Below are 113,533 nucleotides of genomic sequence, written 5' to 3'. Positions count from 1 at the left end.
GCGCGGGCTGGGCGAGCCCCAGCGCCGTCGCCGCTCTGGTCAGGCTGCCCGCGTCAGCGATCGCGCGGAGGATCCTCAGGTGTCTCAACTCCAGCTCCATGAAGGGAGTTTGCACATGACAGAGACAGCGGACACGCAGTTCTTGAAAGTTCAGGTTTTGGGCTCAAGCGCGCCCCCGTCTGGCGGGAACACCCCTTCACCCGGCCACATCCGTGCGTTGTTCAACCGGCAGGAAGTGGGCACCGGCGCCGGGGGCGCCGCCTCCCGCACCCTCGGGCGGGTGGCGAGCGCAGCGACCTCGATGCCCAAGTCCACCACGCCTCCTGAACGAAACCTGACCGTTCGTTTGCCTCGCTTTTGAGTGCCGGCGCTACGTTGCAACGACGGGGCGGATCAGATTCGGGGGGAGCGCGCGGTGGCACTGGAACTACCCGACGCGGTGGTGTCGTTTCTCGACTTCATCGGCGTCCACTGGCCCAACGTCAACGAGGACAAGGTCCGCGAATTCGCCGAACACGTAAGGGAGTTCAGCAACAACCTCCAGCAGAGTCACCAGGACGCCAGCTCGCTGGTCGAGCAGCTCTCCGAGGTCTATCAGGGCCAGTCCTACGAGGCCCTCATGTCCAAGTGGAGCCAGATGTCGTCCGGTCACATGCAAGAGCTGATCACCGCGTGCAACACCGTGGCGACCGCCCTGGACGCCGCGGCCGGCGTCATCGTGGGCATGAAGGTGGCGGCCATCGCCGAACTGGTCGCGCTGGCCATCTCGTTCGTCGCGGACCAGGCCGCCGCGGCCGTCACCTTCGGCATCGCCGAGGCGGCGGAGGCCGGCATCATCGCGGCGGCCCGCAAGGCGACGAGCTATCTGGAACAGCAGTTGGAGCAGTACGTCATCGGCGAGGTGATCGAGGCCGCCATCACTCCGCTCGTCGAGGTGGTCGGGAAGGCGGTGAGCGGGCTCGTCTACGAGGGCACCGCCAAGGCCCTCGGGGTGCCCGCCGGCGGGGGCGGGGCGGGCGGCAGCTTCTCCGTCCACCCCCAGGAGCTGCATGCCCGCTCGGAGACGCTGGCCTCGCACGCCCAGACGGTCGCCTCGCACGCCGAGAACTTCACCAGCAAGGTGAGCGGCGTGAGCTTCGACTGACGCTCCGGACCCTGATCACCGGGGAGCGGCCGGGGCCGCTGCTCGCCCAGCGGTCGAGGGGTCGCCTCGCCCGGAGTGCACCCGTGCGCGCTCGATAGGATCGGGGCGTTGGCACAAGCACTCTCAGGAGGCGTTTTCTCATGGCGAAGGTCACGTTGAAGGGCAACCCGGTTTCGGTCGGCGGCTCCCTTCCCCAGCCGGGCGACACCGCTCCGGCGTTCACGCTGGTCGGCGCGGGCCTGGCGGACCGCTCCCTCAAGGACTTCGCCGGCAAGCGCAAGGTCCTCAGCATCTTCCCCAGCGTCGACACCCCCACGTGCGCGGCCTCCGTGCGCAAGTTCAACTCCGTGGCCAGTGAGCTCGCGGACACGGTGGTGCTGTGCATCTCCGCCGACCTGCCGTTCGCGCAGGCGCGCTTCTGCGGGTCGGAGGATCTGGAGAACGTCCACAACCTGTCCGCCTTCCGCAACCGGGAGTTCCTCACCGAGTACGGCGTCGCGATCGAGGACGGCCCGCTGGCCGGCCTGGCGGCCCGCGCCGTGATCGTGCTGGACGCCGACGACAAGGTCGTGCACGCGCAGCTCGTTTCGGAGATCTCCGAGGAGCCGGAGTACGACGCCGCCCTCGCCGCACTGAAGTAAGCGCGCGCCCGGGCCGAGCCCGGAGCAGGGTTAATGATGCCGGCCCGCCGTCCGTTTCCGCCCGGGGACGGACGGCGGGCCTGCGCATGCCGTCAGTGCGGGCCGACGCATGCCGTCAGTGCACCGGGTCGGCCGCGGCCCCTCGTACCAGCCCTCTGAGCGTGTCCTCCGAGCGGCTCCCTTCCTCCGCGGTGACCAGGACCAGTGACTGGTCAGGCGTGCGGGCGAGCACGAGGATCTGTTGGGTGACCGTGAGCTCGCCCGCCAGCGGATGGCGCAGCCGATACCCGTCCGCTTCGCACGGCCGGATCCGGTGGTCGCTCCAGAGCGCGGCGAACTCGGCGGACTGCATGGACAGTTCGCCGACCAGCGCGGCCAACAGCCCGTCCTCGGGGTGGCGTCCGGCGACCTGCCGCAGATGCCCGACGACCGCCCGTGCCTTGCGTTCCCAGTCCGCGTAGAGGTGTCTGGTGTGCGGGTCGAGGAAGGTCATGCGGGCCAGGTTCGGCCGGTCGGCGGGGCGGTCGGGCGCCGTGGGTTCGAGGTGTCCCGCGAGGAGGGCACGGGCCGGGGCGTTCCAGGCCAACACGTCCGTACGGCGGCCCAGGACCAGCGCCGGGGTGGGCCCGACCGACCGCAACAGGTCGCGGGTCAGGGCGTCGACGCGTTCCCCGGGAGGGCGGCCGAGGGGCCGTGGGCGCCGGACGGCGAGCTCCCGCAGGTGGGTCCGCTCGTGCTCGTCCAGGCGTAGGGCGCCGGCGAGCGCCGCCAGCACGCCGTCGGAGGCGCGGACCGGCTGGTCCTGTTCGAGGCGGGTGTAGTACGAGACGCTGACGCCCGCCAGCTGCGCGACCTCCTCGCGCCGCAGCCCCACCACCCGCCGTACGCCGGGCAGCGCCGGCAGGCCCACGTCGTCGGGCCGCAGCCGCGCCCGTCGGGCCCTTAGGAACGCACCGAGTTGGGGGAAATCCGCCATGCCCCGAGTATGCCCGCCGCCCCGTCCACCAGCCTGCCCCTGCCGTGCATAGGCACAGCCCGGGACTGGTCTCCACCGCGCCCCGGCGCCAGCGTGGGAACAGCCACGGCACCAGGCAACCGCAGCACCCGACAACAAGGGCGCCGGAAACCAGAGGTGCCAGGCACCGGCAACACGGGCAATATCGGCACCAGGACGGGATCTGCCATGCAAGACATCGTGCTCGGGGACGTTTCGCTCACCCGGATCGTCGAGTACTACGGATCGGTCGAGTTGGCCCCGGCAACCTTCTTCCCCGAGGCGCCGGCACGTGCCTGGCACGAGCACCGTGCCTGGCTGGCGCCGGACTTCGTCGACCCCGACGCGAACGTCTGCGTCAGTGCGATCCAGACCTGGCTGCTGCGCAGCGAGGGCCGCACGATCCTGGTCGACACGGGCGTGGGCAACCACAAGGAACGCCCGTACTCGCCGGTCTGGAGCCGCCTCGACACCGACTTCCTCGGCGAACTGGCCCGGGCGGGCGTGCGGCCGGAGGACGTCGACCTCGTCATCAACACCCATCTCCACGTCGACCACGTCGGCTGGAACACCCGGCTCGACGGCCGTGCCTGGGTGCCGACGTTCCCCAACGCCACCTACCTGATGCCACGCCGCGACTTCGACTTCTGGAACCCGGCGAACGGCCACACCGCCAGGCTGGGGCGCGGCAACCAGAACGTCTTCGAGGACAGCGTGGCGCCGGTGCACGAGGCGGGGCAGGCCCTGCTGTGGGACGACGGCCACACCATCGACGCCAACCTACGGCTCGAACTCGCCCCCGGACACACGCCCGGTTCCTCGATGTTGGCGCTGGCCTCGGGCACCGACCGGGCACTGTTCGTCGGTGATCTGCTGCACACCCCGTTGCAGTTCGTGGCACCCGACACCAATAGCTGCTTCTGTGAGGACCCGGCCGCCGCCCGCGCCACCCGCCGCCGACTGCTCGGACGCGCCAGCGACACCAACTCCCTGGTCCTGCCGGCGCACCTGGGCGGACACGGCGGGGCGGAGGTCGTCCGCGACGGCGACACGTTCGCGATCAAGGCATGGGCACCGTTCGCCCGCATCTGACTCCGGTGAATCCACTCGCCCGTCTATTCGCCCCCTGAGAGCAGGAGAGTTCCGTGTCCGATCTGATCGTGGCCACGGCCGACGGGGCCGTCCGCGGCGCCGCCACCAGCGAGGGCGCGGTGCGGCGTTTCCTCGCCGTCCCCTACGCCGCGCCCCCGCGGGGCATCGGCCGTTTCACGCCGCCCCTCCCCCACGCGCCCTGGACGGGCGTGCGCGACGCCGTCGCCCCGGGGCCCACCGCGCCGCAGCCGCGCCGCGACGCCTTCGGCTCCCTCGACATGTCGCCCTACTTCGGCCCCGGTTGGATCCGCGGCGACGCTCACCTCACCGTCAACGTGTGGGCCCCGCGCGACGCCGAGCGGTGCCCGGTGATGGTGTTCGTGCACGGCGGCGGCTTCGTCGCCGGTTCGGGCCGCGCCCCCCTCTACGACGGCGCGGCGTTCGCCCGGGACGGCGTGGTCCTGGTGACCCTCAACTACCGCCTCGGCATCGCGGGCTTCCTCGACCTGCCCGGGGCACCGCCCAACCGCGGCCTGCTCGACGTCATCGCCGCGCTGCGCTGGGTGCGACGCACCATCGCGGTCTTCCGCGGCGATCCGGGCAACGTCACGCTGTTCGGCCAGTCTGCCGGGGCCACGCTCATCGCGGGGCTGCTCGCCGAGCCCTCGGCGGCCGGACTGTTCCGGCGCGCGATCGTGCAGAGCGGCAGCGGCCTGGGGGCGTTCTCCCCCGAACAGGCCGCCCGGGTGACGCACGCCGCCGCGGCAACGCTCGGCATCGCGCCGACGGCCGCCGCCTTCGCCGACGTCCCCGACGACCAACTCATCGCGCTCATAGCCAAGTTGAACGGTCTGGATCTCCGAACACCGGAGCGTGACGACCCCCTCATGGGGCTCAGCCCGTTCAGTCTCGTGCGCGAACGGCAGCCCGCCGAGAGCCCGCTGACCCGCGTCGACCTCCTCGTCGGCACCAACGCCGAGGAGGCCAATCTCTACCTCGCACCGCAGGGGAACCTGACGACCTCGACCGCCGAGGACGTCCGCCGAACCGCGGCCGCCGCACCCGGCGATCCCGACGCGCTCATCGCCGCGATCCGGGCCCGCCGGCCGGGCGCGGGCCACGGCGAGGTACGTTCGGCGCTCCTCGCCGACGCCCTGTTCGGCAACGGCAGCCGCAGACTGTTCGAGGCGCACGGCGACGCCCACGTCTACGAGTTCGCCTGGCGCTCACCGGCCGTCGACGGCCACCTCGGCGCCGCGCACACCGTGGAACTCCCCTTCGTCTTCGACCGCCTCGACCTGGCGGAACTGCGCGGGCCACAAGGGTTGTTGGGCCCGGCCGAGCCGCCCGCGTCGCTCGCCGCGGAGATGCACGCGGCCTGGATCGCCTTCGCCCGCAGCGGCAACCCGGGCTGGCCGCCGTACGGACCGGAACGACGGGTCCGCCGCTTCGGTGCGGACGCTCGAAGCTGACCCCGGCGCGGCATCGCCAGGCATCGTCGTCGTAGGCCGGTGGCGTCGGCTGGGCGCGGTTCACAGGCTCAGGGCGATCGCGGCGCCGACCCCGCCCAGCCCGAGGGCGAAGGCCGCGGCAGCCCAACCTCCATTTCGCCAGGGGAAGAGCCGGTCCACCGCCAGTCGGCCGGGACCGGTGGCGGCGAGGGCCAGGGCGACCAGGGCGATGCAGACGCTGTACTCCACGCCGCCCTCGGTCTCCCACAGGCCGTGGGCCCCGGTGACGCTTGCCATGGCGTTGATCATCACGCCGATGAGGGCCGCGGCTGCCAGCGGCGTGAACAGTCCGAGAGCCAGGCCGAGGCCGCCGAGGAACTCCGAGAGGCCGCCGATCACCGCGAAGAGTTTTCCGGGCTGGTAGCCGAGGGCTTCGAAGCCCTTGGCGGTGGCGGTGAGCCCCTTGCCCCCGAGGATTCCGAACAGTTTCTGGGAACCGTGTCCGGCCATCAACAGCCCGAAGGTCAGCCTGATGAGCAGGAGGCCCGCGTCGGGGGCGAACGAGGCCGTCGTGGTGGAGCGTGACGTCGCCATGGCTGTTGGTGACGAGAGGAGGTGGGTGAGGCGTTTGCTGTTCATGGGGTGCTCCGGTCGTGCATGCCGGACTGGTCCCGATGGTCGTTGCCGGCGGCCGCCTCGACGCTGTGGCGTGGTGCTGGCCTGACTGGCCGCGCTCAGTGCGAGCGCCGGGTGGCGTGGGCGGCACCCTCGGTCGGCAGCTCGACGACGTTGCTGTGGTGCAAGGGGTTGCGCATCACTCCGTGGTGGGGCCCAACTGCACGCAGCAGTCCCCGGGGCGTGGGGCGAGCGTGGCCACTACGCCACTGACCCGCAGGCCCTCCAGGTAGCCGGTGAGGAAGGCGTGGTTCATGCCGCAGACCAGTTCGGGCGCCTTCGCCGCCAGGGGATGGAACGGGCAGTTGCGCAGCCGGAGTCGGGTGGGGTTTTCGCGGACCGGCTCGAAGCCGTGCTGGTCAAGCATCCGCTCGCAGACGCTCAGTCCACGTTCTGCGCCGAGCCGGCCGGGGCGGGTCGTCTCCCGTTCCTGCTCGCCCAGTTCGCGACCGCGCCGGCCGGCTGTCCGGACGGCGGCGTGGGCCGCGGTTTCGCCGTCGCCGTCGGTCAGGACGGCTTCCAGCAGGAGGTCGGCCAGGAGTTCGTGACGGCGGTCGGGGATGCTGACGTGGATGTGACTGTCGGTGGGTTCGTAGACCTTGGGCTGGCGGCCGACCTTGCGGATCCCGCCCGGTGATGCGTAGCGGGCGCGCAGGAGGCCGGCGTCGACCAGCTTGTCGAGGTGGAAGGCGGCGAGCTTGCGCGAGATGCCCACGCTGGCGGCCGCCTCGTCCCGGGTCACGGGGCGGGTTTGCCGTCGGATGAACGCGAACATCCGCCGCCGGGAGTCCTCCCCGAGGACGCTGACGGATGCGATCGCCGCGTCACTCTCGGGAGGCTGCGGCGTTGCATCAGAGGCCACGCCTTCACGGTATCGCGCACCGCGATAGGCGCAACGAACGAACCTACGTACTTCTACGGCCCGGGGAGTGCGCGTCTTGACGCCCCTCTGGCATAAGACCAAGATTTGTTGGCGAAAAGGGAGAGGCGAAGAGGTGATCGGCATGGCCGAGTCGCCGCACGAGTCAAGCCCGGCGGCCGGTCGGCGCCGTACCGGCCGGTCCGTACGCCCACCCCTTCCATCTGACCTTGATTCCTCGCTCTCAGGCATGGCGGGCGTAGGACGCGAGGCGATCGGCGAACGCGCTGACGAGGTCGCGCAGTTCATCGGGGCGCTCGATGGCGAACGGCCGGTCGAGCGCGGCGAGTACCGGCGGCAACCAATCGAGCCGCTCCGCCCGTAGCTCGACGCGCCGCCAGCGCTCGGCGGCCCGGTCCTGGCCTGCCGCGGGCTCGGGCCCGGGCTCGTCCAGGCTCGCGACGCTGGCGGGAAGTTGGGCCCGGATCTGCTCAACTGTCCCGTGGATCCGCAGGGTCACCTCGTGCTGGTACTCGGCCGCGGCGAACCCTGACACCACGCGCTGTGCCGGATCGGGACCCACGGGTGCTTCGAACGAGCCGGGCAGGGTTCTGGCGTCGGCGATGCGGTCGAGCCGGAGGGTTCGGTCCTCGTCGAGCCGGGCGTCCTTGCCGGTGACGTACCACCGGCCGGAGTGGGCGACGATCCCGTAAGCGTGCAGCGTGCGTTCGCTGTGCCGTCCGTCGCGGTCGGTGTAGCGGATGGCGACCGGTCGGTGGTTTCGCACCGCATCGGCGAGGGTGAGCAGGACCCCGGAGTCCGGGGTGTCGAACTCGCCGGGCTGCCCCGTGAAGGCAAGGGCCTCCAGGAGCGCGTCGAGGCGGCGGGCGATGTGCTGGGGCAGCACCCGCCGGATCTTCGCCGATGCCGTCTCGTTGGCCGTGCGTTCCGTCGTCGTCAGCCCTGTTCGGCGGCCGGCGATCAGGCCGAGCAGCACGGCCAGCGCCTCGTCGTCGCCGAGCATGAGCGGAGGCAAGCGGTAGCCGGGCGCGAGCCGGTACCCGCCGTAGCGGCCGCGCACCGACTCCACGGGCACGTCGAGGTCGATCAGTTGGTCCACATACCGCCGCACGGTGCGTCCTTCGACGCCGAGCCGGTCGGCGAGTTCGGCCACGGTCCGGGTGCCGCCGGACTGCAGCAGCTCCAGGAGTGTCAGCACGCGGCCAGTGGGTCGAGGCATGCGCACAACCTAGCGCGAATACAGGACCGATTCTGTCCACTATTTCTCCTAGCCTGCGCAGTGCACGCCTCCAGCACAGTCAGGGAGATCCCATGGACTTCGTCTCGATCCGCATCATCACCAGCGACGTCGCGCGCCTCGTCGAGTTCTACGAGCGAGCAACCGGGGCGCGGGCGACGTGGGCGACCGAAGACTTCGCCGAACTCAAGACCGCGGGCGCAACCCTCGCGATCGCCGGCACCCGCACCGTCCCGCTCTTCGCCCCGGGCTCCGCTCGCCCGGCGGCCAACCACAGCGTGATCACCGAGTTCCTCGTCGACGACGTGGACCGCGTTCACCAGAACCTGACCGGCTTCGTCGCCGACTTCGTCACCGAGCCCACCACGATGCCGTGGGGCAACCGGTCGCTGCTGTTCCGCGACCCCGACGGCAATCTCGTCAACTTCTTCACCCCCGTCACCCCGGCGGCCATCGAGAAGTTCGCGCGTTGACGCCACGCGCGGTCGCTCACGCGGGAGCCCTGGGATTCCAGGGCTCCCGCTGAACGCGGCCGCCGAGCCCAACGGCCCCACCAGCGGGGGACGTTGGAACGCGTCGCTGACTCCGAAGGACGTTCGCGCCAGTGCCTGCGGATCGGTGCCGGACGTCCGCCGTGCACCTGGCTGGAAGCGGCAGTCTCCCGCTACGGCGGACGGCGGGCAAAGGCGACGGGGCGACAGTCGGACGCTGATCGCCGCCTTCCACGAGTCAGCCGCGTGATGAGGACGCCCTCGCGCCGGCTCAGTACTGCTCGGTCTCGGTAAAGCCCGTGTCGTTGCCCGCGTCGAAGGCGTCGGCCGCGGCGCTCGGGTCGAATCCGGGTGGGCTGTCCCTGAACGTGAGGCCCATGGCGGCGAGTTTCGCCTTGACCTCGTCGATCGACTTCGCACCGAAGTTGCGGACGTCGAGCAGGTCCGCCTCGCTACGTGCCACGAGCTCGCCCACGGAGTGGATGCCCTCGCGCTTGAGGCAGTTGTAGGAGCGGACGGTGAGCTCCAACTCCTCGATCGGCACCGCCAGATCGGCCGCCTGCGCGGCGTCCGTCGGGGACGGGCCCATGTCGATGCCCTCGGCGTCGATGTTCAGCTCGCGGGCGAGGCCGAACAGCTCCACCAGCGTCTTACCGGCCGAGGCCATCGCGTCGCGCGGACGCATCGCCTCCTTGGTCTCGACGTCGACCACCAGCTTGTCGAAGTCGGTGCGCTGCTCGACACGGGTCGCCTCGACCTTGTACGTGACCTTGAGCACCGGCGAGTAGATCGAGTCGACCGGGATCCGGCCGATCTCCTGGCCGACCTGCTTGTTCTGAACGGCCGAGACATAGCCGCGACCGCGCTCGACGGTCAGCTCCAACTCCAGCTTGCCCTTGCCGTTCAACGTGGCCAGGACCAGGTCGGGGTTGTGCACCTCGACACCGGCCGGCGGCGCGATGTCCGCGGCGGTGACCAGGCCGGGCCCCTGCTTGCGCAGGTACATCACGACCGGCTCATCCTGTTCGGAGGACACCACCAACTGCTTGATGTTCAGAATCAGGTCGGTGACGTCTTCCTTGACCCCGGGCACGGTGGTGAACTCGTGCAGCACGCCGTCGATGCGGATGGACGTGACCGCCGCACCCGGGATCGAGGAGAGCAGGGTCCGTCGCAGGGAGTTGCCCAGCGTGTAACCGAAGCCGGGCTCCAACGGTTCGATCACGAACCGGGAACGACATTCCTCCACGATCTCCTCGGTCAACGAGGGTCGCTGAGCGATCAGCATGAGGTGTTGCCTCCAGTCTTCGCCACCCACAAATTTGATGCCGTGCCACCGGACGGCAACCCGATGTCGGTAGGACCTAGAGTACGGGCGATGCGGATCACTGGCCGCATGCCTCGCGCAGACTGTGGACGACACTGCGTCGACCGGCAGGTTGGCCTGGTAGCCGTCGTTGGTAAGTACGTCGTCAAGCGCAGCAATGTCCAGCGGACGAATGAGTTCACGCGTGCGGTGTTGACGACGGAGCCCACCCCCTGACGTCGCAGCGGATTGCATCGCCGAGCACCGTGGCGGCCGGTGGCATGGCCGACCCCGGCCCTGTCGACGGCAGTGTGCCACTCGGACCGGCGGAATGCCCGTGGAAAAGCAGCCGCCCGGGCTCGGCGACGCAGGGTCTGCGGCCAACGGAAGGCCAACGGAAGGAGCAGACACCGCTCCACGGACCTTGGAGCGTGCGCATCGCCGGTGCGGCAGTAGGCTGACGCGGTGACTCCCTCACCGGAAGACTCGCCGCCCCGGATAGGCGAAGACGACCGTGATGCGGCCGTGCGGCGTCTGCAACAGGCGTATGCCGAACAGCTCATCTCCCACGAGGAGTTGGACGCACGCCTCCACCAGGTGCTCTCCGCCAAGGAGCACAGCGAGCTCGTGTCGGCTCTCGCTTCGCTCCCGGAGGAGGACCCGGGCACCGCGTCGACGATCGCCGCCATCAGCGGACGGATCCAGCGGCGCGGCGCATGGCGGGTGCCTCGGAACCTCAAGGTCGATTCCGCCTTCGGAAAGGTGCGACTGGATCTGTCCCGGGCGATCATCGAGCATCCGGTCGTCGACATCGAGCTGCAACTCGGCACCGGTGGGGCCAGGATCACGGTGCCCCGCGACGCGGTCGTTGACGTAGAGGGCCTGCACACCACGTGGAAGGACCTGCGCTACAAGCCCCCACGGGATCCGCGCCCCGGCGGGCCGACGATCCGGATCTCCGGGGCCCTGGGGTTCGGACGCTTGGAGATCCGTCACGCCCGGCGTTGAGCGCCCTGCGGAAGCCACCGAGCCGCACTCCTGCGCCCGGGGTCTGTCCAACCCCGATCCGTCGGGCAGGCCCTAAGGTCGACGCATGCACATCGTCTCCCTGCTGCCGGCGGCCACGGACATCGTGGCCGAACTCGGGCTGACTGCCGACCTGGTGGGCCGCACCCACGAATGCGACTGGCCGCCGGAGGCCGTCGCCGGGGTGCCCATCGTCACGGCTGCCGACTTCTCGGCGGACGCGATGACCAGCCGGGAGATCTCCGACGCGGTGGGCGGCGCCTCTCACTCGGGTTCCTCGCTCTACGCCCTCGACGCTCAGGCCCTCGCCGCCCTCGCTCCGGAGGTGGTCCTCACGCAGGACCTCTGCGAGGTGTGCGCGGTGTCGTACGGCAGCGTCTCCCGGGCCGTCCGGATGCTGGAGGCGGACACCAAGGTACTGAGCCTGGAACCACGCACCCTGGGCGATGTGTTGGACTGTCTGGTCACCGTCGGCACGCTGTTGGGTGTTCCCGAGCGCGCCGAGCGACGGCGGGAGGAGCTGCGCGCGCGGCTGGCGAAGGTGCAGCGGCTGACCGCAGATCGGCCGCGGCCGCGCGTGGTGGCCATCGAGTGGCTCGACCCGCTCTGGCCCGCGGGGCACTGGGTACCGGAGCAGATCACCTGCGCGGGCGGCTCACCGATGCTCGCGGCGCCGGACGAGCACACCGAGCCGATGGAGTGGAGTGCGGTACGCGCCGCGCGCCCGGACGTCCTCCTCATCCTGCCCTGCGGCTTCAGTCCCGAACGCACGTTGCGGGAGCGCGGTCTGCTCACCGAACTGCCTGGCTGGGACGAGTTGCCCGCCGTGCGCGAGGATGCGGTCTGGGTGCTCGACGGTCCTGCCTACTTCAACCGGCCGGGCCCCAGAGTGGTGAGAGGTGCGGAGGTCCTGGCACACGTCCTGCACTCCGTTGAGGCGGGTGCCCCCGTGACGGCGGGTGAGGCGGTCCGCCTGTCCGCAGCCGGGACCCCCCGGTCCGGTGCGTGAACCGACCCGACCCGCCCGTACCGTTGCCATCCCGCCCGCAACCCCCAACCCGCACCGGGGAGGACCGATGCCACAGGAACCGATGACTGCGGTCCTTCGCCGCGCCGCCGCCGTGGGACCGTTCTTCGCCGTGCGGACTGACGCCGGCACACCGCGGGACCAGGGCTTCCTCCCCCTGTCGGAGCTCTCTCTCGGGAGCTCCGTACCGACGTTGCGCAACCGCGTGGAGACGGTGGCCGCACGGCTCGGGACGACGGAGCGGCGGGTCGCGGCGTCCCTCGTGTACCAGGGACTCGCCGGGCGCCTGTGGTCGATCGCCCTCGCACCCGCGGTGCTCGCGGGGCGCGTCCCGCATCTCGGCGGCGAGGCCCTGTGGTGGCATCCGGAGCGGAGCACGCCGGACGAACTCTGGCTCCCCTCCCCGTCCGCACTGCCGTCGGCCGCTGCGAAAGTCCCGGAGGAGGACCCGGAGGAGGGCTTGGGCGAGGGACTGGACGAGGGACCGGTGGGCCGGCTGCGGGCGGCCGTGCTGCACGGTCATCTGGTTCCGCTGCAACGCGCCGTCGTCACCGTGTCCCCGCTCTCCTCCCAACTCCTGTGGGGCAACGCGGCGTCGGCGCTGGTCGGTACCCTCCGGGTGTTGGTTGGTTGGTGCCGCCAGGAGGGCCGCGGGGAGGCGGCGGAGCGGGCCGTGGCGCTGGCCGCCTCCCTGCTGAACGATCCGCTGCTGCGCGACACGGGCACGCTGGATCCCGCCGGTCCCGGATTCTCCCGGCGGAGCTGCTGCCTGTACTACCGCGTTCCTGGTGGGGGGTTGTGCGGAGACTGCGTGCTGCGGCGGACCGTTCGGTAGGGCGCGGCACAGCCGGGCCTGGCCCGTTGGCCCGCCGCGCCGGCCCGCCTGCCAGCGGATTGGACCGCCGACGATAATCGACCGATGACCACCATCGAACGCCCCATGCCGCCCCTGAACGTCGATGAGCGCACCACGCTCGAAGGTTGGCTCGACTTCCACCGCACGACGCTCGCCATGAAGTGCGAGGGGCTGGACGATGAGCAGGCCGCGGTCGCGTCCGTGCCACCGTCCGGCTTTACGCTGACGGGCCTCGTCCAGCACCTGGCGGAGGTGGAGCGGAACTGGTTCCGCCGGGTGTTCGCCGGAGAAGAAGCCCCGCCCCTCTACGATCCGCAGGCTGATCCGAATGGTCCCGACGGTGGCTTCGAGTTGGCCGAGAGCGCCACGTTGCGCGACGCTCTCGCCACCTGGCGCGGGGAAATCGCCCGCGCCCGCGCGCTCTGCGCCGGCCGTGCCCTGACGGACACCGGTCGCTTCATGGGGCAGGACGTCAACCTCCGCTGGATCTACGTCCACATGATCGAGGAGTACGCCCGCCACAACGGCCACGCCGACCTGCTCCGGGAACGCATCGACGGCGCCACCGGCGTATAGCACCGCCCAGACAGTGTCCGCCAGGCATGCTGCCCCCGCCCGGCCACGCGAGCTGCTCGGCGGGGCCAGGGTTGCCGGACACGGCACTGCCGTCGACGACGTGAGCGAGACCATCAAGTCCCGTCCTGTGGAGGTCACCGTGCAACTGTCCGACCTGCGGATCTACTTGGCCGTCGCGCGCACCCGCGGCATCACCAGAGCCGCTCAGGAACTGCACACCGTGCAGTCGAACGTCAGCGCCCGGATCCACGCGTTGGAGAAGGAGCTCGGTGCTCCGCTGTTCCGTCGGCATGCCCGGGGCGTGGCGCTGACGAGCGTGGGCGAGCGGCTGCTGCCGTACGCGGAGCGCATCGACAGGCTGGTCGACGAGGCGCGGCACGTCATCGGCGACGAGGCGGATCCGAGTGGACCGTTGCGGATCGGCTCCATGGAGACCACCGCGGGTCTGCGCCTGCCCGGTGCCCTCGCCGCCTTCATCGAGGACTGCCCACGCGTCGACCTGTCACTGGCCACCGGGTCGACCGAGCAGCTCATACGGGACGTGCTGGCATACCGTCTCGACGGCGCGCTGGTCAGCGGGCCGGTGCGGCAGCCCGACCTGGTGGAGACACCGCTGTTCGACGAGCGCCTGGTCCTGCTCACGGCCCATCGGATCACCGACCTGGATGCCGTGCTGACCGATCCCAAGATCCTCGTCTTTCGGACCGGTTGCTCCTATCGACGGCGGTTGGAGAGCGTCCTACGGGCACGGGGCGCGGTTGGCGTTCGCTGTATGGAATTGGGGACGTTGGACGGCATCCTCGGCTGTGTCGGGGCGGGTATGGGAGTCAGTCTGCTGCCCGCTGCCGTCGTCGAGCGGCACGCCGCCCGCGACCAGGTCCGGGTGCACGAGCTGCCGGAGGCGGAGGCGGGCGCGCAGACCGTCTTCGTCCGGCGCGCCGACGCGCCACCCCTGCCCGCGTTGACGCGGTTCCTCACGCATGTGCAGGCGGTGGAGCCGGGGCCACCCGTCCTGCGCATGGTCGGGAGTCCGCAGCGGCGGGTGGTGTGCCGGTCCGATGCCCGTTGACCATCGGAGAGTTCGCTTCCGGCGATGGCTCCCATCACCAGCAATCGTTGGATCTGAAGTCCTGGCGAACCTACTGTCCCTCTTGACGCCGCACCGCCGGACGCACGGCCAACGGGCCGCCGCCTGAACGAAGGGGACTTCGCCTTGCTGACGACGCGCTTCACCCACGCCCTCGGAATCGAGCACCCGGTGGTGCTCGCCCCCATGGACTTCGTCTCCGGGGCCCGCCTCGCCGTGGCGGTGTCCGCCGCAGGCGGGCTCGGCCTCATCGGCGGCGGCTACGGCGACGAGCAGTGGCTGAAGGACCAGTTCGCCGCCGCGGCTGGCACCCGGGTGGGGTGCGGCTTCATCACCTGGAGCCTGGCCCGTCGCCCCGAACTTCTCGACATCGCCCTGGAACACCAACCCGCCGCCGTGATGCTGTCGTTCGGCGACCCGACGCCGTTCGTCGACCGGATCCGCGGCGCCGGCGTGCCACTGATCTGCCAGGTCCACACACTCGAACAGGCCCGGCGGGTCCTCGATGCCGGCGCGGACGTCGTCGTCGCGCAGGGCGGCGAGGCCGGCGGGCACGGCGGGGGCACACGCTCGACGTTCACCCTCGTCCCCGATGTCGCGGACCTGATCGCCGACCGCTCCCCCGACACGCTGCTGTTGGGCGCCGGTGGCGTGGTGGACGGTCGCGGACTCGCCGCCGCGCTCGCCCTCGGCGCGGACGGTGTCCTGGTCGGAACCCGGTTCTGGGCGACGGAGGAGGCGGTGGTCTCCGATCGCGCCCAGGCCCGTGCGTTGGCGGCCGGCGGCGACGACACCGTGCGCACCAGGGTCTACGACATCGTGCGGCAGTACGACTGGCCGGCCGAGTACGACGGGCGGCTGCTGCGCAACCCGTTCATCGACCGGTGGCACGGTCATGAGTCCGCGCTCGACGCTCATCTTGCCGAGGCCGCCGCGGAGTTCAGGGCCGGCGTCTCGGCGGAGGACTACGACGTCGCGGGGGTGATCGTCGGCGAGGGGGTGGGCCGGGTCGGGGAAATCCTGCCCGCGGGAGAGGTGGTGCGCCGGATGACGCGGGACGCCGCCGCCCGGTTGGGTCGGTAGGCCCCGCGGGCTGCGCAGTCACTGCGTCCGCTACCCCCGTGCCCCGGACCGGATGCCCACTGACACGAACACAGCTCTCGGGGTGCCTGGCGCACTCGCCGCAACGTGCGCCCCGGGGCCGCGCTACTGTGCCGGGGTGAGTCTCTACGTCGTCATAGGATTCGGGCCCGCGGGGGCGGCCACGGCGCGGCTGTTGGTCGAACGGGGCCACTCGGTACGGGTCGTCACCGCGTCGGGCCGGGCCGCCGAACCAGGCATCGAACACCTCGCGTTGGACGCGTCGGACGCCGCGCGTCTGACCGAGGCCGTGCGGGGCGCCACGGCGATCTTCAGTTGTGCCGCGCCTGTCCTGCCGCGTTGGGCGACTGACTGGCCGCCGCTGGCCTCGGCGTTGTGCGCGGCGGCCGAGGCGGCCGGGGCCGCCTTGGTCATGTTGGGCAATCTCTACGGCTACGGCCCGGTGGACCGGCCCCTGACGGAGGAGTTGCCGCTGGCGGCGACCGGCCCCAAGGGGCGGGCGCGCGCGGCCGTTTGGGAGCAGGCGCAGGCGCTGCACGAGCAGGGTCGGATCAAGGCGGTCGAGGTGCGGGCCTCGGACTTCTTCGGGCCCGGGGTGACCGACGGCGGGCACCTGGCCGCGCGGGTCATGCCACGGCTGCTGCGCGGCAAGCCGGTCTCCACGTTGGGAGACCCGAACGCCCCGCACGGCTGGACCTATCTCCCCGACGTGGCCCGGGCGTTGGTCGAGATCGCGGGCGAGGAGCGGGCGTGGGGACGTGCCTGGCACGTCCCCACGGCGCCCGCGCTGTCCGTCCGGGAGATGGTCGACCGCCTCGCGGCGCGCGCGGAGACGGGCCCGGTCGCGGTGCGCCCGCTGTCCCCGGCCGTGTTGGGCCTGGCGGGCCTGTTCTCCCCGCTGATCCGCGAACTCAGGGAAACCCGCTACCAGTTCGACCGCCCGTTCGTGGTGGACGCCAGCGCCTACGAGGCGGAGTTCACGGTCCGCGCCACCCCCATCGACGAGCAGATCAGCGCAACGGTGGACTGGTGGCGCGCACGCCTGGCTGCCGCAGCCAACTGACGCCCCCCGCACGCGCCCAGGCGGCGAGCACCGCCTGGGCCTGTTCGGCGCCCCCGCCCGACCGGCACTCCCCGCTCAGGCCTGCCCGGTCTCGAAGCGGGAGATCTTGTCGCCGGAGACCGTGAAGCGCCATGCGGTGCGCATGGCTCCCCAGCGGTCGTTGGTGTAGTTGGCCACCAAGGCGGTCCCGCCGTCCGCCACGGATTCGACGTCCATCCGGCCGTTGCTGCCAAGGGCCTCACTCTGGAGCCAGTCGCGGAGGTCGCGGTCGGTGCCGTCGTCGCTCATGGTCGCGTCCGGTGTGAGCAGGCCGAAGAGGTCGTTGCTGTCACCGGTGTTGAGCGCATCGACGAACTTCGCGACGACCGGGTCCAAGTCGTTGAGGGGCATGCTGCCTTGCCTCCAAGGGTGCGGAAAATGGCCCCCTCCTCAACGAACGCCTGACCGCGAGGTCACCCGACGTCGCCCCATTCGGTGGCGTCACCGAAAGTGGATTCCTTCGTCCGAAAAGTGATAAGCCGCCGCCCCCCGCCCCCTCGGCCGACTACCGTACGGATACGCCCTGCTGCCCAGTGCAGTCATCCGAGGAGGAATCCGTGTCTTCGCTCTACGACCCCCAACACGCTCCCGTCGGCGATGTGGGCGCGGCGCTCATGATGATCGACTCTCGGCTGAAGAGCATCCACGACGGCAAGACCGGTACCGACCCCGAGCAACAGGAGTTGATCGACCAGTTCACCGCGTCGCTGGGCCCCAAGGGGGCCAATGACGTACTGGATGGCGCGTGCACGCTCATCTATGTGTTCATGACGTGGCTGCGGAAGGCGCATCAGGAGCACGACAAGGACGTCATCGAGTACGTGGTGCCCAGCCTCGTGGCCACGATGCGCATGATGCCCAAGAGCGTCCGCCCGGAGGCCATCCCCACCATGGCGGGCCTGGTCATCGCGGCGGGCACCGGTCTGAGCCCCAACCTGTGGCGCAGTCAGTACGGTTACTGGACCGAGGCGGAGATGACTCCCCTGGAAGTCACCGCCTTCCTGCTCGCGGAGCACATCAACCGCATCACCGACGACCCCGACTTCGCCACCCGCATGGTCACCGAGGCGCTGTCCAGTGCGGACGAGGACGAGGACTGACGCGGGGATCAGGACGAAAGCCGGCGCGCGGTTCAGGTGGTCAGCTCCGTCTGGACCGGGGTCGTCGCCTCCGTGGGGACGGGGGTGTGACGGATGTACCACTCGGTGGCCAACAGTTCTTCCCGGTCGGACGGGGACAGGGCGGCGAGCCGGCCCGGCAGGGCACCGCGCGCCACTTCGGAGCGGTGGGCCAGGACGGCACCGATCTTCTGTGCCCTCCATGGTCGGACGTCGACGGTCGCGGTGATCCACTCGTCCGGGACGCTGAGCATCGGCCGGCCCTCCCGGACCAGGCGGGGGCCCAACGCCCGTGCGGCGGAGTGCGGATGGGTGGCCAGGTAGAGGGCGCTCGGTCGCCAGGGGGCGCCGGCCTCCGGGTAGCGCCGGTCCAACCCGGCGGCGTGCACGGCCAGTACGGTCACCCGATGGGTGTGGACGTGGTCCGGGTGGCCGGTCATTCCCCCGTAGGCGTCGTGGGTGACGACGATTTCCGGGCGGAACTCCCGGATGTGCCCGACCAGTCGGCACACCGCCTCGTCGAGCGGGGCGTCACAGAACCGGGGACTGTTCGGGGCGGATTCGGGCACCTTCGCGTCGGCGTAGCCGAGCAGGCGGGGTGCGCCGGCGCCCAGGATGCGCAGCGCATCGGCCAGTTCCGCGGCGCGCCGGCTGCCTGCCGTCCAGGTCGCGGTGACGACCGCGGTGCGGGCGCCGCCGGCCGCGTGGCGGGCCAGCACGCCACCCGCCGACAGGGACTCGTCGTCCGGGTGCGCGAAGACGGCCAGGAGACTGGGAGGACGCATGGCCGGATCAGCTCCCTCTCTCTGCTGCTTGACCCGCACATCAGGTTGTCCTGCGGATTAGGCCGGGCTGCGGGCCTGTTCAGGCTACTTCCCCTCTCCGTGGGCGACCGTTGTTAACGCTGTCCATGCCCGATGCGGATGGTGATTCCCGGGTGGGAGACCCACAATTGGGGAGGACGGGATCGATGGCGATGGACGGATCGGGGACGGTACCGGCGGGGTGTGCGGATGGCGCGGACGGCCGTTGCGGTGGCGGTGCGTGGGGCGGCGCGTTCCCGAACCCGCTCCCGTCTCCCCGGGGGAGGGACAACCACATGACCGCCGAAGCAGCGGCCCAGCGCATTCTGGCGCAGGTGCAACGGGTCGAGAGCGACGCCGAAGCCCTGCACTGGTTCCTCGGTCCGGAGGCGGCCTCGGCCGCCGAAGCCGTGCGGGCCGATGTGGTGTTGCCCGACGGCTCGGTCCGAGGGTTGGCGGTCTTCGCGCTGGCCTACGCCGACTGGTGTCGCTTTCTCGCGAGTGGCGGGCAGGATCGGGCGGCGCTCGGCTCGGCCGTGCTGTCCTTCGCGGGGCTGGGCGATCCCGAGCACGCGCCCCCGGTGCTGCATCCGCTCCTGGACACGCTCGCCGGCCGGTCCGCCGGCGCCGATGCCGATCCGCTGCTGGCGTACGAGGCCGGCGTCGGGGCCTTGATGGTTCATGAACGGGGCCGGCACCCCAGGGCGTTGCAGGTGGCCGAGACCCTGTTGCGGCAGGCCGTCGCCGGTTTTCCGGCCGGGAGCGCCGAGCAGGGCACCTGTCTGTCGGACCTCGGGCTGGCGCTCGTGCACGCCTTCCGGGAGGGGGCCGGGCGGGAGGTGCTGGCCGAGGGCATCGAGCGGAGTCGCGCGGCGGTGGCGGCCGCTCCCCTCGAAGGGGCCGAACAGGCCCGTAGGCACGGGAACTTGGGGTTCGGGCTCCGGTTCCTGGCCACTGCCGCCCATGACCGGGACGCGGCGCGGGAGAGTGTGACGGAGTTGCGGACGGCCGTGCGGCTGAGCACTCCGCAGGACCCGCACGGCCTGTTGCACCGCGCCGCGCTGGGTTCGACGCTGTCCACCACCGCGCCGATCCTGGACGATCCGTCCGTGCTGCCGGAGGCGGTCGCGCTGCTGCGCGAGGCGGTGGCCACTGCGGAGCCGAACCCTTCCGCCGCCGTGCTGACCGATCTCGGCATGGCGTTAATCATGCGCGCCATGGAGGGCGGCGACGACGCGGCCCTGTACGACGAGGGCATCACCGCCTGCCGCCGGGCCGCGGACGCGGCGCCGAACCCGGTCGAGCGCGCCGCGTACCTCACCAACCTCGGCCTGGCCCTCAAGGGGCGGGCCGTCCGCACCGACGGCACCGATGTCCTGGCCGACGCGTACGCGGCCGCCCGCGATGCCGTCGAGGCCGCGCCGCCGGGCCATCCGGTGTACGCCCAGGCGTGTTTCGTGCTCTCCGGTGTGCTGCGTTCCCGCAATGTGACCAGCGGTCGGCTCGCCGAGCTGGACGAGGCGGTGGAGCTGGCCCGGCGGGCGTTCGAGGCCACGGCGGAGCAGGACCTGCGCCAACGCATGCTGCGCGGCGCGGAGTTGGCGGACCTGATGCGGTTGCGGGCGCTCGCGGGTGGCGCATCCGGCGGGGTCGCCGACCTCGCCGGGCCGATCGCGCTGTTGCGCGGCCTCGCCGGGGAGGTCCCTGAGCATTCGCAGGAGCGGGCCGAGGTCCTGCTCCAACTCGGCCGGTGCCTGAAGACCACCGGCCGCAACGGCGGTGCGGTGACGGACGGTTGGAGCACGGCCGGCTTGGGCTCCGGCACTGGCTCCGACCCGGGCGAGGCGATCGACTGCTTCCGCGCCTGTCTGACCCTGCCGTCGCCGAACAGCGGCTTCGAGGCCACGGTGCGCTTCGACCTGGGGGCGGCCCTCGCCGGCCGCGCCGCTCTTGACGACGCGGCCGGCTGGCAGGAGGGCGCCGACGAGATGCACCGGGGCATCGCCCTGCTCCCGGAGGGCGATCTGCGCCGCTCGGAGTTCCTCTCCGACCTCGGCGGCATCCACCTCGGGCGAGCCGTCGCCACCGGCACCCCGCAGCTCTACGAGGAGGGGGCGCGCCTGCTGCGCGAGGCGCTGGCCTGCGCGCCCCGCACCAGCCCGTCCGAACGGGCCGTGCGGCACTCGAACCTCGGCGCCGCCCTGGCCACGCTCGGCCGGCGCGACGGGGACGTGGAGCTGCTGGCCGAGGCGGTGCGGGCGCATCGCGCGGCCGTCGAACTCACGCCGCCGGACGACCACTTCCGGGTGCACCGGATGGGCAACCTCGGCGATGCGCTGCACCACGTGGCGGAGGTCCGCTCGGACCGGTCCCTGCTGGCGGAGGCCGTCGCCGTGCTGCGCGATGCGGTGGCGGCGGCCGGCCCGGGCACGCCCAGTGGGGCCGACACCCTCACCCGTCTCGGGCACGCCCTGCGTTCACTGGCCCGCTTCACCGGCGAGGCCGGTCCGTTGCGGGAGGCCGTCGAGCGGCATCGGGAGGCGTGCGCGGCGCCGCCCGGGCCGCCGGCACCCAGGGCGTTGACGGGCCTGGCCAACGGGCTGATGGAGCTGTACCAGCACACCCACGACGAGCGGGACCGCGAGGAGGCGTTGGAGCACTATGCCACCGCCCTCGCCGCCACTCCCAAGACGTCCGACGAGCGCTGTCTCGTCCTCACCAGTTTCGGGCACGCCGTGTGGGGCCGGGCGGCCGCCACCGGCGACGAGGCGCTGATGGACACGGCCGTCGACCGGCTCCGTGAGGCGGCCGCCACGGTGCCCGCGGGCCATGCCTCGCACGGCAATGTGCTGACCAATCTGGGCGCCGTTCTGGCCCAGCGCGCTCAGCTCACCGGTGACCGCGCCTGGCAGGCGGAGGCCGTGACGGTGCTGCGGCGGGCCGTGGACGAGGGCCCGCCGGACGCCTTCGACCGGGCGGGGCTGCTGAACAACCTCGCCGAGGCGCTGCGCGGTTGGTACGAGATCACCGGCGACCCGGCCGCCGCCGACGAGGCGGCCGCGCTGTTGCGCCGGGCGCGGGCGCGGGAGCACGGCGAGCGGTCCGGCCCGCAGTTTGCCGCGCTCAACCTGGGCCTGCTGCTGCAGAGTCGGGCCCTCGCCGGGGAAGGCCCCGGCGGCCCGACGATCACCGAGGCCCAACGCGCCCTCGATGAGGCGGTGTCCGGGTTCGGTGCGGACCACCCCTGGCGCGCGTTCGCCCTGGTCAATCTGGCCGCGACCCATCTGCTCGGCGCCCAGGTCGCCGAGGACGGTGCCGATCCCGCGGTGGTGCGCATGCTCCACCGGGCGGTCACCGCGGCCCGGGAGGCCCTCGCCCGGCTCTCCGAGGGCCATCCCGATCAGGCCCGCGCCCAGTGGATCCTGGCGGCCGCGCAGGAGCGGCTGGCCTTCGTCGGCGCGGACGTCGATCTGGCGGAGGCGGTCCGCCTCGCGCGGGAGTCCGCGCGGAATCCGGCCTCCCCGCTGACCGTCCGGCTGTTGGCGGCCCGTACTTGGGGCCAGGCCGCCGCGCACGCGGGCGCGGACGCCGAGGCGCTCGACGGCCATGCGTACGCCGTGGAGTTGCTGCCGCGCCTGGCGCCGCGCAGCCTCGCCCGCGCCGATCAGGAGGAGCGGTTGCGCGCCAGTGCGGGCCTGGCCGGCGATGCCGCGGCGCTCGCCCTGCGCGCCGGCGACCCCGGCCGGGCCTTGACGCTGCTGGAGCAGGGCCGGGGCGTGCTGCTCGCCCAGGGAGTGGAGGACCGCGCGGACGCCTCGCGGTTGCGGGCCGTCGCGCCCGCGCTCGCGGCCGAGTTCGAGGAGCTCCGCGAGCGGCTGAGCGCGCCCGCCGCGCGCCCGCCGGCGCTGCTCGGCCCCTCCGGGCCGCCCACCGTCCCGCCGGCCGCGCCGCCGGTCGGGGGCGCGACCGAGAACCGGCATGCCCTGGCCCGCCGCTGGGACGAACTCCTCGCGGAGATCCGGACGTTGCCCGACTTCGCGGACTTCCTCCGCCCGCCCGCGCTGCCGGAACTGCTCACCGCGGCCGCCGACGGCCCGGTCGTGATCCTCAACGTCAGCGCCTACCGCTCCGACGCCCTCCTCCTGACCCCCGACGCCGGCATCGAGGTACTGCCCCTGCCCGGCCTCACACCGGACGCCGTACTGACCCGGGCCACGGACTTCATCCAGGGCATCGACGAGGCGTACGGGGAGCAGGGGGTGTCCCGGGCGGTGGCCGCGATGCGCAGCCTCACCGAGGTCCTGGCATGGCTGTGGGACACCGTCGCGGCCCCCGTGCTCGACCGGCTCGGCCTGCGGGCCGTACCGGGCGACGGCGAGCCGTGGCCCCGGGTGTGGTGGTGCCCCACGGGCTGGTTGTCCTTCCTGCCGCTGCACGCCGCCGGGCGCGGCGCGCCGGACTCCGGCACCTGGGTCGTGGACCGCGCCGTCTCCTCGTACACGCCCACGGTGCGCGCCCTCCTCAGGGCGCGCGGCCGTCTGGACCGCGGCGCCCGACAGCGCCCGGCCCCGCTGGTCGTCGCCCTCGCCGAGACGCCCGATGCCCCGCCGTTGCCCGGCGCCTCGGACGAGGCCGCCCTGCTGGCCGAACTGTTCCCCGACGGCCGGCTGTTGGCCGGCGACGCCGCCACCGTCTCGGCCGTTGCCGAGGCACTGCCCGCGCACCCCTGGGTGCACTTCAGCTGCCACGGTGTCAGCGACCTGCTCAGCCCCTCGGTGAGCGGACTGGTCCTGTACGACGGCAGGTTGACCGCGCAGCAGGCCGCCGCCCAGCGTCCGGTCAGTCCGGAGCTGGCCGTGCTGTCCGCCTGCTCCACCTCCCAGGGCGGCATCACGCTGCCCGACGAGGCGGTGCAGTTGGCTTCGTCCTTCCAACTGGCCGGCTACCCGCATGTGATCGGCACCCTGTGGACCGTCTCCGACACCCTGGCGACCGGCCTCACCGGGGAGTTCTACGGGGCGCTGGCCGAGGACGTGGCCCGACGGCGCCCGTTGGACCCGGCCCTGGCCCTGCACCACCCGGTGCGGTCGCTGCGCAACCGCTTCGCGCAGGCGCCGCACCTCTGGGCCGCGCACATCCACACCGGAGCCTGACGCGTCACGCACCCCACTCAGGGGGCGTCCGCTTCCCCGCCTCCCGATCCGGTCGCCGAGGTGTCCCCCATGGCCGTCCCCGAGGACCCCTGCGGCGGCTCCTCGGGCTCGCTCACGCCGTCCGTGGGCCGATAGGTCCGGCGGGCCGAAAACTGTCTGACCAGCTCCTCCAGCGCCGCATCATCGCTCCCGTTGCTCTCCTTACTCTCCTTGCCCCCCTTGCCGCCGTTGCTCCCGCTGCTCCCGATCTCCTGATGCTCCGTCATCGCCAGCTCCCTCCCTCTCCCCCGCCGCCGGCGGCAGCAGGACTTCCAGCACTTCGACATCGGCGGCCCGTACGTAGACCCCGCCCGTGGCGGGTATCCGCCCGAGGAACCTCCCGTCGGCCCCCATCCGGTACTGCGCCTGCAAGTAAAGGTCGCCCGGCTGGGGATAGGCCGACACCGCTGACCGCGAACCCAGCCAACCGCCCACCCACAAGCCACTCTTGAGCCGCACCCGCACGAAGCAGGACCCACGGTCGTGGAACAGCGCGTCCCAGGCCGTCGGTGTGGGGTCGTACGTGGCGACCGCGCGCCGACTCCGCCAGGCACTCTCCGCCCAGGCCGCGGCGGACGGCACGGCGACGATCAACAACAGCGCGGCTATCCCCGCCCGCCGAGGGTGCGCCAACACCCCGGCAAGCGGCCCGTGCCCGCCCCCGGCCAGCAAGTCGACCAGCCACGGCCCGAGCGTCAGGGCATACAGGGCATCGAGCAGCGCGCCCACGGCGACCGCGCGCACCAATCGATTCTGCGGCTCCTGCTCGGCGGCCACACTGCCCAGCAGCCGTTCCCGCACGGCCTGGTAGAAGACCCCCGGCAACACCAGTACCAACAGGGTCGTCAACTGTGCCGCCGTCCCCGGAACCATCGAACCCCCGTCCTGGCGTCATCCGCCCCACTGCACCCGCCTATTGCTCCCAGCATGACGCACACCACTGACACCCGTCATGGCGGACGGGTGAACTGCCCTGGCACGTTGACGATTTCCACACGTCGTCGGCGGGCGGCCCGGCAACCGCGAGGCTGCCGCCCCAGCCGCCCCGACGCATGACCGGCTTCGGCAACACCACGGTCGGCTCCCGCGCGATCGGCCCCCGCTCCGACTGTCCGAAGCGGACGGATGGAGGCGTGTCTACCCGATGGACCGATCGATGGGGCATCGAGCAAGGCCAACGTCGCCGCGTTGGCCGAAAGGCGCGTGCCGGATGCCGACTGCCGCGCTGGGGACGGAAGACGGCGCCTGCATAGCCGAGTTGACCGATGAGCGCGACGAGGCGCGATGGCGGGCCGTGAACCCGGTCGATCGGCGCCCCGCCCCCGCCGGGTGGCGTTCCCCCGTCCCGTGGTCGGACGAGCCCGCGAGGGTCGTTCAGGGCCTGCGGTCGTGGAAGGTGCGGCGCAGGTCGTTGACCCAGGCGTCGGGGTTCTCCCAGGGGATGAAGTGGCCGCCGTGGTCATGGGCGTTGACGTTGACGTGGTTGAACCAACCGGCCTGCGGGCCGGTCTTGAACGCCCGCACGCGGTCGTCGGCGGTGTGGATGCCGGGCGGGTTCTCGTACGTGACGAAGGTGAGGCCGACCGGTGTCTGCACGACCGGGGTGCGGTCGTGGGAGGGGGTCCAGGGGTAGCGGTTGGCGTTGGCGTAGTAACGCATCGACGTGCCGATGGAGTTGTTCACCCAGTAGATCGTGGCGTGGGTGAGCAGGTCGTCTTTGGTGAAGACGGACTCGATGTCGCCGCCGTTGTCGCTCCAGGCGTGCCAGCGCTCCAGCAGCCAGGCGAGCAGTCCGGCGGGTGAGTCGCTCAACGCGTGGGCCAGGGTGGCGCCGTCGAGCCTGTGCACGGCGAGGTGGGACGCCGAGCGGTGGTCCATCTCGATGACGCGGGCACGGACGTCGGCGGGCTGGTCGTCGGTGAGGGGCCGTTTCTGGGCGAGGTCCCAGGCGCGGGGGCCGTTGAAGAAGTCGAGCGGCAGCCCGGAGCCGATGTGGATGCCGTACAGCTCGTCGGCGTACTTGTGGCCGAGCTGGCTGGAGACGATCCCGCCGATGTCGCAGCCCCCGGCTGCGTACTTCCCGTATCCCAGGGTCTCGGTCATCAGGGTGTGCCAAAGGTCGGAGACCTTCCAGAAGTTGACGTCCGGAAAGCCGGTGAGCGGGCCGGGGAATCCGAAGCCGGGCAGGGACGGCACGATGACGTCGAACGCGTCGGCGGGGTCACCGCCGAAGGCGGCCGGGTCGGCGAGCGGATCGATCACCTTCGACCAGTGCCAGAACGTCCAGGGCCAGCCGTGGGTGAGGATCAGCGGGATCGGGCGGGGGCCGTGGCCGGGCTTGCGCAGGAAGTGCACCGGGACACCGGCGACGGTCACCTGGTAGTGCTCGTAGGCGTTGATGGCGGACTCGGCCTTGCGCCAGTCGTAGCCGTCCCGCCAATAGGCGACCAGCTCACGGAGATAGCTGTTCGGGACGCCGTAGGACCAGTCCTCGTTCCCCTCGTCCAGCGGCGGACGGGTCAGCGCGAGGCGGGCGCGCAGGTCGTCGAGGCCCTCGTCGGCCACATGGATGGGGGTGGGTTCCAGGGGGAAGGGGAGCGCGCGTGGGGTGGTCATGGCGTCGTTCCTTACTGGGCGGGAAGCGGTGCCGTCGGCCTGCCGAGGGACAACTCCCGCCTCAGTGCGCCGAATTCCGACGTGGAGCTGATCGCGTTCACGCGATGCTACGTCGGCTACGGCCGACCTCGCCCCGGCCGCCCTGGAGGACGACGTAGTCCCGTCACGCCCCGCAGCAGGGGTTCCGTCGGCCTCGGCCTGTTCAGCGGTGGCTCGGGCGCACGAAGTGCGCGGTGCGCGCCGGTCCGGCGTAGCGCAGCAGTGCGCCCAGCCCGCCGTCCAGGGCGAGTTGGTGCTGCGGTACCACCACGAGGCTCGCGCCGGTGCGTACCGCGGCCCGGATCACGGCGGCGCGTGCGGGCCCGGCGTGGAAGCCGAGTGCGCCATAGGGCTCCCGGGCGGCTTCGGGCAGATCGCTCGGCGTCGCCCCCGTGTCGACCTGGGTTTGTGCCGGGAAGCTCATGGGCTCGTTGACCAGTAGGGCACCGACTTGGGAGCGTCGTAGGGCGGTCACGACGTCGGTCAGGCCCTCGACGGCGCCGTGTCCGCTGGTCCGCCGGGCCAGGAACAGGTCCAGCCGGGCCAGGTCGGCGGCGCGCAGTTTCCCCTGGAACACCTCGGCGAGTTCCGCCTCCATCAGTGCCCTACCGGGCGGGGCCGGATAGCCGTCGCCATCGGTGGTGACCAGGCGTCGGCGCCACCGTTCGGCCAGCCGGTCGGCCAGTACATTGCGGGCCCAGGGGATGCCGCCGAGCACGATCGCCTCGGCGTCGCCGCGCCTGGCCAGTTCGGCGACGCGGTCGGCGATGGGCCGGGCGCCGTCGAACCAACCGACGGCCGGACCGCGCATGCGGTGGCAGTCTCCGGGCGCGACGGCGCTGCTCGGCCATGCCCCGGCCTGGAACGCCACTTCCAGCCGGTCCGAGGGCTCGCCCTGCGGGCCCGGCAGGCTGTGCACGGTGGCGGCCACGTAGCGGATGTCCGGAGCGCACTGCAGCGCCAACGGCATCAGGTCGGGCAGCGCGTCGAACGTGGCCTGGTCGCGCTCCGGCGGCTCGGGCAGTTCCTCGGTGAGTACCACCTGTCCGCCGTGGGCGACGATGGCCTGCCCGTGCCGTCCGGCGATGTCCCCGTCACAGCCGGCGACCGCGGCCACGGCGGCCACCGTGGCGGCGTCCGCGCCCTGCTGTGTGAGTTCCGCGCAGACCTGTCGTCGGCGGAGCTCCAGCGTCCGTTCCGATGCGTCGGTGTCCCGCGAGGTGTCGAGATAGGCACAGGCATACGGTCCCCCGGTCGCGTACACCGCGTTCAGGAAGCCCAGTTCCACGATGCCTCTCCGTACTGTGATCTACCGCTACCCGCCATTTCGTCCCTCCCAGTACAGCCCTGGGGTCGCGGGCCCGCTCGCCGAGACGGCTCGTGCCTGGTGAGGGGCGCCTTGGGGCCCTCGGACTGGGCAGCCACCAACCTCCCCCGTCACCGTCCGTGAGAACATTCCCGGCGGTGTGCTCTGATTCCCGTGCCGTGCGTCTGCGCCGGGTCGCCGCGTACCCGCGTGGGTTTGTCCGCTTACCCCCGCGCCTGCTTCTTTCTCTGCTTCTTTCTGTGCTTGATCTCTGTACTCGATGCCGATCCTGGAGGGGACGATGTTCACGATTTGCCTGGGTGACGACGGCGCGGAGTTGCGTCGGCTGGAACCGTGGCACGCCGAGGAGTTCCTGGCCCACATAAATCGGGGCCGGGAGCACATCGGTCAGCACATCGGGATGCCGGATGCGGTCACGGACCTCGTCACGAGCCACTCGTACCTCCAGGCGTACGCCGAGAAGGCAGCGGCCGACGCGGGGCGGATCTACGGCATCTGGACCGAGGGCAAGTTGGTGGGCGGCGTCCTGTTCCGGACGATGGACGTCATGCTGGGCACCGCCGAGGCGGGCTGTTGGCTGGAGCCGTCGGCGGTCGGCAAGGGGCTGGTGACCAGGGCCGCCCGCGTGATCATCGACTGGGCCGTCGAGGAGCGGGGCATCCACCGCGTGGAGTGGGTGGTCGCGACGGCGAACGAGGCCAGTATCGCCGTGGCGCGACGCCTGGGGATGACCAAGGAGGGCGTGCTGCGGGAGGTCTACCCGTACCGGGGCAAGCGGCACGACATGGAGGTCTGGTCGGTGCTCGCGCCCGAGTGGCGGGCGGGCAAGCAGGCACGTTGAGGTGCGCCCGGGCCACGGCGTGAGCTCCTGGCGCCGGTCATGGTCGACAGGCCCGGATCAGGGCGTCCAGCAGCCCCGCCGGGTCGTGCAAGGGGCGGGCGCCGGCGGTGACGACGCGGCGCGTGCCGGGGTCGACCGGGTCGGTCCGCGCCCAGTCGGGAGGACCGATGTTGACCTCGACTTCCAGTCCGGAGGCCAGTGCATGGCGCCGTTCGTTGAGGGGCCCCCAGGCCCGGGTCCGCACCAACTCCCCGAGGGCGAGCCCGTCGGCCCAGGTGTCCTCGGCGTATCGCGACCGATCCGTCGTGAGCAGGACGATGTCGACGTCGGAGTCGGTACGCGCGGCGTTGCGGGCGTACGACCCGACGAGGAGCAGGCCGACGATGTCGGGTCGGGCCGCGGCCCAGTGCGTGACGCGGTCGGCGATCTCCCGCACTTCGGCGGCACGTTGTGGGGAGGGCGCGCTCCGGTCGGCCTCTGGTCGTTCGGCGCGGTGAGTCACGCGGGCTCCCGGGTCCTGGTCGCTCTTGAGGCCGTCCTCCACCGCATACAACCACGGGTTGACACGGGACCCCAACCCGAGGTCTGACGACGTCGCCCAACTCCCCCGCTACGTTCGTTTCTTGAGACGGGATCAAGCCGGCAGTCGGATGCTGAAAGGGCGGGGACGGCATGAGGGGCGAACGGGCACGTAGGGCGGACACGGCGGACCGGCAGCGGAGGCCGTGGCGTGGACGCGGGGCGTGGGTACGGGTGGCGGCGTTCGGCACGGCCGTGGTCGGGGTGGCTGCGGCCCTGGTCACGGCCGGCCCGGCGCAGGACCTCTTCCGCTCCCGCACCGTCCTCGGCAACGTCGTGGCCGCGGCCCTGGTCACGGCCGGCCCGGCGCAGGCCATGTCGGGTGGCACGCAGATGCCGCGGCCAGGCGCGGCACCGTGGTTGGCGACGCTGGCGATGAAGGGCGATGCCCCCTTGTTGGATCGCGCCTCCTGCGGCGGGGCGCTCATCGCCCCGGATCGGGTGCTCACCGCCGCGCACTGCCTTGACGGCGCGGATTTCCGGCGAGCGGAGGTGCACATCGGCTCCGCCGTGCTGTCGCGCGATCCGGGCGTCGTTCGGGGCATCCGGGGCATCACCTTGCATCCCAAGTACCGGCTCCTGCCCTCTCCCGTCGATCCCGGTTCCCCGGAACTCTCCTCGGCGGCCTACGACATCGCGGAAATACGGCTGAGCAGCCCGGTGCCCGGCGTCACACCGCTCACCCTCGCCCAGCATCGGCCGACCCCAGGCACACGCGCATCGATCTTCAGTCACGGCACGACGGCCGCGCCGGACCCGAGCCGACCGGAGCGGGAGATCCGCGGCGACGTGATGCGCCGCGGCGATCTCACCATCCGCACTCACGCCCAGTGCGCCGCCCAGACCCCGGCGGTCGTGGACGAGGCATCGGCCTTCTGCGCCCGTGACATACCCGACGGCCGCACGACGATGTGCTTCGGGGACAGCGGAAGCCCGCTGGTCGTCCGGGGGCGGCGAGGCCCGGAGTTGGCCGGAGTGTTCAGCTTCGCGGGCGAGACGGCCGGGAAGGTGTGCGGACAGCCGGCCGACGCCGCGTTCGCCGACGTTCCGGCACTCGCTGGCGATCTTGGGTAAGAACCGGCTCGCCGGATTCATTCAACACACTTGCTCAACAGAGGAGTTATCGAGCCAGGGCTCGCCCCTGTCAGGACCGGCCGCCCCACCGAACCGCGGGCCCCGTCGAGCCGTCGCCCTCCACCGCCCAAGCCGCCGGGCCATCGCTCGGAGTCATTGAGCCTTTGCCAACCTGCTGGGCTTGATGGGGTGTTGGGGTGGGGCCCAGGTGCGTGACATGACGAAGCTCCTGGTAGACGAGTTCACGACCAAGATCGCTCGTCTGCTCCAGGAGCTTCGCGTGCTTGTCTACCCGTCCGCGCTCGACCTGTCCACTTCCCACCTGCGGTTTCTGACGGCTCAACTGGCTGCACACCGGGCCGGGCGGGGTACGCGCTGGCGCCGGCTGCCCGCTGGCCGACAGGCCCTGCTGGTGTTGGCGCACCTGCGCTGTGGGCACACGTATGCGCAGCTCGCAGCCGGGTTCAAGGTTGGTCTCAGCACCGTCTACCGATATGTCGCCGAAGCCGTGGAACTGCTGGCCGCCCTGGCGCCGGAGCTCGCGGCGGCGGTGAAGGCGGCACAGGGCAAGGCGTTCGTCATCTTGGACGGGACCCTGCTGCCGATCGACCGGATCGCCGCCGACCGACCCTTCTATTCGGGCAAGCATCGCAAGCACGGGATGAACGTGCAGGTCCTCACCGACCCGCACGGCCGACTGTTGTGGGCATCGCCCGCCCTGCCCGGCGCCGTCCACGACATCAAGGCCGCCCGCACTCACGGCATCATCAACGCCCTGTCTGATGCCGACCTGGCCTGCTGGGCGGACAAGGGATACCAGGGCGCCGGCGGGAGTGTCCGGGTGCCCTTCCGCGGCCGGCACAACAACCTCTCCGCAGGTCAGCAAGCTGTTAACGTCGCACATGCGCGCATTCGGGCTCTCGGAGAGCAGGCGATGGCCACGCTCAAAACGTGGCGCCTCCTGCGCAAACTCCGCTGCAGCACCACCCGCATCACCGGCGTCGTTCAAGCAGTGCTGACGCTTCACCTGAACTGCTCAAAGTGAGGTTGGCAAAGGCTCATTGGCATAGAAAAACTTCCGGGCCGTGGCCACCAGGTTCGACAAGCGCATCTACGTCTTCCACGGCACCGTTACCGTTGCCTCGAACTGACTGTGGCCCAGGACGCGATCGGGCAGCCGGGATTCAGAGCCACCGCTGCGCGGCCTCGACGCTGTCCCCGCCACTGGTGTTGAACGCGATCGCGGCCTGGGGCGCATGGCGCCGGATCAGGTTCACGATCCGTTCGAAGAGCGGAAGCAGCGGCTCGGCCTTGCGGATCCCGCCGCCGACGACCACGACGTCCCACGGCTGCTTGGTCAACGATGCGACGAGGGTGGGCTCGGCTGATTCGTCGAACACGATCAACGTCATGGCCGCGTCGATGCCGTGCTCACCGAACCGGGCCAGCTCCACATCGAGCGCCGCGCGAAGGTCCTTCCCGTCGACGCCAGGTATCGCTTGCGGGTCGTAACCAACAACAAGTACAGAAGACATGCAGCCAACTTACCGAGCCCTGCCCGAACTTGACCGCTGGACAGGACCTACTAGGCGCCGCCCGCCGTCACTGCTTTGAGTTCTTCGAGCAACTCCCGGATGAGGTCCGGAAATTCCCGGTCCTCGCCTTCGCCGATCCAGCGCTCGAAGGCGACCTTGAAGACGGCCATTCCCGTTTCCGCGGTCAGGCTGGCGGTGGGGTCCTTGACGCCGCGCTGGCGCAGGGTGTCGGCGAGGGCGGCGGACAACGAGGCCAGTTTGATCAGCTCGCGTTCCTGGAGCTCCGGGTTGGCGACGATGACGGCCTGTCGCCGCAGGACCCCGTCCCGTCGTCCTCGGAACTGTGCGGCGACGGCATCGAGGGCCCCGGCCATCGCGTCGATCGGCGCCGCGGTGTCGGGCGCTTCGGCGACGGCGTGCACGAAGAGGTCTTGCAGGGAGCCGGCGTTGGCGAACAGGACCTCGCGCTTGTCGGCGAAGTGCCGGAAGAACGTCCGCTCCGTCAGTCCCGCGCGCTTGGCGATCTCCGCCACGGTGGTCTGTTCGTAACCGTGCTCGTTGTAGAGATCCAATGCCGCCTGTTCAAGCCTGCCGCGTGTGTTGGGCTCCCATCGACTCATGCTCCGCATCCTACGTGATCGCAGCGACGCCATGACAGTGACTGACATCGGTGCTACTGTTGATGTCAGTGACTGACATCGATCCGTTCCGCGGTGACTCCTGCGTGCCCCGGGGCGATTGAGCACTAGGAGGTCTTCTCATGCGTGTATTTGTCACCGGCGCTTCCGGCTTCATCGGTTCCGCCGTCGTTCCCGAGCTCATCGGCGCGGGCCACCAGGTCGTCGGGCTCGCGCGTTCGGACGCCTCGGCCGAAGCGTTGAGCGCCGCCGGCGCCGCGGTGCACCGCGGCTCCCTTGAGGATCTCGACAGCCTGCGCGCGGGCGCCGCGGCGGCCGACGGAGTCATCCATCTCGCCTTCATCCACGATTTCTCGCAGCACGAGAACGCCGCGCGCATCGACCTGCGCGCCATCGAGGCGATCGGCGCCGTACTGGAAGGGTCGGACCGACCGCTGGTCATCGCCTCCGGAACGGTCGGCTTGCCCTCGGGGCGCGTGGCGACCGAAGAGGACTTTCCCGTACCGGGTTCCGTCGCGTCGGCACGAGGGGCCGCGGCGCAGACCACCCTCTCCCTCGCCGAGCGCGGTGTCCGCTCCTCGGTGCTACGCCTTCCCCCGTCGGTCCACGACGAGGGGGATCACGGCTTCATCCCGGCACTGATCGGCATCGCCCGCGAAAAGGGTGTCTCCGGGTACATCGGGGACGGCTCCAACCGCTGGTGCACCGTCCACCGACGCGACGCCGCGCGCCTGTTCCGTCTTGCGGTGGAGCAGGCACCGGCGGGGTCGGTGCTGCACGGGATCGCAGAGGAGGGCGTGCCGGTCCGCACGATCGCCGAGCTCATCGGTCGACATCTCGACATCCCGACGGCCTCCGTGGCCCCCGACGACGCGGAACGGCACTTCGGCTGGCTGGGGAGGTTCCTCACGGCCGACGTGCCAACGTCGAGCGACAAGACCCGCACGCTCCTGGGATGGCAGCCGACTCACCCCGAGCTGATAGCCGACCTCGAAAAGGGCCACTACTTCCGGACCAACCACCCCTCTCCGCAGTAGCGGTAGGGGTAGGGGTAGAGGTAGCGAGCGCCTCGGCGGGCCGGCCAGGGCATCGCCTCCCACGCAGCCCGAGCCCCTTGGGGTGCGTGGGAGGCGGATCATGGCGCGGCGCGTCAGTTGGTGCAGGTGTCGAGCATGGAGGACACGGCCTTCTTCTCGGCGTCGGTCGTGGTGAGCTTCCAGATCGACTTGATGTGGGTGTAGTCCTTGGCGTAGGTGCACCAGAAGGCGTGGTTGGTCGGCTTCCAGTCAGCCGGACCGCTGTCGCTCTTGGAGCTGTTGGAGGACTCCGAGGCAATCAGTAGCTGGGGGTCCTTCAAGTCGTTGCCGAACGCCTTGCGTTGGTCGGCGGTCCAGCCGTCGGCGCCGGAGCGCCAGGCTTCGGCGAGCGGGACCATGTGGTCGATGGTGGCCTGGGCGACGTTGGTGACGGTGGCGTCGTCGTACGCGGAGTACCACGAGCCGCTCGACGGCTGGCAGCTACCGGGCTTGTCCTGGACGTCCTTGCCGTCGCGGGCGAGGACCTCTTGGCGGGTGGTGCAGCCGTCGGGCTGCTTGGCCCATATGGAGAACTTGTCGCGGGCGTAGCCGTCCATGGAGTGCGGGGCGGCCACCTTCAGGGCGGCCAATTCTGCGCGGATCGTCGACGTCGACGGCGGGGCCGGCGGATCAGCCAGCGCCGGAGCGGCGGTCACACCGACAATGATCACGGCAGCGGCCGACAGACCCAGAGCAGCGCGGGGCATCAACGTCTCCTGAAATGTGGGGGGTTGGAGAGACACCCTTCGAGGAAAGCGCAGCGCCCACACCCGGCGCTACGCGCGTTGAATGGACATGACAACATCTTTCCCTTTCCATTACCTTCCCTTGAACAACCGGACCGGCGTAGCGGGCGAGTCTCGGCCACCCCAACTCGCCGTGCGGCAGAGACCGTTGAGTAACCCCGAAGGCCCTCGCAACAATCCCCTCGATGAACCAACACCATCGGAAAATTACGAACACTCCGGATAATCGACACAGTGAAAGGAGTGGCACCGAGCGGCCAACTACCGCATCGACAGAAGCTCTTCCGGTGGCAGTTCCATGCCGAAGCCTGCGGCCGGATGGCACCGCGCCTGGCCACGCTCCGGGGACGGCGACGGCGATGGGGACGGGGACGGGGACGGGCGGTCAGATGGGCGTCCTGGCGCGGGCGGGTGGCCTGCTCACCTGAGGGGCACCGACACCCGACCGCTGCCTCCGAGCTCCACCTCCACACCCTGTGCCTCAAGGCCCTGCGCACGGCCAATACGGTTCGCGACCCCCTCCATCACCAGAGACCACCAGAGGCCAAGGGATCACCAGTCATCACCAAGCCGCCATCGAAGCAAGTTCACGTTCCGCGGAGGCACCATTTCCATGGAGGCGCGATTTCCGTCGAGGCACGATTTCCGTGGAGGCACGGTCGATTGGAGGCACGGTCGATTGCGTGAAGTTCGATCTCTAGGAGTCGCGAGCACGGGCGCGAGCCGGACGTTGATCACTGATCGGCCGCGGACCGGCGAAGTGAGCGCCCAGGGTCTCAGCACGCACGTGGGCGAACCGCCAGGATCAACGGCCGGGTCGTCCGCCGCGCAGGGCCGTCACGGCGTCAGCCAGGTCGGCGGTGAGACGCCTGGCCAGGGCGGGCGAGAAGTCGCGGCGGATGACCAGGCGGGCGACGGTGAGGTCAGTGCGGTTCGGCGGCAGGGTGTAGGCGGGAACGAGCCAGCCGCGTCGGCTCAGTTGGTCGGTGACCTCCGCCACGGTGAACGGGGCGTCGTCCCGCGTGGTGAAGGCGACCACCGGCAGTTGGGTGCCGCGGGTGACCGCGCGCAGGCCGTCGAGTTCGTCGATGCCGTCGGCAAGGAGGCCCGCGAGAGCGCGGCAGTGCTGCATGATCTCGCGGTAGCCCTCCTGGCCCAGCCGCAGGAACTGGTAGTACTGCACGGCGATTTGGGCCGCGGGCTGGGTGAAGGTGAGGGTCTGGCTGGCCATGGCCCCGCCGGTGTAGTCGACCTCGAAGCCCAGCGCCGCGGGGACGGCCGCGGCGTCGCGCCAGACCAGCCAGCCCAGCCCCGGGTAGACCAGCCCGTACTTGTGGCCGGAGGTGTTGATCGACATCACTCGGGGCAGCCGGAAGTCCCACAGCAACTGCGGTTCCAGGAACGGCGCCACCATGCCGCCGGAGGCCGCGTCCACGTGCACCGGCACCGCGATGCCGTCCCGCTCTTCCCGCACGTCCAGTGCCTCGCACACCTCCCGCACCGGTTCGTAGGCGCCGTCGAAGGTGGTGCCGAGCACGGTGACGACGCCGATGGTGTTCTCGTCGCAGAGGTCCGCCGCGGCCTGCGGGTCGATGACGAACCGGTCGCCCTCCAGCGGCACCTTCCGGGCCTCCACGTCCCAGTAGGCGCAGAACTTCGTCCAGCAGACATGGACCGCGGTCCCCATCACCAGGTTCGGCCGGGCGCCTCGCGTGCCACGGCGGGCCCGCCACTGCATCAGCATCGCCAGGCCCGCCAGCATGCACGCCTCGCTGGACCCACCGGTCGCCACGCCGGGTGCCGCGTCCGCATCGGGCGCGTGCCACAGGTCGGCGAGCGCGGCGATGCAGCGCCGTGACAACTCGGCCGTGCGCAGCGGCTTCACCCCATCGACGGTGTTGCGGTTGGCGTACTCGGCCATCAACGCGTCGGCCTCCGGCTCCATCCACGTGGTGATGAACGTCGCCATGTTCAACTGCGGGTCCACGTCCGGCCGTAGCTCGTCCCGCACCGCACGACCGGCTTCGGCTGCCGACATCGGCTCCTTCGCCAGACGGCCGCCCGAGAGCTCTCCCAGCGCGGCAGCAGAGGGGAGCGACGACAGACGATCAAGCACGGCGGTGCCTCCTACACAGGAACACAGAAACACAGAAACAACAGACGTGGACACGAGGGACGGAGATCGGGATGGGGATGGGGGGTGGAGGGGTTCGGTGCGGACGGCTGCCCGGGTGGTCCCGAGGAGGCCCGTTCCGAGGTCGGGCTGAGGCTGACCCCGGACGGGCGGGACCGGTGGAGGCTCCATCCGCATTTCGCCCGCCGATTACCGGAGGCGCGCGATGCAGGGATGAACAAAACCGTCAAAGCGCACCTTGGTGGCACAAACCGCTCGTCAGGCGGCACTTCGGCGCGCGGTCACCTCGATCTCGATCTTCATGCGGGGGTCGGCGAGGCCGCACACCTGCATCGTGGCGGCCGGCTGCACCGGGCCGAAGTGGCGGCGGAGCACCGGCCAGCAGGGCTCGAAGTCCTCGCGTTCGGGGAGCAGGTAGCGCACCCGCACCACGTCGGCGAGGGTGCCGCCGGCCTCCGTCAGTGCGGCCTCGATGTTGCGCAGGCACTGCTCGGCCTGCGTCACCACGTCGCCGGAGATGGTCATCGTGGTGTAGTCGAAGCCGGTCGTCCCGGACACGTGCACCCAGTCTCCGTCGACCACGGCGCGGGCGTAGCCGATCCGTTCCTCGAAGGTCGAGCCGCTGAGGATCGCACGTCGTCGCTCTGTCATGTGCCAAACCGTAGTGGGACCCGCCGACGGTGCCGCGGGCGACCCCACTCATGCGGGTTGAGCCTGCCGGACGTGACTGGCTGGCCGGCCGCTTCGGCGACGTCCCTTTGGGGGGCGAGGGTTCGGGGAGTTGGGGAGTTGGGGATTCGGAGAGAGCGCTGCCCCTGGGGCACGGCGACGCCGAGGTGCATCGAGGCATATCGAGGCACATCGGCATAGAGGTACATCGAGGTATGCCAAACCCCCGCCGGAAGTCCGATCCGCGGGGGTTTGGGAGGTGTTCAGCGTGTGGTCAGGGGCGCTTCGCGGGTGTGCGGACCGCGCCCTCGCCGCCGGCGAGTTTCCATTCGTGGTTGAGGGGGCCGAGGGGGATGCTGCGCTCGAAGAGAGGGGTGCCGAAGATGTTCAGGTGGGCCCAGAGGTCGCCGGAGAGGTCGACGCCACCATAGGCCGCCCACTTTCCGACGAGGGAGCCGGTGCCGTTCGATGATCCGGTGGCCGTGCCCGTGACCTCGGCGCGCAGGTAGGGGGCGAGTTTGCCGGTGACGCCGACGGTGCCGTAGAGGCCGACGCTGGCTTCTGCGCCGAGGGCGGCCTTGACGTGTCCGGCGGCCGTTGCGGTGGCCGTCAGCGGGGTGCCGTGCATGTCGGCCTGGGCGACGGGGGCCCAGCCCTTGGCGCGGCTGTAGGAGCCGCCGACCTGGAAGTGGCCCTTGATGTCCTGTTTGACGTCGACGCTTGCCTTGCCGTCGGCGTCGATCTGGAGGTAGCAGGTGAGGTCGAGGTTGACCACGACCGGGACGACGCCGCCGATCCAGACGACGGGGTCACTGTGGAGCTTGGCGAACGGCAGTCGGATGGTTTTGCCGCCGGTTGCCTGGCCCTTGAGTTCCCACTGTGAGGCCCAGTTGCCGGTCAGGCCCACGGATGCGGTGCCGGGGGTACCGGTGGTGGTGCCCTTGCCGTCGTAGGAGAAGTCGACTTCGGGCTTGAGTTGGACGAAGCCGGAGGCGGAGGCGTCGGCGGTGCCCGCGGACGTCTGGACGGTGGGCAGGGCGGCGCTCACGTCGAGGCGCAGGTCGCCCAGCGGCAGGTGGGCGCCTTCGGGCCCGAAGCGCACCGTGCCGGTCTTCGCCCAGGAGACCCGCACGTGCGGGGCGATGGGTTCGACCTTCATGGTCGAGGGGTCGACGGGTATCCGGCCCTTGGCGGTGGAGCCGCCGAGCAGGGCGCCGAGCGTGGCCGGTGTGGTCTTGACCTCCGTGCCCTGCTCGGTCTTGCCCACCACCTCGGTGACCTTGGCCAACGCACCGCGCGGCGCGCCGGGAACGGGGGCGCTGGCGAAGACGTCACCGACCGCAACCGGCGCCGGGGGCTTGGAAGGTGAGGGCTTCGGGGTCGAGGGCTTGGTGGTCGGGGCCTTCCCTTGGTCCTTCCCGTGGCCCTCGTCCCGGTTTCCGTGCCCGTTCCCGGTTTCGTCGGTGCCCTTCGACGGGGTGCCGTGAGCCGGCCCGGCGATCACGGCGCGCCCGCTCTTCGCGTCGAAGCTGACGATCTTCAGCGACGACTTGGCCGCCGGTCGGCCACCCCTGCCCGGCTTCGCCACGGCACTGGGTGCGCCCGAACCGGTGGGCGCCGCCGCGTCGGTGGGCGCCGCCGCGTCGGTGGGCGCCGCCGCCACCGCGAGCGGCGAATCGGCGTCCGCGCTCTCGGCGGTGACCGACGAGTCCCTGCCGTCGCCCTTTCCGGCCGCTGAGGTGTCGGACGACCCCTGCGAACACCCGGTGATGACGAGCAGGGACGTGGCGGCGAGGGCCGGCAAAACGGCACGTCTGATGGTCTTGAGCACAGTTGGCCCCTCGGGAGCATGGTGTGGGGGAGGCCGGAGGAAGGCGACACTCCGGCCACGCGATCACTCGCGGGATAGTTGGCATGATCGTGGCACAACTCGTCTGCACACAAGATCAGTTAGCCGGCCAAATCACGATGATCTTGGTCACATCGGCGATGAGGGGAAACGCTCCGATCCGCCCCGGACGGCACCGCGGCCGAGGTTCCGCACGGCGCCCGGCGCAAGCGAGCTCCCCCGCCCGTGCCGGACACCGCAACCGCACAGCACCGCACCGCGTCACGGCACGAGGAGCACCGTCAACCGCCGTGGACCATGGACGCCTTGGACCCGGATCATCTCGATGTCGGCGGTGGCGGAGGGGCCGCTGATCCAGGTCAGGGGGCGGGACGCGTCGAGGCGACCGATCGCCTCGGGCATCGCGGAGTGCACCTGGGACTCGCGGACGACGCAGACGTGGAGGTCGGGCAGCAGGGTGGGGGCGCGCCTGCCCTGCCCGGGGCCGCCGTCCAGGACGAGGGTGCCGGACTCGGCGATGGCGGCCGCGCAGGTGGTCACCACCGCGTCGGTGGCGTCGAGTTCGGCGGGTGTGAGGGGTGGGGCGTCGCGGCGGACGAGGCCGTACCACTGGGCGAGCCAGGCGTCGGGCAGTCCGGCGGGGGCGACGGCGGAGCGCGCCGCCGCCAGGGCGTGGGCCACGGCCACCGACAGGTCCGCGTCGGCGACGCGGCGCACCTCCGCCCCGTATTCCGTGAGCCGCTCGATCAGCAGCGCGAGGACGCCGTCCTGGTCCCCGGGCGCCACCGTGGGAGCGTGGCGCAGATAGGAGCGGGGGGTGGGGGTGGGGTCTCGGGGCAGGTCGGCGGTGGCCTGGCGGATACGGCGCAATACGGTCTCGCGCGAGCTCACTTGGTGCCTCCTTCGGTCCGCTTCCACCAACTGCGGAAGGACTCCTTGGGGATGTCGGGCAGGGCGCGGCTGTCGGTCCAACCGTGCAGCGGTCCGGGCAGGTTCATGTCCTTGGGCAGCAGGCGGCCCGCGGTGCCCGCGGCCTTGACGGCGGCGTTCCACAGCGGGCCGCGGTCCATGACGCCCTCGACGGCCTTCAGGGCGACCTTCTCCGCGCGGTGCTTGACCTTGGCATCGCCCTCGGCGACGTCGTGGCGCAGCTTGAGGAGGACGTCGGTGAACCGGATCTTGACCGGGCAGACCTCGTTGCAGGCGCCGCACAGCGAGGAGGCGTACGGGAGGGAGGCGGTCTGCGGGTCGTCCGCGCCCTTGAGCAGGGGGTTGAGGATCGCGCCGATCGGACCCGGGTACACCGAGCCGTAGGTTTGGCCGCCGGTGCGCTCGTAGACGGGGCAGATGTTCATGCAGGCGCCGCAGCGGATGCAGCGCAGCGCCTGGCGGCCGACCGGGTCGGCGAGCGCGCGGGTGCGGCCGTTGTCGACGAGCACCAGGTGGAAGGCGCGCGGGCCGTCGCCGTCGGTGACGCCGGTCCAGGTGCTGGTGTAGGGGGCCATCCGCTCGCCGGTGGCGCTGCGGGCCAGGAGTTGGAGGTAGACCTCCAGGTCCTGCCAGGTGGGGACGGTCTTCTCGATGCCGACGACGGAGATCAGGGTGTCGGCGAGGGTGAGGCACATCCGGCCGTTGCCCTCGGATTCGACGATGCACAGGGTGCCGGTCTCGGCGACCATGAAGTTCGCGCCGGAGACGGCGACCTTGGCCTTGAGGAACTTCTCGCGCATGTGCAGCCGGGCGGCCTCGGCGAGTTCCTCGGGTTCGTCGGTGAGGTCCTCGGGGGCGGGTCGGCCGTGCTTCCCCATCTCGCGCGCGAAGATGTCGCGGATCTCGCTGCGGTTGCGGTGCAGCGCCGGGACCACGACGTGGGACGGCAGGTCGTCGCCGAGTTGCACGATGGTCGCGGCGAGGTCGGTCTCACGGGCGCTGATCCCGGCCGCCTCCAGCGCGCCGTCGAGCCCGATCTCCTCCGTCAGCATCGACTTGACCTTGACGATCTCACTCTCGCCGGTGTCCCGGACGAGGCCGGTGACGATGCGGTTGGCCTCGTCGGCGTCGGCGGCCCAGTGGACGGTCCCGCCGGCCGCGGTGACCTTCTCCTCGATCTGCTCCAGGTACGTGTCGAGGTGGGCGAGCACGTCGTCCTTGAGCGCGGCCGCGGTGTCCCGCAAGTCCTGCCAGTCCGGGCGCTCTTCGACCAGTGCGGCGCGTTTGGTGCGGATGGTGTGGGTGGCGCGGCGCACGTTCGCGCGCAACTGTTCGTCGGCGGTGGCGGTCTCGGCGGCCTTGGGGAAGGTGGGCCAGCCCATGAAGGTCTTGCTCAACGCAGTGCTCCGTTCCGCGCGACCGGGACGTCCGCGAGCGGACCGTCGGCCTCGGTGCGGGCCAGGATCTCGACCAGGTGCATGGTGCGGACGGCGTGGCCGTCCTTGGTGAGCCGGCCGCCGATGTTCATCAGGCACGAGTTGTCGACCGCGGCCAGGACGTGGGCCCCGGTCTCCAGCACGTGCCGGGCCTTGTCGCCGTTCATAGCCCCGGAGACGGCCCCGTTCTTGACCGAGAAGGTGCCGCCGAACCCGCAGCACTCCTCCTGTGCGGGCAGTTCGACGAAGTCGATGCCCCCGACGGCACGCAGCAGGCGGTACGGGCGGTCGCCCAGTCCCCTCGCCCGCAGGCTGTGGCAGGTGGGGTGGTAGGTGACGCGGTGCGGGAAGTGGGCGCCCACGTCCTCCACGCCGAGGGTGTCGGTGAGGTACTGCGTCAACTCGTGGACGCGCGGGGCGATTTCGCGCACGTCGCGGAGCAGTCCGGCGTCCCCGGCGGCCTCGGCCGCGCTCTCGTACGCCTCGGAGGGGAGCCCGCCGCAGGAGGCGGAGGGCACGACGATCTCGTCGTACTCGCCGAAGACCTCCACGAAGTGGCGGGCCAGCTTCGCGGTCTCCTTGCGGTAGCCGGTGTTGTAGTGCATCTGCCCGCAACAGCTCTGCTGTTGGGGGAAGTCCACCGCCACGCCGAGCCGCCGCAGGAGGGTCACGGCCGCCTGGCCGGTGCCTGGATAGAGCGTGTCATTGAGACAGGTCACGAAGAGGGCGGTGGGCATCGCGTCTCCTTGTTCAGCGAGGACGGGGAATCGGGCATGGAGAGGGTGGCTTTCGTGGGGTGCGTGGGGTGCGTGGGGTGCGTGGGCCTCCGGAGGTCAAGGCGATCGCGGCTCGACGCTGGCGTTCTCAGGCCGGCCAGCGGCTCCGGCCGGCCCGTGCCCGCCGACCGCCACGGCCGCCACCCCCCTCCCCCGCCAGCGACCCGGCGGGAGCGCGGAGGGGCGGGCGGGCATCACCATGATGGACGTAAGCATAGACGGAAGATTAGGTGGATGCGTGCGGCGAGGGGGCACAATGGGTGCCATGACACCGTCGAAGCCGACCGCCGACCGCGCATACACCCACGTCAGGGAGCGTCTCCTGGACGGCCGCTACCCGGGCGGCGAGTTGCTCTCCGAACGCGGCGTCGCCACCGAGCTGGGCCTGTCCAACACCCCCGTGCGCGAGGCGTTCCTGCGATTGCAGGCCGAGGGGTTCCTGCGCCTCTACCCCAAGCGCGGCGCGCTGGTCGTCCCCGTGACGCCCGGCGAGGCGCACGCCGTCCTCCAGGCACGGCTGCTGATGGAGCTCTTCGCGCTGGACGCGCTGGCGGCGCGCGGGCCGGAGGCGATGCGCGCGGCCGCCGAGGCACTGCCGCAGGCCGGGGACGACGCCTCGCCCAAGCGGGCGCTGGACGTCGCCCGCGCCTTCCACACCCAGCTCGTGCAGGCCGGCGGCAACCCCGTCCTGGCCCGGCTCTACGAGACCCTCTGGGACCAGCAGATCCGCATCGCGGCCGCCTCGACCGCGGGCCCCGGCCACGCCGCCGACGACCTCGGCGAGCACACCGCCATCACCGAGGCCATCCGCCGGGGCGACGGCCCCACCGCCCGCGAGCTGCTCACCCGCCACGTCTCGGCGGTCCTCCAACGCATCGGCCTCGCGGGCGGCTCGGCCCTGCTGCCCCCTGTGGCGTGATCCGCCGCCGGACACCGGGAGACGGCCGGCGTCCTCGCCGAGGAACTCGCGCGCATGGCACCCAACGGGCGGCGCCTCCTCCATGACGCGCTCCCGGTACTGGAGGACCTGACCGAGTCGCCACGCGGCCGCTCCGCGCCGAACTGCCCACCCGGTACCGCGAGAACGCCCTCCCCCTCACCGGCCCGCACACCGTAGCTGCCACAGAGGTCACCACGGACACGGAAACGTGAAGCGTGCCGGCCACCGGCACCACGAACACCACGGGCACAACGTGAGCTTCTCGGCCGTCGGACACGGGTGGGGAGGGTGAGTACGACACCGCAGGCGACGGCCAGAGGAACGCCGAACCATCCCGACGGCCAAGTCTCTTATCAGGAGCTGGTGTTGGACACCCATCCCGTGCCCGACGCCAAACCCCAGGTGCGTCACCTACAGTGCCGCCAGACCCCAGAACAGTGCCCAGGGTACGAACACCGCACTGGCGAGGACCAGTAGCCCGAGGCGGGCGCCGGTCCGGCCTGGGACGGATGCCCTGACTCGCCACCAGCTCACCACTGTTGCCACGGCCGCCAGTACCGTCCCGGCCGCCAGCAACTGCAGGACGAGCCAGAACACCGGACGGTGGCCGAGCACCGGCCCGGGCGTCAACGTCATCGTCACGAAGGCGAGGTAGCCCAGGAAGCCGAGCAAGGTGGCCAGCCCCGTCGCGGCCAGCCAGCGCGGTGCCCGGCCCGCCCCGGGAGCACAGGGGCGCCTGCGCAGGCGGCGCACCCACTCCTTCAGCAGATGCGCGGCGAACGAGACGACCATGAGGGCGAATGCGGCGGCCTGCGCTGCCGGTCCCTCGTGGTGGGGTAGCGGAACCAGGGCATGGCTTCGCCTCGCCTGGTGCGGCAGGGCGTCGTTGGTCCGGTGTCCGCGTCCCGCGACCCAGGAGGCCATGGTTTCGACGTAGCCGGGCACCACGTGCTCGCCCCGTTGGAACCCGTCGGAGGAGGTACGCAGTTTGTGATCGGCGTGCGGGAAGAAGCGAAGAGTCACATCGGTGTTGCCGCCGTCCCTCAGCGCCTTCCCGATGGCGACGGCGCTCTCCGCCGGGGGCGACTGCTGATCGTCACCCCACAGGGCGAGAACCGGCTGGTGCACGCGCCGCAGCGCCGGCAGCGGATCGTAGTCCGCCTCGGGGAGCAGGCCGGCGTCCGTGAGGAACCGCGTGCCGGTGACGGGTACCGTCCGCAGCAGCGATCCCGCGACGCCTTCGTGCCAGAGCCTGTTCTCCAGAGACCACGCCGATTGCCGGGCCGGGGACACCCCGGATGCGCCGACCAGTACCACGTACGAGACCTGCGCCGAGCGCGCGGCCGCGAGGGGAACGACCCAGCCGCCCTCGCTGAACCCCCAGAGCCCGACCCTGCGGGGATCCACATCGGCGCGCCCGCGCAGCACCCGGACACCCGCCAGGGCGTCGTCAGCGAGTTGGGGGTAGGACCGCTGGGTCAGCGAGTATCCCGCGGTGCGTTTGTCGTAGCTGAGGACCACGAACCCGGACCGTGCCATGGCCTGCGCCTCGACCCGGTACTTCGCCCGCGTCTCCGGACCCGAACCGTGCACCAGCACGATCCCGGGCCGCCGCCGCCGTGCCGTCCCCGCGGGTGCCGTGACCGTGCCGTGCAGTGTCACTTCCCCGCTGCGGAACTCCACGCCCTGCTCGGTGTCCTGCCCCGCCCGAGCAGGACCCGCCGCGGCCGTCCCGCTCGCCGCCGCCACAACTGCCAGCGCAGCGACCAGACACCTCGCCCACCAGACCCGCATGCCACCCGCCCCCTGACCTTCCAGCCCGCCCCGGTCCGAGCGCCTCGGCCGGTCACTCCTCACCGACCTTGCTGCACAGAGCGGCAACAGCCCATCCCGCAGGCCCTCCAGGCGTGAGGGGGGTAGCACCACCACCCACCCCGGCCTCCTGCGCCCGTGATCAAGCTCACCACACTCGGTGGCGCGCGGCTCCGACGGGAGCACGGTCCGCGGGTAGCCTCCACGGCAACCCGTACCGGGCGGGCACCCGCCGCCCGTAGGAAGGAGCACCAGCGTGCGTATCGCGGTTCTCGGCGCCGGCGGCGTCGGCGGCTACTTCGGCGCCCGTCTCGCGGCAGCGGGCGCCGACGTCACCTTCGTCGCGCGCGGCCGGCATCTCGAAGCCATCCGGCGCGACGGGCTGTTGGTCCGCAGCTCGTTGGGGGACGTCCGCACCGCGCCGGACCGGGTGGTGGGCGGCGTCGACGAACTCGGGCCCACGGATCTGGTCCTGGTCGCCGTCAAGCTGTGGGACACCGAGGAGGTGGCCAAGCAGCTCGCGCCCCTGGTCGCCCGGGGGACGGCCGTGCTGTCCCTGCAGAACGGGGTGCAGAAGGACACCGTGCTGCGGCGTCATCTCCCCGAGCGGGACATCGTCGGCGGCGCCTGTTTCATCGCCGCCCACATCGAGGAGCCCGGCGTCGTCGCGCACACCGGCACGCTCCAGAAGATGGTGTTCGGCCCCTACCACTCCGAACGGCGGCCCCTGGCGGAGGAGTTGCTCGCCGCCTGTCGTGCCGCCGGTATCGAGGCCGAGATCAGCGACGACATCGCTCGGGTGATCTGGCAGAAGTTCGTGTTCCTCGTCGGCCTCTCCGCCACCACGGCGGCCGTGCGCCGGCCGATCGGCGTCATTCGGGACGATCCGCGCACCCGGGCCCTGCTCCGTGACGTCATGGCCGAGACGGTGGCGGTGGCCCGGGCGTCGGGCGTGGCGCTGGACGAGGGGTTCGTCGACGACCGGCTGGCCTTCATCGACACCCTGCCCGCGGGCATGACCGCCTCCATGCACCACGACCTGGAGAGCGGCAACCGCCTGGAACTTCCCTGGCTCAGCGGTGGAGTTGCCGACATGGCCGCCGAACTGGGCATCGCGGCGCCCCGCAACCAGACCATCGCCGATGTGCTCGCTCCCCACGCGCTCGGGACGACGCCGCGGGGCTGAGGCACCGGGCCCGCCCTCAAGTGGTCTGGTTCCTGGCGGGGTTGAGGCGGCTGGAGCGCAGGAGCTCGGGCAGGCTCGGGCCGCCGCGCAGTCAGCAGAGCGCGATTGACGCATGCCCATGGCAGCCCGTGGCGCGGTTGCTTGCCAGCCCGTGGCCCGGTTGCTCAGGTGGCGTGCCAGCCGGACCAACGGGTCACCGCCACCTCCACGACGGGGCCCTCCGGCAGGCGTTCCGCGTACTGCGTGCGGTACTTCGCCGTCAGGAACCGCACGTGGCCGGCGGAGCGCTCCGCGTCGGCGGCCGGTGGCAGCACGGTGGCCGTGCCGTCGGCCCGTGCCCACCACAGGTGGTCCCAGTCCTCGTCGTAGTCGTCGACGAGGAGGGAGACCGCGGGGTTGGTGCGGATGTTGGCCAGGCGCTTGAGCGCGCTGGTGCGCTTGGGTTTGTGGTCGACAGCGAAGGCGAGGGTGTCGCCGGTGAGGGCGAACACCACCGGCACCAGGTGTGGGCGGCCCCCGGCGTCGACGGTGGCGAGGCGGGCGACGCGGGAGTGCGCGAAGCACTCCCGTGCCCGCTCGGGCGTCATCGTCGGCACGGCCGCCCCGTCCGCTCCCCCCGCCACTCCCCCGTCCGGCTCACCGGAAGCGTCCGGCGACCTCGGCGAACCGGTCGAGGTGTCCCAGTGTCTCCGGTTCCGGGACCGTCGGCAGGTAGAACAGCAGGCGCTCGACGTCGAGTTGGGCGTAGCGCTCGATGATGTCGGGGTCCGAGGGGACCGCGTAGACGGTCACCGGCACGTCGCGGCCCGCGGTGCCGCGCAACCGCTCGATCTGCGGCCCCAGTTGGTCGGGCGAGGTGCTGTTGGCCAGCCAGGCGTCGCCGAGGGCGGCCACCCTGGGGAAGGCGCCCTCGCCGCCTCCCACGTAGATGGGTGGGTGGGGCCGTTGGACCGGCTTCGGCCAGGAGTAGACGGGGTCGAAGTCGACGAACTCCCCGTGGAATTCGGCCTTCTCCTGTGTCCACAGTTCCCGGATGGCCTGCAGTCGTTCGTCGACCAGGTGGCCGCGGGTGCGGGGGTCGGTGCCGTGGTTGGCCATCTCCTCGCGGTTCCAGCCGATGCCGACGCCGAAGATCGCCCGCCCGCCGGAGATCAGGTCCAGGGAGGCCACTTCCTTGGCGGTGGTGATCGGGTCCCGCTGGACCACCAGCGCGATGCCGGTGCCCAACAGGAGTCGCTCGGTGACCGCGGCGACCGCGGCGAGCGCCACGAACGGGTCGAGGGTGCGGTAGTAGATCTCGGGGAGCTCGCCGCCGCCCGGGTACGGGGTGCGACGCTCCACGGGGATGTGGGTGTGCTCGGCGATGAACAGCGAGTCCAGTCCCCGCTCTTCCAGGGCGGGCCCCAACGCGGTCGGCGCGATCCCCTGGTCGGTGAAGAAGGTCGAGACACCGAACTTCACAGCGGCTCCTTCGGTTTGCTGGTCCTCGGGGCGCGGTGCGCGGCCCCTGGCGAGGTACCCAGCCCGGCCCCGGGCCAACAGTCCGCCCCGCCAACCGGGCGATCGACGGGGAGGGGTGAGGAGCGGCGCGGTGCCCCGTTGGTGAGGCCGTGCGGTCAGTCCGTGAGGTAGTCGTGGACGGGGTGTACGGGGGCGAGGGTGAGGTCGGCGAGGAGGTGGCTGGCCGAGACGACCTCCAGGACGGGCAGGTCGGCCAGGGGCGCCATGACGTGGGCGTTGAGTTGGAGGCGGGCGGGGCCGGTCCAGGCGCCCTTGACGGTGATGTCGGTGATCTCGGTGCGGACCAGGTCGCAGACCTGCAGCGCGCCGGTGTAGTCGGGGACGATCTTGACGGCGTAGGTGGGCACGGTGATCTGTTCGCGGGCCTGCGCCGGGTCGAGGGGCTCCCACTTGTACGGCATGGTCGCGGTGGCCACGCGCTGGCTGCCGTAGTCCAGGGTGCCGACGAGGGCGCCGTGTTCGACGAAGAGGGCGGGGCTGCCGGTGGTCTTGGGGTAGGCACTGAGCTCCCGGCCGGCGGCGGTGGCGCCGAAGTTGTCCAGGTGCATGGCGTGCAGGTATGCGCCGCGCTCGGCGCCGTGACGGACGGGGATGACCTGTCCGCACTCCAGGTAGGGGCCGAAGCCCTCGACGTCGCCCATCTTCATGACCTCGAAGCGGACCAGCGGTTCGTCGATCTCCAGCGGTTCGGGTACCACGGCGCGCAGCGCGTCGGGGTCGGTGCGGTAGACGACGTTGAGGTATTCGCGGTCCGTGAAGCGGGTGGCGCGGGGCGGGTAAACGGGCGTGGTCAGCGGGGTGCCGAGGTGGCGGCGGACGTCTGCGGAGCGCATCGGGATTCTCCTGGGATCGGAGGCGGGGTGGGCCGCCAGTTTGCATACACCATGTATCGGATACATTGTGTATCCGATGGCTGGTTGTCGCAAACCCCGTGGCGGCCCGCCCGGGAACGGCGCCGTCAGCGCCACCGCACAGGAGGAAAAGCCATGTCGTTCACGCTTCCCACGGACATCCACCGGCGACCGGTCGCCGTCATCGGCGCGGGCACGCTGGGCCGGCGCATCGCCTTGATGTTCGCCACCCGCGGCGGTCAGGTCCGCGTCTACGACCCGTCGGCGGAGGCCGGGCAGGCGGCCCGGGAGTACGTCGCGCGGCACGTGGCCGCCACCGCCGCCGGCGTCGAGGGCGGCGAGCCGGGCACGGCGAGCGCCACCGTGGATCTGGCCGCGGCCCTGGCCGGTGCCTGGCTGGTGGTCGAGGCGGTGCCCGAGCGCCTGGAGCTGAAGAAGCAGATGTTCGCGGAGCTGGATGCGCTCGCGGACGCCGATGCGATCCTGGCGAGCAACTCCTCGTCGTACCCGACCAGTCAGTTCACGGACCGGGTGACCCGCCCCGAGCGCGTGCTGAACATGCACTTCTACATGCCGCCCCGGCAGCCTGCGGTGGACCTGATGTCCAGCGGCCACACGGACCGGGCGGTGCTGGACCTGCTCCTGGCGGAACTGCCGCACTACGGCGTCCTCCCCTTCGAGGCGCGCCGCGAGAGCACCGGCTTCATCTTCAACCGCATCTGGGCGGCCATCAAGCGCGAGTCCCTGTCCGTCGTCGCCGAGGGGGTGTCCACGCCCCAGGACGTGGACGCGATGTGGCGGATCAACACCGGTCTGTCCGCGGGCCCGTTCCGGGCGATGGACCAGGTCGGTCTGGACGTCGTGCTGGACATCGAGAACCACTACGCGGCGGAGAACCCCGCCCTGCCCGTCGGGCCGCGCGAGCTGCTCCGGCAGTACGTGGACGCCGGCCACCTGGGCGTGAAGTCCGGGCGCGGCTTCTACGACGACTACGCTCGGCAGGACTGACCGCGATCGACCGCCGCCCCGAAGGCGGCACCGAAGGACCCCGCCGTGCCCAAGTCACCCACCAAGCGCCGCCCCCTGACGCGCGCCGCCCTCACCGAGAGCGCCTGGGCGCTGTTCACCGAGAAGGGGTTCCACGCCACGTCGATCAGCGACATCGTGGAGCGCGCGGGGCTGACCCGGGGTGCCTTCTACTCCAACTACCGCGACAAGGAAGAGCTCTTCCTCACCCTGTACGACACCCACACCGACCGGCTGTTGGCGGAGCTCAAGGACGCCGCGGAGCATCCGGAGGCGGGCAAGCACCCGCTGGTCCAGCTCCAGGAGCGGATCGCGGGTCGGACCCGGCAGGAGCGGCAGTGGTTCCTGGTCTCCATGGAGTTCACCCTGCACGCGGCCCGCAACCCCGCGGTCGCCGAGCAGCTCGCGGTCCATGAGGAGCGTCTCACCGAGGGCCTGACCGAGGTGCTGTCCGCGGCGCTGGCCCGGACCGGTGCCCGGCCGGCCGTTCCCGCCGAGGAGTTGACCCGTCTGCTCGTCGCCCTCTTCGAGGGTCTCACCGCCCAACGGCTCATCCACGGCACCGCACATCGCACCGACGACCTCGTCCCGCGCGTCATCCACGCGCTCACCAGTCCCGCGCAGCCGGCCGGGAGCGGAGGCGAGGGCGCCGGGGCGTGACGGGCGGCGGCGAGCCCCAACGCCCCCTGGGCGGCGGTGTGGACGCCAAGTCGGTGCCTCCGCACCAGGATTGAGGCGCCCGCGCGCCGTCGTGGCCGCCGACCGGCGCATTTTCGTGCGAACACGCCGGGGCGCACGACGGGTTCACAAGCGCACAACCTCGTAAGCTCTTACGTAACGCAAGAGAGCGGCTCCCCCGGTGGAACCGCCAGTTCTCCGCGTTTCACGAGAGGGGCTCCAGATGCAGACCATGGAGGAGCGTCCGTCAACACCCCGTCGATTCCCCGACCCGTGGCGCCGTTACGGCCGGCTCGTCGCCACCAACTTCCTGCGCGGCGCGTCCTACACGTTGGGCACCGCGGTCATCGGCCTGGCGATGTGGTGGGCACAGAACCGCTAGTGCGGTAGCCGACCCCGGGTGGTCAGCTCACCCTCCGGTCCTCCAACGGGGCCGCGCGCAGCGGCATTTCGGTGGTCTGGGGCAGGTGCGGGGTGTGGTTGACCAGCCGGGCGGAGTTGCCGACCACCGCGATGCTGCTGGTGTTGTGGAGCAGGGCGGCGAGCACCGGGTTCATGGTGCCGCCGGCGCCGGCGATCAGGCCGAGGAGGTTGACGCCGATGGCGAGACCGTAGTTCTGGCGGACCACCCGCAGGGTGTGGCGGCTGAGTTCGACGACCGCGGCGACCTGCCGCAGGTCGTCGCCGGGCAGGGCGATGTCGGCGGTCTCCAGCGCCACATGGGACGAGTGCGCGCCCATGGCGATGCCCACGTCGGCGAGGGCCAGGGCGGGGGCGTCGTTGGTGCCGTCGCCGACCATCGCGACGGTGTGGCCCTCCGCCTGGAGGTCGCGGATCAGTTGGAGCTTGCCCTCGGGCAGGGCGTGCGCGTGCACCTCGGTGATGCCGAGGGTGTCGGCGACGACCTGGGCGGTCTCGGGCGCGTCGCCGGTGAGCAGGACGAGCCGGGCGACGCCGAGTTCGGTGAGCTGCCGGACCACGGTGGCGGCGCCGGAGCGCACCGCGTCGGAGACGCCGAGCAGGCCGATCAACTCCTCGTCGTGGGCGATGCAGATGACCGTCTCGCCGCCGGCGCGCAACTGTTCCGTCCAGCCGTGTGCCTCCTCCGTGAGCTCGACGCCGTGCCGGCGCAACAGGGCCGGGCTGCCCACCAGCAGCCGGGTGCCGTCGAGTTCGGCACGCATGCCCATGCCGAGGACGACCTCGCATGCCTGGTGGATGGGGGCGCGCAGGTGCTGCTGCTCGGTGTGCGCGACGATGGCCTGGGCCAGCGGGTGGCGGGCGTGCAGCTCGCCGGAGGCGGCCAGGCTCAGGACCTGGTCGGCGGTGTGGCGGGCGCTGAGGGTGACCACGCTGGTGACCAGTGGGCGGCCGAAGGTGAGGGTGCCGGTCTTGTCGAAGACGACGGCGGTGACCCGGCCGACGCCCTCCAGGTGGGTGCCGCCCTTGATCAGGGTGCCGCGCCGGGCGCCGTTGCCGATGGCGGCGCTGATCGCGGTGGGAGTGGCCAACCCGGCGGCGCATGGACAGGCGACCAGCAGCATGGTCATGGCGCGGCGGGCGTCGCGGGTGACGACGTAGGTCAGCGCGGCCAGGGCGAAGGAGACCGGGACGAAGCGGCGGGTGAAGCGGGTGGCGACGGTCTGGATCGGCGCCCGGTCGGACTGGGCCTCCTCGACCCGGCTGATGATCCGGCCGACGGTGGTGTCCGCGCCGACCGAGGCGGCCCGCACCCGCAACGAGCCGGAGGTGACGATCGTCCCCGCGTACACCTCGGCGCCCGCGCGGGCGTAGACGGGCAGCGCCTCGCCGGTGATCGCGGCCTGGTCCACGAGGGCGTCGCCGCCGGTGACTTGGCCGTCGACCGGGATGCGGTGGTGCTCGTAGACGGCGACGACATCGCCGGGGGCGACCTCCTCCAGCGCCACCTCGGCCTCGACGCCCGCCTCGCGCACCAGCCAGACCCGCTCCTCGCCGACGGTGAGCAGGTCCGCGATGGCGCGCCGGGTGCGGCGCAGGGTCAGGGTCTGGAGGAACTCGCCGATGTTGAGGAGCCACAGGACGGTCAGGGCGACCACGTTCTCGCGCAGCACCAGCGAGATCACCGTCGCCGCGGTGACGAGGGTGTCCGTTCCCGGGTGGCCGCGGCCGCGCAGGGTCCGCAGGGCGCCGCGGAAGAACGGGACCCCGGTGAACAGGGTGATCGCGCCCAGGAGTCCGGAGGATCCGACGGCGAGGCGGGGGCGGCGCAGCAATCTGCGCAGCGCCACGACGGCGAGGACGGCGCCGCCGACCGCGAGCCTGGCCAGTTCGCCGGTGGAGGAGTCGGGGGTGGAGCGGGTGGGTCTGGCGGGCGCCGCGGCGGGCGGGGCGTCTTGCAGGGCGGCGACCAGGCGGTCGACGTCCAGCAGGTCCGGGGTCATCCAGATCACGACGCTGCCGGTGCGCGGGAAGATCCGCAGGGCCCGGAAGCCGCGCAGGCCGGCCAGCCGCTCGTCGACCAGGCCGGCGCTGCCGGGTCGGGCCCGCACCCACGGCACGGTCAGCCGCGCCCTGCCCGCGGCGACGGAGCAGACCTCCACCCCGGACATGGTCAGTGCTCGTGCCCGTGGTCGGGCTCGGGGCCCTCGGTGGCGACCGCGGACGGCGGTGGGACCTCCTCGCCCAGTGACGTGCGGGCCTCGGCCAGCACGTCACCGACCTTGAGCCGGGCCTCCTCGGCGGCCGCCGCCAACCACCGCCCCGCGACGATCCCGCCGGCCACGGAGCCCACAACTGCCTTGCGCACGGCGGGCTTCGCCCCTGGCAGGTGCTTGGCTGCGCCCTTGACGATCAGGGCGCCCACCACACCGGAGACCGCGTGGTGCGCGAGGCGTCCGGCGGCGGTACCGGCGAGCGCGACGGGGTGCATCTGGGGACTCCTTCCGTCCGTACCGGATCCTTCAAGTGTGCGACCGGACGGCGTCGCGCGGCGAGCCGGGCGCGCTCGCCCCCGGCCGGCGGGCGGTGCGCCGGGCCGCCACCAGTCGGCAGCCGAGGTAGAGGGCGAAGGCGATGGTGGTGACGTAGGGGCTGACGGGGACGGTGCCGCCGAGCGAGAGCAGGATGCCGCCCTCCATCGCGCACAGCGCGAAGACCACGCTCAACACGGGGAGCAGCAGCGGCGAGGCGGTGATCCGGGCCGCCGCGGCCGCCGGGGTCACCAAGAGGGACAGCACCAGCAAGGCCCCCACGATCTGTACGCACAGCGCCACGGCCAGTCCCAACACCAGCATGAACGCCAGGGACAGGGCGCGGACCGGGACGCCCCGCGCCGCGGCCACTTCGGGGTCCACGCTGGCGAAGGTCAGCGGCCGCCAGACGATCGCCAGCGCGAGCAGCACCACCAGCGAGGTGCCGAGCAGCCAGGCGGTCTCGGGTGCGCTGACGGCGATGATCTGGCCGGTCAGGATGCCGAACTTGTTGGCCGCGCGGCCCTTGTAGAGCGACAGGAACAGCACGCCGAGGCCGAGTCCGAACGGCATGATGATGCCGATCACGGCGTTGCGGTCGCGGGCGCGGACGCCCAGCAGACCGATCGCCCCGGCCGCGATCAGGGAGCCGGCGATCGATCCGGCGACGATGTTCACCCCGGCCAGCAACGCCGCGGAGGCGCCGGCGAACGACAGCTCGCTGATGCCGTGCACCGCGAACGGCAGGTCCCGCATGACGACGAAGACGCCGGCGAGCCCGCCGACCAGTCCGAGCAACACCCCGGCGAACAGGGAGTTCTGGACCAGCCCGAGCAGTTCGCCGTAGTGGTCGAAGTTGATGATCTGTGACCAGATCCCGGTGCCGCCCGCGCCGTCGGCGAGCAACGCCCATCCGGCTACCGGCCCGCTCACGGGTCCGCTCCCCCGCCCGCCTCAGCCGGCCCGTTGGAGTGCACGTGCCCCGCGCCCTCCTCGGGCGCCCCGACCACCACGATCCGGCCCCCGGCCCGGACCACGTCGATCCGGGTGCCGTAGAGCTCCGTCAGCGCCTGGGAGGTCATCACCTCGTCCGGCGGCCCGACCCGATGCCCGCCCCGGGCCAGGTACAGGACCCGATCCACCAGCCCCAGTACGGGGTTGATCTCGTGCGTCACGAACACCACGGCGGTACCGGCGGAGCGGCGCCGCTCGCCGACCAGGTCGGTGACGGTGCGCTGGGACCGGAGGTCCAGGGAGTGCAGCGGCTCGTCGCACAGCAGGATGCGCGGGTCGGTGGCGAGCGCCTGCGCCATCCGGACCCGCTGCTGCTCGCCGCCGGAGAGCTGCCCGATCGGGCGGTCCGCGAACGCGCCCGCCCCGACGGCGTCCAGCAGTTCGGCCACCCGGCGGTGGAGCCCGCGGCGGGCCAACGGCGGCCCCCAGCGGTGTCCGTCCAGCCCCAGGCGCACCAGGTCGCGGGCGCGCAACGGGGTGTGCGCGGGTTGCAGGGTGTGCTGGGGCACGTAGCCGAGTCGCGCATCGCCCTTGCGGGGCGGCTGGCCGAGGACGGTGAGGGTGCCGCCGGTCAGCCGCTGCCGGCCGAGCAGCACCCGCAACAGGCTGGTCTTGCCCGAGCCGTTGGGGCCCAGGACGGCGAGGAACTCCCCGGGGCCGACGTCCAGGTCGAGGTCGTGCCACAGCACGCGCCCGCCGTATGCCAGGCGTGCCTGCCGCAGGCTGATCACCGGCGCCGCGGCAGTGTCGCCCGGGCCGGCCCGCCGGTCCGTGGTTCCCGGGAGCGCTGAGCGGAACTCCGCGCGTCTCATCGCCGCTCCAACGCGCCCGCGATCGCCGCGATGTTGGCCGACATCCAGCCGAGGTAGTGCTGTCCCGGGGGCAGGGTTTCGGTGACCGGAACCACCGGGACACCGTGGTCCTTGGCCGCCGCCTCGACCTTGTCTGACGGTGGTCCGGACGTCTGCGCGTTGTAGACCAGCGCCTTGACGCGCTCTCCGGTGAACAGCGCGAGCGTGTGCTCCAGGGTGCGCGCGGAGACGTCGTTGCCGTCCTCCACGGCCCGGCTGAAGTCGCCGGGCGTGACGTTGTGCAGCCCCATGGCTCCGGTCATGTAGAGCGGCAGCGGTTCGGTGACCGCCACCTCCGCGCCGCCGTGCTCCGCCTTGACCCGCGCCTCGCGCCGCTCCAACGTCGTCAACTCGCCTTGGAACGCCGTCGCGTTGTGCCGGAAGCGTGCCGCGTCCGCGGGGTCGACTTTCGCCAGGTCACCCGCGATCCGCTCCCCCAGTTTCCCCGTCGACGGCAGGTCATACCACACGTGCTCGTTGAGCTCCCCGCCCGCCTTCGGGGTCCTGCCGGACACCCGCACCGCGTCGATGACCGTGGGCGAGGGGTTGGCCGCGCCCTGCAACAGCCTGTCGACGAAGTCGTCGTAGCCGCCGCCGTTTTCGACGACGAGCCGTGCCTTGGACAACTCCAAGCGGTCGTAGGCGCTGGCCTGATAGGAGTGCGGGTCCTGCGCCGGGTCGCTGATGATCGAGTAGACCGTGACCTTGTCACCACCGATGGTCTGCACCAGATCCCCGTAGACATTGGTCGAGGCGACGACGCGGACGGGAGCGCCCGAGGAACCGCCGCCGCCGTCCGCGCCGGAACCGGACGAGGCGGCGCATCCGCAGGCCAACGCGAGGACCATGGCCAAGGGGGCAGCCGGCCCCACGGGGCCAACCGGGCCGCGCACCAAGCGCATCCGCCCGAAGCGCATCCGCATCGCGGCCTCCCGTCGTACGGAGAGCCGAAACGGTTTTCGGTTCATTATCGGCCCGTCTCCGTCGGGCCTCCACCGCAGCGGGGCGCTTGTCCACAGGGCCGAACGCGGAGCGCTCGGGTACGGCACAATCGCCGCATGCTGACAGTGGGTTCCGTGGTGCTGGGGGTATCGGACGTACGACGCGCGGCCGCGTTCTGGACCGCGGCGCTGGGATACGTCCCGCGCGAGGAGATAGCCGACGACTGGGTGGTCTTGGTGTCGGCGGAAGGGACCGGCATTCCACTCTCGCTCGGGCTCAGCGAGACGCCCGTGCAGGAGCTTCCGCGGATCCATCTCGACCTCTACGCCGGGGACGCGGCGGATCAGGCCGCCGAGGTCGAGCGCCTGCTCTCCCTGGGCGCCCAACGCGTCGACTGGGCGCACTACCCGGACGACGCCGACTTCGTGGTCCTGGCCGACACCGAGGGCAACCGCTTCTGCGTCATCGACACGGGGCGGCCCTAGTCAGCGCGGAGCAAAGCCCCGTCGCACACCACGGGAGAGCGCGCGAACGGGGCAGTTTCTACGTTTCACCACTCGATGTCCTGGAGGGCATCTGGTGACCTCCGTCGGACTCAGCCATGGCACCTCGCCCCGAGCTGGTGCCGCCACATCTCCTCGCTGGCAACAGCGGCCGCTGCATAGTCACCACGCGCACGCGCCTGCTTACGCTTCCCGTCCCAGGACCGGCACGTGCTGCAGTCCGGGGTGGGGTTCGGGTTCAGCCCGGCGAGTTCGCGCAGCGTTACGGGCTCTTCCTGGGCACGGAATTGAACACGGTCGCCATCGGTCACTGCTACCACGTCCGCTTCGTGTTCTTGCCCGCGTCAGTGGATTTCGATGACTGCCTGTTCTTCTCGGCGTTCTTCTTGCTCAGGTCGTCAGTGCTACCGCTCATCGCCGGGCCGCCTCCACGATCTTGCACAGGCACTCCGTCTGCTCCGCGTCGAACAGCGGAGGGGCGATCCGCTCGACCACACTGTCGCCGCGCTTGAACGTGGCAACTAGGGCGTCGTCAGCGAGGATTCCGGCTGCCTTGAACGCATCGTTCAGGCGCTTGCACAACTCGTCGGCCGTTCGTACGGGTACGGGGGTCGCACGCATGCTTGCCTCCTTGGCTCTCGGTAGTCGTTTCGCTACCGTCGCGACTCAAGTTGACCTAGAGTCGGCAAGTCTTCAACTTGCGTTATCTGTACGGAGAGTTGGGCAAGATCATGGTGAACCGCAAGAACCTCAAGCCCGCCGAGTCGCCCAACGCTCACTTTGGCGCGCGCTTACGCAGGCTGCGGGATGAACGCGGCTGGACTCAGGACGAGCTAGGCGCGCACATGGGGTGCTCCGGCACGCATATTTCCGCCGTCGAAACTGGTCGGCGTCCTCCAACTCCCCACTTTGCGGCACGTGCTGACAAGGCACTTGGTACAGGCGATCAGCTACAGCGGCAGTGCCGTGTGACCCGGGGCGGTGCGCTGCTGGAGGGCTTCCCGGAGTTCGTAGCTCACGAAGGCCACGCAGTAGAGATCCGCCTGTACGAGGTCGGCGTCATCCCTGGACTACTTCAGACTCCGGAGTATGCGTCGACGCTCGCCAAGAGCGCTGTCAAACGTGGAGCGATCACGCCTGACGAAGCCGATGAGCGGGTCTCGCTCGTCGCCAAGCGACAGAAGGTGATTTCCCGGCCCTGTGCGCCCCTGATCCTGGCCGTATTGGACGAGAGCTGCCTACGTAGGCCCGTCGGCGGCCCCGCTGTCATGCGCCCACAGTTGGAGAGGCTGGTCCAGTTCGCCGAACTCCCGGACACTGTCCTCCAGATCGCCCCGTTCGACATGGCGGAAGGGCGACCGTTCGACTTGCCGCTCTACATACTGACGCTTCCGGACCGCCAGGTCGCGACCTACGCCGAGTCTGCGCAACGAGGACATCTTGAACGGGAAAGCGCTTCTACGCGGCGCCTGTTGACGGCATACCATCAACTGCAGGCCGACGCGCATTCCCAGGCGGCTTCCGTGGCCATGATCGAGAAAGCACGAAAGGGCATCCTGTCGTGACGACCGAGACCCCCCGCTGGTTCACATCCTCTTACAGCAACAATGGCGGCGCCTGCGTGGAGGTCGCTACCAACCTCGTTTCCACGCGTGGCATCGTCCCCGTCCGCGACAGCAAGGCCCCGGAGGGCCCGCACTTGAGCCTCACGCCTTCGGCGTTCGCCGAGCTCGTCGCCTTCGCCAAGTCGCACGGCTGACCAGCCCACCACGCATCCGGACCGGCCCCCGACATGTCCACCAAAGGACACTGCGGGGGCCAACTGGTCACGGCTCGCCACAGACGGATAGTTGCTTCACGTCGGCCCGGGCTCACACTGGGCTCAACCGTGCAACTTTTTGCCCTGGTCATCCCGCCCATAGGATGGGGAGATGACCGATACCGCGAGTGAGCACGCACCGCTGGGTCGCCGCGAGCGCAAGAAGGCCGCCACCCGCCAGGCGCTGGCCGATGCCGCCCTGCGGCTCTTCACGGAGCGGGGCTACGACCAGGTCGGCATCCGGGACATCGCGGAGGCCGCCGACGTCTCCACCACCACGCTGTTCAAGCACTTCCCGAGCAAGGAAGCGCTGGTCTTCGACGAGGGCGACGAGATCAGGGCCGCGCTGCTCGCCGCCGTGCGCGAGCGGCCGGCCGGGCAGTCCATTCCCCGCGCGCTGCGCGACCACGTCCTGCGCGCCCGGCTCCCCAAGGGCGCCGACGCCGATCCGCGCTTCGTCCAACTCCTCGAACTCGTCGACGCCACCCCGGCGTTGCGTGCCTACGCGCGGCACATGTGGATGCAGCACGAGATCGATCTGGCCGCGGTGATCGCCGAGGAGAGCGGCGCGCCCGCCGACGACCCGATGTGCCGGGCGCTCGCCCACTTCGCCCTGGAGGCGCGCGACCTCGGCCACGGCAGCCCCGACCCCGAGGCCGCCGTCAACGGCGCCTTCGCCCTGCTCGAACGGGGCTGGTCGGAAGGGCGACGGGACGCGGCAAGCTAGCCGGCGGCGGTTGGCCGCGGGCTGGCGAGCTGGGGCGCGTTCGGCTTGATCGCAGTCGAGCGCCGGGCCCAGCGTCAGCAGACTGTGCCGGGCCGGGCCGCCGTCGCTCGCAGCAGATCACGCAGCAGACCGAAGTCGATGGCCTGTGCCCGGCGGAACCGCAGACATCCCTTGCCCATGTCCTGCCCCGCCAGCCGTTCGGCGAACGCCTCACGCACATCGCTGCGCATCAGGTAGAACGAGACGTACTGCTTCTGACTGGCGAAGGCGATCTCGGCGACACCGTCGCGCTCATATGCGGGCATACCGTAGGCCATGACCTCCGTGAAGCCTGTCAGCTCCCGGCGACACAGTTGCCGCAGCTCGACCAGGGCGTCCTTACGCTCATCGGGCACCTCGGCCAGATAGCCGTCCACATCCTTCACAGCGCTTTGCACCATTCCGATACGTTATGCCGCATTCGCGATCGTGAGCAAGACCTCCAACGCTCCCCAGCGCCGAGCCCGACCCATGCCGACCGGCGACGAGACGTACACGCCCGCAACTCCCGCACTGCCAGCGGCCCGTCACCGCGCCCGCACGCGCCTCAGCGCCCCCGCGCGGTCCGCTCCTCGGCCCGTCGGCGTCGGTACTCCGCCGCACTGGCTTGGTAGTTCCGGTGCTCCTGGGCGTGGTCCGGCGGGAGGTGCGGGGCGTCCGACGGGGTCGTGGCGAAGAACCGTTCCAGCCCGGTGTTGGCGCCCACGGCGAGTTCTCCGGAGCGGGGGAACATCGTCGCCTCGTAGCGGGCGAGTGCGTCCTCGACGGTGGCCTCCTCATGGAGGGCGTGTGCGAGTTCCGCGCCGTCGAGCAGGGCGAGGTTGGCGCCGTGGCCGCCGAAGGGCGCCATCAGGTGGGCGGCATCGCCGATCAGGGTGACGCCGGGGGCGCGGTCCCAGGTCAACGGGGCGGGCAGGGCCCAGAAGGAGCGGGGGACGTAGTCGCCGTCGTTGTCGGTGAGCAGCGGGTGCAGCTCTGCTGACCAGCCGCCGAACTCCCTTAGCAGAAAGGTCCGGACGGCCGCACGGTCGGCGAGGTCCAGGCCGGCCCGGACGTCCCAGTCGGGCCGGGCGCGGAACGCCACATAGCCGCGGACCACGCCGTTGCTGTTGCGTTGGACGATCACCGCGCGGCCGTCTCCGTCGGTGGCGAACAGATGCCCGTCGCCGACGAGCGCGGCGACCGCGGGATGCCGGGCATCGACGTCGTCGAACCGGACGTCGAGGAAGGCGACCCCCAGATAGCGCGGCACCTCATCGGTCAACAGGGGCCGCACCGCCGACCAGGCGCCGTCGGCCCCGATCACGAGATCCACCTCGGCGGTCGCGCCGTTGGCGAACTCCAGGTGGTGCACCCCGCGGTCGGTCGGTGTCGCCCGGAGCAGTTTGTGGCCCCAACGGACGGTTCCGGGGCGCACGTTGGCGTGCAGCATGGCCCGCAGTTGCCCGCGGTCGATCTCGGGCGCGGCCGCGTCCCCCTCGTCGGGGACGAACCCGGCGAGCACGGTGCCGTGGTGGTCGCGGCGGCTCTTGGCCTGCCCTTCGAGGCGCGCCAACGCCCGGAAGGCGTCCATCAGTCCGGCGTCCTCCAGGGCGATCTGGCCGGAGTCGGCGTGCAGGTCGAGCGTCCCGCCGGGGTCGCGGGAGTCCACGGCGTCGTCCGCGTCGTAGACGGTTGGCTCGATGCCGTGGTTCTGGAGGATGCGCGCGCAGAGCAGCCCGGCGGGTCCGCCGCCGATGATCGCGATGCGTGGGTTGTCCGTCGTCATGGGGTCCTTTCCGTGGGCGCAGGTGTAGCGCCCCTCGGCAGGCGCAGGTGTGGCGCCTCCTCCTTCACCGTAGGTCCAACGAGCACGAAAGTGCAACAGTTCAACTTTTCCATTTGGTCAACCTTTGCCAGGCCGCAGCACCACCCCTCACCAACTCCACTTGATCAGGCAATATTGACAATCCAGGTTGAACATATTTAGCGTGCAGGACATGAGCAAAAGTCGCGACGGCCTCCAGTCAGAGCAGCAACTCCACATGCTCATCGAGGCGATGACGCTGCCGGACCAGGCAGCCCGGGCATGACGGGGCCCGCCATACGCCCGCGCGCATCGCGGCACACCGCGGACCGCGACGGATCCGGCTTCGACCGGAAGTTGATCGCGCCGATGGTCCTGGGCACGATCCTGAACCCGGTCAACTCCTCGATGCTCGCCGTGGCCCTGATCCCCATCGGGCAGTCCTTCGGCGCCCCACCCGCGCAGACCGCCTGGCTGGTCTCCGCGCTCTACCTCGCCACCGCCGTCGGCCAACCGGTCATCGGGCGGCTGGTGGACTCCTACGGGCCCCGCCTGCTGTACCTGATCGGCACCGCACTGGTGGGCATCGCCGGCCTGTTGGGGGTGTTCGCCCCGAACTTGGGCGTGCTGATCTGCTCCCGCGTCCTGCTGGGGTTCGGTACGTCGGCGGCCTATCCGGCGTCGATGTTCCTGTTGCGCGCCGAGTCGGACCGCACGGGCCTGAAGAGTCCCAGCGGCATCCTCGCCGCACTGTCCGTCTGCGGCCAGGTCATCGCCGTCATCGGCCCGACCGTCGGTGGACTGCTGATCTCCGCGGGCGGCTGGCATCTGATCTTCGGCATCAACGTGCCGCTGTCCGCCGCCTGTCTGGTGCTGGGCGCGCTGCACCTGCCGCGCCTAGCCACCCTCAAGGAGGTCAGCGGCGTCCGTCCCGCACGGCGGACGGACGTCGCCGGGATGGCACTGTTCGCGGTGACGCTCACCGCCTTCATGCTCTTCCTGATGGACCCGCGGGTGGGCACCTGGTACCTGCCGGTGCTCGGCGCGGCGGCGGGCACCGCGTTCGCCGTGCGGGAACTGCGCACGCCCGAGCCGTTCGTCGACCTCCGGGTCCTGCGCGGCAACGCCCCACTGTTGGCCACCTACGGCCGTCAACTGCTCGCCTACACCACGACCTACGCCTTCCTGTACGGCTTCACTCAGTGGCTGGAGGAGGGGCGCTCGCTCAGCGCCAAAGCGGCGGGATTGCTCCTGCTGCCGATGTCGGCGGTGGCCGTGGTGATCACCGCGATCACCGGCCGGCGCGCCGCGGTGCGCGGCAAACTGCTCGTCGGGGCCGTGGTCCAACTCGTCGGCTGTGCGGCCCTGTTGTTCGCCGACGCGGCGAGCCCCCTGTGGCTGCTGGCGCTCATCGCCGCCGTCGTCGGCATTCCGCAGGGGCTCAACGGCCTGGCCAATCAGAACGCGCTGTACGCCCAGGCCGATCCGGCCCGGATGGGGTCGTCCGCCGGACTGCTGCGCACCTTCACCTACCTCGGTGCGCTCGCGGCCTCGGCCGCCAACGCCGCCTTCTTCCGGCACGGCGCCACGACAGATGGCTTGCACAACCTCGGCTGGCTACTGCTCGTCGCCGCCGCACTGTTCCTGGTGGCGAGCGTCGCCGACCGCTCGCTGCACCGCATCGGTCGGGCCGGGAATGCCGACGCAGACGCTGACACCGACACCGACACCGACACCGATGCTGATGCTGATGCTGATGCTGATGCTGATGCTGATGCTGATGCTGGCAACGTCGGTTCGTCTCCGGGGAGTCGGGAGGCCGGCCGCTGATCGGCAGCCGGGCCGCCCCAGGTCCGCGCCTCCGCACCACCCACCACACCACCCCCATCCCGCACCACACGAAATACCCAAGTACCCGCACTCAGCATGTAGTTCACGTATTGAGGAAGAGACCCCACCATGACCGTCAGCACCCTTGACCCCAAGACCGCCCTGGTCGTCATCGACCTTCAGAACGGCCTGCGGGGCGTGCCGGGCGCTCCGCACACCCTCAGCGAGGTGATCGAGCGGAACGTCCGGCTCGCGGACGCCTTCCGCGCCCGGGAGTTGCCCGTCGTCCTGGTCCGCGTCAGCTTCGCCCCCGACGGCGCCGATGTCGTTCCGGGCCGTGCCGAGGAGCCGCGCCACTCCCAGACCCCGCCCGCCGGCTGGGACGAGATCGTGCCCGAACTCGCCGGCCACGCGGGGGACATCACCGTCACCAAGCGCAACTGGTCGGCCTTCTACGGCACTGACCTCGATCTTCACCTGCGGCGTCGGGGCGTCACCCAGATCGTACTGACGGGGGTGGCCACCAGCATCGGCGTGGAGTCCACCGCCCGCACCGCGCACGAGCACGGCTATCACCTCACGCTGGCCACCGATGCCATGACCGACCTGGACGCGGACGCCCATCAGCACAGCATCGGCAAGATCTTCCCCCGGCTCGGCGAGCGCGGTACCACCGAGGAGATCCTGCAGCTTCTCGCCAAGACCCACGGCTGATCCGGCCGTTGGGCGGCAGCCCCTGACCTCCCATGAAGTCCGGGAGGTCAGGGGCTGCCGCTACGCCCGTTCGTCGAGGAGTCCGGCCACCAAGTCGTGGGCGTACTCGGCGTCGAGCGGGCCGGGGCGGAACAGGATGCGGTACATCATCGGGGCCACGACGTGGTCGAGGACCACGTCGACGTCGGGCGCCTGCTCGCCCCGGTCGGTGGCCCGGGCGAGGATGATGTCGATCTGGTCGGCCGCGTAGGCGGAGCACTGTCCGGCGTTGCTACCGTCCGGGTCGCCGAGCAGTGCGTCGCGGATGTAGGCGCGGCCGGGTGGCGACGCCATCTCGTCGAGGAAGTGCTCTGCCCACGTCCGCAGGTCCGAGGCGAGATTGCCGCGGTCCTCGGGCGCTGACTCCGGGCGCAGGCGCTCGACGGCCACGTCGGAGAGCAACTCCCGCAGATCACCCCAGCGCCGGTAGATCGTCGACGGGGTGACTCCGGCCCGTGCGGCGACCAGCGGCACGGTCAACGCGTCGCGGCCCAGCTCGGTTTCGAGTGCGCGCACGGCGGCGTGGACCGCCTCCTGAACCCGGGCACTGCGGCCGCCGGGGCGCACCATCGGTCGGGGACTCATACCATCACCCTAAGCCCCTAACGCAAAACTCTTGCGTCTAGCGGGCGCAGGGCGCGGACGCCTCGCCCGCCCGGCCTCACGCCGCCACCGGGGCGAGCGCACGGGCCGGCTCGGACTGCTCGTAGGCGTGGCCGGCCCGCAGCAACAGGGGCTCGCCGAGAGGCCGCCCGAGCAACTGCATGCCGATCGGCATGCCCGCCCGATCATGGCCCACCGGTATGGACAGCGACGGCAGTCCGGTGACGTTGGCGGGCGCGCAGAGCCGCACATAGGCGTCCGAGACGCTCTCGACCGTGCCGTCGGCCCAGGAGACCGTCTCCTGGCCGGCCGGTACCGCGGCTATCGGGACGGTCGGGGCGGCGATCACATCGACCTCTTCCAGCAGGCGCCCCCACTCCTGCCGCATCAGGGTGCGGGCGCGCTGGGCGCGTACGTAGTCACCGGCGGGCATCAACGCCCCGGCTTCGAGGAGGATGCGGACGTCGTCGCCGTAGTGGTCGGGAACGGTCCGGAGGGTCTGCTCGTGGTAGGCGGTGGCCTCGGGGACCATCAACCCCCAGTGGGTCGCCTGGATATACCGCGTCAGGGGAATCTCAACCTCGACGAGCCGTGCGCCGAGCGTCTCCAACTGGTCGATGGCGCGCCGGACCGCGGCCTCGACATCCGGATCGACCCGGTCGAAGAAGTAGTTCCGGGGGACGCCGACGCGCAGTCCCGTCAGGTCGGTGCCGCTGGGCGGGAGGTGTGCGGCGAGGGGTGTGGCCAGGGAGGCGGGGTCGCGCGGATCGGGGCCGGCCAGCGCGGGCAGGACCAGGGCCGCGTCCTCGACGGTGCGGGTGAGCGGGCCGACGTGGTCCAACGACCAGGAGAGCGCGGTGACTCCGTGCCGCGGGACCAGGCCGTACGTTGGCTTCAGGCCGACGATCCCGTTCAGCGCGGCGGGCACCCGGATCGATCCCCCGGTGTCCGTCCCCAGGGCGAAGCCGGCGGCTCCCGCGGCCACCGCGACGGCCGAGCCACCGCTGGAGCCGCCCGCGGTCCGACTGTGGTCCCAGGCGTTGTGGGTCTGAGGGGTGGTCAGTCCGTAGGCGAACTCATGGGTGTGGGTCTTGCCGACGAGCACTGCGCCGGCCGCCGCCAGGCGCGCGGCGACCGTGCTGTCCTCGTCCGCGCGGTGGTCGCCGCGGACCCGGGAACTGGCCGTGGTCGCGATGCCGGCGACATCGATCAGGTCCTTGAGCCCCATGGGGATTCCGTGCAACGGGCCGCGGAACCGGCCGTCCGCGGTCTCCCGTTCCGCCGAGCGCGCCGAGCGGCGGGCCAGCTCCGCGGTGACGGTCACATAGGCGCCAAGCCGTGGCTCGACCTGCTCGATGCGGTCGAGCACGGAGTCCACCAGCTCGACGGGGGACAGCTCCTGGGCACGGATCGCCTCCGCCGCGGCGGCGAGGGAGAGTTCATGCGGCTGCATCGGGCTTCTCCTCCCCCACGCGGTACGAGGCGGCGGGCGGGACGTCTGCGAGATCCAGCTCCCGCAGGGTCGAGACGACGGAGTGGATGTGGGCGGCGACGGCCGCCACCGCGTCGTGGCGATCGTCGGGCAGCGGAAGCCCGGAGCGCGCGGCCCAACGGGCGGCCTCCGGAGGTGTGAGTGCGGCGGCGGGCAAAGGCATGAGGGGCTTCTCCTGATCGTTCCGTTGCTCCGTTGCACGGCGTGCGAGCACGCCCACAATCAAAAGCTAACTGTTTGCTTTAACCGACGATAGGCCCTACTCTCGACTTAACGCAAACGGATTGCTTTTAGTTTTCCGCTCACGCCCCGCTCCACTCCGGCACGACGGACCAGCCACGACAGAGCATGGAAGAGCGAGAAGGAAAGGACGCATGATGCGCACTCCCTCCACCGACGAAACCGCCAACCACACCGGCCCCACCATCCCCTCCTGGACCGTCGGCGACCTCACCGTCCACCGCATCGACGAGACCCGCCTGCCACAGGAGACCGGCCCCTGGCTGCTGCCGAGCGCCACACCGGAGGTGATCGACGAACACGACTGGCTACGCCCCGACTTCGCGGACGAGGACGGCATCCTCCGCCTCTCCACCCACAGCTTCGCCCTCACCGTCGGCGGCCTGCGCGTGCTCATCGACACCGGGATCGGCAACGGCAAGACCCGCGCCAACCCTGCCTGGCACGACCTCCACACCGACTACCTACAGCGCCTCACGGCAGCCGGCTTCGCCCCCGAGAACGTCGACCTGGTCATCCTGACCCACCTGCACGCCGACCACGTCGGCTGGAACACCCGGGAACACGGCGGCACTTGGGTCCCCACCTTCCCCAACGCCCGCTATGTGGTCTCCCGAGCCGAGCGGGAGTTCTGGGCCGGGTACGCGATGGACGAGCCGCGCCAGCAGATGTTCCGCGACTCGGTACTCCCGGTCGAGGAGGCCGGGCTGTTCGATCTCGTTGACGTCCCGCCCGAGGGCGTCGAGGTCGCCCCCGGGCTGCGCCTGCTCCCCACCCCGGGCCACACCCCGGGCCATGTCGCGGTGGAGATCAGCAGCCGGGGCGCCACCGCGCTGGTCACCGGCGACTGCACCCATCACCCCGTCCAGTTCGCCGACCCGGCCATCGGCAGTTGCGTCGACATCGACCCCGCACAGGCCCTGGCCACCCGCCGCACACTCTTCACCAGACTCGCCGACGCCGAAACCCTCGTCCTGGGCACCCACTTCCCCCCACCCACCGCCGGCCGCGTGGTCCCCACAGGCGCAGACGCAGGCACCACCTATCGGCTCGTCCCCGTCCCGCCGAGCGACATAGCCCACGGTTGACATCCGCTCCGCGGCCCGACCGCCGGGGACGACCACCGCACGCCCCCGGCCGCCAAGAAGCGGACAGTTCCCCGCGGTTCGGGAATCGCGCGGTCCGGCGATCGCGCGGCCCGGGAATCGCGAGGTTCGGGAATCACGCGGCCTGGGAATCGCGCGGTTCGGGAATCGTGAGAATCCACCGACCGTGCGTCACGGACCGGAAGGACGAGCCTGTGCGGCACGACCGCCTCGCGCGTGTCCGCCAGGGATCGAGACCGTGTCCGCCACGCCCAGGGGTTGGGCTGAGGGCTCTCGGCGAACTGCGGTGCGTTCGCGTGCGCGACGCGGCAGGAGCGCGGCCCGGCATGGCGAATTTGTCGTGGGCGAGGCTGTCGCCGGAGCGGGGCTGCCGAGGGCTCGCCACCCCAGTGCTGACTGCTCGCCCAATGACCGTCCCGCTCCGGGAACACACCGACTACTGACCGTCCAGCCGACCGACGCCCCGCCGTGCGAGCTGGACCGCAAGGCGCCCGGAGTCACGCCACAAGTCCGCACAGGGCACTGCCAGTTGGGCGCAGCAGGTTGTCCCGCCATGGAAGATGTCTAGTCAACTGGCAACATTCGCGGCCCAGTTGGGATCTTGTGCGAATTAGGTCGAATATGATGCAGCTTCATGTTTTCTCTTGACTGGTTATGTTGACTTTGGTTCGCTTGGCGCGCTCTGCGCAAGGCACAGATCCGTGACCGTCCGTTATCCCTTCGGACTCAGGAGAACTGATGCGCAAGACGTGGGCCGCCTTCATGGCCGCCGCGCTGACTGTGGCACCGCTCGCGGTCGTCCCCCTCGCCGCCACCCCGGCGGCAGCTCTCGGCAACGGCCTGGCCCTCACCCCGCCGATGGGCTGGAACGACTGGAACGCCTTCGGCTGCAACGTCAGCGAACAACTCGTTCAGATGACCGCAGACAAGATCGCCTCCAGCGGGCTGCGGGCCGCCGGCTACGGGTACGTCAACATCGACGACTGCTGGATGGGCAAGTCCCGTGACAGCAAGGGCAGTCTCGTCCCTGACGAGACCAAGTTCCCGCACGGCATCAAAGGCGTCGCCGACTACGTACACGCCAAGGGCCTCAAGCTCGGCATCTACGAAAGCGCCGGCACGATGACCTGCGCCGGCTACCCCGGCAGCCTCAACCATGAGCAACAGGACGCCAACACCTTCGCCGCCTGGGGCATTGACTACCTCAAGTACGACAACTGCAACAACATGGGGATACCGGCCCGGCGGCGCTACCAGGCCATGGGCGACGCGCTGGCCAAGACCGGCCGCCCCATCGTCTACAGCCTCTGCAACTGGGGCGAGGAAGACGTGCCGAGTTGGGGAGGCTCGGTCGGCAACCTCTGGCGTACCACCGGCGACATCGACGCCTCGTACGGGCGGATGCTCGCCATCTTCCACCAGAACGTCAGCCACGCCGCCGCGGCCGGACCAGGTGCCTGGAACGACCCGGACATGCTGGAGGTCGGCAACGGAATGACGCCGACCGAGGACCGCACCGAGTTCTCGCTCTGGGCCGAGATGGCCGCACCGCTGATCTCCGGCACCGACCTGCGCAGCGCGAGCGCCGACACCCTGGCGATCTACGGCAACACGGACGTCATCGCCGTCGACCAGGACAAGCTCGGTAGGCAGGGAAGGCCGGTCAGTACGGCGGGCGGACTGGACGTCCTGGCCAAGCCGCTGGCCGACGGCAGCGTCGCGGTGACCTTGTTCAACGAGAACACCGCGCCCGCCGTCATCTCCACCACGGCATCGGCGATCGGCTTGGGGGCCGCCAAGGGCTACACCCTGCGGGACCTGTGGACGCACCGCACGACCGAGACGGCCAAGGCCATCAGCGCTTTCGTGCCCGGACACGGGACGGTGATGTACCGGGTCACACCCACCGGCAAGCCGGACGGATATGCGCCCAACGTAGTCGTCGACGCCGCCGCGTCCGGCTGGTCGGCCGGCACTTCCGCCACGGTGTCCCCGACCGTCACCGACAACGGTGTGGTGGCCGCCACCGATGTGCGGCTGACGGTCCACGCACCGACCGGGTGGACCGTCACCCCGCTCACCCGCACGCGATTCGCCCGGGTGCCCGGTGGCGGTAAGGCCGTCGCCAGGTTCCGGGTGACCGCCCCCGCCGTCCTCCCCACACCGATCACCCATGCCACCCTCACCGCAACCGCCGCCATCCGCGGGCCGGGCGGCAGACAGACGGTCACCGCGCCGACTCCCGTGGAACTGTCCGCCCCGGTCCAGGCGCCGTTGAAGGTCTTCTCCGACAACACGGCCACCTTCGGCGCGCAGGGCGGCAGGCTCGCCATCGACGGCGCGGGCGCGGACTTGTGGGGCAACACCGACCAGTACAGCGCGATCTACCGGCCGGGCGCGGAGCACGACGGCTCCACCACCGTCGTCAAGGTGACCGCCCAGGCCAACACCAGCGAGTGGGCGAAGGCCGGGATCATGGTCCGGGACGACATCACCAAGCCCGGCAGGTCTCCCGGTTACCTGATCCTCGCCGAGGCCGCCGGCAAGGGCTACGTCCTGCAGTGGGACAGCACCGGCGGCGGGCATCTGGACTCCAACAGCGCCCCGCCCAACGAGGGCAGCGGCACCGCCGCCTACCCGAGTTGGCTCAAGTTGGTCCGCTCCGGCTCCGCGTACACCGGCTACTACTCGACCAACGGCACCGACTGGACCCGGATTGCCACGGCCAGCCTGCCTGGAGTGACCGCCACTCAGGATGTCGGTGTGTTCACCAGCTCCCACAGCGAAGGCGCCGGCGGCGAGGCGGACTTCGCCGGTCTCACCCAGAACTGACCTCCGCGGCGCGGCGGCCGGCCAGCCGCTGCGCCGCCCTCCCACACCATCTCCCTCTCACCTCGGAGTTCCCGATGCGTGCCCTCTCACGCCTGCTCCTCTCCCTGTCCATCGCGCTCCCCGCGCTCGGACTCTCCCCGCTCGCCACCACCACCCCCGCCCACGCGTCGGGCAACGGCCTTGCGCACACCCCGCCGATGGGCTGGAACAGTTGGGACACCTTCGGTTGCAACGCCAGCGAGCAGATCGTCAAGGACACCGCCGACTTCATGGCCTCCAGCGGTATGCGCGATGCCGGATACCAGTACCTCACCATCGACGACTGCTGGATGAGACGCTCGCGCGACGCGGGCGGCAACCTCGTTCCCGACCCGCAGAAATACCCTGACGGCCTGGCGGCGCTCGCCGCGTACGTGCACGGAAAGGGGCTGAAGTTCGGCGTCTACGAGAGCCCGACCTACCACACCTGCCAGGGCTTCCCCGGAAGTCTGGGCCGCGAACAGCAGGATGCCCGGACCTTCGCCACTTGGGGTGTCGACTTCCTCAAGTACGACAACTGCCTTGCCAGTGACCCTTCTCAACGGGTCGGTGACGAGCGGCTTCCGTTGCAGACGCGTGACGGCCGGATGCGCGACGCGCTCGCCGCCACCGGTCGCCCGATCGTCTTCAGCCTCTCCCTGCAGCCCGCGGCCCAGGGCGAGACGCCGTGGGTATGGGGCAAGGGCGTGGCCAACATGTGGCGCATCGACGGCGACCGAGACGCCTCGTTCGCCGGCCTCACCCGACTGATCCACGCCGACCTGGACAAGTCGCGGTACGCGGGCCCTGGTGCCTGGAACGACATCGACATGCTGGAAACCGGCAACTACGCCTCGGCGTCTCAGAATCCCAAGCAGCGCCTGACCTACGATCGGGAGAAGTCCGAACTCTCCGCCGCCGCGGTGCTTGCCGCACCACTGATCTCCGGCGCCGACCTGCGTACGGCCGCCGCCGCGGGCAGCTCGGGCTTCCCGATCAGTCAGCAGGACCTGAGCGTCTACCTCAACAAGGAGGTCATCGCCGTTGACCAGGACAGCCTGGGTCGGCAAGGCACCGCCGTCGCCACCGCCAACGGCCTTGACGTGCTGCGCCGCCCGTTGGCAGGCGGTGCTGTCGCAGTGGCCCTGTTCAACGAGACCTCGGCGCCTGCCACCCTCTCCACCACCGCCGCGGCCGTGGGCCTGCCGGTGAGCAAGGCCGGATACGCGCTCAACGACCTCTGGACACACACGAGTTCGGTGAGCGCCGACGGCACCATCAGCGCCACCGTACCGGCCGGCGGTACGGTGCTCTACCGGGTGACTGCGCACTCCGGCACTACGGGCTCTGCACGGTAGCCCTGCCTCCGCTGCCTCCGGCCGATGCCTGGACGCCTGGGACAACCGGACCCCATCCCGGCACGAAGGTCGAGCTGGCTCGCGCGTCCTTGCGCGCGGCGGTTACAGATGATCGACCAGGTACTGGGTGGCCAGGCTGGTGACGGACACCACCAGCCACAGGCAGCCCCCGAGCAGCAGTGGTGCGGCGCCGGCTCGGCGCAGTTTGGAGGGTTGGGTGGACAGGCCGATCGCGGAGAGAGCGACGGTGATCAGGAAGACCGCGAGTGTGCTGAGCGGGCCGTGCGCCGTGGAGGGGATGAGGCCGGCGGTGTTCACGGCCGCCAGGACGAGGAAGCCGGCGAGGAACCACGGCACCAGCCGGCCGACCCGCACCGGGCCGGGAAGCTCCTGCCCCGAACCGGCTGCTCCGCCGTCGGCGAGCCGGGTGCGTCGGCGGGCGAGGGCAGCGAGGCCGAGGCAGATCGGAATGATCAGCAGCGTGCGGGCGAGCTTGACCACCACCGCATAGTCGGCTGCCCCGCTGCCGTAGGTGGTGGCTGCGGCGACGACCGACGACATGTCATTGACCGCGGTGCCGGCGAACAGGCCGAAGGCGTGCTGGCTCATGTCCAGCAGATGCCCGAGGACGGGGAAGGCCAGCACCGCGGCCACGTTGAAGACGAAGATCGTGGAGACGGCGTAGGCCACCTCCGCCTCGGCCGCGCCGATGATCGGCGTGACCGCGGCGATCGCGGAGGCGCCGCAGATGCCGGTGCCCACACCGATGAGGGTGCGCAGGTCGCGGACGACGCCGAGGCGGCGTCCGATGAAGTACGCCGCCGTCAGGCAGGCTGCGAGGGACACGACCATCACGGGCAGCGAGCCGACGCCGACCCGCAGCACCTGCCCCAAGGACAGTTGCGCGCCCAGTACCACCACCGCGGTCTGGAGCACTCCGCGTCCGGCGAAGGCGATGCCCGGTCGCATCCGGTCGCCGGGCCGCGCCAGGACCGCCACCAGCACACCCAGCACGATTCCGATCACCGGTCCGCCGATCACGGGCGCCAGTCGCCCCAGCACGGTCGCGACCAGGGCGACGGCAGCGGCCAGGGCGAGCCCGGGCAGCCGGTCGGCGAGGGCGGCGCCGCGATGTCGAGGGGTGGCAACGCGGGGCAGGCGGATGGTCTCCGACCGGGTGGGGCTGGCGTCCTTCATGATCACCACTCTGGGCCACCCCGGGCTCGCCCTGTAGCCCTTGATCGAGCAGGAGCTCATAGCCCTGGCGTATGACCGACACATACGCTACGGCTGTGACAGATTCCCCCACGTCAGATCGCCCTCCCACGCCCCCTCCCGCTCATCTCCCGCCGCGCGCACCCGACCTGGAGTCGCTGCGGCTCCTCGTTCTCGTGGCCGACCTGGGGAGCCTGGGCCGTGCGGCCGAGCAGCTACGGATATCCCAGCCGTCCGCCAGCCGCCGACTGTCCACACTGGAGCGCGGGTTGGGGCTCGTGTTGGTCGACCGGACGCGGCGCGGCTCCCGGCTGACGCTGGCCGGGCAGGTCGTCACCGGGCACGCCCGCAGCGTCCTGGACGAGGTGGACGGGCTGCTCGCCGGGGCCGGCAAGCTGCGCGACAGGCGGGAGGCCGAACTGCGCGTCGCGGCGAGCCTGACCATCGCCGAGTACCTGCTGCCGGTCTGGATCAGCGAACTACGGGGCCGCCGCCCTGAGTTGTACATCGGGCTGCAGGTGACCAACAGCGAGCACGTGCCCGAGCTGGTCGAATCGGGCGAGGCCGACGTCGGGTTCATCGAGGGGCCACACCTGTCCCGCGTGATGTCCACGCGGCAGGTGGCCGAGGACCGGCTCGTCGTCGTGGTCGACCCCGGCCACCCGTGGGCGCGACGCCGCGAGCCGCTCTCCGCTCGGGAACTGTCCCGCACGCGGCTGGTGTTGCGGGAGAGCGGCTCCGGCACGCGTCAGACCCTGGACCGCGCCCTGTACCTGGCCGGCCATGACCGTGCCCGGCCGTTGGTCGAGCTCGGTTCGACGGCCGCCGTGCGCGGCGCGGTGATCGCCGGCACCGGGCCGTCCGTCCTGAGCGAACTGGCCGTCCGAGGGGACATCGCCGAGGGCCGCCTGACCGGCGTCGACGTGGCGGGCATCGACCTCACGCGCGACCTGCGCGCGGTCTGGCCCACGGGGCGACGCCTGGTGGGACCGGCGGCCGAACTGGTCATGGTGGCGCGGCGGGAGAACGCCGGCTGAAGCCTCGATCCACCGGTGGGCGTGAAGGTGATCTTCGGGTGGGCTTCGGTCGGGTTCGGTGCCGGGTGGGTCGGATGACGAGCTGCGCACGGCGCGGTTGGCCGGGGTCGCGGCGCATCGTCCGCACAACCCGGCCGCCCCCGCACCCGGCTGCGGAGCGCGCCCCGTCCGGCCGTTGCTCGCCCGCGCTGCTGGGGCGCTGCATCCGAGGAGCGGCCGTTGCCAGGGTGAGGGGGCAAGGCGTCAGTTTGCCGGAATCCGATCCCGGTCGGTGTGGGCCTGGCCCGGTTCGCGTACCAGGCGGGTGGCTGCGAGGGAGAGGATGGCGGCGGCGGTCGCGACCCAGGGGGCCAGGCGGACGTGTCCGGCGTCGGCGAGGGCTTCGGCGAAGAGGGGAAAGGTACCGCCGAAGAGGGCGACGGAGAGCGTCAGGGGCAGGCCCAGGGCCATCACGCGGATGGGAACGGGGAAGAGACGGGCGAAGAAGACGTTGGCGGTGGCGAGGGGGCCGGCCAGGCAGGCCAGGACGAGGGTCGCCGCGAGCCACGGCGGAAGGCGCCCTGCGCCCACCGCCGCGTAGGCGGGGACCGTGGTCAGCGCGGTGAGCAGCAGACCGAAGCGGAAGACCGGCCGGGCGCCGATGCGGTCCGCCAGCGCTCCGGTGGCGGCCATCATGGCGAGGAGGATCAGCAGCGGCGCGACCATCGCCGTGGTGCTCTGCGCGTCGGTCGAACCTCCGGTGTGCCGTACGTACTCCGGCAGGTAGGTGACGGTCAGGTAGTAGCCGGAGGTGAGGCCGGCCGTCATGAGGAAGACGGCCGTGGCGTTGCGCCTGACGAGGCGCCAGGAACGGGCGTCCGCTCTGCCCTCGTGCTGGTGGCCGGAGCGGGCGAAGGCCAAGAATTCCGGGGATTCCGCGGCCCAGCAGCGCATGAGTGCGGCGGCGGACCCGAGCAGCCCGCCCACGGCGAACCCGACCCGCCAGCCGCCCCCGCGCAGCCCCTGCGGCCCGAAGTGGGCGAGTAGACCGGCCAGCGCCAGGTAACACAGCACCGTGCCGAGGATCACGCCGCCGTAGGCGATGCCGCTGTAGAGCATCCGGCGCCCCGACGGGGCCGTCTCGGTCACGTACGCGGCCACGGTGGAATTGTCGGCGCCCACGGCCAGGCCCTGGAGGACGCGCACCAGCACCAGGAGTGCCACCGAGCCCGTGCCGAAGCGGCCGGCGGTGGGCAGGGCCGCGAGGGCGAAGCAGCCGGCCGCCACGACCACCATGGACAGCAACATGACCGCCCGACGGCCCCGTCGGTCGCCGAACCACCCCAGCAGTACGCTGCCCAGTGGCCTCGCCAGGAAGCCCACGGCGAATCCGCCGTAGGAAACCAGCGTCCCCGCCGCACCGGGCGCGACCAACTGGCCGGAGAAGTACGGGACCAGCAGCGCGTAGAGCGTCCAGTCGAACGTGTCGACCACACTCCCCGCCGTGGCCGCCCAAAGGCTGCGGCCTCCTGCCGTCGGCATCTTCCTGCTGCCCTCCTGCCTCTCGGTTCCCACCGGTTCCCGCAAGACGCCCTGCAACTCCCTCATCCGTCCGTGTTCCGTGCGTGCGTCCCCATGCTCCAACTCCACATCGGCGAACGGCCCGTCAACCTGAAGGCCGGCAGCGCAGTGCGCGCGGTTGTGCACGGCGCCTGTGCGGTGGTGAGGGGGCGGCCGTGCGGGTGCGCGGGGAGGGGGAGCCGTTCGGGAACTGTGGGAACTCCTCTCGGGACACGGTTCGCGGGCGTCGTCGACGGATCAGTGAGCGGGCGGGTTTGAGGCGGGCTCCGTGCGGGTCGTCGCGGGTCGTCGCGGGTCGTCCAGCGGATTCTCAGCGGCCGAACCGGTGTCGGAGAACTGGGCGTCAGAACGGCAGTGCGCGGTCCGCGTAGGCATGCATCGGTTCGCTCTTCCCCGGCTCCGGCCGCAGGCCGTAGTCATGGAGTCCGAGGCGCTCGGCGACCGCGCGGGAGCCGGTGTTGTGTGCGAGGATCCAGGCGATCACGGGCAGCTCGGGGTCGCGCTGACCAGCGAGGTGGATGGCGGCGCGGGAGATCTCGGTGGCGTAGCCCTTGCCCCAATGGGCGTGAGCCAGGCGGTAGTAGAGGTTCCAGAAGCCCGGTTCGTGACGTTGGGCGCCGCCGACGCCGATCAGTTCGCCGGTGTCCCGGTGCCGGGCCATCCAGTAGCTCAGGCCGTCCGACTCCCAGTGGTCGGCGCACCGTTCGATCCAGGCTTTGGTGATGCCGGGACGGGTGTGGCGGCCCGCGGGGTCGTGGCGCCAGACAGCGGGGTCGGAATTGAGGGCGTGGAGGGCGTCCAGGTCCTCGGGCCCGACAACCCGTAGTTCCAGACGTTCGGTCAACACCAGGTAGGGCTCACGGTCGTCGCTCATCGGGCGACCGTATCGAGCGCTCCGGCCAGCCCACCTCCGCATTTCAGTCGGCGGCGCCGCGCCGGCGTTGCCGGGGCCTCAGCTCACGAACCCTCATGCTCAACTTGCGCTTCCGCTGGCGGAGTTGAGGCGGGGAGGCCACCGGATGGGCCCCCGACGATCCGCAGGTGAGCACCAGTCGAGCGCCACACCACCATCCTCACTTGCACCAGGGCACTTCTACTGCACCGACCATTGACACCTGCAACCAGTTGATCAACATGACTCTTGGGAATAAGGAACAAAATATCGAGCATTTTCGGCCCCGCTAGGACAGTTGGCCGCGGCTGCGATCCCTGGATACCGCCACCGTGGCGCAAAAGCGAGCACCTGGTGGGTGGCGGTTGTGGCCAGTCGGCACTCGACGCGCCATGCCGGCCGGGCACGGGCTCAGCCCCGCCGCGCCGGCAACGTCCGCGCTCCAACGACCGGCTCGACACGACCCGTTGGGCGGCGTGCGGGCGCTTCGAATGTCCTCCCCCACGGAGGAAAGCGATGGTCCTCCCGGTGACACAGACCTTCCCGCACCCGAACAGCGTCCCGTCCGAGCGAGCGGTCCGGCCCGGCGCCGCGGCGCCGGGTGAGGGTCCGCCGCAGCCGCTGTCCTTCGCCCAGCAACACCTTTGAGTGTTGGGCCAGTTGGAGGGGGCCGGCGCGGCGTACAACGAGATGGTGGTGCACCGGCTGCGCGGCCCGTTGGACACCGCGGTGTTGGCGCGGGCGCTGGACGCGGTGGCGGCGCGGCACGACGTGTTGCGGGCCCGGATGGTCACCGTCGACGGCGAGGTGTACCAGGTCGCGGGTCCGGCGGATGCCGGGTATCCGCTGGTGACGGTCGACCTGTCGGGCGAGGCGGATCCCGAGGCGCGGCTGGTGGAGGTGCAACGGGCGGAGGCCGGGGCGCCGTTCGAGCTGGGCGTCGGCCCGTTGGCGCGGGGCCGGCTGGTGCGGTTGGGGGCGGAGGTGACCGCGGCGCTGTCCCGGCTCGCCCGGCGGCAAAACTCCTCGACGGGCTGACCGCGATCCACGACGGCCTGCTGGCCTTCCGGGGCCACACCGTGCCGAGGGCTACGAGGTGCCCAAGAACGAACACCCGCTGGTGGTGCGCCACCCGGAGACCGACCGCAAGCTGCTCTACGTCAACCCGGCCTACACCGACCGCATTCCGCGGCTCTCGGAGACGGAGAGCCGGACCCTGCTCGACATGCTCTTCCGCATGACGGCGGAGCGCTCGCTGTTGCACTGCCGGGTCCGCTGGGCCCCCAACACCCTGGTGTTCTGGGACAACCGCTGCGTCCAGCACCACGCGACCTACGACTACCACTCGCTCACCCGCTACGGACGGCGCGTGGCACTCAACGGCGGCCCGCTGAGGGGCTGATGGGGAGCAGGCGGGGCGCGGTGCCATTCCGGGGGCACCGCGCCCCGCGCCGCCACGCCGGAGTACCTTTGCTGCGTGCCGAGCCTCCTGCGGGACGGGCTGACCCGCAAGGTCCGTACCGCACTGGAGGAGTTCGCCTCGCTGTGGACGGAGTTCGCCGATGCGGTCGACCGGGTCATCACGCCCGATCGGCCCTCCGCCCGGAAGGAAGAGTGAAGACAGTGTCCCCTCCCGAAGTACGCCGATACCTGGCTTCCGTCCGGCGGGCCAGCTCGGCCCTGCCTGCCCGCCACCGCAAGGAGTTGATCGACGGCCTCGCCGAGCACATCGCGGTCGCCTCGGCCGAACGCCCCGGCGAACTGGCCCCGATCCTGGCCGAGTTGGGCGATCCTGACGAGATCGCCGCAACCGCCCTACGCGAACGCGAGACGGCAACGGTCCGCCCCTGGGCGCGCAATCCGCAGCTCGTCCTGGCGCTCCTCGCGCTCGGCTCGACCCTGGGTGCGCTCAGGCAGGTCCCGCACATGGGCCAGTTGGTCCTCCCCGCCCTCGTCGCGATGGTCGCCGGCGTGGTGGCGATGTGCCTGTCGCCGTGGTGGACGACGCGACGGAAGTGGATCGCCGTCGGCTGGTTGGTGCTGCCGAACTGGATCCTTTCCGCTCTGCACGGCACGGTGGCCGGTTCCGGCCACGGAGCCGAGATCGCCAACACCCTTGTGGCAGTCGCGATCCGCACGGCCGCTCTCGTATGGCTGTGGCGCCGTCGGGTAGCCCCCGAGCCGGGGCAGAGCCGATTCCGCCTCCCGCGGTGGGCGCTCCTCCTGTGCTGGTCGGCGACCGGACTCATCGTGCTCCTCGAAGTGGCCATCGGGCTCGGCACGTTCACGCTGACCGGCCACCTCCACGAGGTCAAGGGCCCGACGCTCTCCCCTTGACCGCTCCCCCTCGATCGACGGCGATCCACCTCGGCAGTCCGGGGCGTTAAGCTCCCGGCCCATGGTCCTGCTGAGCGATCCTCGGGTGAGCAACGTCCCCGTGCTGGAGTGCGGCGAACCTCTTGTGGAGCTCGCCGGCGGCTCGGGCATCACGCTGGACCCCCGGGAACGGGACGAGGCCGGGGAGTACGGGCGGGTCAGGGCCGGAGTGCTCGCACGCCTCCGCTCAGCGTCCGAGCGGCTCCCCGCGGGCGTCGGGTTGCTTGTCATCGAAGGACACCGCAGCCTGGCGGAACAGGCACGTCGGTTCGCGCGGTACGAGGATCGCTTGCGCCTCTCGGGCATCGCGGATCCGGTCGAACGTCGGCGCCGAACCAGTGCGTTCGTCTCCCCGGTGGAGGTGGCCCCGCACTGTGCCGGCGCCGCCGTCGACCTGACGCTCATCGATGCGGACGGCGTCGAGCTGGACATGGGTGGGCCGGTGAACGGACACCGTACGGGCGACGAGCACTTGTGCCCACTGGACGCCCCCGGGTTGTCGGAGGCCGCACGCAGCAGTCGCGACCTCCTGGCCCAGTGCCTGAGAGCCGAGGGCTTCGTGAACTATCCCAGCGAGTGGTGGCATTGGTCATACGGTGACCGCTATTGGGCGCTCATCAGTGGCGTCCGCGCTGCCCTGTACGGACCGATCTGACCCGACGGCCGACGGCGCCGTTCGCATGGCGGGGCTCCGGCGACGGCCACCAGCGACTTTCGGACATGCCGTTGCATCGACAATCTCCCGCGCGCAACGTCCGCTTACAGTTCCCCGCATGGCTCTTGCACACGGCGTTCCGCGGCTGTTTCGGGACGGCACACCGCGGAAAGGCTCGCTGCGGAAAGGCCCACCGCCGTGGTGGGCAACGCCGATTGGCGCTCCGCTCGGCACCCTGTGGCGTGTTGGGCAAGAGGAGCCGGAGAGGCGGGGGTGGCGGACTGTGCGTCGTATCGCCGCGGCTGGTCGTCGGCCGGTGGGTTGTTGGCCTCCGGGTCCTGACCTGCGCCCTCTGGTTCGGGCCGAGGCAAGCGGGAGCTGCCGGTGACGGCGCCCGCGATGCCGGAGCCGGCATCCGGGGGGCCTGAGTCGGCGCCCGCGGGACCGGAGTTGGCATCCCCACGACCGGGCGTCTCGGTGCTCGTCGTCGGCGCCTATTCCGTGGATCTGGTGTTCCGCGCGTTGGCCGGGCCGGTGGCGTTCGGCTCCGAGGTGTGGGCCGGTGGGTTGGGCATGGTGCCGGGCGGCGCCTTCACGCTCGCGATGGGGCTGCGACGGCTGCGCCATGACGTGGTGTGGGCGGCCGACTTCGGCTCCGACGTCTTCAGCCAGGAGGTCCTCGCCGCGGCCCGGTCGGAGGGCCTGGACGAGCGGGGCTTCCGGCAGCACGCGCGACCGTTGCGGAACGTGACGGTTGCGCTCTCCGGTACCGAGGAACGGGCGATGATCGCGTACGAGGACCCCGTCGCCGTGCGCCCGTTGGCGGAGCTGATCGCCACCTACCGGCCCGACGTCGTGGTGTTGCCGTACCTCCAGTACGGGCCGGAGGTCTCGGCCGCGCTCGATGTGGCCGCCGAACACGGTGCCCGCGTGTTCATGGACTGCCAGGACTACCCCGGCGACGTCGGGATGCCCGACGTGGCCAAGGCGCTGTCCCAGGTGGAGGTGTTCGCGCCCAACGAGGCCGAGGCGCTGCGGATCACCGGGACGGGCAGCGCGGCGGAGGCGTTGGAGATCCTGGCCGATCTGGTGCCGGTGGCGGTCATCAAGCGGGGTGGTGCGGGGGCGATCGCCGCCGAGGCCGGTCGCCGGATCGCCCAGGCGGCGCCCGCTGTGCCGGTGGTGGACACCACGGGGGCCGGTGACTGTTTCAACGTGGGTTTCCTGCACCGGCGCCTGGCGGGCGGCTCGCTGGACGACTGCCTGGCCGCGGGCGTGGCCTGCGGCACGGCCGCGGTGACCGGCCCCGGGTCCAGCGCCGCGCCGGACACCGCCGGGCTGCGTGCCTGGCTCGCGCGCCTCCCGGCATGAGCCGGCAGCACACCAGACAGCTCGATGGCCAGTCAGCGGTGCGAAGGAGCGGGATGTCCGAACAGGCGTGGGACGACGCGGTGGTGGCCCGACCCCCGGACCAGGACGTCCGGGTCCTGGTGGCCGATCTGGACGGCACGTTGCTCGGCGGCGACGAGGGCGCGCGGCGACGGCTGCGCCAGGCACTGGACCGGCATCCGGACATCACCGTGGTCTTCGCCACCGGTCGCGGACTGCCCTCGATCCAGGCACGCCTGGCCCGCGATCCGCTGCTGCCCGTCCCCCGTTGGATCATCGCGGACGTCGGCGCCAGCATCATCGATGCCTCGGGGATGACTCATCTCGACGCGTTGGAGGGGGAGTTACGCGCCGGTTGGCCCGGGTCGGAGCCGATCCGGGCGGCCCTGCACCGCTTCCCCGAGCTCGTCTACCAGGAGGGCGTGGCGCAGGACGGCCGCTGCTCCTTCTTCCTCTCCCCCGAGCACCTGTCCCCCGAGATCACCGCGGCGGTGCGGCAATTCGGCTGTTCCTGGACCTATTCCGACGACCGCTTCTTCGACGTCCTGCCCCCGCAGGCGGGCAAGGGCCAGGCGGTGCAGCGGCTGGCCGACAAGTTGCAGTGGCCGCGGGGTGGCGTGCTCGTGGCCGGCGACTCGCTCAACGACCTGTCGCTCTTCCAACTCGGTAGCCACGGCGTGATCATGGGCAATGCCGAACCCGCGCTCCCCGCGCGGGTCCCCGACAGCCCGCTGGTCCACCGCCCTGCGCTGGACGGCGCCGCCGCGATCCTGGACGCCCTGGAACGGCTCGGCTGGGTGCGGCGCGCCGCACCGGTCGTCATCGGCTATCACCGCCCGCCGGTCCGCTGGTCGCAGGGGCGTTGGCGCCTCCCCGCAAGTCCGAACGGGATACTGCCGACGATGATGTCCGTCCTGGGCGGCAGCGCCCCGGGACTGGATGCGGTGTGGGCCGCCGCCCTGGTGGACGGGGAACCCCACACACCTCGCCCTCCGGTCCCCACCGCCCCGTCCCTCCCGCTCGCGCTGCTGAACATGACGCCCGAGCGCTGGTCGGGCTACTTCCACGGCGCCTGCAAGGAGACGCTCTGGCCCGCGCTGATGTCCCAACCACAGCTCATCCGGCGCTGCCCGTCACACTGGTCCGACTACGAGGCCGTCAACGCGGCCTTCGCCAGGCACATCGACGCGCACGCCGAACGCGGCGCCACGGTCTGGCTGCACGACTACAACCTCTGGCTCGTCCCAGGCATCCTCAAGTCCCAACGCCCTGACCTGCACATCGGTCTGTTCCACCACACCCCCTTCCCCACCCCGGACGTCTTCCGGCAGCTCCCGGACGCCGAGCAACTGTGCCGCTCGCTCGCCCGTCTCGACTGGGCGGGCTTCCACACCGCGGCCTTCGCCCACAACTTCCGCCAGTTGCTGGCCGGTACGGGCCGCGTTCCGCGTACCGGTGTCCATCCCCTGGGCATCGACCGTGCGGCAGTCTCCACACTGGCCCGGGCGAGGGCCGAAGCCCGCGCGGCACACTCACCCACCGACGACGCGTCCCCACTCGTCCTGTCTGTGGAGCGTCTGGACTACGCCAAGGCCCCCGTCCACAAGGTCCGCGCCATCGACGCCCTCCTGGAACGGGAACCCCGGCTACGGCAGCGACTGCGCTTCCGCCTGGTTTGCCCGCCCGCCGAGCCGGGCATCCGCGCCTACGACGCCACCCGCGCCGAACTCGAAGCGACGATCGCCGCCGTCAACAGCCGCTGGAGTAGCCACAGTTGGAGACCCATCGACTACCTTCCGCACGCCCTCCCCTTCCCCGCCGTGGTCGATCAGTACCTCGAAGCCGACGTGTTCTGGGTGGCTTCCCTGGCCGACGGCATGAATCTGGCCGCCAAGGAGTACGTCACCGTCCGCTCCGCCACGGACCGCCCGGGCGTTCTCGTCCTCTCCCGCCACGCCGGCGCCGCCGAACAACTCGCCCCCGCGGCGCTGCTCACCGATCCCCACTCACTCCAGGACCTGGTCGGCACCCTGCATCGAGCACTGGCACTCTCGCCCGCTCAACGCGCCGCCCACTCGGCCCACTTGGCGGCTCTCCTCGACGGCCAGTCACCCACGGCCTGGGCCCGTGGCATCCTCGGCGACATCCGCGGCGGCCAGGCAACAGCGCCCGCATTGTAGGGTTCCCTCATGTCTGCGTCGGGGGTGGGATTTCTTGTCTGGTTCGGGCTCGGTTGGTGGTTGTTGGGCACCAGTGCGTTCGACGGGGCCGCGCGGCCGATCCTCATCGTGATGGGTTGTGCGGCGGCGCTGGGGCTGCAGTTCACAGCTCGGCGCTTCCTGCCGGGGCGGGAGGCCGGCTCCCTCCCGCCGGACCGGCGACGGCGGTTCCGGCGGGTCAATGTGGTGCAGTGGCTGCTGATCGCCGCCGTGGTCGTGGGGGGTGTGAGCGCGGGGGTTCCGGTTCTCGTTGCGCCGCTGGTCGCGGTGGTCGTGGGCCTCCATTTCCTGCCGTTGGTGACGGTCTTCGAGCAGCCGCGCTTCCGGGTGCCCGCCGCTCTGCTGGTCGCGGCAGGGGCGGCCGGCGGGGCCGTCTGGCTCGCCGACGGCCCGGACGCGGCCGTGCGTTTGGTGGTGGGTCTGCTGAGCGCGTTGTCGCTGTGGGGCGTGGGGACTTGGGCGGCTGCCAGGGCGGCCGCTGCCGCCGGGCGAGCGGCGAGCGGCCCTCCGTTCGACAAGTGAGCGGCAACCAGGCAGCGGTGGTTGATGACTGGTGTGCGTGGCTACGTCGTGCGGCCGGTGCGCGCATAGCGCCCGGGCGGGACGCCGACCATGCGTTTGAAGTGGCGCGTCAGGTGTGACTGGTCGTAGAAGCCGGCGTCGGCCGCCACGGCGGTCGGCGGCCGGCCGTCGAGCAGCAGCCGGCGCGCCCGCTCGACCCTACGGGCCATCAGGTACTGGTGCGGGGCGATGCCGAAGGCCGCGCTGAACGCCCGTACGAGGTGGGTGGGGTGGGCGTGCAGCAGTTGCGCGGCCTCGTCGAGACTCACGCCTTGGCACAGGCGGGCGTCGAGGAGTTCGCGCAGGGTGCCGGCCACGCCGGGGGCGGCCTGGCGGGGGCGGGCGACGAGCCGGGGGCGCAGATGGCTGCGCAACTGCTCGCCGATCAGGGCGAGTCGGCTCTCGGCCTCCAACGCGTCGCCGGGGTGGGCCAGTGCCGCGTGCAGTTGCCCGACGCGTCGGCGCAGCAGCGGGTCGGCGAGGTCGGGGCCGTCCACCGCCGGGCCGATGTAGCTCTCGTCCAACTGGGACAGGTCCAGATAGAGCACGCGCTTGCGGAACCCGTGTGCGGTGGTGGGCGAGCCGTTGTGCGGTACCTGGGGCGGGAGCAGGGACACCGTGTCGTTCGGGGTGCCGCGCGCCTGGCGTCCGAGGTCGTACTGGACGGCGCCGTCGTCCACGATCAGCAGCGTCCATACGTCGTGGACGTGCATCGGGTAGGCGTGCTCGGTGAAGTGGGCGTGGAAGACCTCCACGACGCCCGGGACCTGCGGGCGCCACGCGGACACTTCCTGCCGTGCGGCCATGCAAAGAACGTACAAGACGGCGCGGCGGGTGGGTCGGCAGCCTGGGGGCATGACAGCAGCCGACGACGCCCCCGTGCGTTTCGAGACCAAGATCGCCGTGCTTCTGCGGGAGGACCTGGAGCCCTGGCAGCGCCTGAACGTGACCGCCTTCCTGGTCAGCGGGCTGGGCACGGAGCTCCCCGAGGTGATCGGCGCACCGTACGCGGACGCCGACGACACCCCGTACCTACCGATGTTCCGCCAGCCGGTCCTCGTCTTCGAGGGCGCCAAGGAGACGCTGGTCGCGGCGCACGGCCGGGCGCTGACCCGGGCCCTTCCCCGGTCGGTGTTCACCTCCGACCTGTTCGCCACCGGCAACGACCGGGACAACCGCGCGGCGGTACGGGCCGTCCCGAGGGACCAGCTGGACCTGGTGGGGCTGGCCGTGTACGGCCCGCGGAACGCGGTGGACAAGGTGATCAAGGGAGCCCGGATGCATCCGTGAGGGCGTTCCGGTTCGGGCCCGCCCGTAGGCGGCTCGGCCGGCCGAACGACTGCCCGGGCCGGCCCAGTTACGTCCCGAGCTCGGCCCGCCGCTCCCGCAATCCCCCCGATCCGCGCTCCCCAGGCGCACCATGGAAGGGCGAACGCCCGTCGGCGAACGCCCGTGGGAACAGCACGGCGGGAGGCGACGGGCCGGGGAGAAGAGGTCGTCAGGGGGGCCGAACTGGTAGGAGCCCACCGGTGGCACGTGGACGGTTGCGGATCTTTCTCGGGGCCGCTCCCGGGGTCGGTAAGACGTACGCGATGCTCGCGGACGGGCAGCGGCTGCGGGCGCTGGGCACGGACGTGGTGGTGGGCTTCGTCGAGCCGCACGGGAGGCGGCCGACGGCGGCCATGGCCGAGGGCCTGGAGACGGTGGAGCGGCGCACGCTGTGGCACCGTGGGGCCCGGTTCACCGAGATGGATCTGGGCGCGGTGCTGGCCCGTAACCCGCAGGTGGCGCTGGTCGACGAGCTGGCCCATTCCAACGTTCCCGGAGCGCGCAACGCCAAGCGGTGGCAGGACGTGACGGAGCTGTTGGACGCCGGCATCGACGTCGTCACCACGCTCAATGTGCAGCACCTGGAGTCGTTGAACGACGTGGTCCGGCAGATCACCGGGGTGCGGCAACAGGAGACCCTGCCCGACGAGGTGGCGCGCGGGGCGGACCAGATCGAGCTGGTGGATCTGCCGCCGGAGGCGTTGCGGCGGCGGATGGTGCACGGCGACATCTATCCGCCGGACCGCATCGAGTCCGCCCTCACCCACTACTTCCGGGTCGGCAATCTCACGGCGTTGCGGGAGATCGCGCTGCTGTGGCTGGCCGACCGGGTCGAGGAGGGGTTGCAGCGGTATCGGGCCGAGCACGGGATCGTCGCGCCATGGGAGACCCGGGAGCGGATTCTGGTCGGGCTGAGTGGTGGTCCGGAGGGCGAGACGCTGATCCGGCGGGCCGCGCGGATCAGTGCCCGTACGCCGGGGACGGAGCTGTTGGCGCTGCATGTGGTGCCCGAGGACGGGTTGGCCCGGGGCGCCCCGGCGGCGTTGGACGAGCAGCGCGCGTTGTTGGAGTCGCTCGGCGGGGGTTTCCATCAGATCACCGGTGAGGACGTGGTGACGGCGCTGCTGCGGTTCGCGGAGGCGGAGAACGTCACCCAGATCGTGTTGGGCGCGAGTCGGTACGGACGGATGCGTTCGCTGTTGAGGGCGGGGGTGGGTGAGCGGACGATCAAGGGGTCCGGGTCGATCGACGTGCACATCGTGACGCACGAGGAGGCGGCCGGGTCCGCCGCGTTGCGGTTGCCGCGGCCGGGTCGGGGGTTGGGTGTGCGGCGGTTCGTGGCCGCGTTGGGCGGGGCCGCGGTGCTGCTGCCGGTGTTGACGGCGCTGCTGGTCATGGCACGCGGTCCGGTGGGCCTGGCCGGGGTGTTGGCGATCTATCTGCTGGTGGTCGTGGTGGTGGCGCTGGTCGGCGGGGCCTATCCGGCGCTGTTGGCGGCGGTGGCCGCGGCGCTGTTGGCGGACTATTACTTCGCCGTGCCGCTGCACTCCCTGGTGGCCGACCGTCCTGAGGCGATCATCGCGTTGGTCGTCTTCGTCGCCACGGCCGTGTTGGTCGGCACCGCGGCGGGGACGGCGGCGCGGGACACCCTGCGGGCGGCGCGGGCCACGTCGGAGGCGCGGACGTTGAGCCGGCTGGCGGCGGGGGTGTTGCGCGGTCAGGACCTGCCGGCGCTGGTGGAGCTCATTCGGGAGAACTTCGGGCTGCGCTCGGTGAGTCTGCTCGAACGCGATCCGCAGGCGTCGCCGGTTCCGCACTGGTACGTGGTGGCGAGCGCCGGCGACCATCCGCCGGAGCGGCCGTACCAGGCGGACGTGGAGAGTCCGGTCGATGACTGTCTGACGTTGGCGGCGCGGGGGCCGGGGCTCAGCGTGGAGGACCGGCGGCTGCTCGATGCGTGCGCGGCCGAGTTGGGGTTGGCGCACGCCCGGGGGCGGATCGCCGGGCCCGGTGGGCCTGGGGACCCGTTCGCAGACGCCGAACGCACCCGGGCCGCACTGCTACTGGCCGCCGGCCGCGATCTGCGGGCCCCGTTGCGCACCGCGGAGGACGCGCTGGTGCGGCTGCGGCGGCGTCCCGCGCCGGAGCGGGATCCGGACGAGCGCCGGCTGTTGGACAGTGCGCGCACGGCCGTGCACCGGGCGGCGCAACTCGTCGCCGATCTGGATGACTTGAGCCGGCTGCACGCCGGGGCGCTGGACCTCTATCTGCGGCCGGTGGATCTCAACGAGGCGCTGGGCGCCGCGCTGGACGACCTGGGTCCCGGTGGTCATTCGATCGTGTTGCGGCTTCCGGAGTACCTGCCGGACGTGATCGCCGATGCCGCGCTGCTGACCCGCGCGCTGACGGCGTTGGGGGCGGAGGCGTTGCGCCACAGTCCGCCGGACCGGCCGCCGGTGGTGACGGCGGAGACGCGGAACGGTCGGGTGGCGATCCGGGTGGCGGACGGGCCCGTTGGCGAGGGGGCGACGCCGGTGCGGGTGCCTGGTTCGCGTGCCGACAGTCTGGCGCTGCGGCTGTCGCGGGATCTGGCCGAGGCGATGGACGGTTCGCTCCGGACGTCCAGGAAGGGCGGCACGTTCACGGTGACGTTGACCCTGCCCAGTTCGGCGCCCGGTGGTCCGCGGCGCGGCAGGCGGTCCGCACCCTCGACCTGATATAGCGTCAGAAACGTCAAGAAGCTCGCATACACCCGGATTCCGGGCGGACGGGTTCCGCCTCTTGAGGACCTGCGGGGTGCCGCACGCATGTCGGACGTGGTCTACGTTGCCCTGACGCTGGTGGTGTTCGCCCTCATCGGCCTGGCCGCCAAGGGGGTCGGACGCCTGTGAGTCTGGAGAACACCGTCGGCCTGGTGGTCGCCGGCGTGCTGGTGGTCTACCTGATCCTGTGCCTGATCTTTCCGGAGAAGTTCTAGGGAGGGCCCGCATGGGCGACACCGCGGCCGGTTGGCTCCAAGTGGCCGCACTGGTGGCGGTGCTGGCGCTCTCGTACCGCCCGCTGGGCGGCTATCTGGCGCACACCCTGACCACCGAGCGGCACGCGCGGGTGGAACGGCTGGTCTACCGGTTGGGCGGGGTGCACCCGGACGCCGACCAGCGGTGGCCGGTCTATCTGCGCAGCGTGCTGGCGTTCTCCCTGGTCTCGACGCTGTTCCTGTACGCGTTCCTGCGCCTGCAGGACCGTCTGCCGCTCTCCTTGGGGCGGAAGGCGGTGCCGGCGGACCTGGCGTTCAACACCGCGGCGTCGTTCGTCACCAACACCAACTGGCAGGCGTACTCCGGTGAGTCGGCGATGGGTCATCTGGTGCAGATGGCGGGGTTGGCGGTGCAGAACTTCGTCTCCGCGGCCGTGGGCATCGCGGTGGTGGCCGCGTTGATCCGCGGCTTCACCCGGAGGAAGACGGACCGGGTGGGGAACTTCTGGGTGGATCTGACCCGGTTGGTGCTGCGGGTGTTGCTCCCGATCGCGTGCGTCTTCGCGATCGTCCTGGTGGCCGCCGGCGTGATCCAGAACCTGCACGGTCCGCAGGAGCTCACCGCGCTCGCGGGCGGTCACCAGAGCCTGCCGGGCGGGCCGGTGGCCTCGCAGGAGGCGATCAAGGAGTTGGGCACCAACGGGGGTGGCTTCTTCAACGCCAACTCCGCGCATCCCTTCGAGAATCCCAACGGGCTGACCAATCTGATCGAGATCTATCTGATGTTGGTGATCCCGTTCGCCATGCCGCGGGCGTTCGGCACGATGGTCGGCGACCAGCGCCAGGGTTACGCGGTCGTCGCCGTGATGGTGCTGCTGTGGGCCGCGTCGGTCGCGCTGATCACCGTCAACGAGCAGTACCGGGTCAGCAGTCCGGCCGGGCATGCGGCCGGGGCGATGCTGGAGGGCAAGGAGACCCGGTTCGGCATCTGGGCCTCGACGCTGTTCGCCGCCTCCACCACCCTCACCTCCTGCGGAGCGGTCAACTCCGCCCACGATTCGTACACTCCGGGCGGCGGCGGGATGACGGTCTTCAACATGATGCTGGGCGAGATCGCGCCCGGCGGCACCGGGTCCGGGCTCTACGGGATCCTGGTCCTGGCGGTGGTCGCGGTCTTCGTCGCCGGGCTGATGGTCGGTCGTACGCCGGAGTACCTGGGCAAGAAGCTGCGCGGCCAGGAGATGCGGTTCGCCTCGCTGTACATCCTGACCACGCCGGCGCTGGTGCTGGTCGGCGCGGGGCTGGCGATGGCGTTCCCCGGTGAGCGGGCCGCCATGCTCAATCCGGGAGCGCACGGCTTCACCGAGGTGCTGTACGCGTTCACGTCGTCGGCCAACAACAACGGGTCGGCGTTCGGCGGGTTGAGCGCGAACACCGTCTGGTACAACACGGCGCTGGGCGTGGTGATGTTGCTGGGGCGGTTCCTGCCGGTGGTGTTCGTCCTGGCGCTGGCCGGCTCGCTCGCCCGGCAGCAACCGGTGCCGGTCACCGCGGGCACCCTGCCCACCTACCGGCCGCAGTTCATCGGCCTGTTGACGGGCGTGATCCTGATCGTCGTCGGTCTGACGTACTTCCCGGCGCTGGCGCTGGGTCCCCTCGCGGAGGGTCTGCACTGATGTCCTCGGCCCCCGTTCCCCCCGCCGTCCCCTCGGCCGGTGCCGGCAGTCGTCCGCAGCGGGTCTCGGGCGGGCTGCTGGATACCCGGCAGTTGGTGCGGTCGCTGCCGGACGCGCTGCGCAAGCTGAATCCGCGGTTGATGGTCCACAATCCGGTGATGTTCGTGGTGGAGGTCGGGGCGGCCCTGACCACCCTGTCGGCGCTGCGGACACCCAGCATCTTCGCGTGGGTGATCACGGCCTGGCTGTGGCTGACCGCGCTCTTCGCCAACCTCGCCGAGGCGGTGGCGGAGGGCCGCGGCAAGGCACAGGCGGCGGCGCTGCGGCGCACCAAGACCACCACGACGGCGCGGCGGCTGGTCGACTGGCGGGCCGGCGCGGTGGAGCCCGTCGAGGAGGAAGTGCCGGGCACCGAGCTGCGCTTGGGCGATCATGTGGTGGTCGAGGCGGGGCAGCTCATTCCGGGCGACGGCGATGTGGTCGAGGGCATCGCGAGCGTCGACGAGTCGGCCATCACCGGTGAGTCGGCGCCGGTGATCCGGGAGTCGGGCGGCGACCGGTCGGCGGTCACGGGCGGCACGAAGGTGCTGTCGGACCGGATCGTGGTACGGATCACCGCCAAGCCCGGTGAGACGTTCATCGACCGGATGATCGCGCTGGTCGAGGGGGCGGCCCGGCAGAAGACCCCCAACGAGATCGCGCTGAACGTGCTGTTGGCGTCGCTGACCCTCATCTTCCTGGTGGCCGTGGTGACCCTCCAGCCGTTCGCCGTCTTCGCCGGCGCCGAGCAGTCCCTGGTCATCCTGGTCGCCCTGGTCGTGGCGTTGATCCCCACCACGATCGGCGCGCTGCTGCCGGCGATCGGCATCGCGGGCATGGACCGGCTCGTGCAACGCAACGTCCTGGCGATGTCGGGGCGCGCGGTCGAGGCGGCGGGCGACGTCAACACCCTGCTGTTGGACAAGACCGGCACCATCACCCTGGGCAACCGGCAGGCCGCCGCGTTCCTGCCGGCGTCCGGGGTGAGCGTCGCGGAACTCGCCGACGCCGCGCAGCTCTCCTCGATCGCCGACGAGACGCCCGAGGGCCGTTCGATCGTGGTCCTCGCCAAGGAGCAGTACGCGCTGCGCGGCCGGGAGGAGGGCGAGTTGGAGGGGGCGGACTTCGTGCCGTTCACCGCGCAGAGCCGGATGAGCGGGGTCGACCTCCACGACCCGCGGGAGGGGCGCTCGTTGCGCAAGGGGGCGGCGACCGCGGTGATGCGCTGGGTGCGCGACAACGGCGGGCATCCGGCCGAGGACGTCGGGCAGGTCGTCGACGGCATCTCGGCCACCGGCGGGACCCCGCTGGTCGTCGGGCAGGTGATCCGGCGCGGTGCGGCCCCGGACGCCCGGGTGCTGGGCGTCATCCACCTCAAGGACGTCATCAAGGAGGGCATGCGGGACCGGTTCGACCAGTTGCGCCGGATGGGCATCAGGACCGTGATGATCACCGGCGACAATCCGCTCACCGCCCGGGCCATCGCCCAGGAGGCGGGCGTGGACGACTTCCTGGCCGAGGCGGCGCCCGAGGACAAGATGGCGCTGATCCGGCGCGAGCAGGAGGGCGGGAAGCTGGTCGCGATGACCGGTGACGGGACGAACGACGCCCCGGCGCTGGCGCAGGCGGACGTCGGTGTGGCGATGAACACCGGTACCTCCGCGGCGAAGGAGGCCGGCAACATGGTCGACCTCGACTCCAACCCGACCAAGCTGATCGAGATCGTCGAGATCGGCAAGCAACTCCTCATCACCCGCGGCGCGTTGACGACCTTCTCGATCGCCAACGACGTCGCCAAGTACTTCGCGATCATCCCCGCGATGTTCGCGAGCGTCTATCCCGGGCTGGACTGGCTCAACGTCATGCGGTTGCACAGCCCGGCGTCGGCGATCAGCTCCGCGATCGTCTTCAACGCGCTGATCATCGTCGCGCTGATCCCGCTGGCGCTGCGCGGGGTGCGGTACCGGCCGTCGTCCGCCGCCGAGCTCCTCGGTCGCAACATCTGGCTCTACGGGCTGGGCGGCCTCGTCCTGCCGTTCCTCGGCATCAAACTGCTCGACCTCGTCATCCAGTTCATCCCCGGCCTGCGCTGACGGCCGGCGACGGGAGGAGAACGACCATGGCGCGCACCGCCGTTCCCGCCGTACTGCGCCACCACCTGGCGGCCCTGCGGATGCTGCTCGTGCTGACCGTGGTGACCGGCATCGGCTACCCGCTCCTCATCACCGGCATCGCCCAGGTCGGGCTCGCCGACCGGGCCAACGGCTCGCTGCTGACGGCGCACGGCCGGCCGGTGGCCTCGCGGCTGATCGGCCAGAACTTCGGGCTGCCCACGGCCACTTCGGGCCGCGCCGCGCTCCCTGATCCCGCCTGGTTCCAACCACGCCCCTCGGCTGGTGGCTACGACCCCGGCAACTCCGGGGCCAGCAACCTCGGTCCGACCAACCCCAAGTTGACCAGGTTGATCCTGGCCCGCCGCGGCGCGGTCGCCGCCTTCGACGGCGTGCCGGCGGCCGCGGTCCCGGCGGACGCGGTCACCGGCAGCGGCTCCGGCCTGGACCCGGCGATCTCCCCGGCATACGCCTACCAGCAGGTCCGGCGCGTCGCCCAGGCCCGCCGGCTCTCCCCCGTGCGGGTCCGCCGCCTGGTCGAACGCCGGCTGCACGGGCGCACGCTGGGCTTCCTGGGGCAGCCCTACGTCAATGTCGTCGAGCTGAACCGGGACCTGGCCGCCGCGGTCCCCGTCGGCCGGGCGGGCCTCAACGGGCGGTAGGGCCAACGGCTTCGAAGGCCGCCCCTACCTGGTCGGCCAGCGTCACCGCGACCAGCCGGGCGCCGAGCGGCGGTGCGGAGCCCGGGGCCGCTTGCAGCATGAACCGGCCGTGGAAGTGCCCGCCGTGGCTCACCCGCAGCTCGACCGGCTCGTCCTCGGGCAGCCCGTCCCGGTCGGCGTCCCAGTGGCGGCGCCCCCAGGCGATCGAGCCGTCCTCCAGCAGCCGCGGTGGGTGTCCGATGAGCGTGCCGTACTCGAAGCGGCAGCCGCTCAGCCCCAGTAGCCCCACCAGTTGCCGCCGCACGTGGTCGACGACCATGTCCGGACCCGCGGCGGTCTCCACGAGCCGGGCGGTGTGGTGGATCTGCGCCAGGTAGTCGTCGTCGGTGATGGCGATGACCTTCAGTTCCCGGGTGTGGGCGGCGAGTTGGGATACGGCGACGCCGACGGCGAGCAGGAGCACGGCGGTGACGATGTCGGCGGACTTGGTGATGGCGAACTGTTCGTAGGGCCGGGTGAGGAAGAAGTCGAACCACACCGCGGCCGACAGCGCGGCGAGCGCACCGGCGAGCCGGTGGCCGAGGACGGCGACGGCCACCACGACGACGACCAGTACCAGGGCCGCGTTGGTGTTGGACATCCAGTTGCGGAACGGCAGCAGTACCGCGCTGACTGCCGGTGGAAGCAGGAGCGCGGCGGCCAGGGCCGTCTGGGCGCGGGTGAGGTAGCGCACCATGGAAGTCACCTCCCTCTCCGGTGTAAACGCAGGCCGTCGCGTACGGGCCGGAAGCGGTCCGGCTTTGACGCGGCCTTGACGGGGCGCGGGGCTGGTGGGACGGACGGTGGGCACGCCACGCAGGGTGCGGCGGGCCGGTGCCGGGCGGGGACGGCGTTCCGGCATCCTGGACGCGCGGTGCGGTGTGCTGCGGGAGGAGGCGCCTTCGATGGGCCCGACATACGGTCTGGTGGCGGCGGTCTTCCTGGCCTCGGTGGTCGAGGCGGTGGAGGCGTTGACCATCGTGATGGCGATGGGGATGACCCGTGGTTGGCGGTCCGCCTGGGCCGGTGCCGCGGCGGCCGCCGTGGCGCTCGCCGCCTTCACCGCCGCGGCCGGCTACGCGTTGGCCACCTGGCTGCCGGAGGCGGCGCTCCAGTTGACCGTCGGCACCCTGCTGTTGATCTTCGGGCTCCAGTGGTTGCGCAAGGCGGTGCTGCGCGGCGCCGGCCTCCGGGCCCGCCACGACGAGGAGGCCGCCTTCGCCGCACAGACCTCCGCGGCCCGCGCGGCGGAGCGGACCACCCGCCTCGGGTTGGACTGGTTCGGCTTCACGGTCACCCTCAAGGGCGTCTTCCTGGAGGGCGTGGAGATCGTCTTCATCGTGATCACGTTCGGGACCAGCGCCCGTAACGTGCCGGTGGCGGCCGGCACCGCGGTCATCGCCGCACTCTGCGTGGCCCTCGCCGGATTCGTCGCCCACCGGCCGCTCTCCCGGGTGCCGGAGAACACCCTCAAGTACGCCGTCGGGCTGCTGTTGACCGGCTTCGGCACCTACTGGGCGGTGGCCGGGCTCGGCGTCTTCGCGCCCGACGGACGGGCCCTCGCCTGGTGGGGCCGCGACGGGGCGGTCCCCGTCCTGATCGCGGCCTGGTTCGGCGTCAGTCGACTGCTGATCCGGGCCGCCCCCGCCCTCGCCGCACGCCCCGGTTCGCGCGTCACCGGCCGGGACTGAAGGGAGCCGTCGTGCGCCTCGTCCTCGCCCCGCTCAAGGGGTTCGCCTCCGTGCTCAAGGGATTCGCCCGGTTCTGGTACGCGTTCCTGGTCGGCGACGACTGGAAGATCGCCGCGACCGTGCTGGTGGTCCTGCTGCTCGGTCTGGCCGCGCTGTTCGCCGGCGCCCCGCCCGGCGGGCTGCTGGCCGCGATCCTGGCCCTGCTGCTGATGGCCGGCTTCGCGGGCATGCTACTGGCCGACGCACGGCGCCACAAGGGGAGTTGACCACCCGACCTGATCGCTTCGGCACGCGATCGGCGGCCCGTCGGTTCGCCCCGCGCGCACTGTCCTACGGGTGTCGTCGCCGGTCATGAGGACACCAGCAAGCCCATGCCTCCTTCACCGAACTCGCGGTGAAGGAGGCATGGGCACCAACGGCTCATCCAGGAGAACGCCGGCTCTCGCTGCGGCGCCCCGGACGTCAATCGCCGAGGTCGTCCTGGATGTCGTCCAGCGACTGCTGGCGGCCCTGCTGCTGGCGCTCTTGCTGCTGCTGACGCATCTTGTCCTGCGCCTGCTGGCCGCGCTGTTGGGCCTGCTGCTTGGACTGCTCGGCCTTCTGCCTGGCCTGCTGACCCTTCTTCTGCATGTCGTCCTTCATGCCCATGGGGGTTCGCTCCTTGAGTGGGGTTGAGCCCAGGCTGACACCCGGCTGTAACCGCCGCATCCGGAAACCTCACACTCCGTGATGGCGTCGGTGAACGCCCCCGCCGCTGGCCTCACCAGACACGCCCTGGAAGAACCCGGACGGCCGGGGCTGTCTCACCACGGCGCCTCCCCCGCCTCGTCGAAGAACCGGCCGGTCGGGCCGTCGTCGGGCAAGGTGGCGAGTCGGATCGCGATCGCCGCGCCCTGTTCGGGGGTGCGGACGCCGCTGAAGCCGTTGAGGTCGGTCGCGCAGTAGCCGGGGCACCCGGCGTTGATCAGGATGTTCGTGCCGCGCAGCTCTTTGGCGTACTGGACGGTGACGGCGTTGAGGAACGTCTTCGACGGCGCGTAGGCGACGGAGATGGGACCCGTCTCGGCGCCGGGGGTGGTCTGGCGGGTGAGCGATCCGACGCCGCTGGACACGTTCACGATCCGCGGCGACGCCGAGCGGCGCAGCAACGGCAGCATCGCGTTGGTGACGCGGATGACGCCGATCACGTTCGTCTCCACGACCGCCCGCACCGTCGCGGGGTCCACCGCGGTCGGTTCCTGCGGCCCGCCTCCGGTGATCGCCGCGTTGTTGACGAGTACGTCGAGACGTCCGGTGCGCTCCTCGATCAGGCGGGCGGCGGCCGCCACGCCCGCGTCGTCGGTCACGTCGAGCGGCATCCCGAAGGCATCGACACCGGCCGCGCGCAGCTTCGCCACGGCCGCCTCGCGACGCCGATCGTCCCGGGCACCGACGCCGACGCTCCAGCCGAGGGCGCCAAGGCCGGCCGCGATCTCGTACCCGATGCCCTTGTTCGCGCCGGTGACCAGCGCGGTCGTCTGTTCGTTCATACGGTCAATCCTGAGCGGAGACCCCAAAGAGCCGCCAACACCGATGGGGTGGGCAGCGATACCGCGTGGATATCGATCCTGGTCAGAGCCTGGGTACAGTGACGGCATGGAGACGCGGGAGCTTCGGTACTTCGTCGCCGTCGCCGAGGAACTGCACTTCGGACGGGCCGCGCGGCGGCTGGGTATCGCCCAGCCGCCGCTGTCGCGGGCGATCGGCCAGCTCGAACGGCGGCTCGGGGCAACGCTGTTGGAGCGCACCAGCCGCGGCGTGACCCTCACCGACGCCGGGGCGGTGCTCCTGCGGGAGGGCCGGGCGGCGCTGGATGCGGTCGCGGCCGCCGAGCGCCGCACCCGCCGCGCCGCCCGCACCGCCACCGGACAACCCGCGCTGGTCCTCACCACGAAGGCCGGCGCATCCAACGAACTCCTGGCGAAACTCCTCGACGCCCACGCCGCCGAACCGGGCGCGGTCGCCGTCGAGGTGCTCCTGTGCGGACCCGGCGAGCAGGAACGGCTCCTGCGCGACGGGCGGGCTGATGTGGCGCTGCTGCACCGGCCGTTCGACTCGACGGCCGGGCTCGATGCCGAGGAGCTCTCCACGGAAGGCCAGGTCGTGGTCCTGCCCGCCGGCCATCCCCTCACCGGCCGGCCCCATGTGCGGTTGGCGGAGGTCACCGCGCTCCCGGACCTGCCGCTACCGCGCTGGCCGGGCGCCGACGGCAGGTACCCCGACGGCCCCGGTCCGCAGGTCCGGGATCACACGCAGTTGCTCCAACTGATCGCCCTCGGCCGGGCTTGCGCGGTCCTGCCGGAGTCCTGCCGAGCCCATCTCCGCGACGACCACGCCACCGTGCCGGTGCTCGACGCGCCGAGGGTCACCACGGTCATCGCCTGGCCACCCCACAGCCGCTCCCGGGCCGTCGCCGACCTCGTCCGGGCCGCGATGGGTCTCTGAACGCCTGATCTCTGACTGAGCGTTCGGAGCACCGTGCGTGGATCGCGTGGATTGCATGGATCGCGTGGACAGATGGCGCTGTGGGCACGTACGGCGCATCGGCCGTGAGGGGGCAGCGCGGACCGGAGGCGGCTTCGGAGACGCGCCCGTACCCGCCAGAGTGCCTCAGGTGGCGGACCCGGCGCCGTATCCATACACCGCCGACTCGCCCAACTCCTCCTCGATTCGGATGAGTTGGTTGTACTTGGCGGTGCGGTCCGAGCGGGACAGGGACCCGGTCTTGATCTGGCCGCATCCCGTGGCGACGGCCAGGTCCGCGATGGTCGTGTCCTCCGTCTCGCCGGAACGGTGGGAGATGACCGCCGCCCATCCGGCTCGGCGCGCAGCGCTCACCGTTCCGAGCGCCTCGGTCAGCGTCCCGATCTGGTTGACCTTGACCAGGACCGCGTTCCCCACCCCCGTACGGATGCCCTCCCGCACCAGTGCCTCGTTGGTGCAGAACACGTCATCCCCGGTCAACTGGCACCTGTCCCCGACCCGCGCCGTGAGCTCGCGCCACCCGTCGAGGTCGTCCTCGGCCATCGGGTCCTCCACCGAGACGATCGGGTACGCGTCGATCAACTTGGCGAGGTAGTCGACCTGTTCGGCGGGCGTACGCCGGACGCCCTCCCCCGCGTACGCGTACACGCCGCCCTGGAAGAACTCCGACGACGCGGGATCCATGACGAGGCCGATGTCCGTGCCGGGCCGGTACCCGGCCCGTTCGATCGCGGCCATGACGAAGTCGAGCGCCTCCTCGGCCGTACGCAGCGCGGGCGCGAAGCCGCCCTCGTCGCCGACGCCCGTGGAGTGGCCGGCGGCCAGCAGGTCGCGCCGGAGCGTGTGGAAGACCTCGGAGCCCATCCGGACGGCCTGCGCGAAGGTTCCCGCGCCCACCGGCGCGATCATGAACTCCTGGAAGTCCAGCGGATTGTCGGCGTGGGCACCGCCGTTGACGATGTTCATCATCGGCACCGGAAGCACGCGGGCGTCGGCGCCGCCGAGGTAGCGGTACAGCGGCTGCCGGTGCGAGACGGCGGCGGCCTTCGCGGTGGCGAGAGAGACCCCGAGCAGGGCGTTGGCGCCGAGCCTGGCCTTGGTAGGCGTGCCGTCGAGTGCGATGAGCGCGGCGTCGAGGCCGGCCTGGTCGTCGGCGTCGCGCCCGGCGACGACATCCGCGATCTCGCCCTTCACGTGAGCGACGGCCTGGTCGACGCCCTTGCCGTGCCAACGCTGAGGGTCACCGTCGCGCAGCTCCACCGCTTCGCGGGCGCCGGTGGAGGCGCCGGAGGGGACGGCGGCGCGCCCCAGGGATCCGTCGGCGAGGACGACCTCGGCCTCGACGGTGGGGTTGCCGCGACTGTCGAGGACGGCGCGGGCGGTGACGCCGCGGATGGTGGTCGGCTCAACTGTGCGTACGAGCATGGGAGTTCCTTCCCGTTGTCGCTTTCCGGGCCCCGGCTGCGACGACGCTGGCGCTCGGCCCGACGCGACGAAACTGTACAGCATTGCTGTTCAGTTCTGCTGTTCAGTTCTGCTACACAACGGCGTTTCCGGGGTAAAGTGCCCTATGCCCACCCCGGAATCCGCCACCGTCGCCGCCGAACTGCGTATCGCGATGGGCAAGCTCACCCGGCGCGTGAAGCGCGAGGACCGGATCCCGCACGGGCAGGTCGCCGTGCTCGGAGTCCTGGACCGCGACGGCGCCATGACCACCAGCGATCTCGCGACCGATCAGCGCGTACGCCCGCAGTCGATGGCCCGGGCGGTCGGCCTCCTCCTCGAACAGGGCCTGGTCACCCGCAGGGCCCACCCCACCGACGGCCGCAAGTCCCTGGTCGAGCTGTCGGACGCCGGCCGCGCCGCGCTGGAGGCGGAACGCGGCCGCAGGGCCGGGTGGCTGGCCACGGCCATCGAGGCCGAACTCACCGAAGACGAGCGGGAGATGCTCGCGGGCAGCGCGGCCCTGATGGAGCGACTGGCCGCACGCCAGGGCCGGTACGAGCGATCGTGAGCGCACTCCATTGGCCGGGGCGGCGACGTTGACGGCGACGCCGCCGAAGAAGCCGTAGCCGCGCCCGTCGAAGCGGGTAGCGGCGGACCGAAGGGGCGTTGAGTACGGCGTCAGCCCGTCTCCCCCGCCTCCAGGTCCGCCAGCACGGTGCGCAGGTCGGCGTTGACCCTGCGGCGCCGGTCGGGGGAGAGCGCGGAGAGCATCCGCAGTTCGGTCTCGGTCTTGGTGGCGAAGACCCGCATGGCTCGGCCGCGGCCCTCCTCGGTCAGGGTGACGGTCACCGAGCGCCGGTCGTGGGCGGCGAAGTCACGCAACACCCATCCCTTCGCCTCCAGCCGTCGCACCCGGTTGCTGACGGCGCCGGAGGTGAGCTGCATCTGGCGGGCCAGTTCGCCCGCGGTGAGCCGCCACTCCGCGGCGCGGCTCAAGCAGGCCAGCAGCTCCAGCTCCCACAACTCGATGTCGTGCGAGGCGAGTTCGCGCTTGATCTCCGTCTCCAGCCAGTGGCTGATCCGTCGCAGCCGGTAGGCGAGCGCCTTGGCCTCCAACAGGTCGGGCTCAAAGGTGTCGGCGAGGACCTCCACCATGTCGTCGACATAGTCCGTGCATGGTGTCTGGCGCATCGTCGCTCTCCCGATCCGTGCCCGAAATCCGCTACCCGTGCGAGGGAATAGGATTCATTATATGAACGTTCTCGTAATCTAGGAGCTCGCATCCGGTTCCAGGAGCTCGTATCCAGGAAGGTCAGGAAGCCGATGAGTTCGTCACGACAGCGGGTCGGGGCCGTGGTCACGCTGGCGGGGGTCGCCGCCGTGGTGCCCTCGGTGTGGCAGACGGCCACCCACATCACCGACGAGACGTACCGCGCCCCGGAAGCGCGCCACGGGGAAGGGCACGTCCAGTACCACATGGCGCGTGAGGTGTTGATCTCCGCGGGTTCGGTCGGCGTGCTCGTGCTGGGTGCCCTGGCCGGCCAGAACAGGAGCCGGGCCGTGTGGCGGGGCATGGTCGCCTCGGCCGCCGGGATCGGCGCCGCGCTGTGGTCCGGTGGGCCGACCACGGGTGTGTGGGCCCCCAACCGCAAGGCGTTGCTGATCCACCTCGCTTCCACCACGGGGCTCGGCGTGGGTGTGGCACTCCTGCGCCCGAAGGCGGGGCACCGGTGAGCGCCCAGGTCATCGTCGCGGGCGGCGGGCCCGTCGGGTTGCTGACCGCGGCCCTGCTGGACGCCGCCGGCGTGCGCGTCGAGGTCTTCGAGCGCAACGAAGGCCCGAGCGAGCACTCCAAGGCCACCACCATGCATCCGCGCACATTGGAGGTGCTGGCCACGGTCGAGACGGCCGGCGGGCGCCGGTTGGCGGACGTCCTCGTCGACCACGGCACGCCGCGGCCCAGTGCCCATTTCGCCGTGCTGCCCGACAGGCTCGACTACTCCGGCCTGGACACGCCCTTCCCCATCGTCCTGCTGATCCCCCAGGCCGACACCGAGCGGTTCCTCGCCGACCACCTGCGGTGGCGCGGCGTCCCGGTGCACTACGGGCAGGCGGTGCAGGGGTGGGAGGAGGTTGACGGCGGACTCCGGGTGCGGGCCGGCGACCGGGATCACACCGCCGGCTATCTGGTGGGGGCCGACGGCGCGCACAGCCACGTGCGCAAACTGTCCTCGATCGCGTTCCCGGGCAGGGAGCCGACCGCGGTGGGATTCGTCGCCGACGTCGACCTCGCCAACCCACCCGTTGTGGCAGGGCAGTTGTGGCACCACGACACCGGCTTTGTCAGCACCGTGCCGATGCCGGGCGGTAAGTGGCGTGTGTTCGGCACGGAGGTCGGTGATACGGGGCTGACCGCCGAGGAGGTGCGGCAGCGGCAGTCCGAGCCGTTCGGCCTGGAGGAACTGCGCGCCGCGTTGCGGCGCATCGCCGGCACCGACTTCGGGTTGCGTGCCGCGCCGTGGATCTCCCGGGCCAGCGACAGCACCCGCCGCGCCACGCGGTACCGCTCCGGACGCGTCCTGCTCGCCGGCGACGCGGCCCACGTCCATCTGCCGGCCGGCGGGCAGGGGCTCAACGTGGGGCTCCAGGACGCCATGAACCTCGCCTGGAAGCTGGCGGCCGAGATCCACGGCTGGGCTCCCGCCCACCTGATCGACGGCGCCGGCTCCTACGAGCACGAACGCCAGCACGTGGCGGAGCAGCTCATGGCCAACACCCTGGCACAGGGGGCGCTGATGCACACGTTCACGGCCGGTGGGCAGGCACTGCGCGACCTCGTCAGCGGTCTGATCGGTCGTGGCGGCGACACCGCCGAGGAGCTGGCCGGGTCGCTCTCCGGCCTCAGCGTGAGCTATCCGCAACCCGAGGGCACGCACCCTCTGGTGGGCACCCGGGCGCCGGATCTCCCCCTCGCCGACGGCGGCACGCTCCACCGGGCGCTGCGTCATGACCGTTACCTGCTCGTGGACTTCACGCCGGAAGGCCACTTCGCCGAACTCGGCTCCGCCCGCGTGGAGGTGCGTGCGGCGCCCTCGCCGAGCGGTACGTGGTCCACGCTGTGCGCCGTCCTCGTCCGGCCGGACGGATATCTCGCGCACGCCACCCCGTCCGCCGATCCCCTCGGTCTGGCGGACGCGCTCGCCCAGTGGACCACGGCGGACGGGGCCACCGTGTCGGTGGCGTGATCAGCTGCCGGCTCGCCTCGGATCAGGAGCCGGATCAGGAAAACGTCAACATCGCGCCGTTTCATCGTGTTTCGGCCGGCCCGGTGTGACGATGACGGATAACCCATGTCCGCTCGGCCGCCCGAGGTCCCCTCGCCGAACCAGGCGTCGTGGGGCCGTGCTGGAATGGCGAGGGAGGGACGTTCGGTGGCGCCGAGAGTGGACGCGGCCGAGGTGCCGGGCGATCGGCCGGGGAAGCTGAAGGTCTTCCTCGGTGCCGCGCCGGGGGTCGGCAAGACGTACCGGATGTTGGACGAGGGGCGCCGCCGCCTGAGGCGCGGCACGGATGTGGTGGTGGCGTACGCCGAGTGCCACGGTCGGCGGCACACCGAGGAGATGCTCCACGGGCTGGAGTTGGTGCCGCGGCTGCAACGCACCTACCGCGGTTCGACGTTCACTGAGTTGGACCTCGATGCCGTGCTCGCTCGTCGGCCGGCGGTCGCGCTGGTCGACGAGTTGCCGCACACCAATGTGCCCGGTGGTCGGAACGCCAAGCGCTGGCAGGACATCGACGAGCTGTTGGCCGCCGGGATCGACGTGGTGACCACCGTCAACGTCCAGCACCTGGAGTCGTTGAACGACGTGGTCGAGAAGATCACCGGTGTGCCGCAGCGGGAGACCGTACCCGACGAGGTGGTCCGCCGCGCCGATCAGATCGAGCTGGTGGACATGCCGGCCGAGGCGCTGCGGCGGCGCATGGCGCACGGCAACGTCTACCAGCCGGAGAAGGTCGATGCCGCGCTCGCCCACTACTTCCGCATCGGAAACCTCACGGCCCTACGGGAGTTGGCGCTGCTGTGGGTTGCCGGACGGGTGGACGAGACGCTGCAGAAGTACCGTTCCGAGCACGGCATCGGCACGGTCTGGGAGACCCGGGAGCGGGTGGTGGTGGCGCTCACCGGCGGTCCGGAGGGTGAGACGCTGATCCGTCGCGCGGAGCGGATCGCGGACCGCTCGTCGGGCGGTGACCTGTTGGCCGTCCATGTCGCCCGCAGCGACGGCCTGGCCTATGCCTCCCCGGCGGCGCTCGCCAAACAGCGGGCGCTGGTCGAGAAGCTGGGCGGCAGCTACCACTCGGTGGTCGGTGACCATGTCCCCACCGCGCTGCTGGACTTCGCCCGTGCGGAGAACGCCACCCAGCTCGTGTTGGGCACCAGCCGCCGCAGTTGGTTCTCGCGCCTGGTGGCGCCGCGCGGCATCGGTGAGGACACCGTCGAGCTCTCCGGCGACATCGACGTCCACATGGTCACTCACGAACGGGCCGGCCGCGGCCGCCGGTTGAAGATCCCCGGCCGGCAGCTGCCGCACGCCCGCCGGATCGCCGGGCCGGTCGCCGGCCTGGTCCTCCCCGTCCTGCTGACCGTCATGCTCACCCACATGCGCGGCACCCTCAACCTCAGCAGCGAGGCGCTGCTCTTCCTGATCAGCGTCGTCGGCGTGGCCTGCCTCGGCGGTGTGGCCTCCGCGCTGTTGGCCTCGCTCACCGCCTCCCTGCTGCTGAACTACTACTTCATCCCGCCGACGGACGAGTTCACCATCACCGAGCCCAACAACGCGCTGGCGCTGGTGGTGTTCGCGCTCGTCGCCGTCACCGTCGCCGCCCTGGTGGACCGTTCGCTGCGGCTGTCGCGGCGCGCCGCCAGTGCCACCGCGGAGGCGGAGACCCTCTCGTCGATGGCCGGGAACATCCTGCGCGGCGATCAGGGGGTGTCGGTGCTGCTGGACCGTACCCGCGAGGCGTTCGGCATGGAGTCCGCGGAGCTCGTCCCGCGCACCGATCCGGAGACCGAGGTGGACGTGGAGGACGCCGACCTGGTGAAGGTGCCGGCCGGGCCGGACCGGTCCCTGATCCTCCGCGGTCGCCGGCTGCCGGCCTCCGAGCACCGGGTGTTGACCGCCTTCGCCGCCCATCTCGCGGCCGCGCTCGACCACGCCCGTCTCATGGAGGCCGCGGCCGAGGTCGAACCGGTCAAGGCGGCCGACCGGTTGCGCACCGCGCTGCTGGCCGCGGTCAGTCACGACCTGCGGACCCCGCTGGCCAGTGGGCGGGCCGCGATCAGTTCGTTGCGCAGCACGGATGTGGACTTCTCCGACGCGGAGCGGAACGAGTTGCTGGCCACCGCCGAGGAATCGCTCATCGAGCTCAACCGCCTGGTCGACAACCTCCTGGACATGAGTCGGCTCCGTGCCGGCGCGTTGACGCTGCATCTGCAACCGACCGCGTTCGCCGATGTGTTGCCGCTGGCGCTGTCGACGCTGGCCGCGGCGCCGGTGCGGGTCGAGTCGCGGGGGTTGGCCGAGGTCCGCGATGTGCTGGCCGATCCGCCGCTGTTGGAGCGGGTCCTCGCCAACCTCGTCACCAACGCGGTGCGGCACTCCGGTTCGGCGGAGCGGGTGTTGATCACCGCCAGCGCGCTGGGCTCCCGGGTCGAATTGCGGGTCATCGACCAGGGGCCCGGGTTGCGCCCGGAGGACCGGGACCGGATCTTCGTGCCGTTCCAGCGGCTCGGCGATCGCGACAACACCAGCGGTCTGGGGCTGGGCCTGGCGCTCTCCCGCGGCCTGGCCGAGGCGATGGGCGGCACGCTCGACCCCGAGGACACTCCCGGAGGCGGGCTCACCATGGTCCTCTCGCTGCGGGCCGCGGCCGCCGAGGAGGCGAGGGAGCGGGCGGTGGAGGGCGCCTAGCCCCGACCCGGGGCGGGGGCGGGGGCGGGGGCGGGGGCGGGGGAACGGAACGGAACGCCAGGCGGAGGAAGGCCGGAAGGAGGCGCGCGGTGGATGGGGTGGCGGTGCTGGCGGTGTTCGCCGCGTTCGGGGGCGCGCTCGCCCTGCTCGCCGGTGTGTACGGGCTGCGGCAGGTGCGCCGGGTGCAGCGGACGGGCGTGTGCGTGCTGGCGCTGGTCATGCAGGCACCGGGCAGGGGCGCCGAAGAGCCGGTGCGGCCGCGCCCGTTGCTCCAGTTCGTGACGGACGACGAGCGGGTCATGGAGGTGGTCTGCCCCGTCGCGTCGACGTCCCGCCGTCCGCTGGCCGACGGTGACCGGGTGCTCCTCCACTACGACCCCGCCGATCCGCGATCGGTCGTCGTCCGGAACCGCGAACGCCTGGGCATGGAGCGCGCGTTCATCGCCGCCGGCGGGACCGTCCTGCTGCTCGCGCTGGGGCTGCTGGCCGTCGTGGCACTCTGACCACCGCGCCGGCCGGTCGGCGTCTTCCGCCCGCCGCACCGCAGGTCATCAGGGCTGCGTCAAGAGGGAGCGGGGGTGCTTGCGGCCGTGCCCGGCCCGGCATTTGATGGTGGCGTGAACAGCGCCTGGCTCCTTCTCGACCGTCCGCCTCATCCGGCGGCCCCGCGTCGTGCGCCGCGCTGCCCGGAGGGCTCTGCCTCCCGCTGAGCCGTCGTCCGGATCCTCACGGGGCGTCACGATCCGCTCGGGCGCCCCGTTTCCGTGCTTCCGCACGTCCGTGCCCGTGCCTCCTCGCCCGTTGGGGCAGCGACTTCGGCGTACCCGGGCGCGGCGCATCCGTCCCTTCCTCCATCCCAACCCAGACAGGAATCATGCCCGCCTTCGACCTTTCCTCCCGTACCGTCCTGGTCACCGGAGCCACCTCCGGCATCGGCTACGAGATCGCCCGGCAGCTCGCCGAACGCGGCGCGACCGTGCTGCTGCACGGTCGGACCCTCGACGAGGCCCTGGCGGCGGCCGATGCGCTCGTCGCCACGGCGGGCCTAGACGCCGCCCGACTCATCGGCCTCGGCGCGGACTTCGCACGCCTGGAGGAGGTCGAGGCGCTGGCCCGGCGGGTCGTCGCCGACCATCCGCACCTGGACGTGCTGGTCAACAACGCGGCCACCGCGGCGCCCGAGCGCCACACCCTCACCGCCGACGGCAACGAACTCGCCTTCCAGGTCAACTTCCTCGCCCACTACCTGCTGACCTGCCTGCTGGAGCCGGCGCTCACCAGCGAGGCCGGCGGCCGCGTGGTCAACGTCTCCTCCTCGCTGCACCGCACCGCCTCCATCCAGTGGAGCGACCCGCAGCGGGCCCGCCGCTACTCCCGGCTCGCCGCCTACGCCCAGTCCCAACTCGCCCTCACCGTCTTCGCCGCCGACCCGCGCGTCGCGGCCGTCTCCGTCCACCCGGGCATCTGCGAGACCGGCCTGCTGCCGCTCTACGGCGTCGAGGGCGGCCCGGCGGCGGAGGGCGCGGCCCATGTGGTCCGGCTCTGCGACCCGGCCGTCGAGATCGTCAACGGCGCCTACTACGACCGCGATCAGCGCGTCGACCCGGCCCCCGTCGCCACCGAGGACCGCACCGTCAAGCGCCTCAACAAGCTGGCCGACGAGCTCGTCGCCCACCACGCCTGACTGCCACTCCCGCACCAGACCCCAACACACCGGAAGGACCCGTCGTACCGATGTCCAAGCGCGCCCGGAAGAAGAGAGCCCGCCGCAAGAAGAACTCCAACCACGGAGGCAAGGCCGGGCAGGGCTGAGGCCGAAGTGGCGGGGCCCCGGGGCGGATTGCCGTCCCGGGGCCCCGCCATGACGTCCCCTCAATCGCGGCCGCGCATACGGACACGTGGCGCGTAGGAACTGTGGCAGAGACCCGATAAAACCCGATAGGTTTCCTTGCGGGGTGCCGGGAAGTCTGGTCGGCGGCGGTTCCATGACGGCCGAAGTCACCGAGAGACGAGCACGTGACCGAACTTACTGCCATCCTGCTCCTCGTCGGATTCGCCACCCTGGTGGCCACCGGCGCCCGCCACTGGCGCATCCCCGCCCCCTCGTTGCTGGTCGTCGGCGGGGTGCTCATCGGCCTGTTGCCCTGGCTACGGGACATCCAGGTGGCGCCCGAAGTGATCAGCGTGGTGGTGCTACCGCCGCTGCTGTACGCGTCCGCCGAGGACATCCCGTGGCGCGAACTGCGGCTGGTGTGGCGGCCGGTGACCGTTCTCGCCTTCGGACTGGTACTGGCCAGCGCGGCGGCGGTGGGCGTGGTGGCCTCCGCGGTCACGCCGCTCTCCCCCACCATGGCGTTCGTGCTGGGCGCGGTGCTGGCCAGCACCGACCCGGTCGCCGTGACCGCCCTCGGCCGCAAGATCGCGCTGCCGCCGCGGATACAGGTGATGGTCCAGTCCGAGAGCCTCTTCAACGACGCCACCAGCCTGGTGCTCTTCAAGGTCGCGGTGGGCACGGCGGTCGCCGCGAACGCGGTCACGCTGCCCTCGGCCGGCGGCCAGTTCCTGCTGTTGGGCGGCGGCGGGGCGCTGGTCGGCGGCGCGGTCGCGGGCATGGTCGCGCTGATCCGGCGGCGGACCGAGGACCCGATACTGGAGACGGTGATCGCCCTCGTCACCCCGTACGCCGCGTACGTGCTCGCCGAGGACCTGCACACCTCGGGCGTCACCGCGGTGGTGGTCGCGGGGGTGGTGCTCGGCAGCACGGGCCACCGGCTCACCAACGCCACCATCCGCCTCCAGGTGCACGCCGTCTACGGCACCGTGGTCTTCCTCCTGGAAAGCGTCGTCTTCGCCCTGATCGGGCTGGAACTGCCGCCGCTCGTGCGCCAGTTGACGCCGGACGAACGGTCCTGGCCGCTGGGGCTGCTCGCGGTGGCCGGCACGGTGCTCGCCGTCCGGCTCCTCGGGGTCCTGCCGCTGTCCGCCATCATGCAGCGGCGCCGCGGCAACGGCGCGGTCACCTGGCGCATCCCCGCGGTGGTGTCCTGGGCCGGCACCCGCGGCGTGATGCCGCTGGCCGCCGCGCTGTCCATCCCGCTGACCGCCGACGGCGGCGGCCCGTTGCCGCACCGCCCGTTGGTCCTCGTCCTCACCACCGGCGTGGTCGTCTTCACCCTCGTCCTCCAGGGCTTCACCCTGGCGCCGGTCGTGCGCTGGTCCGGGATCGCGCTGGAACCGGAACACACCGCCCGGGAGGAGGCCCGCGCCCGCGCCGGTCTCGCCAAGGCGGGCCTGAGCTGCCTGGACGACCTCGAATCGGCCGAGGCCGCGCCCACACCGGTCATAGACCAGCTACGCCGCGGCCTCCTGGCCCGACTCGACCAGGCCGACGCCGACCAGGACGACGACGCCACCTCGACCCAGTGGACCTCCGCCGCCACCTACCGCGAGCTGCGCCGCACCGTGATAGCGGCCGAATCCGCCCAACTCCACCGGCTGTACGCGGACAACCACATCAGCGACACCACGCGCCGCAGACTCCAACGCGGCCTGGACCTCGAAGAGGCGGGGTTGGGGGATGACTAGGGCGCTTCTGACGGATCTCCCCGCCGGGACTCGCATGCCGGACGACAGGCCCGCGTCGTGATCGGACACGAGCAACTCCGCCGGGCGTCCCGCGCGCCGACGCAGCACAGCGGCGGCGACACGGATACGCACCGTCAACTCAAGCCACCCGCAGCGTAGTTGTTGCCTCCCCGCGATCACGAGGGACCCCACGATCGAGGAGGCGGCTCCCGGCTAGTCGTCCGAGCCGGTGGCCGAAGGCGGCACCTCGACAACGAAGAACAGGAAGCAGGGTTTGGCCGAAAGGTCGCGGAAGCCGTCGGGGAAGAGTTCACGGGCGGCCGGGTCGGGCCGCGGCTCGCTGATGGTGGAGAGGCGGAAGCCCGCGGTGGTGAAGGCATCGATCATCGCGTGCAACGGCTTGCGCCAGAACTTCATCGAGACGGTCTGCCCGCCGAACGTCCAGTCAAAGGTATAGCTGGTGGTCGCGAAGTAGTCGGGCCGAGGTTCCTGGATCGTGTAGGCCACGATCGGGTGGTCCACCGACGCGAACAGCCGGCCGCCGGGCCTGAGCACGCGCCGCAACTCGGCCAACGTCGGCCCCCAGTCCTCCAGGTAGTGCAGGACCAGCGAAGAGACCACGTCGTCGAAGGCACCATCGTCGAAGGGCAAGCGGTCGCGAAGGTCGACCTGGTGCAGGTCCGCATCCTCACCGAGCCGTCGCTTGGCCAGTGCCAACATCCCGGCGCTGGCGTCGATGCCACTGACGACGGCGCCGCGGTCGCGCAGTGCTGCGGACACGGGGCCGGAGCCGCAGCCGGCGTCCAGGATGCGGCGGCCGGCCACGTCTCCGGCGAGGTCCAGCATCGCGGGCCGCGCGTAGTACGCATTCACGAGGCTGCACTCGTTCTCCGCCGAGTACGCCTCGGCGAAACTGTCGTAGTCATTCACCCGGGCCGGATCCGCAGACCGGTCGAGGCGTTCGGGCACTTCGGTTGCGCGTTCCATCGCCGCAGCCTAATTAACCTTGGGTCACAGGAACCGCCGGATGAGCCCTCTTTCGCCGCCCCGGCCCCTCGACGTCGGATCCAGGAAGGTCCCGGAATCAGAACCGGTCGCGGAACTTGACGCCGGCCACCAACAGCCCGACCAGCGCCACCGCCACCAGCACGCCCACGATGTGCTCCGCGCTCACCACTTCACCGCCGGCACGACCGCACCGTCGCAACCATCCACCACGGGTTTCCTCCTCGTGCGCCGCACCCGATCCGATCCCGGTCCGCCCGGTCTCGGTCTCCGTCCCGGTCCACCGTGGCGGCCGGAGCGACACCGGACGAGCACCGGCGCCACTTCCCTAACGGGATCCGAACGTCGCGGACACTCCTTCGGCCACCGGGCCGGGAGGCGCCCCGCACACGGGTCGTGTGCTGCCCGGCGCGGGAGGCTTGCGGCGCCCCGCTGCCCCGCGTCGAGGCGGCCGAAGGAACCGAGGAACCGTCATTCCGGCCGACTGGCACAATCGATCTTGACGTAGAGAGAAAGGCACGAACCTCGATGTCACCGCTTCACATCGGCCTGCTCGGCGCGGGTGCCATCGCCCGTTCCCACCTCGATGGCTGGCTGGAACTGGGCGCCACCGTCAGCGTGCACAGCCGCGGCGACTCGGCGGAGAAGCTCGCCGCCGAGTACGCCGCGCTCGGCCACGACGTCACCGCCACCACGCTCGACGAACTCCTCGCCCGCTGCCGCGCCGTCGACCTCTGCACGCCCACCGCCACCCACAAGGACCTGGCCCTCACCGCGATCGCCGCGGGCAAACACGTCGTGTGCGAGAAACCGTTAGCCCTGACGGTGGCGGACGCACGGGAGATGGTCGCCGCCGCCGAGGCAGCGGGCGTTCGCCTCCAACCGGCCCACGTCGTGCGCTACTTCCCCGCGTACGCCGCCATGCGACAGACGGTGCACCAGCGCGAGCTCGGCGACCTCGCCGTGCTGCGCTTCACCCGGAGCAGCGCGAGGCCGCGTTGGGCCCCCTGGCTCGGCGACCCCGCCCAATCCGGCGGCGTCCTCATGGACTTCATGCTGCACGACCTCGACATCGCGCGCTGGACCGCGGGGGACGTGGTCCGCGTGCACGCCCTGACCCGCGGCACCGAGCGCCTCGCGGATGCCCCGGCCGGGCACGGCACGGACACCCCGGCCGAGGTCGTCACCGCCACGGTCGTGCTCACCCACGCCTCCGGCGCCCTCACCCACGTCTCCGGTCTGTGGGGGCTGCCCAGCCAGCCGTTCCGCACCACGTTCCACATCGCCGGGTCCGACGGGGTGCTGCGCCACGACTCCGCCGCCGCGCCCGGCTTCCGCATCACCGCGCAGGACGCCCGCGCCGCGCAGGACGGCATCCCGTCCACGCCCATGACGGAGAGCCCCTACCTCAGCCAACTGCGCGAGTTCGCCGCGGCATGGGACGACGCCACGGTGACGCCCCGCGTCACCGCCCAGGACGGTGTCGAGGCCGTGCGTCTCGCGTGCGCCGCCATCGAGTCCAGCCGCACCGGCCGCGCCGTCGAGCTCAAGGAGGTCACGCGATGAAGGTCGCCGTCCTGTCGTTCGCCCACGTCCACGCGGCCACGTACCTGGAGTTGCTGCGGGACATGCCCGGTGTGGCGGTCCTCGCCAGCGACCCGGACACCGCGGGTGCCGCGCCCGGTGAGGTGCGCGGCAGCGATCTCGCCGCCTCGCTCGACGTCCCCTACGCCGCCACGTACGACGACGTCTTCGCCCGGCGGCCGGACGCGGTGATCGTCTGCTCCGAGAACGCCCGGCACCGCCCCCTCGTCGAACTGGCCGCCGCGCACGGCGTGGACGTGCTGTGCGAGAAGCCGCTCGCGACCACCGTGGCCGACGGCGAGGCCATGCTCGCCGCGTGCCGCGCCGCGGGCGTACGCCTCGCGATCGCCCACCCGGTGCGCTTCAGCCCCGCGTACGCGGCCGTCAAGCGGGCCGTGGCCTCCGGCGACGCCGGCCGCGTGCTCACCGTGACCGGCGCCAACAACGGCCACCTGCCCAGCCACATCCGCCGGTGGTTCGCCGACCCCGAACTCGCCGGCGGTGGCGCCCTCATGGACCACACCGTGCACCTCGCCGACCTCCTCGACGACCTGTTCGGGGCCCGCGCCGTCGAGGTGTACGCGCAGACCAACAACCTGCTGTACGAGGGCGAGGCCACCGTCGAGACCGGCGGCCTGGTCACCGTGACGTACGACAACGGCGTCGTGGCCACCATCGACTGCAGTTGGTCCCACCCCCGCTCCCATCATTCCTGGGGCGGCCTGGACATGACCGTCGTCGGCGAGCGGGCGACCCTGGAGATGGACGCCTTCGACCAGAACGTCCACGGCTTCAGCGAACGCCGCGGCACGGGCCTCGAACTGCCCTACGGCACCGACCTGGACGAGCGCATGCTGCGCACGTTCCTCTTCGGGCCGCGCGAGGGCGAGGTGAACGTCTCGGACGCCGAAGGCGGCCTGCGCCTGCTGCAGATCGTGCAGGCCGGTTACGCGTCGGCACGGGCGGGTGTACCGGTCCCGGTGGGCGGCTGACAGCCGGGTGATAGCCGGTGACGCCCCCGTCCCTTCTTCCCTTCCATCCCGCGAAGGGAAGAAGGAACGGGGGCCGTCAGCGTTCTGGCGCCGCCCTACCCCTCCCGCTTCACCCGATCCACGAACGCCGACCACGACGACGCGGGGAAGTTCAGAGCCGGGCCCTGGGGGTCCTTACTGTCACGGACGGGGATGGCACCGCCGAGGTTGGTGGCGACCTCTATGCACTGGCCGCCGTTGCCACTGTAGGAGGACTTGAACCAGCGGGGGGATTCGGACGTCACTGGTAACCCTTTCGAAGCTGATCGATCAAGACCACAGATGCCGCTTGGGAGAGCGCTTCGGCCTGCAACTGATGGTAGGCCGACAGTATCGGCACTACGGAAGCACCATCTCGTTCGAGGTGCCCTCGCTGTGCTGACTCGGCGTAGGACATGATCGACCGATCCGACAGGGTCAGTACCGTCACAGGCAGGCTGAACGGTCGCCGCGCGCCCATGCTGAACGGGGCAATCTGCAGCACGGTGTTCGGCATCTCGGCGAATTTCAGCAGCCGATCAAACTGGGCATCCATGACCGCGGGATCATCGCCCATCGGCCGCCGAACGCAGCTCTCATCAAGTACCGCATGAATCAAGGGCGATGGGGTGCGGACTAACATGGTTTGCCTTCGCGTCACCAGCTCTACTCGTTCTTCGGCTTGTTCAGGTGTGATGGCTTCCCGTCGTACTGCGTCAGCTTCCAGAGTTGCCGCGTACTCAGGTGTCTGCAGCAGACCAGGGACTACGCCGACCTCGTACAGCCCGATCTCCACGGCGCGACCCTCGAAGCTCACGTATTCGGGAAACCCTTCCAACAGGCTGCCGTGTTTGATCTCGCGGTACTCGCGCTCGAATGCGTCTGCTGTACCTACAAGGCCGAGCACCGCGTCCGCGCTACGCGAGAATCGAAGAGTCGCAGACTTCCTCCCTGTTTCAACCGCCGAAATATGGACGCTGGAATACCCCATGCGTTCGGCAAGATCTTCCTGCGTCCAGCCGCGCGCTTCCCGCAGGCTGCGTAGACGTGCCCCGAAAGCCGCCTGAGGCGAGGCCTCCGGGTTCAACTCCTTGCGATTCAAAGGGCGTTCACCAACCTTCCTTCCCTATTTGGAACGTTGAATGGCACCCCGGCTGTACGCCACGCTGAGTCGCCCCGGTAGTGGAACCGCTACGGAGAGACACGGAGGTCTGCTTCATGGCTATGCCAGACGCGCGTAAGGCGAACGAGGTGTGCAAAAGGCTGCACGAAGCCTTGTGTGCCGTCGAGTTGGGCCTGCAACCGCCGGTCGTTGCCGCGATCTTCACCGCTGACGGTGCGCTGGTGGACCAGGTCGTTCCCCGCTGCTGTCGACCGCTCAGGCCGAGAGGCTGTGCAAGATCCTGGAAACGGAGGCGCAGCGGTGAGCGGCAGCACCGAGGACGTGGGCAAGAAGAACGCCGAGAAGAACAGGCAGTCTTCGAAGACCACCGACGCGGGCAAGAACACGAAGCGGACGTGGTAGCAGTGGCCGACTCCTACCGCGATCACTTCCGCGCCCAGAAAGAGCCCGTGACGCTGGGCGAACCCGCCGGACTGAACCCGAACCCAACCGCCGGCTGCAACACGTGCCTGTCCTGGGCGGAGAAGCGTAAGCAGGCGCGTGCTCGTTGCGACTACGCAACGGCCGCCGTTGCCAGCGAGGAGATGTGGCGACACCAGCTTGGAGCGAGGTGCCGTGGCTGAGCCTGAGGAGCGCCGCAGCGACCCGGAAGCGTACGCGCTCCCTGGCATTACATTCATCCCCAAGACCAGAGGGATACCCGTTGCCCCGTGCCCGTCCCCGTGCCAGCTCTGCCGCCGCGAGGGGGCGGTACGAGCGAGATGCGGGGAGGGATACAGCTCGCCGCGTGCGGGGTACTCCGCACGCTGGGGCACTGCCTCCCGCTATGGTGCGGCCGTCGACCCCGTCGCTCCCTCTCCCCCGCCGCCCCTCCCCACTCAGCAACGGCACGGCACCACGCCCTCCACTCTCCGTTCGAGGAGCCAGCCACCCATGGGCACCCCTCCCACCCCGCCGCTCCCGATCCCTCCAGCCCTGCCCGTCCCGACGAACTGCCCCGCCGGCTGGGGGTGTTCGACGCCGTGGTGATCGGGCTCGGCTCGATGCTCGGGGCGGGGATCTTCGCCGCGCTGGCGCCGGCCGCGTCGGCCGCCGGCTCCGGGCTGCTGCTGGGACTGCTGGCGGCAGCGGTGGTGGCGTTCTGCAACGCGACGTCCTCGGCGCGACTGGCCGCCCGGTACCCGCGCTCGGGCGGAACCTATGTCTACGGCCGGGAACGCCTCGGGGACTTCTGGGGCAACCTGGCCGGTTGGGCCTTCGTGGTCGGCAAGACCGCCTCCTGCGCCGCGATGGCGCTGACCCTGGGGTCCTATCTGTGGCCCGCCCAGGCCCATGCCGTGGCGGTCGCCGCCGTGGTGACGCTGACCGCGGTGAACTACACGGGAGTTGAGAAGTCCGCCTGGGCCACCCGGTCCCCCTGCTCGGCGCGACCGGCTGCCTGGCACTGGCCTGCGCCCTCCCCCTCACCTCGGTACTCCCAGGTATCGCCGTCCTGGCAGTCGGCGCCGCCGCCTACGCCACCCGCAAGACCCTCACCACACGGCGCTGATGAGCCCCAAATCCCCCTGCCCTCCTCGGTGCGCCCACAGCCCGGCTCGTCACCGCCCCCAGAAGGCAGCGGCGGCAGGTCAGTTGGTGCCCCTGGCCCCACGCTTGCGGCGTACGGCGAAGACCGCCCCGGTGCCCAGCAGTACCGCGGCGCCGCCCGCGAGGGCCAGCGTCTGTTCGGCCGAGGACGTGCCGGTCGTGGCGAGGCTGCCCTCGGCCGCGTCGGGGGTGGACTCCGGCTTGGCCGCGGCATCGCCCTTCGCCGAACCGTTCGCCTCGGGCTTCGCCTTCGGCGCCGGGCGGTCCTTGTCCTCGACCTTGCCCGGCTTGGCCTCGTCGACCTTGCCCGGCTTGCTGCCGGCGGGCA

The 113,533-nt window shown here is 71.3% G+C and carries 108 protein-coding genes and 1 pseudogene (2 of these 109 running past the window's edge); 60 read left to right on the top strand and 49 right to left on the bottom strand.

Going from position 1 to position 113,533, the window contains the following annotated elements:
* Positions 1-100, bottom strand: the 5' portion of a protein-coding gene (locus PV796_RS38910; protein ID WP_274918562.1) for a LysR substrate-binding domain-containing protein. The gene continues 872 nt to the left of window position 1, outside the view; 100 of the gene's 972 nt are visible here — the first part of the coding sequence; its start codon is at positions 98-100; its stop codon lies beyond the left edge, outside the window.
* A gap of 315 nt (positions 101-415) precedes the next feature.
* Here PV796_RS38910 and PV796_RS38905 point away from each other — a divergent pair, with 315 nt between their 5' ends.
* Both PV796_RS38905 and tpx read left to right on the top strand, forming a co-directional pair.
* Complete coding sequence (locus PV796_RS38905) at positions 416-1,144, top strand: WXG100 family type VII secretion target (RefSeq protein ID WP_274918561.1); 729 nt, start codon at positions 416-418, stop codon at positions 1,142-1,144.
* A gap of 140 nt (positions 1,145-1,284) precedes the next feature.
* Positions 1,285-1,785, top strand: a complete 501-nt coding sequence (gene tpx, locus PV796_RS38900) for a thiol peroxidase (protein WP_274918560.1) — start codon at positions 1,285-1,287, stop codon at positions 1,783-1,785.
* A 115-nt stretch (positions 1,786-1,900) separates the two neighbouring features.
* On the opposite strand, the gene PV796_RS38895 is transcribed toward tpx, so the two are convergent.
* A complete protein-coding gene (locus PV796_RS38895; RefSeq protein WP_274918559.1) occupies positions 1,901-2,761 on the bottom strand; it encodes a helix-turn-helix transcriptional regulator in 861 nt (286 codons plus the stop codon).
* A 207-nt stretch (positions 2,762-2,968) separates the two neighbouring features.
* Between PV796_RS38895 and PV796_RS38890 the strand changes: the two genes are divergently transcribed.
* Both PV796_RS38890 and PV796_RS38885 read left to right on the top strand, forming a co-directional pair.
* Positions 2,969-3,871 (top strand): MBL fold metallo-hydrolase, encoded by a 903-nt coding sequence (locus PV796_RS38890; RefSeq protein WP_274918557.1) that lies wholly within the window; start codon positions 2,969-2,971, stop codon positions 3,869-3,871.
* A gap of 53 nt (positions 3,872-3,924) precedes the next feature.
* On the top strand, positions 3,925-5,343 hold the full coding sequence (locus PV796_RS38885) for a carboxylesterase/lipase family protein (RefSeq protein ID WP_274918555.1): 1,419 nt from the start codon (positions 3,925-3,927) through the stop codon (positions 5,341-5,343).
* Between the two features lie 60 nt (positions 5,344-5,403).
* On the opposite strand, the gene PV796_RS38880 is transcribed toward PV796_RS38885, so the two are convergent.
* The 3 genes from PV796_RS38880 to PV796_RS38870 all read right to left on the bottom strand — a co-directional run bounded on the left by PV796_RS38880 (position 5,404) and on the right by PV796_RS38870 (position 8,096).
* The gene (locus PV796_RS38880; RefSeq protein ID WP_446750659.1) at positions 5,404-5,961 is read right to left on the bottom strand and encodes a DoxX family protein; all 558 of its coding nucleotides are present in this window, start codon (positions 5,959-5,961) and stop codon (positions 5,404-5,406) included.
* Between the two features lie 175 nt (positions 5,962-6,136).
* The gene (locus PV796_RS38875) at positions 6,137-6,859 is read right to left on the bottom strand and encodes a helix-turn-helix transcriptional regulator (RefSeq protein WP_274918554.1); all 723 of its coding nucleotides are present in this window, start codon (positions 6,857-6,859) and stop codon (positions 6,137-6,139) included.
* A gap of 241 nt (positions 6,860-7,100) precedes the next feature.
* A complete protein-coding gene (locus tag PV796_RS38870) occupies positions 7,101-8,096 on the bottom strand; it encodes a helix-turn-helix transcriptional regulator (protein ID WP_274918553.1) in 996 nt (331 codons plus the stop codon).
* A 92-nt stretch (positions 8,097-8,188) separates the two neighbouring features.
* Between PV796_RS38870 and PV796_RS38865 the strand changes: the two genes are divergently transcribed.
* Positions 8,189-8,587 (top strand): VOC family protein, encoded by a 399-nt coding sequence (locus tag PV796_RS38865; protein WP_274918552.1) that lies wholly within the window; start codon positions 8,189-8,191, stop codon positions 8,585-8,587.
* 289 nt (positions 8,588-8,876) lie between these two features.
* On the opposite strand, the gene PV796_RS38860 is transcribed toward PV796_RS38865, so the two are convergent.
* Positions 8,877-9,893: a DNA-directed RNA polymerase subunit alpha gene (locus PV796_RS38860; RefSeq protein ID WP_274918551.1), complete on the bottom strand. Its 1,017-nt coding sequence runs from the start codon at positions 9,891-9,893 to the stop codon at positions 8,877-8,879.
* Between the two features lie 483 nt (positions 9,894-10,376).
* On the opposite strand from PV796_RS38860, the gene PV796_RS38855 reads away from it, so the two are divergent.
* From PV796_RS38855 to PV796_RS38825, 7 genes are all read left to right on the top strand, one after another.
* Positions 10,377-10,919: a DUF1707 SHOCT-like domain-containing protein gene (locus PV796_RS38855; protein WP_274918549.1), complete on the top strand. Its 543-nt coding sequence runs from the start codon at positions 10,377-10,379 to the stop codon at positions 10,917-10,919.
* An 85-nt stretch (positions 10,920-11,004) separates the two neighbouring features.
* Complete coding sequence (locus PV796_RS38850) at positions 11,005-11,946, top strand: ABC transporter substrate-binding protein (protein ID WP_274918547.1); 942 nt, start codon at positions 11,005-11,007, stop codon at positions 11,944-11,946.
* 82 nt (positions 11,947-12,028) lie between these two features.
* Positions 12,029-12,799, top strand: a complete 771-nt coding sequence (locus tag PV796_RS38845; protein ID WP_274918546.1) for a (2Fe-2S)-binding protein — start codon at positions 12,029-12,031, stop codon at positions 12,797-12,799.
* Between the two features lie 84 nt (positions 12,800-12,883).
* A complete protein-coding gene (locus tag PV796_RS38840; RefSeq protein WP_274918545.1) occupies positions 12,884-13,396 on the top strand; it encodes a DinB family protein in 513 nt (170 codons plus the stop codon).
* Positions 13,397-13,496: 100 nt separating this feature from the next.
* Positions 13,497-14,465 carry a LysR family transcriptional regulator gene (locus PV796_RS38835; protein ID WP_274918544.1) on the top strand — a complete coding sequence of 323 codons (969 nt, stop codon included), beginning with the start codon at positions 13,497-13,499 and terminating at the stop codon, positions 14,463-14,465.
* Positions 14,466-14,609: 144 nt separating this feature from the next.
* Complete coding sequence (locus tag PV796_RS38830) at positions 14,610-15,566, top strand: NAD(P)H-dependent flavin oxidoreductase (RefSeq protein ID WP_274918543.1); 957 nt, start codon at positions 14,610-14,612, stop codon at positions 15,564-15,566.
* A 136-nt stretch (positions 15,567-15,702) separates the two neighbouring features.
* A complete protein-coding gene (locus PV796_RS38825) occupies positions 15,703-16,647 on the top strand; it encodes an NAD-dependent epimerase/dehydratase family protein (protein WP_274918542.1) in 945 nt (314 codons plus the stop codon).
* 75 nt (positions 16,648-16,722) lie between these two features.
* Here the strand turns inward: PV796_RS38825 and PV796_RS38820 are convergent, their stop codons facing one another.
* Positions 16,723-17,037 carry a nuclear transport factor 2 family protein gene (locus tag PV796_RS38820; protein ID WP_274918541.1) on the bottom strand — a complete coding sequence of 105 codons (315 nt, stop codon included), beginning with the start codon at positions 17,035-17,037 and terminating at the stop codon, positions 16,723-16,725.
* A 206-nt stretch (positions 17,038-17,243) separates the two neighbouring features.
* On the opposite strand from PV796_RS38820, the gene PV796_RS38815 reads away from it, so the two are divergent.
* Positions 17,244-17,786, top strand: a complete 543-nt coding sequence (locus tag PV796_RS38815; RefSeq protein WP_274918539.1) for a hypothetical protein — start codon at positions 17,244-17,246, stop codon at positions 17,784-17,786.
* Between the two features lie 32 nt (positions 17,787-17,818).
* Here PV796_RS38815 and PV796_RS38810 read toward each other — a convergent pair whose 3' ends face one another.
* Complete coding sequence (locus PV796_RS38810) at positions 17,819-18,589, bottom strand: PIG-L deacetylase family protein (RefSeq protein ID WP_274918537.1); 771 nt, start codon at positions 18,587-18,589, stop codon at positions 17,819-17,821.
* A 314-nt stretch (positions 18,590-18,903) separates the two neighbouring features.
* Between PV796_RS38810 and PV796_RS38805 the strand changes: the two genes are divergently transcribed.
* Positions 18,904-23,760, top strand: a complete 4,857-nt coding sequence (locus tag PV796_RS38805; protein WP_274918535.1) for a CHAT domain-containing protein — start codon at positions 18,904-18,906, stop codon at positions 23,758-23,760.
* A gap of 201 nt (positions 23,761-23,961) precedes the next feature.
* On the opposite strand, the gene PV796_RS38800 is transcribed toward PV796_RS38805, so the two are convergent.
* The 3 genes from PV796_RS38800 to PV796_RS38790 form a co-directional block, all read right to left on the bottom strand.
* On the bottom strand, positions 23,962-24,672 hold the full coding sequence (locus tag PV796_RS38800; RefSeq protein ID WP_274918533.1) for a DUF6338 family protein: 711 nt from the start codon (positions 24,670-24,672) through the stop codon (positions 23,962-23,964).
* Positions 24,673-25,173: 501 nt separating this feature from the next.
* Positions 25,174-26,415: an epoxide hydrolase family protein gene (locus PV796_RS38795; RefSeq protein ID WP_274918531.1), complete on the bottom strand. Its 1,242-nt coding sequence runs from the start codon at positions 26,413-26,415 to the stop codon at positions 25,174-25,176.
* Between the two features lie 202 nt (positions 26,416-26,617).
* The gene (locus PV796_RS38790) at positions 26,618-27,742 is read right to left on the bottom strand and encodes a baeRF2 domain-containing protein (protein WP_274918530.1); all 1,125 of its coding nucleotides are present in this window, start codon (positions 27,740-27,742) and stop codon (positions 26,618-26,620) included.
* A 319-nt stretch (positions 27,743-28,061) separates the two neighbouring features.
* Between PV796_RS38790 and PV796_RS38785 the strand changes: the two genes are divergently transcribed.
* Positions 28,062-28,622 (top strand): GNAT family N-acetyltransferase, encoded by a 561-nt coding sequence (locus PV796_RS38785; protein ID WP_274918528.1) that lies wholly within the window; start codon positions 28,062-28,064, stop codon positions 28,620-28,622.
* A gap of 37 nt (positions 28,623-28,659) precedes the next feature.
* On the opposite strand, the gene PV796_RS38780 is transcribed toward PV796_RS38785, so the two are convergent.
* Entirely contained in the window at positions 28,660-29,124 is a 465-nt protein-coding gene (locus tag PV796_RS38780) for a nucleotidyltransferase domain-containing protein (protein ID WP_274918526.1), read from the bottom strand.
* A gap of 281 nt (positions 29,125-29,405) precedes the next feature.
* Between PV796_RS38780 and PV796_RS38775 the strand changes: the two genes are divergently transcribed.
* Together PV796_RS38775 and PV796_RS38770 are read left to right on the top strand one after the other, a co-directional pair.
* Entirely contained in the window at positions 29,406-30,275 is an 870-nt protein-coding gene (locus tag PV796_RS38775; RefSeq protein WP_274918524.1) for a S1 family peptidase, read from the top strand.
* 280 nt (positions 30,276-30,555) lie between these two features.
* Positions 30,556-31,320, top strand: a complete 765-nt coding sequence (locus PV796_RS38770; protein WP_274918887.1) for an IS5 family transposase — start codon at positions 30,556-30,558, stop codon at positions 31,318-31,320.
* Positions 31,321-31,459: 139 nt separating this feature from the next.
* On the opposite strand, the gene PV796_RS38765 is transcribed toward PV796_RS38770, so the two are convergent.
* On the bottom strand, positions 31,460-31,810 hold the full coding sequence (locus PV796_RS38765; protein WP_274918523.1) for a hypothetical protein: 351 nt from the start codon (positions 31,808-31,810) through the stop codon (positions 31,460-31,462).
* A gap of 50 nt (positions 31,811-31,860) precedes the next feature.
* Positions 31,861-32,430, bottom strand: a complete 570-nt coding sequence (locus PV796_RS38760) for a TetR/AcrR family transcriptional regulator (protein WP_274918521.1) — start codon at positions 32,428-32,430, stop codon at positions 31,861-31,863.
* A gap of 140 nt (positions 32,431-32,570) precedes the next feature.
* Here PV796_RS38760 and PV796_RS38755 point away from each other — a divergent pair, with 140 nt between their 5' ends.
* A complete protein-coding gene (locus PV796_RS38755; protein WP_274918520.1) occupies positions 32,571-33,485 on the top strand; it encodes an SDR family oxidoreductase in 915 nt (304 codons plus the stop codon).
* Between the two features lie 113 nt (positions 33,486-33,598).
* Here PV796_RS38755 and PV796_RS38750 read toward each other — a convergent pair whose 3' ends face one another.
* From PV796_RS38750 to PV796_RS38720, 7 genes are all read right to left on the bottom strand, one after another.
* Positions 33,599-34,180 (bottom strand): GmrSD restriction endonuclease domain-containing protein, encoded by a 582-nt coding sequence (locus tag PV796_RS38750; RefSeq protein ID WP_274918518.1) that lies wholly within the window; start codon positions 34,178-34,180, stop codon positions 33,599-33,601.
* A gap of 895 nt (positions 34,181-35,075) precedes the next feature.
* Positions 35,076-36,386, bottom strand: a complete 1,311-nt coding sequence (locus PV796_RS38745; RefSeq protein WP_446750658.1) for a glutamate decarboxylase — start codon at positions 36,384-36,386, stop codon at positions 35,076-35,078.
* Between the two features lie 276 nt (positions 36,387-36,662).
* Positions 36,663-37,055: a RidA family protein gene (locus tag PV796_RS38740; protein WP_274918517.1), complete on the bottom strand. Its 393-nt coding sequence runs from the start codon at positions 37,053-37,055 to the stop codon at positions 36,663-36,665.
* 292 nt (positions 37,056-37,347) lie between these two features.
* Positions 37,348-38,904, bottom strand: coding sequence for a hypothetical protein (locus tag PV796_RS38735; protein WP_274918515.1), 1,557 nt, complete (start codon positions 38,902-38,904; stop codon positions 37,348-37,350).
* Between the two features lie 279 nt (positions 38,905-39,183).
* Positions 39,184-39,813, bottom strand: a complete 630-nt coding sequence (locus PV796_RS38730) for a LutC/YkgG family protein (protein WP_274918514.1) — start codon at positions 39,811-39,813, stop codon at positions 39,184-39,186.
* Positions 39,810-41,249, bottom strand: coding sequence for a LutB/LldF family L-lactate oxidation iron-sulfur protein (locus tag PV796_RS38725; protein ID WP_274918513.1), 1,440 nt, complete (start codon positions 41,247-41,249; stop codon positions 39,810-39,812). Before PV796_RS38725 ends, PV796_RS38730 begins: the two co-directional genes overlap by 4 nt.
* Entirely contained in the window at positions 41,246-42,025 is a 780-nt protein-coding gene (locus PV796_RS38720; RefSeq protein WP_274918511.1) for a (Fe-S)-binding protein, read from the bottom strand. Before PV796_RS38720 ends, PV796_RS38725 begins: the two co-directional genes overlap by 4 nt.
* Positions 42,026-42,329: 304 nt before the next feature.
* Here PV796_RS38720 and PV796_RS38715 point away from each other — a divergent pair, with 304 nt between their 5' ends.
* Complete coding sequence (locus PV796_RS38715; protein ID WP_274918510.1) at positions 42,330-42,983, top strand: GntR family transcriptional regulator; 654 nt, start codon at positions 42,330-42,332, stop codon at positions 42,981-42,983.
* Between the two features lie 432 nt (positions 42,984-43,415).
* On the opposite strand, the gene PV796_RS38710 is transcribed toward PV796_RS38715, so the two are convergent.
* Positions 43,416-44,798 (bottom strand): alpha/beta hydrolase family protein, encoded by a 1,383-nt coding sequence (locus PV796_RS38710; protein ID WP_274918509.1) that lies wholly within the window; start codon positions 44,796-44,798, stop codon positions 43,416-43,418.
* Between the two features lie 274 nt (positions 44,799-45,072).
* Here PV796_RS38710 and PV796_RS38705 point away from each other — a divergent pair, with 274 nt between their 5' ends.
* Complete coding sequence (locus PV796_RS38705; RefSeq protein ID WP_274918507.1) at positions 45,073-46,002, top strand: ketopantoate reductase family protein; 930 nt, start codon at positions 45,073-45,075, stop codon at positions 46,000-46,002.
* A gap of 164 nt (positions 46,003-46,166) precedes the next feature.
* On the opposite strand, the gene PV796_RS38700 is transcribed toward PV796_RS38705, so the two are convergent.
* The 3 genes from PV796_RS38700 to PV796_RS38690 all read right to left on the bottom strand — a co-directional run bounded on the left by PV796_RS38700 (position 46,167) and on the right by PV796_RS38690 (position 48,356).
* Complete coding sequence (locus tag PV796_RS38700) at positions 46,167-46,598, bottom strand: TIGR03668 family PPOX class F420-dependent oxidoreductase (protein WP_274918505.1); 432 nt, start codon at positions 46,596-46,598, stop codon at positions 46,167-46,169.
* Positions 46,599-46,638: 40 nt separating this feature from the next.
* Positions 46,639-47,463 (bottom strand): LLM class F420-dependent oxidoreductase, encoded by an 825-nt coding sequence (locus tag PV796_RS38695; RefSeq protein WP_274918504.1) that lies wholly within the window; start codon positions 47,461-47,463, stop codon positions 46,639-46,641.
* A 155-nt stretch (positions 47,464-47,618) separates the two neighbouring features.
* Positions 47,619-48,356 (bottom strand): acetoacetate decarboxylase, encoded by a 738-nt coding sequence (locus tag PV796_RS38690; protein WP_274918503.1) that lies wholly within the window; start codon positions 48,354-48,356, stop codon positions 47,619-47,621.
* Positions 48,357-48,509: 153 nt separating this feature from the next.
* Here PV796_RS38690 and PV796_RS38685 point away from each other — a divergent pair, with 153 nt between their 5' ends.
* The 3 genes from PV796_RS38685 to PV796_RS38675 all read left to right on the top strand — a co-directional run bounded on the left by PV796_RS38685 (position 48,510) and on the right by PV796_RS38675 (position 50,460).
* Positions 48,510-49,382, top strand: coding sequence for a 3-hydroxyacyl-CoA dehydrogenase family protein (locus tag PV796_RS38685; protein WP_274918502.1), 873 nt, complete (start codon positions 48,510-48,512; stop codon positions 49,380-49,382).
* A gap of 45 nt (positions 49,383-49,427) precedes the next feature.
* On the top strand, positions 49,428-50,060 hold the full coding sequence (locus PV796_RS38680) for a TetR/AcrR family transcriptional regulator (protein WP_274918501.1): 633 nt from the start codon (positions 49,428-49,430) through the stop codon (positions 50,058-50,060).
* A gap of 241 nt (positions 50,061-50,301) precedes the next feature.
* The gene (locus PV796_RS38675) at positions 50,302-50,460 is read left to right on the top strand and encodes a hypothetical protein (RefSeq protein ID WP_274918500.1); all 159 of its coding nucleotides are present in this window, start codon (positions 50,302-50,304) and stop codon (positions 50,458-50,460) included.
* 22 nt (positions 50,461-50,482) lie between these two features.
* Here the strand turns inward: PV796_RS38675 and PV796_RS38670 are convergent, their stop codons facing one another.
* Genes PV796_RS38670 through PV796_RS38650 form a run of 5 tightly spaced genes read right to left on the bottom strand, consistent with a single transcriptional unit; the run spans position 50,483 to position 55,796 of the window.
* Positions 50,483-52,669: a heavy metal translocating P-type ATPase gene (locus PV796_RS38670; RefSeq protein WP_274918499.1), complete on the bottom strand. Its 2,187-nt coding sequence runs from the start codon at positions 52,667-52,669 to the stop codon at positions 50,483-50,485.
* Between the two features lie 2 nt (positions 52,670-52,671).
* On the bottom strand, positions 52,672-52,989 hold the full coding sequence (locus tag PV796_RS38665; RefSeq protein WP_274918497.1) for a DUF1490 family protein: 318 nt from the start codon (positions 52,987-52,989) through the stop codon (positions 52,672-52,674).
* Between the two features lie 31 nt (positions 52,990-53,020).
* The gene (locus tag PV796_RS38660; RefSeq protein WP_274918495.1) at positions 53,021-53,962 is read right to left on the bottom strand and encodes a metal ABC transporter permease; all 942 of its coding nucleotides are present in this window, start codon (positions 53,960-53,962) and stop codon (positions 53,021-53,023) included.
* Positions 53,959-54,855, bottom strand: coding sequence for a metal ABC transporter ATP-binding protein (locus PV796_RS38655; protein ID WP_274918493.1), 897 nt, complete (start codon positions 54,853-54,855; stop codon positions 53,959-53,961). The genes PV796_RS38660 and PV796_RS38655 overlap by 4 nt, the downstream gene beginning before the upstream one ends.
* Positions 54,852-55,796 carry a metal ABC transporter solute-binding protein, Zn/Mn family gene (locus PV796_RS38650; protein WP_274919387.1) on the bottom strand — a complete coding sequence of 315 codons (945 nt, stop codon included), beginning with the start codon at positions 55,794-55,796 and terminating at the stop codon, positions 54,852-54,854. The genes PV796_RS38655 and PV796_RS38650 overlap by 4 nt, the downstream gene beginning before the upstream one ends.
* A gap of 156 nt (positions 55,797-55,952) precedes the next feature.
* Here PV796_RS38650 and PV796_RS38645 point away from each other — a divergent pair, with 156 nt between their 5' ends.
* Complete coding sequence (locus tag PV796_RS38645) at positions 55,953-56,321, top strand: VOC family protein (RefSeq protein ID WP_274918492.1); 369 nt, start codon at positions 55,953-55,955, stop codon at positions 56,319-56,321.
* A 429-nt stretch (positions 56,322-56,750) separates the two neighbouring features.
* On the opposite strand, the gene PV796_RS38640 is transcribed toward PV796_RS38645, so the two are convergent.
* Positions 56,751-56,960 carry a hypothetical protein gene (locus PV796_RS38640; RefSeq protein ID WP_274918491.1) on the bottom strand — a complete coding sequence of 70 codons (210 nt, stop codon included), beginning with the start codon at positions 56,958-56,960 and terminating at the stop codon, positions 56,751-56,753.
* 110 nt (positions 56,961-57,070) lie between these two features.
* On the opposite strand from PV796_RS38640, the gene PV796_RS38635 reads away from it, so the two are divergent.
* The 3 genes from PV796_RS38635 (at position 57,071) to PV796_RS38625 (ending at position 58,885) form a co-directional block, all read left to right on the top strand.
* Positions 57,071-57,904 carry a helix-turn-helix domain-containing protein gene (locus tag PV796_RS38635; RefSeq protein WP_274919386.1) on the top strand — a complete coding sequence of 278 codons (834 nt, stop codon included), beginning with the start codon at positions 57,071-57,073 and terminating at the stop codon, positions 57,902-57,904.
* The gene (locus PV796_RS38630; protein WP_274918489.1) at positions 57,901-58,098 is read left to right on the top strand and encodes a DUF397 domain-containing protein; all 198 of its coding nucleotides are present in this window, start codon (positions 57,901-57,903) and stop codon (positions 58,096-58,098) included. Before PV796_RS38635 ends, PV796_RS38630 begins: the two co-directional genes overlap by 4 nt.
* Positions 58,099-58,270: 172 nt before the next feature.
* The gene (locus PV796_RS38625) at positions 58,271-58,885 is read left to right on the top strand and encodes a TetR/AcrR family transcriptional regulator (RefSeq protein ID WP_274918488.1); all 615 of its coding nucleotides are present in this window, start codon (positions 58,271-58,273) and stop codon (positions 58,883-58,885) included.
* Positions 58,886-58,959: 74 nt separating this feature from the next.
* Here PV796_RS38625 and PV796_RS38620 read toward each other — a convergent pair whose 3' ends face one another.
* Positions 58,960-59,325: an iron chaperone gene (locus PV796_RS38620; protein WP_274918486.1), complete on the bottom strand. Its 366-nt coding sequence runs from the start codon at positions 59,323-59,325 to the stop codon at positions 58,960-58,962.
* A 146-nt stretch (positions 59,326-59,471) separates the two neighbouring features.
* On the bottom strand, positions 59,472-60,692 hold the full coding sequence (locus PV796_RS38615; protein WP_274918485.1) for an FAD-dependent oxidoreductase: 1,221 nt from the start codon (positions 60,690-60,692) through the stop codon (positions 59,472-59,474).
* Positions 60,693-60,992: 300 nt separating this feature from the next.
* Here PV796_RS38615 and PV796_RS38610 point away from each other — a divergent pair, with 300 nt between their 5' ends.
* The gene (locus tag PV796_RS38610; protein WP_274918483.1) at positions 60,993-62,540 is read left to right on the top strand and encodes an MFS transporter; all 1,548 of its coding nucleotides are present in this window, start codon (positions 60,993-60,995) and stop codon (positions 62,538-62,540) included.
* A gap of 129 nt (positions 62,541-62,669) precedes the next feature.
* Complete coding sequence (locus PV796_RS38605; RefSeq protein ID WP_274918481.1) at positions 62,670-63,254, top strand: hydrolase; 585 nt, start codon at positions 62,670-62,672, stop codon at positions 63,252-63,254.
* A 60-nt stretch (positions 63,255-63,314) separates the two neighbouring features.
* On the opposite strand, the gene PV796_RS38600 is transcribed toward PV796_RS38605, so the two are convergent.
* From PV796_RS38600 to PV796_RS38590, 3 genes are all read right to left on the bottom strand, one after another.
* Positions 63,315-63,878, bottom strand: a complete 564-nt coding sequence (locus tag PV796_RS38600; protein ID WP_446750657.1) for a TetR/AcrR family transcriptional regulator — start codon at positions 63,876-63,878, stop codon at positions 63,315-63,317.
* Between the two features lie 76 nt (positions 63,879-63,954).
* Complete coding sequence (locus PV796_RS38595; protein WP_274918479.1) at positions 63,955-65,349, bottom strand: amidase; 1,395 nt, start codon at positions 65,347-65,349, stop codon at positions 63,955-63,957.
* Complete coding sequence (locus tag PV796_RS38590; protein WP_274919384.1) at positions 65,336-65,545, bottom strand: hypothetical protein; 210 nt, start codon at positions 65,543-65,545, stop codon at positions 65,336-65,338. Before PV796_RS38590 ends, PV796_RS38595 begins: the two co-directional genes overlap by 14 nt.
* Before the next feature lie 220 nt (positions 65,546-65,765).
* Here PV796_RS38590 and PV796_RS38585 point away from each other — a divergent pair, with 220 nt between their 5' ends.
* The 3 genes from PV796_RS38585 to PV796_RS38575 all read left to right on the top strand — a co-directional run bounded on the left by PV796_RS38585 (position 65,766) and on the right by PV796_RS38575 (position 70,942).
* Positions 65,766-66,716 (top strand): MBL fold metallo-hydrolase, encoded by a 951-nt coding sequence (locus tag PV796_RS38585; protein WP_446750710.1) that lies wholly within the window; start codon positions 65,766-65,768, stop codon positions 66,714-66,716.
* A gap of 756 nt (positions 66,717-67,472) precedes the next feature.
* Positions 67,473-69,566 (top strand): NEW3 domain-containing protein, encoded by a 2,094-nt coding sequence (locus PV796_RS38580; RefSeq protein ID WP_274918477.1) that lies wholly within the window; start codon positions 67,473-67,475, stop codon positions 69,564-69,566.
* Between the two features lie 74 nt (positions 69,567-69,640).
* Positions 69,641-70,942 (top strand): glycoside hydrolase family 27 protein, encoded by a 1,302-nt coding sequence (locus PV796_RS38575; RefSeq protein WP_274918475.1) that lies wholly within the window; start codon positions 69,641-69,643, stop codon positions 70,940-70,942.
* Between the two features lie 102 nt (positions 70,943-71,044).
* Here PV796_RS38575 and PV796_RS38570 read toward each other — a convergent pair whose 3' ends face one another.
* A complete protein-coding gene (locus tag PV796_RS38570) occupies positions 71,045-72,139 on the bottom strand; it encodes a YeiH family protein (protein WP_274918474.1) in 1,095 nt (364 codons plus the stop codon).
* Between the two features lie 71 nt (positions 72,140-72,210).
* Here PV796_RS38570 and PV796_RS38565 point away from each other — a divergent pair, with 71 nt between their 5' ends.
* A complete protein-coding gene (locus PV796_RS38565) occupies positions 72,211-73,194 on the top strand; it encodes a LysR substrate-binding domain-containing protein (RefSeq protein ID WP_446750656.1) in 984 nt (327 codons plus the stop codon).
* A gap of 243 nt (positions 73,195-73,437) precedes the next feature.
* On the opposite strand, the gene PV796_RS38560 is transcribed toward PV796_RS38565, so the two are convergent.
* Both PV796_RS38560 and PV796_RS38555 read right to left on the bottom strand, forming a co-directional pair.
* Complete coding sequence (locus PV796_RS38560) at positions 73,438-74,715, bottom strand: MFS transporter (protein WP_274918471.1); 1,278 nt, start codon at positions 74,713-74,715, stop codon at positions 73,438-73,440.
* A 382-nt stretch (positions 74,716-75,097) separates the two neighbouring features.
* Positions 75,098-75,628, bottom strand: a complete 531-nt coding sequence (locus PV796_RS38555) for a GNAT family N-acetyltransferase (protein ID WP_274918469.1) — start codon at positions 75,626-75,628, stop codon at positions 75,098-75,100.
* A gap of 669 nt (positions 75,629-76,297) precedes the next feature.
* On the opposite strand from PV796_RS38555, the gene PV796_RS38550 reads away from it, so the two are divergent.
* From PV796_RS38550 to PV796_RS38515, 8 genes are all read left to right on the top strand, one after another.
* Positions 76,298-76,684 carry a condensation domain-containing protein gene (locus PV796_RS38550; RefSeq protein ID WP_274918467.1) on the top strand — a complete coding sequence of 129 codons (387 nt, stop codon included), beginning with the start codon at positions 76,298-76,300 and terminating at the stop codon, positions 76,682-76,684.
* Between the two features lie 58 nt (positions 76,685-76,742).
* Positions 76,743-77,048, top strand: coding sequence for a TauD/TfdA dioxygenase family protein (locus PV796_RS38545; protein ID WP_274918465.1), 306 nt, complete (start codon positions 76,743-76,745; stop codon positions 77,046-77,048).
* 75 nt (positions 77,049-77,123) lie between these two features.
* Entirely contained in the window at positions 77,124-77,264 is a 141-nt protein-coding gene (locus tag PV796_RS38540; RefSeq protein ID WP_274918464.1) for a hypothetical protein, read from the top strand.
* A gap of 5 nt (positions 77,265-77,269) precedes the next feature.
* The gene (locus tag PV796_RS38535) at positions 77,270-77,983 is read left to right on the top strand and encodes an HAAS signaling domain-containing protein (protein WP_274918462.1); all 714 of its coding nucleotides are present in this window, start codon (positions 77,270-77,272) and stop codon (positions 77,981-77,983) included.
* A 61-nt stretch (positions 77,984-78,044) separates the two neighbouring features.
* Entirely contained in the window at positions 78,045-78,677 is a 633-nt protein-coding gene (locus tag PV796_RS38530; protein ID WP_274918460.1) for a M15 family metallopeptidase, read from the top strand.
* Between the two features lie 450 nt (positions 78,678-79,127).
* Positions 79,128-80,048 (top strand): carbohydrate kinase family protein, encoded by a 921-nt coding sequence (locus PV796_RS38525; RefSeq protein ID WP_274918459.1) that lies wholly within the window; start codon positions 79,128-79,130, stop codon positions 80,046-80,048.
* Positions 80,049-80,101: 53 nt separating this feature from the next.
* On the top strand, positions 80,102-82,246 hold the full coding sequence (locus PV796_RS38520) for an HAD-IIB family hydrolase (protein WP_274918458.1): 2,145 nt from the start codon (positions 80,102-80,104) through the stop codon (positions 82,244-82,246).
* Between the two features lie 9 nt (positions 82,247-82,255).
* Complete coding sequence (locus tag PV796_RS38515; protein ID WP_274918457.1) at positions 82,256-82,807, top strand: hypothetical protein; 552 nt, start codon at positions 82,256-82,258, stop codon at positions 82,805-82,807.
* A 41-nt stretch (positions 82,808-82,848) separates the two neighbouring features.
* Here PV796_RS38515 and PV796_RS38510 read toward each other — a convergent pair whose 3' ends face one another.
* Entirely contained in the window at positions 82,849-83,652 is an 804-nt protein-coding gene (locus PV796_RS38510; RefSeq protein ID WP_274918456.1) for an AraC family transcriptional regulator, read from the bottom strand.
* On the opposite strand from PV796_RS38510, the gene PV796_RS38505 reads away from it, so the two are divergent.
* The 6 genes from PV796_RS38505 (at position 83,651) to kdpC (ending at position 91,640) form a co-directional block, all read left to right on the top strand.
* Positions 83,651-84,136: a DUF2000 family protein gene (locus PV796_RS38505; RefSeq protein ID WP_376568676.1), complete on the top strand. Its 486-nt coding sequence runs from the start codon at positions 83,651-83,653 to the stop codon at positions 84,134-84,136. The genes PV796_RS38510 and PV796_RS38505 overlap by 2 nt on opposite strands.
* A 239-nt stretch (positions 84,137-84,375) precedes the next feature.
* Complete coding sequence (locus PV796_RS38500) at positions 84,376-86,892, top strand: DUF4118 domain-containing protein (RefSeq protein ID WP_274918453.1); 2,517 nt, start codon at positions 84,376-84,378, stop codon at positions 86,890-86,892.
* A 170-nt stretch (positions 86,893-87,062) separates the two neighbouring features.
* On the top strand, positions 87,063-87,152 hold the full coding sequence (locus tag PV796_RS38495) for a potassium-transporting ATPase subunit F (RefSeq protein WP_274918452.1): 90 nt from the start codon (positions 87,063-87,065) through the stop codon (positions 87,150-87,152).
* Between the two features lie 11 nt (positions 87,153-87,163).
* Positions 87,164-88,828, top strand: a complete 1,665-nt coding sequence (kdpA, locus tag PV796_RS38490) for a potassium-transporting ATPase subunit KdpA (protein ID WP_274918451.1) — start codon at positions 87,164-87,166, stop codon at positions 88,826-88,828.
* Positions 88,828-90,960: a potassium-transporting ATPase subunit KdpB gene (kdpB, locus tag PV796_RS38485; protein ID WP_274918449.1), complete on the top strand. Its 2,133-nt coding sequence runs from the start codon at positions 88,828-88,830 to the stop codon at positions 90,958-90,960. Before kdpA ends, kdpB begins: the two co-directional genes overlap by 1 nt.
* A 26-nt stretch (positions 90,961-90,986) precedes the next feature.
* Positions 90,987-91,640, top strand: coding sequence for a potassium-transporting ATPase subunit KdpC (gene kdpC / locus PV796_RS38480; RefSeq protein WP_274918447.1), 654 nt, complete (start codon positions 90,987-90,989; stop codon positions 91,638-91,640).
* Here the strand turns inward: kdpC and PV796_RS38475 are convergent.
* Complete coding sequence (locus PV796_RS38475) at positions 91,627-92,376, bottom strand: DUF4118 domain-containing protein (protein WP_274919383.1); 750 nt, start codon at positions 92,374-92,376, stop codon at positions 91,627-91,629. The two genes, kdpC and PV796_RS38475, sit on opposite strands and share 14 nt — an antisense overlap.
* 208 nt (positions 92,377-92,584) lie before the next feature.
* On the opposite strand from PV796_RS38475, the gene PV796_RS38470 reads away from it, so the two are divergent.
* Complete coding sequence (locus tag PV796_RS38470) at positions 92,585-93,370, top strand: hypothetical protein (protein ID WP_274918446.1); 786 nt, start codon at positions 92,585-92,587, stop codon at positions 93,368-93,370.
* A gap of 11 nt (positions 93,371-93,381) precedes the next feature.
* A complete protein-coding gene (locus tag PV796_RS38465) occupies positions 93,382-93,636 on the top strand; it encodes a hypothetical protein (RefSeq protein WP_274918445.1) in 255 nt (84 codons plus the stop codon).
* Positions 93,637-93,832: 196 nt separating this feature from the next.
* Here PV796_RS38465 and PV796_RS38460 read toward each other — a convergent pair whose 3' ends face one another.
* Complete coding sequence (locus tag PV796_RS38460; protein WP_274918444.1) at positions 93,833-94,018, bottom strand: hypothetical protein; 186 nt, start codon at positions 94,016-94,018, stop codon at positions 93,833-93,835.
* A gap of 155 nt (positions 94,019-94,173) precedes the next feature.
* Complete coding sequence (locus tag PV796_RS38455; protein ID WP_274918442.1) at positions 94,174-94,899, bottom strand: SDR family oxidoreductase; 726 nt, start codon at positions 94,897-94,899, stop codon at positions 94,174-94,176.
* 106 nt (positions 94,900-95,005) lie between these two features.
* Between PV796_RS38455 and PV796_RS38450 the strand changes: the two genes are divergently transcribed.
* A complete protein-coding gene (locus tag PV796_RS38450) occupies positions 95,006-95,854 on the top strand; it encodes a LysR family transcriptional regulator (RefSeq protein WP_274918441.1) in 849 nt (282 codons plus the stop codon).
* A gap of 165 nt (positions 95,855-96,019) precedes the next feature.
* Here the strand turns inward: PV796_RS38450 and eno are convergent, their stop codons facing one another.
* Positions 96,020-97,318, bottom strand: coding sequence for a phosphopyruvate hydratase (gene eno, locus PV796_RS38445; RefSeq protein ID WP_274918440.1), 1,299 nt, complete (start codon positions 97,316-97,318; stop codon positions 96,020-96,022).
* Positions 97,319-97,463: 145 nt separating this feature from the next.
* Here eno and PV796_RS38440 point away from each other — a divergent pair, with 145 nt between their 5' ends.
* On the top strand, positions 97,464-97,907 hold the full coding sequence (locus tag PV796_RS38440) for a MarR family winged helix-turn-helix transcriptional regulator (protein WP_274918439.1): 444 nt from the start codon (positions 97,464-97,466) through the stop codon (positions 97,905-97,907).
* 110 nt (positions 97,908-98,017) lie between these two features.
* Here the strand turns inward: PV796_RS38440 and PV796_RS38435 are convergent, their stop codons facing one another.
* Positions 98,018-98,530, bottom strand: coding sequence for a MarR family winged helix-turn-helix transcriptional regulator (locus PV796_RS38435; RefSeq protein WP_274918438.1), 513 nt, complete (start codon positions 98,528-98,530; stop codon positions 98,018-98,020).
* A 132-nt stretch (positions 98,531-98,662) separates the two neighbouring features.
* Here PV796_RS38435 and PV796_RS38430 point away from each other — a divergent pair, with 132 nt between their 5' ends.
* The 6 genes from PV796_RS38430 to PV796_RS38405 all read left to right on the top strand — a co-directional run bounded on the left by PV796_RS38430 (position 98,663) and on the right by PV796_RS38405 (position 106,896).
* Positions 98,663-99,073: a hypothetical protein gene (locus PV796_RS38430; RefSeq protein ID WP_274918437.1), complete on the top strand. Its 411-nt coding sequence runs from the start codon at positions 98,663-98,665 to the stop codon at positions 99,071-99,073.
* Positions 99,070-100,584: an FAD-dependent monooxygenase gene (locus tag PV796_RS38425; RefSeq protein ID WP_274918435.1), complete on the top strand. Its 1,515-nt coding sequence runs from the start codon at positions 99,070-99,072 to the stop codon at positions 100,582-100,584. Before PV796_RS38430 ends, PV796_RS38425 begins: the two co-directional genes overlap by 4 nt.
* Positions 100,585-100,770: 186 nt before the next feature.
* The gene (locus PV796_RS38420) at positions 100,771-103,311 is read left to right on the top strand and encodes a sensor histidine kinase (RefSeq protein WP_274918434.1); all 2,541 of its coding nucleotides are present in this window, start codon (positions 100,771-100,773) and stop codon (positions 103,309-103,311) included.
* A gap of 89 nt (positions 103,312-103,400) precedes the next feature.
* Positions 103,401-103,814, top strand: coding sequence for a DUF3592 domain-containing protein (locus tag PV796_RS38415; protein WP_274918433.1), 414 nt, complete (start codon positions 103,401-103,403; stop codon positions 103,812-103,814).
* A gap of 371 nt (positions 103,815-104,185) precedes the next feature.
* A complete protein-coding gene (locus PV796_RS38410; RefSeq protein WP_274918432.1) occupies positions 104,186-104,995 on the top strand; it encodes an SDR family NAD(P)-dependent oxidoreductase in 810 nt (269 codons plus the stop codon).
* A 332-nt stretch (positions 104,996-105,327) separates the two neighbouring features.
* Positions 105,328-106,896 carry a Na+/H+ antiporter gene (locus PV796_RS38405; RefSeq protein ID WP_274918431.1) on the top strand — a complete coding sequence of 523 codons (1,569 nt, stop codon included), beginning with the start codon at positions 105,328-105,330 and terminating at the stop codon, positions 106,894-106,896.
* A 213-nt stretch (positions 106,897-107,109) separates the two neighbouring features.
* On the opposite strand, the gene PV796_RS38400 is transcribed toward PV796_RS38405, so the two are convergent.
* The gene (locus PV796_RS38400) at positions 107,110-107,883 is read right to left on the bottom strand and encodes a class I SAM-dependent methyltransferase (protein WP_274918429.1); all 774 of its coding nucleotides are present in this window, start codon (positions 107,881-107,883) and stop codon (positions 107,110-107,112) included.
* Between the two features lie 546 nt (positions 107,884-108,429).
* Here PV796_RS38400 and PV796_RS38390 point away from each other — a divergent pair.
* Positions 108,430-109,467, top strand: a complete 1,038-nt coding sequence (locus tag PV796_RS38390; RefSeq protein WP_274918425.1) for a Gfo/Idh/MocA family protein — start codon at positions 108,430-108,432, stop codon at positions 109,465-109,467.
* The gene (locus tag PV796_RS38385; protein ID WP_274918424.1) at positions 109,464-110,477 is read left to right on the top strand and encodes a Gfo/Idh/MocA family protein; all 1,014 of its coding nucleotides are present in this window, start codon (positions 109,464-109,466) and stop codon (positions 110,475-110,477) included. Before PV796_RS38390 ends, PV796_RS38385 begins: the two co-directional genes overlap by 4 nt.
* Positions 110,478-110,572: 95 nt before the next feature.
* Here PV796_RS38385 and PV796_RS38380 read toward each other — a convergent pair whose 3' ends face one another.
* On the bottom strand, positions 110,573-110,761 hold the full coding sequence (locus PV796_RS38380; protein ID WP_274918422.1) for a DUF397 domain-containing protein: 189 nt from the start codon (positions 110,759-110,761) through the stop codon (positions 110,573-110,575).
* On the bottom strand, positions 110,758-111,597 hold the full coding sequence (locus PV796_RS38375) for a helix-turn-helix domain-containing protein (RefSeq protein WP_274918421.1): 840 nt from the start codon (positions 111,595-111,597) through the stop codon (positions 110,758-110,760). The genes PV796_RS38380 and PV796_RS38375 overlap by 4 nt, the downstream gene beginning before the upstream one ends.
* A gap of 1,013 nt (positions 111,598-112,610) precedes the next feature.
* On the opposite strand from PV796_RS38375, the pseudogene PV796_RS38370 reads away from it, so the two are divergent.
* Positions 112,611-113,030: pseudogene (locus PV796_RS38370) on the top strand (amino acid permease); the annotation flags it as partial.
* Between the two features lie 216 nt (positions 113,031-113,246).
* On the opposite strand, the gene PV796_RS38365 reads toward PV796_RS38370, so the two are convergent.
* Positions 113,247-113,533, bottom strand: partial view of an LPXTG cell wall anchor domain-containing protein gene (locus tag PV796_RS38365; protein WP_274918419.1) — the 3' portion only. 154 nt of this gene lie beyond the right edge of the window; the window shows 287 of its 441 coding nt (coding positions 155-441); the start codon falls outside the window, past its right edge; it ends in the stop codon at positions 113,247-113,249.

The sequence above is a fragment of the Streptomyces sp. WZ-12 genome, assembly GCF_028898845.1.
GTDB lineage: Bacteria > Actinomycetota > Actinomycetes > Streptomycetales > Streptomycetaceae > Streptomyces.
This window is presented reverse-complemented; position numbering and strand designations above follow the sequence as displayed.

Coding starts and splice junctions, on each gene's coding strand:
- tpx (WP_274918560.1), top strand. CDS start 1,285: ATGGCGAAGGTCACGTTGAAGGGCAACCCGGTTTCGGTCGGCGGCTCC.
- PV796_RS38895 (WP_274918559.1), bottom strand. CDS start 2,761: ATGGCGGATTTCCCCCAACTCGGTGCGTTCCTAAGGGCCCGACGGGCG.
- PV796_RS38890 (WP_274918557.1), top strand. CDS start 2,969: ATGCAAGACATCGTGCTCGGGGACGTTTCGCTCACCCGGATCGTCGAG.
- PV796_RS38880 (WP_446750659.1), bottom strand. CDS start 5,961: ATGAACAGCAAACGCCTCACCCACCTCCTCTCGTCACCAACAGCCATG.
- PV796_RS38870 (WP_274918553.1), bottom strand. CDS start 8,096: ATGCCTCGACCCACTGGCCGCGTGCTGACACTCCTGGAGCTGCTGCAG.
- PV796_RS38865 (WP_274918552.1), top strand. CDS start 8,189: ATGGACTTCGTCTCGATCCGCATCATCACCAGCGACGTCGCGCGCCTC.
- PV796_RS38860 (WP_274918551.1), bottom strand. CDS start 9,893: ATGCTGATCGCTCAGCGACCCTCGTTGACCGAGGAGATCGTGGAGGAA.
- PV796_RS38850 (WP_274918547.1), top strand. CDS start 11,005: ATGCACATCGTCTCCCTGCTGCCGGCGGCCACGGACATCGTGGCCGAA.
- PV796_RS38845 (WP_274918546.1), top strand. CDS start 12,029: ATGACTGCGGTCCTTCGCCGCGCCGCCGCCGTGGGACCGTTCTTCGCC.
- PV796_RS38840 (WP_274918545.1), top strand. CDS start 12,884: ATGACCACCATCGAACGCCCCATGCCGCCCCTGAACGTCGATGAGCGC.
- PV796_RS38820 (WP_274918541.1), bottom strand. CDS start 17,037: ATGCCCCTCAACGACTTGGACCCGGTCGTCGCGAAGTTCGTCGATGCG.
- PV796_RS38810 (WP_274918537.1), bottom strand. CDS start 18,589: ATGCGTCCTCCCAGTCTCCTGGCCGTCTTCGCGCACCCGGACGACGAG.
- PV796_RS38805 (WP_274918535.1), top strand. CDS start 18,904: ATGACCGCCGAAGCAGCGGCCCAGCGCATTCTGGCGCAGGTGCAACGG.
- PV796_RS38800 (WP_274918533.1), bottom strand. CDS start 24,672: ATGGTTCCGGGGACGGCGGCACAGTTGACGACCCTGTTGGTACTGGTG.
- PV796_RS38795 (WP_274918531.1), bottom strand. CDS start 26,415: ATGACCACCCCACGCGCGCTCCCCTTCCCCCTGGAACCCACCCCCATC.
- PV796_RS38785 (WP_274918528.1), top strand. CDS start 28,062: ATGTTCACGATTTGCCTGGGTGACGACGGCGCGGAGTTGCGTCGGCTG.
- PV796_RS38765 (WP_274918523.1), bottom strand. CDS start 31,810: ATGTCTTCTGTACTTGTTGTTGGTTACGACCCGCAAGCGATACCTGGC.
- PV796_RS38760 (WP_274918521.1), bottom strand. CDS start 32,430: ATGAGTCGATGGGAGCCCAACACACGCGGCAGGCTTGAACAGGCGGCA.
- PV796_RS38755 (WP_274918520.1), top strand. CDS start 32,571: ATGCGTGTATTTGTCACCGGCGCTTCCGGCTTCATCGGTTCCGCCGTC.
- PV796_RS38740 (WP_274918517.1), bottom strand. CDS start 37,055: ATGACAGAGCGACGACGTGCGATCCTCAGCGGCTCGACCTTCGAGGAA.
- PV796_RS38720 (WP_274918511.1), bottom strand. CDS start 42,025: ATGCCCACCGCCCTCTTCGTGACCTGTCTCAATGACACGCTCTATCCA.
- PV796_RS38715 (WP_274918510.1), top strand. CDS start 42,330: ATGACACCGTCGAAGCCGACCGCCGACCGCGCATACACCCACGTCAGG.
- PV796_RS38710 (WP_274918509.1), bottom strand. CDS start 44,798: ATGCGGGTCTGGTGGGCGAGGTGTCTGGTCGCTGCGCTGGCAGTTGTG.
- PV796_RS38690 (WP_274918503.1), bottom strand. CDS start 48,356: ATGCGCTCCGCAGACGTCCGCCGCCACCTCGGCACCCCGCTGACCACG.
- PV796_RS38685 (WP_274918502.1), top strand. CDS start 48,510: ATGTCGTTCACGCTTCCCACGGACATCCACCGGCGACCGGTCGCCGTC.
- PV796_RS38675 (WP_274918500.1), top strand. CDS start 50,302: ATGCAGACCATGGAGGAGCGTCCGTCAACACCCCGTCGATTCCCCGAC.
- PV796_RS38670 (WP_274918499.1), bottom strand. CDS start 52,669: ATGTCCGGGGTGGAGGTCTGCTCCGTCGCCGCGGGCAGGGCGCGGCTG.
- PV796_RS38665 (WP_274918497.1), bottom strand. CDS start 52,989: ATGCACCCCGTCGCGCTCGCCGGTACCGCCGCCGGACGCCTCGCGCAC.
- PV796_RS38655 (WP_274918493.1), bottom strand. CDS start 54,855: ATGAGACGCGCGGAGTTCCGCTCAGCGCTCCCGGGAACCACGGACCGG.
- PV796_RS38650 (WP_274919387.1), bottom strand. CDS start 55,796: ATGCGCTTGGTGCGCGGCCCGGTTGGCCCCGTGGGGCCGGCTGCCCCC.
- PV796_RS38645 (WP_274918492.1), top strand. CDS start 55,953: ATGCTGACAGTGGGTTCCGTGGTGCTGGGGGTATCGGACGTACGACGC.
- PV796_RS38640 (WP_274918491.1), bottom strand. CDS start 56,960: ATGCGTGCGACCCCCGTACCCGTACGAACGGCCGACGAGTTGTGCAAG.
- PV796_RS38635 (WP_274919386.1), top strand. CDS start 57,071: ATGGTGAACCGCAAGAACCTCAAGCCCGCCGAGTCGCCCAACGCTCAC.
- PV796_RS38625 (WP_274918488.1), top strand. CDS start 58,271: ATGACCGATACCGCGAGTGAGCACGCACCGCTGGGTCGCCGCGAGCGC.
- PV796_RS38620 (WP_274918486.1), bottom strand. CDS start 59,325: ATGGTGCAAAGCGCTGTGAAGGATGTGGACGGCTATCTGGCCGAGGTG.
- PV796_RS38615 (WP_274918485.1), bottom strand. CDS start 60,692: ATGACGACGGACAACCCACGCATCGCGATCATCGGCGGCGGACCCGCC.
- PV796_RS38610 (WP_274918483.1), top strand. CDS start 60,993: ATGACGGGGCCCGCCATACGCCCGCGCGCATCGCGGCACACCGCGGAC.
- PV796_RS38605 (WP_274918481.1), top strand. CDS start 62,670: ATGACCGTCAGCACCCTTGACCCCAAGACCGCCCTGGTCGTCATCGAC.
- PV796_RS38600 (WP_446750657.1), bottom strand. CDS start 63,878: ATGAGTCCCCGACCGATGGTGCGCCCCGGCGGCCGCAGTGCCCGGGTT.
- PV796_RS38595 (WP_274918479.1), bottom strand. CDS start 65,349: ATGCAGCCGCATGAACTCTCCCTCGCCGCCGCGGCGGAGGCGATCCGT.
- PV796_RS38585 (WP_446750710.1), top strand. CDS start 65,766: ATGCGCACTCCCTCCACCGACGAAACCGCCAACCACACCGGCCCCACC.
- PV796_RS38580 (WP_274918477.1), top strand. CDS start 67,473: ATGCGCAAGACGTGGGCCGCCTTCATGGCCGCCGCGCTGACTGTGGCA.
- PV796_RS38575 (WP_274918475.1), top strand. CDS start 69,641: ATGCGTGCCCTCTCACGCCTGCTCCTCTCCCTGTCCATCGCGCTCCCC.
- PV796_RS38570 (WP_274918474.1), bottom strand. CDS start 72,139: ATGAAGGACGCCAGCCCCACCCGGTCGGAGACCATCCGCCTGCCCCGC.
- PV796_RS38565 (WP_446750656.1), top strand. CDS start 72,211: ATGACCGACACATACGCTACGGCTGTGACAGATTCCCCCACGTCAGAT.
- PV796_RS38560 (WP_274918471.1), bottom strand. CDS start 74,715: ATGCCGACGGCAGGAGGCCGCAGCCTTTGGGCGGCCACGGCGGGGAGT.
- PV796_RS38555 (WP_274918469.1), bottom strand. CDS start 75,628: ATGAGCGACGACCGTGAGCCCTACCTGGTGTTGACCGAACGTCTGGAA.
- PV796_RS38530 (WP_274918460.1), top strand. CDS start 78,045: ATGGTCCTGCTGAGCGATCCTCGGGTGAGCAACGTCCCCGTGCTGGAG.
- PV796_RS38520 (WP_274918458.1), top strand. CDS start 80,102: ATGTCCGAACAGGCGTGGGACGACGCGGTGGTGGCCCGACCCCCGGAC.
- PV796_RS38515 (WP_274918457.1), top strand. CDS start 82,256: ATGTCTGCGTCGGGGGTGGGATTTCTTGTCTGGTTCGGGCTCGGTTGG.
- PV796_RS38505 (WP_376568676.1), top strand. CDS start 83,651: ATGCAAAGAACGTACAAGACGGCGCGGCGGGTGGGTCGGCAGCCTGGG.
- PV796_RS38510 (WP_274918456.1), bottom strand. CDS start 83,652: ATGGCCGCACGGCAGGAAGTGTCCGCGTGGCGCCCGCAGGTCCCGGGC.
- kdpA (WP_274918451.1), top strand. CDS start 87,164: ATGGGCGACACCGCGGCCGGTTGGCTCCAAGTGGCCGCACTGGTGGCG.
- kdpB (WP_274918449.1), top strand. CDS start 88,828: ATGTCCTCGGCCCCCGTTCCCCCCGCCGTCCCCTCGGCCGGTGCCGGC.
- kdpC (WP_274918447.1), top strand. CDS start 90,987: ATGGCGCGCACCGCCGTTCCCGCCGTACTGCGCCACCACCTGGCGGCC.
- PV796_RS38475 (WP_274919383.1), bottom strand. CDS start 92,376: ATGGTGCGCTACCTCACCCGCGCCCAGACGGCCCTGGCCGCCGCGCTC.
- PV796_RS38470 (WP_274918446.1), top strand. CDS start 92,585: ATGGGCCCGACATACGGTCTGGTGGCGGCGGTCTTCCTGGCCTCGGTG.
- PV796_RS38460 (WP_274918444.1), bottom strand. CDS start 94,018: ATGGGCATGAAGGACGACATGCAGAAGAAGGGTCAGCAGGCCAGGCAG.
- PV796_RS38455 (WP_274918442.1), bottom strand. CDS start 94,899: ATGAACGAACAGACGACCGCGCTGGTCACCGGCGCGAACAAGGGCATC.
- PV796_RS38450 (WP_274918441.1), top strand. CDS start 95,006: ATGGAGACGCGGGAGCTTCGGTACTTCGTCGCCGTCGCCGAGGAACTG.
- eno (WP_274918440.1), bottom strand. CDS start 97,318: ATGCTCGTACGCACAGTTGAGCCGACCACCATCCGCGGCGTCACCGCC.
- PV796_RS38440 (WP_274918439.1), top strand. CDS start 97,464: ATGCCCACCCCGGAATCCGCCACCGTCGCCGCCGAACTGCGTATCGCG.
- PV796_RS38435 (WP_274918438.1), bottom strand. CDS start 98,530: ATGCGCCAGACACCATGCACGGACTATGTCGACGACATGGTGGAGGTC.
- PV796_RS38430 (WP_274918437.1), top strand. CDS start 98,663: ATGAGTTCGTCACGACAGCGGGTCGGGGCCGTGGTCACGCTGGCGGGG.
- PV796_RS38410 (WP_274918432.1), top strand. CDS start 104,186: ATGCCCGCCTTCGACCTTTCCTCCCGTACCGTCCTGGTCACCGGAGCC.
- PV796_RS38400 (WP_274918429.1), bottom strand. CDS start 107,883: ATGGAACGCGCAACCGAAGTGCCCGAACGCCTCGACCGGTCTGCGGAT.
- PV796_RS38390 (WP_274918425.1), top strand. CDS start 108,430: ATGTCACCGCTTCACATCGGCCTGCTCGGCGCGGGTGCCATCGCCCGT.
- PV796_RS38385 (WP_274918424.1), top strand. CDS start 109,464: ATGAAGGTCGCCGTCCTGTCGTTCGCCCACGTCCACGCGGCCACGTAC.